The organism is Candidatus Endowatersipora endosymbiont of Watersipora subatra, from assembly GCF_964026585.1.
In the GTDB taxonomy this organism is placed as follows: domain Bacteria; phylum Pseudomonadota; class Alphaproteobacteria; order Rhizobiales; family Rhizobiaceae; genus Pseudahrensia.
The window spans coordinates 1-115,343 of sequence record NZ_OZ032160.1 but is presented as its reverse complement, the minus strand read 5'-3'; the positions used below and the strand labels follow the sequence as shown (position 1 = coordinate 115,343).

The window sequence follows — 115,343 nt, the reverse complement described above, 5'->3', positions numbered from 1 at the left end:
ATTGCCAAGTGCTTGAAGAGGCGTTGCATACTTCATAATGAGCGATCTTCTTTGGACCTTACCGGAACTCTTGAAAATTACTGGTGGACGATTGATTGGATCTTGGTTTTTAGGTGTTAACGGCGTTTCTATAGATACAAGGACATTAAAATATGGTGACTTGTATTTTGCTGTTCGCGGTGATTCACTCGATGGTCATGATTTTATTGCAAAGGCAGTTGCTAGAGGGGCTGCCGCGTCTTGCGTATCCGAAGAAAAAATCGATAGTTTAATCGGTGAAAGAGGTAATTTTATCGTTGTCCAGGATGTTTCGCAGGCGTTAGAAGAACTAGGAAAAATATCACGTGCCAGGATGGTTGGAAAGATTATAGCTGTTACCGGTAGCGTAGGTAAAACAACAACAAAAGAAGCGCTAAAAGCAGCTTTTTCACCGAATGGGCCAACACATTCTTCTGTAGAGTCTTATAATAATCATTGGGGAGTGCTATTAACATTAGCAAGAATGCCAAGGGATACTAAATACGGTATCTTTGAAATAGGAATGAATGGTCCTGGTGAAATTGGGGAATTAGTAAAACGGGTTCAGCCTCATCTTGCGATCATAACCAATGTTGAGGCGGCTCATCTCGGTGCTTTTGAAAGTATCGATGATATTTCTTTTGCAAAGGCCGAAATTTTTGACGGTCTGATAAGTGGTGGAACTGTTCTTCTGAATCGTGATGACGAGAGATTCTCGATGTTATCCGAGATTGCGCGGAGTCGAGGTATTGAAAATATTGTTACATTCGGGGAATCAGAGAAATCAGATTCAAGGGCGATCCAAATTGTTCTCCAAGAGGAGTATTCTTACCTCACAGCCTCTATTTTAGGAGAAAAAATAGCATTGAAAGTGGGCAGTCCAGGGCGCCATTTTATTCAAAATATACTCGCTGTCCTGGCTACTGTAAAATTTTTAGGTGCTGATTTATCTCAGGCAACTCTTGCGCTGTCTCATTTTACTGCACTTAAGGGGAGAGGGAAACGGTACCCAATTGATTATAAAGACAAGAGTTTTATTCTCATCGATGAAAGTTATAATGCGAACCCTGCTAGCATGCAGTCCGCACTTAAATTGCTAGGATTGTTGAAACCGAAAAACAGTGGGAGACGAATTGCTATATTAGGTGATATGCTGGAACTGGGCCCTCATTCCTCTCAATTTCATGCTGATTTAGCTGTTTCTGTTCAAGAAAATCTGATTGACAAGGTATTTCTTGTTGGATCGAAGATGAGAGTACTTCGTGATTCTCTGCAAGGAAAAATTTCCTGTAAGCATGTAGAGAAAATTGAATGTGTCATAACTCTTGTACGTGTTGAGATTCATTCTGATGATGTCCTGATGGTCAAAGCATCTTTAGGAATGAGATTTTCCCTTTTAGTTGATGCGCTCTTATACAATCATCAAGAAGCTAACAACGACGAATAGGCTAGAAATATAAATTTCTGCTTGGGGTTTGGAATTGATCGTTGTCTCGGAGGAATCAATAGTGCTTTATTATTTGTCTAATTTTGGTGATGCTTTTTCTTTACCTGTTTTGAATCGTTTTCAAGATATCACTTTTCGAACAGGAGGAGCCTTTTTTACATCAGTTTTAATCCTTTTTCTTTTGGGTCCCCGAATCATCCAACTCTTACGGGATCGGCAAAAGAAAGGTCAACCAATTAGACCAGATGGTCCTGCGACACATTTAAAAAAGATAGGAACTCCTACGATGGGGGGGATGATGATTTTATCAGGTATTGTTATGACCACTTTACTATGGGCAAACCTTCTGAGTGTATTGGTTTGGACCGTCTTAGCGGTTACTGTTCTTTTTGGGATGATCGGATTTTACGATGATTATCTAAAAGTTATCAAGTCAACAGAAAAAGGGTTTTCGAGGCGAATAAGGCTGATTTTAGAATTTATTATTGGGGGTATTGCTGTTTATGTTCTGATGCGAACTCATCCGTCACATTATCTAACAGAAAGTGTGGATCTATCAAGAACTGTTACTTTTCCTTTCTTTAAATACCTTATCTTTATTCCTTGGGGATGCTTTGTCATTGTAGCATCTGGGAATGCGGTCAATTTGACTGATGGTCTCGATGGATTAGCTATTGTTCCAGTTATGATTGCTGCTTTTTCTTTGGGAGCACTTGCCTATCTATCAGATTATCAGGTGTTTTCTGACTATTTGAACATTCATTTTTCGGTTGGTACTGGGGAGTTGTCGATCATTTGTGCTGCTGCTATTGGTACTGGTTTAGGTTTTTTATGGTTTAACGCCCCTCCTGCTACCATTTTTATGGGAGATACAGGTTCACTTGCGTTAGGCGGTATGTTAGGAACACTTGCTGTCTCCATGAGACATGAGATCATTTTTTTCATTGTTGGTGGCCTTTTTGTGATCGAAACCATATCAGTGATTATTCAAGTGGCATCGTTCAAACTCACAGGAAAACGGCTCTTTAGGATGGCACCAATCCATCATCATTTTGAACAGCTTGGCTGGAAAGAAAGTCAGGTGGTGATACGGTTCTGGATCGTTTCAGTGTTATTTTTTTTTCTTGGTCTTTCCATACTCAGACTACGGTAAGCTCTTTTGATTCCAATATCTTTGTTTTCTGGAAAACAAATTGCCTTGTTTGGTCTAGGTCATTCGGGATTGATAACTGCTCATGCCTTAATTTCTGGCGGTGCCGATGTTATTGCTTTTGATGATAATTATACTGTTGTTGAGAAAGCCTCTAAGTTAGGGATTCCGATTGGTAATCTCAGAGATATCCATTGGCAAGATGTATCAGCCTTGGTTTTGACTCCTGGTGTTCCGTTAACCCATCCTCACCCTCACTGGAGCGTTGAATATGCAGGAAGGGCAGGAGTTGAGGTTATTGGTGATATTGAGCTTTTTTATCGACAAATGTTAGCAGAAAAAAGCACAGTTCCTGTTGTTGCGATCACGGGGACGAATGGAAAATCGACAACAACTGCGCTGATTGCTCATATCCTCAGTGTTAGGGGCTGGGATGTTCAGATGGGGGGAAATATTGGGCGAGCTGTCTTAGATTTAGCACCGCCTTCTTTAGGTTCAATCGATCAGGTTTATATTATTGAATGCTCTTCTTATCAAATTGATTTAGCACCTTCATTGCGACCTAATGTGGGTGTTTTGCTCAATCTGTCGACTGATCATATTGACCGGCATGGAACGATCGAAAATTATGTGGCGGTTAAGGAGCAACTTGTTAAGAAAAGTGACATTGCTATCATCTCAATTGATAGTGACTCTTGCCGCAAGATTGCTAATGCAATTGCCTTGTCCTCCAAATCTCTTCTTACGATTGGCGAGCATAAAGATGCTCATTACAACTATGAATCGCCTTATATTTGGGATCAGAAAGGAAGGCGAATCGCTGATCTTAGCAACATTGGATCGTTGAGAGGAAAACATAACATGCAAAATGCAGCAGCAGCTATTGCCGTTTGTCAGAGTTTGGGAGTCTCAAAAGTTGAAATACAAATAGCGATGATCAGTTTTTCAGGTCTTTCTCACCGCCTGGAACAGGTGAGGCTTTTAGATGGAGTTTTATTTGTCAATGATTCTAAAGCAACAAATGCGGATGCTGCTGCTGCTGCTCTTTCAAGTTTTGAGAACGTGTTCTGGATTGCAGGTGGAATGATAAAAGATATTGGCATTTCTGCTACTTTATTGAGATCGTTATCTCATGTGGAAAAGGCTTATCTTATAGGAAAAGATGCAAAACTCTTTTCGGTACAATTAGGTGATAAGGTTCCTTATGAGATATCTAATACATTGAAAGAAGCCGTTAACCATGCCGCTTGGGATGCTCGTCAACTCGGTAAAAGTCCAGTCGTCTTGCTATCGCCTGCTGCGGCTAGCTTTGATCAATTTTCGAATTTTGAGGAACGAGGTGAATCATTTAAGAATGCAGTTAAAGCCCTCGATCCTTTAGATGATTTAAGGTAGATTTTTCAATATGATCTCACGTGCTAAAAGAGGTCTCTTTTCGGATTGGTGGTGGAGTGTCGATAAATTACTTTTAGCCGCATCTCTCTTTCTAATGGCCATAGGTCTTCTACTTTCATTTTCGTCTACTCCTCCGATTGCTAATCGACTCGCGATTGATACTTTTCATTTTGTTAAGCGACATATGCTATTTTTGTTTCCTGCAATGATTCTTATGATAGGAATCTCCTTCTTGGACATCAAGGACATGCGTCGCTTTTCATTTTGGTTATTTGGGATCTTGATCCTTTCAATGTTGTGTTTACCCTTGATAGGGTTTTCTGCTAAAGGCTCAACACGTTGGTTATCAATCGGTTCTTTTCTTTTACAGCCTTCAGAATTTTTAAAACCAGTTTTTGTCATTGTGAATTCTTGGCTGTTTTCTGAAAGTGTAAAGCGGCCAGACATACCTTGCTATACAATTTCTATCGGATTATTGGGTCTTTGCATTGTTTTGCTGATTATCCAGCCTGACTTCGGTCAGGCTGTACTTTTGGGTGGTATATGGATCAGTCTATTTTTTATGGCCGGTATACCTTGGATGGTGATCCTAACTTTGTTAGGATTTGGTGCTTGTAGTTTGGTGATCGCGTATTTTTCTTTCAATCATGTTTCTCGTCGAATTGATCTCTTTTTAATTGGGACAGGGGATAATTATCAGGTTCAAAGAGCTCTTGAAGCCGTTGTTAATGGTGGATGGTTTGGTCTTGGACCTGGTGAGGGAATCACAAAAAACAATTTGCCCGATTGTCATACGGATTTTGTTTTTTCCGTAGCGGTCGAAGAATTTGGTATTCTTCTGACTATTCTCCTAGTATCTCTATTTGCTTTTATTGTCCTTCGTTCATTATTTCATAGCCTGCAAGAGAGGGACCATTTTGTTCAGCTTGCTCTCTCAGGTCTTTCTCTGCAGTTTGGATTTCAGGCCCTCATCAATATGAGTGTGAGTTTGCGTTTAATGCCTGCCAAAGGGATGACCCTTCCTTTTGTTTCTTATGGGGGATCGTCTCTTCTAGCGATTGCGTTGGGTATGGGTTTCATTTTGTGTCTCTCGAAGAAACGTGCAGATTCCTACAGACGCATTCCTTTATGCTGCGGTCTTTTTTCTAATCCTTCAGTTTAATGTTGCTATGAGTCAAGTAAAAGCTTTGCTATGTGCTGGTGGAACCGGTGGTCACCTATTTCCTGCACAAGCCTTGGCACAGGAACTAAAAAATCGTGGATTGTTTGTTGATCTAGCAACTGACTTAAGGGCTGCAGCTTATCTCGACGATTTTCCTGCTGATCATCTTCATATCATTCCATCAGAACCCTTTTCAGGAAAAAATCTTGTGACTGGGTTAGGTTCTTTAATACGCTTAGGAAGCGGCTATTGGAAATCACGTCTCATTATTAGTCAAACACAGCCGCATATTGTTGTTGGGTTTGGAGGATATCCAACAGTGGCACCCATGATGGCAGCAGCACATATGAATATTTCTTGTATCCTTCATGAGCAAAATGCGGTAATGGGTCGCGCCAACACATTTCTTGCTTCTAGGGTAACCGCTGTGGCAACAGGCTTTCATCTAAAAGCAGGATGCATTCATGATGGTCTTTCTGTTATAGTAACAGGTATTCCCTTAAGGGAAAGTGCCCACATTGCATCAGAAACGCCTTTCGTTCCTCCATCTAGCGATGAGCCTTTTAAGTTGTTGGTATTTGGTGGGAGTCAAGGAGCACGATTTTTTTCAGATTTTTTGCCGGAGGCTCTTTCTGGATTAGACGAAACTAAGCGGAAACAGCTTTTAGTTGTTTTGCAATCAAGACCTGAAAATAGAGAGAATGTTCAGTATGCACTTGATCATCTTGGCATCCAATCGGAAGTCGCTCCGTTCTTTAAAAATTTGCCTGAACGGATCGCTTGTGCACATCTAATCTTATGCCGAGCTGGGGCATCATCTGTTGCAGAGCTAGCGCTTATTGGTCGACCTAGTGTCCTGGTTCCGCTTCCTAGAGCCCAATCTCTTAACGATGATCAAGGAGCTAATGCGGCTTATCTTGAACAAACTGGAGGTGCAACAATCATCCAACAAAAGGACTTTTTGCCAGAAGTATTTACGAGGATACTGAGTCAAGCAATTGACCACCCTGAGAATCTTTCTACACAGGCAGAAAAGGTGAGGTTATGCGGCGTGGCTGATGCAACGGAACGGTTAGCAAATATGGTTGAACAATACGCAGGACGTTAGAGCCGAGCTATTAAGAGAGCTTTTATGATCGTATCAAACCTTTCAAACCTTGACGTGCTATCAATCTAAGGGATTCCTCTCCATGAGAATACCAAATGAGATTGGTCTTATCCATTTCATTGGCATTGGTGGGATTGGCATGAGTGCTATTGCTGAGCTGCTGAATAACTTAGGCTATTCGGTTCAGGGTTCAGATACCTCTGAGGGGAAAAATGTAACCCGGTTGAAGGGAAAAGGTATCAAAGTTTCTATTGGGCATCGTGCTGAAAATATTGGAGAGAGCGAAGTTGTTGTCATCTCCACTGCTATTAAGGCTGAGAATCCTGAGTATGCCGAAGCTAAAGAGAGGCATCTTCTTATTGTTTCTCGTGCAGAAATGCTTGCTGCGCTTATGCGGTTTAGACAGACCATTGTGGTTGCTGGAACACATGGAAAAACCACTACAACATCCATGGTTGGCCAGTTGTTAGAAATTGGTGGTCTTGATCCTATCATTATCAATGGTGGTATTCTCAATGCTATAGGAACTAATGCTCGTATGGGAGAAGGAATCTGGATGGTTGTGGAAGCTGATGAAAGCGATGGCTCATTTCTTAAACTTCCTGCTGATGTTGTTATTATTACCAATATTGATTCTGAACATCTTGATTATTATGGTACGTTTAAAAAAGCTAAAGAGGCATTTCAGTTTTTTGTAGAGAAAATTCCTTTTTATGGATTTGGCGTGATGTGTATTGATAATCCTGAAGTACGATCCCTCATCCGCCATATTGAAGATCGTAGAATTATTACGTATGGACATAATCCTAGGGCGGAGGTTCACTTTCATAATGTGCGCTTTGAAGAAACACACTGTTATTTTGATATCATTATACGTGATCGTAAACGTAATAACGAGATCTCTTTTAAAGACTTTTTGTTACCCATGTTAGGGATCCATAATGTGACTAATGCAACAGCTTCTATTGCCGTAGCTCATCAGCTAGGTATCTCAGAAGAGGCGATGCGTCACGGTCTCAAAATATTTAAGGGTGTAGAACGGAGATTTACGCTGACCGGTGTATGGAAAGGAATTCGCATCTTTGATGATTATGCGCACCACCCTGTTGAAATTGCGGCAGTACTCAAAGCGGCACGCATGGCTGCGGGCTTTAATAAAGGTAGTCGGGTTATCGTTATTCAACAACCTCATCGATACACACGACTCAATTCATTATTTGATGATTTTTGTTTATGCTTCAACGATGCTGATACCGTATTGGTCGCGCCTGTTTACGAGGCCGGGGAAAACCCGATTGAGGGTATTCATTCTGAGGCTTTGGTTTCTGGTCTTAAATTAGCTGGCCATCGCGATGCTCGCCTTATCACTGGCACTCAAGATATTGCCCCTATTATTTCAAGCATTGCCAAAGAGGGTGATTATGTGATATTCTTGGGAGCAGGAGATATCACATTTTGGGCCCATTCCTTGCCTAACGAGCTAGCGTCTTTCTCATGATGGGTCAAGAAATTCTTGATGTGCTGGGTTCGAGAAGGAAGGGGATTCGTGGGACTTTGACTTTGAATGTGCCGATATCAAAGGTCACGTGGCTCCGTGTAGGTGGATTCGCTGATTTGTTATTTCAACCGATAGATGAAGAAGATTTATCTGTCTTTTTGACAATTTTACCTTCTCAAATTCCTGTAACCGTTCTTGGCTTAGGTTCAAATGTGTTAGTCCGAGACGGAGGGATTGAAGGGGTAGTAATCCGTTTATCCGCTTCTGGATTTGGTGGGATTCACTTACTTGGAGATGAGAGTCTTAAGGTGGGGACAGCGGTTCCTAACAAGCGTGTTGCGTATGCCGCATTGGAAGCCTCTATTGACGGTTTTTCGTTTTATTATGGAATTCCTGGCTCTATTGGAGGGGCTCTGAGAACAAATGCTGGGGCGAACGGTTCGGAAACTCAAGATCGAGTCATTAGAGTGAGGGGAGTGAATAGGATGGGAAATATTGTGACGCTGTCATTGTCCGATATGCACTATGTCTACCGCCATTCAGGAGTAGACTCTGATCTTATCTTTACTTCTGTGATCCTTCAAGGAATCAGGGGAGAGAAGGAGATGATAAAAAAGAAAATGAATGATGCTCAGGGGCATCGTGATACAGTTCAACCCATTAGAGAGAGAACTGCTGGATCAACTTTCAAAAATCCGTTGAGTTATTCTTCCTGGAAGTTAATTGATGAGGCTGGATTAAGAGGTTTTCAAATTGGCGGTGCCTTGATGAGTTGTATGCATTGCAATTTCATGATCAATACAGGTCCTGCAACAGGGTATGACCTTGAGACTTTGGGTGAAACTGTTCGTGAGCGTGTTTTTTCTCACTCCGGTGTCTTGCTTCAGTGGGAGATTAAACGGTTGGGCCGATTCTCTGAGAATCAAGAAGTTAGGGGATTCGCGCCAGGAAAATAATTCTTTAAATTTATCCCCTGAGCCGGTTTTCCTTGAAAGTCTTTAGAAAGGGTTGGTTATGAGCCATGTTGCGGTCTTGATGGGAGGCTTTTCCTCTGAACGAAATGTTAGTTTATTAACTGGTGAAGTCTGCTCAAGAATGTTAGAGTCTATTGGATACAAGGTCACTCGTATCGATGTAGATAGATCGGTCAGTACAACTCTGGAAAAATTGAAGCCAGATGTTGTGTTTAATGCCTTGCATGGCCCTTATGGTGAAGATGGAACCATACAGGGTATTTTGGAATATCTTGCTATTCCTTATACTCATTCTGGTGTTACCGCTTCAGCCTTGGCTATGAATAAGAGTCTTTCAAAAACGATTGTTCACAGTACTGGTTTGCCTGTCGCTGAATCCAAGATTCAGAATCGGTTAGAAATAAGTCAACAACATCCGATGAAACCTCCTTATGTTATTAAGCCAATAAATGAAGGATCCAGTTTTGGAGTGTTGATCGTTCGTGAGGGTCAATCTATCCCAACGCAGGAGTTATGTTCTTCAAAGTGGCTTTATGGTGATCTGTTGATGGTTGAGCGATTCATTTATGGTCGAGAACTCAGTTGCGCTGTCATGGGAAATGTAACGCTTGGTGTTACTGAAATAATCATACAGGAATCTGAATTTTACAACCATGATTCAAAGTATGGGATGAGTCGATCACAAAACATTATTCCTGCCCATATTCCCCCAAAAGTTTACCAAAAAATCCAGACATTGTCCCTGAAAGCTCATCTTTCTCTTGGATGTCGTGGAATTACTCGTTCTGATTTTAGGTGGGATGATCGTGGAAAAGGGTTAGGGGAATTAATTTGGCTAGAGTTGAATACTCAACCTGGCATGACTTCTGGTTCATTGTTTCCTAAGCTTGCTCAGTACGCAGGGTATGGATTAGATAAACTATTAACATGGATTGTGAAGGATGCTAGTTGCTGTCGATAAACGATAAACTCCGATTGTCGTCGAGGTAATCTGTAACAGTGTTGAAATCCATTGATTCTTCCTATTTAGGGAATTTTATTTCAAGATGTTATCGCACTTTTGTCCGCCGTTCTTCTCGATGGTTTAGTCATCGATCTTTATTTCACAAGGGTAATGGTACTAGATTAGCACTTATTTTTTTAATATCTTGTTGGTCCTATGGTTTTATTTTAGGTGATTATCTCTCTCTTCTTCTTCCTCGATTGATCTCCTTTTTAGAACTTGAAGTGAAGGACATTGTTATTTCAGGACAGATTGAAACACAAGAAGTAGACATTATCAATGCGCTTAGATTAGAAGAGTCAAAAAAAAATCTGGGGTTTGATCTTATTTCTGCAAGGCGTCGAGTGAGATCTTTGCCCTGGATAAAAGATGTCATCCTTCGAAAAATTTATCCTAGCACGCTTCTAGTCATGATATCAGAGTACAAAGCTGTTGCTGTCTGGCAAACTGATAAAAAAATGACAATAGTTCGAAAAAGCGGGGATGTGATTACAAGTTTTGGTATTTCAGAGCTTCATCATCATCGTTTTTCTTATCTTCCTTATTTAATGGGAGAGGGTGCTGCTAAGACTGCTTCAGAAATTTTGCCCATTCTTAACCGATACCCTTGTATTGCGAATCGTGCGGTTACCTATCAGCGTATTGCCGACCGTCGGTGGGATGTTCTCTTGAAAAATGGTCTTCAAATTTTGTTGCCAGAGCAGAATTGTTCTAGAGCACTTGCAAAAATAGCTCATCTTCAGCTTTTGTGGAGTATTCTGGATCGAGATTTAGATGTGATTGATGCTCGTCTAGCGGGGAGGATCATATTAAGGCTGAGTCCGGAGGTCCTTGCTGAGCGCAGAGAATTTGTGACCGATCGGTCACAGAAAATAAGAGCAGCTGAGAGGAATAAGGATCACCATTTATGAGCCTATTCAACCCATCTGATCTCATTCCTCGTATTAAACGGTTATCAGGGAAACGAACAACAACCTTATCTGTTGTTGATATTGGTAGCACGAAGATTTGTTGTGTTATTGCCAAGCTTAAACCCTATGATCAGCGCTCAATGCTACTGAAGCGTTCTCATTCCATTCAAGTGATTGGTTTTGGTTACCAAAAATCTCAAGGTGTTAAGGCTGGTGTTATTGTTGATATGATTGAAGTGGAAAAATCAATTCGCCTTGCTGTTCATCAAGCAGAACAGTCTGCTGGTTTAACCGTTGATTCCATGATGACCACTGTTTCAGCCAGAGGGTTTACTAGTCATCTTCTTACCTCTGGTATAATGCTAAAGGGTAATGAAGTTCAGAAGCAAGATATTCGTGAAGTTTTGACTGCCTGTCATTTCGATATTAATCAGGAAAGACGCGCAATATTGCACGCTATACCTATTACTTATTCTCTGGATCATGAAACAGGAATACATAATCCTGAAGGTCTTGTTGGTCGTAAGCTGAGTGTCAATATGCATGTAGTCGAGGTTGATATTGCGCCGCTGAATAATATTGAATCCTGTCTTAATCGTTCTCATTTATCTCTTGATGCTATAGTTGCAGAACCCTATGCCAGTGGTCTTGCATCATTGATGGACGATGAGATGCGTATGGGCTGTGCCTGTATTGATATGGGGGGAGGAACTACAACTACTTCTATTTTCCTGAATGGAGATCTTGTATTTATTGATTCCATTGCTGTTGGTGGTAATCATGCGACTATGGATCTTGCAAAAATTCTTTCGATCCCCGTGGCTGATGCAGAAAGGATCAAGATCTTGCGTGGATCGGTTCTGTTAACTCAGGCAGGAGATAGAGATTTTGTTAGCGTACCAGTGATCGGAGAAGATACGAGGATTATCAGACATCAGGTTACCCAATCTCATATCTCAAAGATCATTCGCTCGCGTGTTGAAGAAACCTTTGAGATGGTACGTGATCGTATTAATCAATCGTGTTTTGCGAATGCTGTTGGTAAACGATTAATTCTGACAGGTGGAGCGAGCCAGTTGCTGGGTGTTGGTGAATTAGCCTCTCGTATCTTGGGTTCCAGTGCCCGTATTGGCCGGCCATTAGGGATTTCTGCCATGCCAAAGATCGCTAAAAGCCCTGCGTTTTCGGCATGTTTTGGTATGTTGATTTATCCTCAGATTTCCCATCTTGAATACATTCCAAAGAAAAAGCATATCAAATCTATTATGCAACCGTTGTCTGAAAGTAGTTTTCGCCGATTCAGCGAATGGTTTCGAGAAAGTTTTTAAAGTGAATTCTGCTTTTATGCAGGCAATAAAGAGTAACCAGGGGTGAAATATGATATGACGATTAATCTGCAGAAGACAGACATCACCGAGCTCAAGCCACGCATTACAGTATTTGGAGTTGGTGGTGGTGGTGGTAACGCTGTCAATAATATGATTCATTCAGGTCTTGAGGGCGTAGAATTTGTTGTTGCGAACACTGATGCTCAAGCTTTAGCTATGTCAAAAGCCGAAAGGTTGGTCCAGATGGGTGTTGCTGTAACGGAAGGATTGGGTGCAGGATCGCAGCCTGAAATAGGATGTGCAGCTGCAGAAGAGTGCATTGATGAAATCAATGATCATTTGTCGGGCACACATATGGCATTTGTAACTGCTGGGATGGGTGGGGGTACCGGAACAGGAGCAGCTCCTGTTGTCGCACGTGCAGCCCGTGAGATGGGTATTTTAACAGTGGGGGTTATTACCAAGCCATTTAGTTTCGAGGGTAAGCGCCGTATGATGACAGCAGAGGCTGGTATTGATGAGTTGCAAAAGCATGTCGATACACTGATTGTTATTCCCAATCAGAACCTGTTCCGCATTGCCAACGAGAAAACGACATTTGCTGATGCTTTTTCAATGGCTGATGAGGTCCTTTACTCCGGTGTTGCCTGCATTACTGATCTCATGGTTAAAGAAGGTCTTATCAATCTTGACTTTGCTGATGTTCGTTCTGTTATGCGCGAGATGGGTCGAGCTATGATGGGAACTGGTGAAGCATCATCTGAAGGCAGAGCTATGGCGGCGGCTGAAGCGGCTATTTCTAATCCACTCCTTGATGAAACATCGATGGTTGGTGCTCATGGTGTGTTAATTTCCATTACTGGTGGCAGGGACATGACCCTGTTTGAAGTTGATGAAGCCGCTACAAGAATTCGGGAAGAGGTTGATCCAGATGCCAATATTATTCTAGGAGCAACCTTTGATGAGAGTCTTGAGGGTGTTATTAGGGTCTCTGTTGTAGCAACAGGAATTGACGGCCATTCCTCTCAAACAACCTCTCAGAATCAGGAGAGAATAGATGAGGGAGTGGAACGGTTACAACAATCTGCAATGGCGTATCCAACTGGTTCTCCTGTTATTCTGGAGTCAAAAGCTGATGAAAAAGATGAGAAGATAGAATCAGAACCTACTTTTTTAGAAACGACACTACCTGTTTCTTCTGCTCTTCTTCGCGGTAATGAAAGAGAGCATGAACCGATGATCACTGATAGGGGTCGTCTTTCTGAAATCGACTTCCAGAAGGCTCTGAAGTCTGACATGACTTTTTCTAAAGTATCTGGTACTGAGATGCCGAAGATTTCAGATGTTCCTCCTAGTGTTGGAGATGTTAGAGAAAAAGAACTGGTTTCGAAACAGGGACACGCTAACGATGAAAATGGTCCAATAGGTTTATTGAAACGTTTCGCTAAAGGTTTTGGCGCTACAAGGTCTACAAAAACATCAGATCGTGTTGATAATCATCAATCAATCAACCGTTCTTTTGAAAGGGATCCACATATTCCTTGCGAAAATAACAACCCTTCTGCGACTCAAAGGAATAATAGTTTAGATATGCATGATCGAATGAGCAGTTCGGGTCAGATCTTATCTGAGGATGATGAGCTAGATATTCCAGCATTTTTACGCCGAGAAGCAAATTAATATTAACATTCGCTTGGTTTTCTTTTAAATATTGTTGTTTTAATTTTTTGATAACGCAGTGTCAATTCACTGCCTAGAGAGGCAGATTCGAAACAGGTCTAGTTTCTTCTATATACTTTCTTTATTCTGTCGTTTTTGTGGAGTTGAGAGCAGTAAGTCAGTAAGTGCTGAGCAAGAATCTTTTAAAGACAGGAATCATAACGTCTAGAAACGAAGAGTTAGGAACATATTAAATGAATGAGATCGGATATCAGAACACACTTGCCGACCGGATTGATGTTAAAGGAATCGGTGTTCATAGTGGTAAGGCGGTTTCCATTTCTCTTCTTCCTGCTGACGTGGGAGTCGGTATCGTCTTCCAGCGGACTGATGTAGAATCTAACAATCAACGAGAGATTCCTGCTGTTGTGTCGTCTGTTGGCGCGACAGCGCTTTGTACTGTTTTGGGTGATCCATCAGGTGTCAATGTGATGACAGTTGAACATTTGATGGCTGCACTTGTTGGTCTGCATGTTGATAATGTTATTGTTGAAGTTGATAGTTCTGAAATTCCGGTGATGGATGGTAGTTCAGAATTTTTTGTTGAAGCCATTGATGGTGTTGGTCTTCGTTCTCTTAGCAGACTTCGCCGATATCTTCGGGTACTTAAGGAAATTCGGTTTGATATGGGATCCAGTTGGGGGATGTTCACGCCTTATAATACAACTCGTTTTGAGGTTGAAATCGATTTTGATGAAGAGATTATCGGGAATCAGTCTTTTGCCTCAGACCTGACACCTGAGATCTTTCGGAGAGACATTTCTCGTGCCCGGACATTTGGGTTCATGAAGGACGTTGAGCGTTACTGGGCTTCTGGATTGGCACTGGGTTCCAGTCTCGATAACTCTGTTGTTATTGGAGATGATAACAGAGTTATCAATTCAGAGGGATTGCGCTATGAAGATGAATTTGTTCGCCATAAGACTCTTGATGCTGTTGGAGATTTAGCACTTGCCGGCGCTCAGATATTGGGATGTTACCGTTCTTATCGTGGAGGACATAAAGTCAATATCATGGCATTACAGACACTATTGCAAGATCAAAAATCCTATGAATGGGTCGATGTTCCTGAGACCCGTCATCATGCAATTCATGTTGAATTGAGGGCTCTTAGTACGATTGGTAGTCCTGCATATGCTGCTGATAAAAGCTAATTTCATAATCGTCTTAGGCTATTTTCTTTACCGGTTTTCAGTAAGGTTTACAAACATTCAAATGGGATAAATGAATTTGGAAAGAAAAAGGACTCGTAGGAAGATATGAATCAATTGTACATTCATTTTAAAAGGAGATTAGATCCGTTGAGTTCTCTATCTGCTCTTTTGAAAGTTCTGGCTCTTTCAACATCTTTGTTTTTAGTCTCATGTGCGACGGACATCGATGGTATTACCTTTTCAGATCTTATTATGCCGGCTGAACAGGTTTATAATAACGCTTTGGCTTATATGAAGAAAGGGGATTATAAGGAAGCTCAGAAACAGTTAAAAACACTTGACCTTCAGCATCCTTATTCTCTTTATGCTCAGAAGGGCAGTCTTATGGCGACCTATATTGCCTATCAAAAAAGGAATTACGAAGAAGCGATTTCTCAAGGTAGACGTTTTTTGTCGCGGTATCCTGCTCACAAGGCATCGCCATATGCCTTGTATCTTATTGGCATGTCTCACTACGCACGGCAGACATCAGATATAAGGCTTGACCAAAGTGATTCACAAAAGACGTATCAGGTCATGAATGAGCTTGTTGATACATATCCTGACAGCCAATATGTTGAAGAGGCCAAGCGTAAAATGCGGATTTCTAAAGAGCAAATTGCTGGTCAGGAGATGGGTGTGGGGAGATATTATCAAGAACGTCATGAATTTTTGGCCGCAATCAATAGATTCCGTACTATTCTAGAAATGTATCAGGAAACTCAATATGTAGAAGAAGCTCTAGCACGTCTAGTTGAGACCTATTATGCGTTAGGACTAACAAATGAATCTCAAACGGCTGCAGGAATTCTGGGAAAACAATTTCCTAATAGCAAATGGTATAACTACTCCTATGCTCTTTTGAAAAAAAAGGATTGAAGATCATGAGAAGTGGCTCTCATATTTTTATCTTGAGGCACCAAGAAATGAATATTTCTTGTTTCCCCTCAAGATAAAAATATGATATAATTAACTTATTATTCTTTTTTTATCTAGCCATCGATAATGGGTCACATGCCCTTATAGCTCAGATGGTAGAGCAACTGATTTGTAATCAGTAGGTCCGCGGTTCGATTCCGTGTAGGGGCACCATAAGTCTTTATAAGACTCAGAAAGTGATCTCTTGGATCCGTAATTTTCTGATCTGAAGCGAGATCCTTCCTCTTTACCATTGTGTTGGCATTGACAATCAGTAATAAAACGACTTTGACTTTATACTTTCCAGTCTTTCTTGTGGCGTATTATGGATGAAGAAAATACGGTTCCTGACAGAAAGAAGATCCGCTTTTAGATTGATTCTCTTCATTATATACACCTCATGAGAAGAGAGAGCAACCTTGCGGATTTCCTCTCATCATAGCAGTGTAGTGAGATGATGACATATTCAAGACGCTTAAGGTCTGCTTAATATTCATTCTGCATCAAGAAAAGAAGGATAGTAAAATCGTTATTTTCATCCAATATGAACCCGTTAAGGCTCTCTTGTGAGAGCGATAAGGATTCTCTTTATGATATATTTTCGTATTCGATGGTGACTAAGATGTTATAGATTGTTTGAGCATCTAGAGATAAGCGTAAGCTTGAGAGTACTGTCTCCTTTTTAAGGAATCGGGCGCTGCGTGACAAAATTTTAAGGTGATCCGCGCCGGCATCTTCTGGTGCGAGCAACATAAAAGCGAGATCAACTGGAGAGTGATCGAGTGACTCAAACTCAACCGGTTTTGCAAGTTGGATAAAAACCCCCATAATTCTGCTAAGCCCGTTTAATTTTCCATGAGGGATCGCGACTCCATGTCCAATCCCTGTTGAGCCAAGACGTTCCCGCTCAATTAATGTGTTTAAAATTTCATGCTCATCTCGATGAATTTGGGTAGCAGCTAACTCAGATAGAGCTTGCAACAACTGTTTTTTAGAATTTATTTTCAACTTAGCCAAAACTGAATCTGGAGTTATTATTTCACGCATGTCGATCATATTTTATCCTAATTATCAGCTTGTTGTTGAGCGATTTGATATGGTATCAAATTATCTATAAATAACACCTTTGAAAAAGATGCAGGACATTGAACTATCATTTTCTATTCTACGACTGCCAGTGTGATTAATTTTATTCGGAGAGGGGTGATGATTATAAGTATCAGCTCCTCCTACACTAGGCTTGAATTCAGAATTAAGATAAATAACGCAATCAATCATAATCAGTTTATGATTTACCTTTGACAGCTTATGTATATCTTATCCTATTATATAGGATCAACGATCGTGATAATTTGTGTTAACATTACTATAGAAACAGGGATTTTTTTATAGGTTTTTCTTTCGAAAACTTCAGTTATTGCTACTGATCAGAAAGTTTTCATTATTTCCTCTGACTTAGGAAGTTAGGCAGGAGCATATACGATAGGCTCTATTCTAAAAGCGTAAAGAACTTGCTTTTTTCCTTAATCCCTAATATACAGATCGTCTATATTGAGAGAGACGATCTCAGTTTATGATGTTGGTTCGATTATCAATGACCGGAGTAAAAAAAGATGGCTGTACCTAAGAGTAAAAGCACTCGGATGAAAAGAGGGCATCGTCGGTCATCAAATGCACTCAAGGATCCGGTTTATATTGAGGATAAAAATTCAGGTGAATTTAGACGTCCTCACCATATTGATATGAAAACTGGTATATATAGGGGAAATCAGATTCTTAAACCAAAAGAATCTATTTAATTCAAGATTGAATGACTCTTCTTCTTGACATCACCACATGTTTGCTTTTTTGCCTATTAGTTCAGAAAGGTTGTTCAGATTGTTCTTCTTTAGATGTTGACTGATCTCATCTAGCATTTTTGATACTAGATAAGGACCTTTATAGATCAGGCCTGTGTAAATTTGTACGAGCGAAGCCCCAGCTTCAATTTTTGAAATCGCATTTACAGTATTAACAACACCCCCGACACCTATTAGTGGTATTCTGCCTTCTAATCGTTGATAGACGTGAGCAAGAATACGAGTCGAACGATCAAACAAAGGGGCCCCAGATAAACCTCCAGCAGGAGCCCGTTTGGAATCAAACAGTCCATCGCGTGACAAGGTTGTGTTGGATACAATCAATGCATCAATATCTGATTTCAGAACGGCTGATGTTATATTATCAAGGTCTTGTTCGGACAAATCAGGGGCTATTTTTAGAAAAATAGGCGTTCTTTTATTACCATTAATGCAGGTTTTTTTGCGCACTTTATCCACGTGGTTTAGCAAATTGATCAGCCTATTCTTATCTTGCAGGTTTCGTAACCCAGGTGTATTAGGTGATGAGATGTTGATCGTTAAATAATTGGCTAAGTCTTCAAATCTTTGGATACCGCTTACATAATCTGCGATAAAATCCTCAGAATTCTTATTTGCGCCAATGTTAACACCAACAATACCTGTTTTATGGATTCGTCTCGCCAGTACCTGAATGACGTGATGATGTCCCTTGTTATTAAAACCAAGTCTATTAATAATCCCTTTTTCGTGAGGAAAGCGAAACACTCGGGGTTTGGTATTTCCTCTCTGAGGAAAAGGTGTGATTGTTCCAATCTCTACATGACCAAAACCTAGCGCCAGCAATGAGTCAAAAACATCCGCATTTTTATCGTAACCGGCGGCCATGCCAAGTGGATTGGGGAATTTTAGTCCAGCGATATCTATTGATAATTTTTTGTCAGCTTTCCTAGAAAGCTTTGGAAATAAACCTAATTTCAGTAGAACAAGTGATAACGAGTGTGCTTTTTCAGGATCAAGTGATAACAAGAGTGGTTGGACAATTTTTCCAAAGGCAGCAGCTATTGTTTCAATCATAATCAAATGAAGCTTTCTTTATTCTATCGTCATTCATAGAGTAGCTCCAGTCTTAAGAAATTCTTATGTTTGTATAGTCAATATTCTAGGTCTAGGGTTTACAGAATCAATTGATATGTTTGGAAATGTTTTCTATGAATAAATTCATCATACTAAAGTCATTAATGTCAGTTTTATATGCTGAACATTTAAAAACTTAAGATTCTATTATTTTCTGTCATGGTTATATCAAAATACCCTCAAACAAAAAGGAAAGCTATCCTTAAAAAACTAGAGCGCAATTCATTTCTCTAACGATCTAACATAAAATAACGAGCTGTCTATACTAATGGATTCTATTTGATTGACTGATTATCAAGATGATGATTATCACACGTAAAGATTTTATGTTTATGGACTAGAAAATAGGATGGGATTGGAAGTAGCTGTACAAATGGATCATATTTCCTGTATCGATATTAACGGAGATTCGACTTTCGCCTTAATGCTCGAGGCTCAGCGTCGTGGACATACTCTCTTCCACTATGAAGTGGACAGCTTGTCGATGCGTGAGGGACATGTTTATGCGTTTTGTGAAATTATAGAGGTTAAGGACAAAAAAGGAGCCCATTACTCATTACGTGATGCCCAATTAAGAGATCTGGCCAAAATGGATGTAATTTTGATGCGTCAAGATCCACCTTTTGATATGGGTTATATCACAGCAACTCATCTTCTTGAGCGTATTCATCCGGGTACATTAGTTGTCAACAACCCAGGAGAGGTTCGCAACGCACCAGAAAAAATCTTTGTCACTGAATTCAATGAATTAATGCCCGAAACCCTCATCACTCGCTCTGCTGATGAGGTGAAAAGGTTTCGAGATGAGTTTAAAGATATTATCATCAAACCTCTATACAGCAGTGGGGGAGAGGGTGTTTTTAGGATCTCAGAAGAGAACGAAAATCTTTTTTCTTTGATTAGAATGTTTTACGATAGGTGGCGGGAACCATTTATTGTCCAGCGTTACCTGAAGGAAATCAAGGAAGGTGACAAGAGAATAATCTTAATAGATGGTACCCCTGTTGGAGCGATCAATCGGCTACCAATGCAGGGTGAAGCACGGTCTAATATGCATGTAGGTGGAAAAGCTGAAATTGTTAGCATGACAGAAAAGGAACAAGAAATTTGTGCTAGGATTGGTCCAGAATTGAAAAGGAGAGGCTTTATTTTTGTCGGAATTGATGTTATAGGTGGTTACTTGACTGAAATCAATGTAACATCACCAACTGGTATACGCGAAGTAAAAAGATTTGGTGGAGCTGATATATCTGAATTATTTTGGAGTGTTTTAGAAGGTAAAAGGTCGTGAAGTGTTTAATTTTTTCTCCTTTTTAGGTAAAGTGAGTTATAAGAGTCATCTCTTTCCTTATAGAGTTCTTGTTTTGAAATGACTTATCTTGTCACCGAAAACTGTATCAAATGTAAATATATGGACTGTGTTGAAGTCTGTCCTGTCGATTGCTTTTATGAGGGTGAAAACATGCTTGTCATTCACCCTGATGAGTGCATTGACTGTGGGGTCTGCGAACCAGAATGTCCAGCTGAAGCGATAAAGCCTGATACGAATTCTGGATTGGATAAATGGCTCAAGATTAACACTGCATATGCTAAAAAGTGGCCTAATATTATCACGAAAGGGAATCCACCTGCTGATGCCGAGAATTTTGATGGTGAGCAAGGTAAATTTGAAAAATACTTTAGCAAATCTCCAGGCGATGGAAATTAGTAATAACATAACGACTCCATTTTCGATCCCTTTCACTTTAAAATGAAGACGAGCCATAAAGACTAGTATTCAAGCTTCTTTAACCCAAAGCGAATTTGATTCAAGAAACATGACCTTTCGGAGCCAATACCATCATCATTTGTCGGCCTTCGAGTTTAGGTTCAGATTCAACCTTTGCAATTTCTTCTGTATCTCCTTTCACTTTTTGTAAAAGATCCATACCAAGATTTATATGCATCATTTCACGACCCCGAAACCGTAAAGTCACTTTGACTTTATCTCCGTCTTCAAAAAATCGGCGTACAGAGCGCATTTTTACATCATAGTCATGTGTATCAATGTTAGGACGCATTTTTATTTCCTTGACTTCGATAGTTTTTTGTTTTTTCCGCGCTTCAGCCGCTTTTTTCTGCGCTGCGTATTTATACTTACCTAAATCAAGAATTTTACAAATCGGAGGTCTATGGGCTGGTGAAATTTCTACTAAATCAAGACCTGCATCAAGAGCCATCTCAAGGGCTGCTTCAAGAGGAACTGAGCCATGGTTATCCCCATGCTCATCAATAAGACGTACTTCAGGAGCAGAAATTTCTTGGTTTGCGCGTGGTCCAGATTTTTGTGGTATTGCGGCAGTTCTATGAGGACGTCGAATGGTCGTGTTCTCCTGAATAATGATCATTATAAAGCTTAAAGAGGATTGATTTCAACCTCCGACCCAATATAACATGGATATTAATGAAAAACAGATGAATTAACATAGTTTTATTAATTTCTATTTTCTTTTCGTTAATAAGCTACGGTAAACAGCAATAGTTTTTTCCCTCATCCGCTCGACAGAATAAAACTTATGAACATGATTACGTGCTCTTGTTCCTATTTCCTGAAGCGTATTCATACTTAACGATAAAATATGGTTCATTGCAATTGCCATTTCTTCAGAATTGCCTGCTTTAACTTTCCATCCAGTGTTTTGATCATGGATACATTCAGGCTCTGAACAAACCGTTTCTTCCACAGCTCCAATACGTGTGGCCAATACTGGCTTGCCCATAGCGGCTGCTTCAACGGCTGTTCGACCAAATGTTTCAGCTTTAATGGAGGCAACCACAATAATATCTGCGAGTGCTATAGCAGCAGAAGGATCATTACAGTGTCCCGGTAAAACAAAATGATTCTTAAGATCATATTCGGTAATTTTTTTTTGTAAACGATCAACATAATCGGTTCGCCCCTGTGGATCACCAGCTAAGATAAAACGAGCACAAGGGTAAGACGAGATCACTTGACGAGCGGCTTCAATGATAACCGATTGACCTTTCCAATGAGTCAGACGTGCTAGATTCAGGAATATAATATCGCTCTCCCTAATATTCCAATTTTGGCGCAATGCCATGAGACGTTCTTCAGATATTACAGAAAGATCAAACTTTGAAAAATCGATTCCGCGTGCAATAGCGACGATTTTCTGAGAAGCAGAAGGATGTCGTTTGTATATCAGGTTAGCTGTCCACTGAGAATTTGCAATGACCATGTCACCACGGACCATAACTGAATTGTAGAATTTCTTCGGCCAGCTTTTTTGAGTGTATGCACCGTGATAAGTCGTGACAAAGGGTGTATTGGTCTGGCGAGCCGCAAATAGCGAAGACCAAGCCGGAGCCCTTGAACGAGCATGAAGAAGATCAACATGGTATGATCGAATGACAGATTTCAGAAGATCTGTATTTCTTAAAAGAGCGATAGGGTTTTTAGTATCCAGTGGGAGTATGATATGCTCGCTGCCTAATTGCTCAGCCTCTTTACACATCCGACCACCACTGCTCGCAATGAGCGATCTCCAGCCTTCTTTGGAGACCGCATGGCCTACATCAAGAGCCGTTTGCTCGACCCCGCCGGTTTTCAGTGCTGGTACAATTTGAAGAATTGTTGGTTCGTTCATCGCAGCTCTTCACAGACTTAAAAGGACAGGTTACTTTAATATAGAAATCCTCTTTGAAATACAGGAAAATAATGAATGAAGGAAATGAATCATAGGTTTAGGTTTTCAGATACTAACCCTGCTGTAGTCTTGGCCGTAAAAACTCAACAAAATGCTGATAGTAATGGTCCAGGCTTTATCTGGTTTGGTGGTTTTAGATCAGATATGATGGGAAAAAAAGCGGAATCAATGGTTGCACATGCTGCTCAACTGAGCTGCACTACGGTAAGATTTGACTATTCAGGACATGGACAATCTAGTGGCAATATTGTTGATGGAACCATTTCATCATGGATAGCTCAAGCGCTTTCTGTTTTTAGGAAGTTTACAAGGGGACCACAGGTTGTTCTTGGATCATCGATGGGAGCGTGGATTGCCCTTCGCGTAGCACAAGAATTAGAAAGAATCCGTGAATCAGAGAGATTATCTGGGATGTTGCTTATTGCCCCTGCCTCAGATTTTACTCAATATTTGATGAAACCACGATTGATTAATGATTCTAACGATTCGCATGTCATGCGGCAGCTTTTTTTTGATGATGGGGACAAAAATTTAGTGATGGACGATGAGTTAGTCGTTAATGCTCCGATACATATCCTTCAGGGGATGAAAGATTCAGAAGTCCCTTATTCTCACACAATGAGGCTCTTCTCTTGCCTGTCGCAAGACAATGTAACCCTTACTCTCATCAAAGATGGAGATCATCGTCTGTCGACTGATGAAAACATTAAATTATTGAAAAGAACTATGACAGAATTTCTAAGATGAGAGCATGAGAGAAGAGTAACGTTAAGACCAATGTCAATGTCTTCACGGTGCTCGTCATATTTTATGCTCCTTTGTTTTTAAGATATCTGAAAGTCGAAATTGAGCTGATCCTGGTTTTAGGGGTTTTTGCTGGCTCTCATGAGGGCCCCATCCTGACAGGGATATGATAGAGAAAGAGGCCCGTATTCGACCGTCTAAGTCAGAAAAACGATCTCTGTATACTAACATCAGTTTTTCCATAATCTCTTGTGTTAAACAGGGATTGGATATGTTTTTTAAATGAAAGGTGGCAGCAAATCGTCGAAGATCGCGAATGAGATCCATCACTTGATTATACCTCACAGTCACCCAATACTGATCGGCGACTGGTAAAGCAAAGCCGGCTCTTTGCAACAAAGCACCAGCATCGCGAATATCGGTAAATCGATCCATACGATTGACAGCCCTCCCGTAGATCTCACTCTCAGCGATTAGAAGTGATTCTCTTAACTCTGATAGAGTGCCAGGGCCGGGTAATGTAGCGAGTAGTAATCCATCAGGACGTAATATTCTTTGTAACTGAATAAGAGCTCCTGGTAGATCGGAGGCCCAGTGCAGTGTAAGAGGGGAGATGATGAGATCGGCTGAATTCTCGGGGAGAATGATTCGATCAGGGGATGAGGTTTTAATGCTTTTTTCTGTCCTTACTGCTAAGTTTTCAATTGAAAATATGTCTTCAATACGGATAACAGTTGATATTTGATGACATTCTTTCATGGCCTCAAAGAGAAAAGAGCTTCTACCAAACAATGCAATTGCACCCTCAAAAGGGCGTTGCACAAGAGATAAACGCTCGATCATGTCTTTAACTGTTTCTCGAATGAGAAAATCGTGTCCGTTATCAAAAATATTTTTAGCCCGCGCTAAACGCGCTAGATGTCGAGAACGATCAAACATAGTTAAGTAACGATTAATTCCAGTTCAGTTCATGCTCTTTTGAAGAAGAAATTTCAATCCTTCTTCCGTATCCTCATCATAGAAAAAGAAGGATGGATTATAGCCTAATTTTTAGAAAATTGCATGAAGGAAATCCTTTTCTATCCTTGTTATTAGCAAGAAATTAGCAGTTCACCCTTGACTTATAGATGATGACTTACTATCTCATCCATTAGTTGTTAGCACTCAATGAATGTGAGTGCTATAATTAATTATAGAATAATATAAAAAGTTAAGGAATGTCCATTTTAAGGGCGAGCCTAATACAGGATCTAAAAGATTATGGAAAAACTTAAATTCCGTCCGTTGCATGACCGAGTTGTCGTGCGTCGAGTAGAAGCTGACAGCAAAACTGCTGGAGGCATTATCATTCCAGATAATGCTCAGGAAAAACCTGCCGAAGGGGAAGTTGTTTCGGTTGGTTCTGGTGTCCGTGATGAAAGTGGTAAACTTGTTGCTCTCGATGTTGAACAAGGTGATCGTGTTTTGTTTGGCAAATGGTCTGGCACCGAAGTTAAGATTGGTGGCGAAGATCTGCTAATCATGAAAGAATCCGACATTATGGGTGTTATTGGCTAAGCTTAATAGTTCTCAAAATATTAAACTTGCGTGAAGACGCAAATACAAAGGAGTTTAAAATAATGGCTGCTAAAGAAGTCAAATTTGGTTCAGATGCTCGCGCTCGCATGCTACGTGGTGTTGATATTCTGGCTGACGCTGTAAAAGTTACGCTAGGTCCTAAAGGTCGTAACGTTGTTCTCGACAAATCATTTGGTGCCCCTCGTATCACAAAAGATGGTGTATCTGTTGCTAAGGAAATAGAACTTGAAGACAAGTTTGAGAATATGGGTGCACAGATGGTTCGCGAAGTTGCATCGAAAACGAATGATGAGGCAGGCGATGGTACGACAACAGCAACAGTTTTAGCACAATCTATTGTTCGTGAAGGGGTCAAAGCAGTTGCTGCTGGAATGAATCCAATGGATCTAAAACGTGGAATCAATGCTGCTGTCGATGAGGTCGTCGAATCTCTTAAAAAAATGTCCAAAAAAATTAAAGATTCTGATGAGGTTGCTCAAGTTGGTACCATATCAGCTAACGGCGAGGAAGAAATCGGCACTCGTATTGCTGAAGCGATGCAGCGTGTTGGAAATGAGGGTGTTATAACGGTTGAAGAGGCAAAATCCCTTGAGTCAAGTCTTGATGTTGTTGAGGGTATGCAATTTGATCGTGGTTATCTCTCACCTTACTTTGTTACCAATTCTGAAAAAATGATGTGTGAATTGGACGATCCTTATATTCTTCTACATGAGAAAAAACTGTCATCATTGCAGGCTATGCTGCCTATTCTAGAAGCTGTTGTTCAATCTGGCAAACCACTGTTGATCGTCGCAGAAGATATCGAAGGCGAAGCGTTGGCGACTCTTGTTGTTAACAAACTACGCGGTGGTCTTAAAGTATCTGCTGTCAAGGCCCCTGGATTTGGAGATCGTCGGAAAGCAATGCTCGAGGATATCGCTGTTCTAACTGGTGGTCAGGTTATTTCCGAAGATTTAGGAATCAAGCTAGAAAGTGTGACTCTCGATATGCTGGGTACTGCTAAGCGTATTTCTATTTCTAAAGAAGAAACAACAATTGTTGATGGTGCTGGTGAGAAGGGAGACGTAGAAGGTCGTGTTGCTCAAATTAAACAACAGATTGAAGAAACTTCTTCAGATTACGATCGTGAAAAACTTCAAGAACGTCTTGCAAAACTTGCTGGTGGTGTTGCTGTAATTTCCATCGGTGGTGCTACTGAAGTTGAAGTAAAAGAGAAAAAAGACCGTGTTGACGATGCGTTAAATGCAACACGTGCTGCAGTTGAAGAAGGTATAGTTCCTGGTGGTGGTGTTGCTCTTTTGCGTGCCTCTTCTGAGATAAAATGTGAAGGTGAAAATCCTGATCAAGCTGCTGGCGTCAAGATTATTCGTCGTGCTCTGCAGTCTCCATTGCGTCAGATAGCAGAAAACGCTGGTGATGAGGGGTCAGTTGTTGTTGGTCAGATTATGAGTAATAACAGTTCTGCTTATGGCTATAATGCTCAAACCGGAAAATATGGCGACATGGTTTCAATGGGAATCATTGATCCTATGAAGGTTGTTCGTCATGCTTTGCAAGATGCAGCTTCAATAGCTAGCCTCTTGATTACAACAGAGGCAATGGTTGCTGAAAAACCGTCAAAAGAGACATCATCTCATAATCCATCTATGCCTGATATGGGTGGTATGGGTGGCGGTATGGGTGGGGGAATGATGTAGACTTCTCTCACTCTATAATGTCTACGTTAAGTTAAGGGACCAGGCTTCCTGATAAGGGAAGCCTGGTCCCTTTTTCTTTTCTGGTCAAGGATAAAATTATTCTAAGCTTTTTCTCGTATCACTATCCTAACCATCAAAATTTTAGTCCATTAACTTGTCTGATTCTGGTTCTTTTCAACCTCAACCTGTTCTGCCAAAATCTCTTGTACCACAGATACAAGCTGATCACGAGCAACAAGTCGATAAGCACGATGATTTTTACGCCACTCTGCATGATCTTTCATTTCTTTTGCCAAACACTTGCCTTCAATTAGATTCTTGACCTGAACTTGTCCTGCTTCACGTTCATGTGAACCTTGAATAATGGCAATAGGCGAGCCCCGTCGATCAGCATATTGCAGTTGTTTGCCAAATCGTTTTGGATTTCCCTGATACATTTCTACTCTTATACCTGCATTTCGTAAATCCTGAACCATGCTTTGGTATTCTGCCACAGCTTCTATATGTCGATCCATAACACAAACAATGACAGGGGCTTTGATACATTCATTCGAAAATTTACCTATCTTTTTAAGAGCTACTTTCAATCGTGATACACCAATTGAAAATCCTGTAGCGGGGATATCTAGACCCGTGAAACGCTTAATCAGCCTATCATAACGGCCTCCACCAGCAACCGCACCGAATCTAATCATTTCACTATTTTCATTCGTAATAGGAAAGGTTAACTCACATTCATAGATAGAGCCTGTATAATATTCTAATCCACGAACAACTGAGGGATCTATTTTGATTTGACTTAAACTATAACCGGCACGATCAACCAGAGATGCAATGATATCCAGTTCAGAATATCCTTGCATGTAAGAAGCATTTTCCTTAAGAGAAGGACTGATCTCACCATGCATATAGCCGATGATCATATCGATCTGTTCGATAGATAGTCCAGCACCTTTGATGAAATCTCCACTCTCATCTGTGAGCCCTGTTCCTAGCAGATGTTTGACTCCCAATTCACCAACCTTATCTAGTTTATCGATAGACCTTAGGACGGTAAGCCTCTTGTAGGCATTGTCATTGCCATTAAGACCAATGATGTCCATAATTCCATCTAGTACTTTACGATTATTGACTCGTATAATATAGTCTCCACGGGCAATACCTAAAGCTTCCATTGTATCAGCCATCATCATACACATTTCTGCATCTGCAGAAGAGCTTGGGGCACCCACTGTGTCCACATCAAATTGCATAAATTGACGGAAACGATCTGGGCCTGGCTTTTCATCCCGAAAAACCCATCCTGACCGATAAGTACGATACGGTACCTGTAGCGTATTGATATTTTGCGCAAAGTGACGGGCAAGAGGGGTGGTTAAATCATAGCGTAAACTGATCCATTTTTCATCGCTGTCCTGAAGAGAAAAAAAACCATCGTTAGATGGATCTATATCCGGTAAGAATTTGCCAAGTACATCAGTATATTCAAAAATGGGAGTTTCAATTGGGTCAAACCCATATTGCTCATAAACGTCACGAATTTTGATCATCATCGCCTCAGTTATACGAATGTCATGCGATGAACGATCAACAACCCCACGCGGTTGGCATGCTTTCAAACGCGAGAGTTGTTTTGATTTTAATGTTTCAGTCATTGTTTTTTAAAGTCTAGTCAATTTCTATATTGATTCAGGATTTAATCGCCCTATTCTTGATTAGGGTTTTTATAGACCTCAAGGTGTTTATAGGTGATCTTCTATACTATAGATTCTACAGCTTCTGTAACTGTAATTGTACAACTTCCACGAGGGTATAGATATGGGTAATTAAAGTCTTCAGAGACGTTAGCATTGTTATCACTTAGATTGGTACTAATCTTCAATATTTGTAAATTCAGATTTTGATCTTGTTCGTGAATTGACCGGATCGAGCTGGTCATCAGAATGAGGGGCCTATCCATTGTCTACATTGAAAAATTCATGATCTTATCCAATCTGGAAAAAGGTCTAGCTCCTCTTAGAATTTTACGAGCTGTTATCGAATCCTGATCCATTCGTTTTATAAGATCTCTGATATTTTTAAATTTTTTTTCTCTGCGGATATGATCAAATAAAGAAATTGATAGTTCTTCGCCATAGAGATCACCCGAAAAATCAAAAATAAAAATTTCTAGCAAGACTTCTCCATGACCTATAGTCGGTCTTCGACCATAACTTGCAACACCATCATAAAGCTGACCATTTTCGCGTCTTAGACGAACAGCATAAATACCATAAGCGAGGTGACAAGTCGATGGTAATGACAAATTTGCGGTAGGATATCCTAGTGTTCTTCCGATCCTCTGACCTGCCTGCACGAAACCATTAATTATCCATCGATATCCCAAAAGCTGGTTAGCTGACTTAATATCAGAAGCTTCCAGCAGCTTCCTTATTCGTCTAGAGGAAACCAATTCACCTTGTTCATCATCCTTTTCTTCAACGGTTGTCGTACTGAACCCTAAGCCTCTACCTTTTGATGATAAATATTCAGGGGAGCCCTGCCTATTTTTTCCGAAATGAAAATTGAATCCCGTTACAACATGCTTCGCACCTGCTTGTTTCAAAATATAGTGCTTAATGAATGTATCCGCTGACGTGTCAGCCAGTTCCCATGTAAAAGGCAGAATAAGAAGTCCATCTAATCCAAATGCCTTGATAACTTTGGCTTTGATAATTTCAGGTGTTAATCTAAACACAGGTGAATGAGGCTTAAATAACGTTTGAGGATGAGGCTCAAACGAAAGTACATAGCAATCTAGACCTTTTGAACGCGCAATACCAGAAGCCATTTGCAAAACACTTTGGTGTCCACAGTGAACGCCATCAAAATTACCGATTGCTACCACACTCTCTCTAGGTCTAGGAACGATCGAACAATGATCTCCAAGTCTGCAATGAAGAAAATGAGAAATAGTCATAGCAAAGCCATTATACTTACCAACGAAGATAAGGCATCCAGGTGACGGAATCTAAATTATAACTAGAAAGAAAAGCTCTCAACATTTTAGAATCTGGACATTTTCCTCCATACTCAGAAGCATGAATGCCTGAAGAAATGAACAGTGAATTCAATTCTGCAGACTGCGCACCAAATATATCTGTCAGGATTCCATCACCAACTGCTAGAATACGAGTTTTATCAGATAGTTGAGAGTGTATAATACCCAGCTTACTCATAGCTAGCTTATAAATGCATTGGTTCGGTTTGCCTGCAAACATCACAAGGCCACCCATTTTTTTATACATCTGAGCAAGAGAACCAGCACACCAAACAAGACGATCACCACGTTCAACCGCTATGTCAGGATTTGCACAAATCATAGGTAGTCCTCGATCCAATAAATCCAACAGCATTTCTTCATATTGATCAGGCGTTTCATGATCTTCATTAAAAAGGCCTGTACAGACAATTTTTTGTGCTTTATCGACTGTCTCTCGATCTACATCGAGTGTATCAAACAGACTGATATCCCGTTCAGGACCTAAATGAAAGACAGAACCCTTGCATATCAAATTACGTGTAACCTCTCCAGAGGTCACGATATCATCGTAAACTTGGTCCTCAATATCAAGAATTCTCAGTTGCTCAATCACATGGGGAACTGTCTTTGGAGAATTGGTCATCAAGACAACCTTGCCCCCTTCATTTCTAAACCTTAACAGAGCAGATACAGCATCTTTGTACTTGATGCATCCATTATGTAAGACACCAAAGATGTCACAGAATATTGCATCATACGATGTGCTAATAACTGAAAGCCCGTTAATCTTTGTATCCATAAAAATGCGTGATCTCTACATGCATGATGAAAGGTTGTTAAAACTAAGATTAGCTTAATATCTAATAGATTGATCGATTCTTTTGATTCTTTTAGTTCATTTTATTGCTCCTCTATGGTCTTCTTTCATCCGTTTTCAGGATCAAGATAAGATAGCATAAAATTAAGAACTCTGAACGGCTATTAAGGAAGATAAATCATAACCCTTTTCTTTACAAAAGATAGAGCCAAGAATTGATTTAATTGATAATCCTCATTCCCTTCTAGATGAAAGATTGACTCTCTTTGACTTTTTGATATCATGAGTTTTCTCTTTCATGTCCTTCTTTGCCTCTCTTAAATGTTACAGCTGCTTAATGAAGAAGGCCCTTCATTCAAATTCCCTTCTAGAGTAATAGGATCAAGAAAACGATGTTCGCAGTTATTGAAACAGGTGGAAAGCAGTACTCTGTTTCCGAAAAAGATGAAATCAAGGTCGAAAAGCTCCCCGGAAAATGCGGTGATGTAGTAAAGATTAAAGAAGTTTTAATGGTAACTGGCTTTATCGGTATGCCTTTTGTTGAAGGTGCCATAGTCGTAACTAAAATAGTCAAACAAGGCCGTGATCGTAAGGTCATTGCTTTTAAAAAACGCCGCCGAAAAAATTCGAGGCGTACAATCGGTCATCGTCAACATTATACGCTACTAAAAATTAGCGAAATTCTAATTGATGACAAAAATTTTTCCGAAAGGGAATAGATTCTACGTTATCTTGTTGTGATTATTTTTCAAATAAGCTAATTTTACTTTTATTATTTTTTATTATCTTCTCATTGTAGGAGAAGGAGAGAGAGTCAGTGGCACACAAGAAAGCGGGTGGTTCATCGAGGAATGGTCGTGATTCCCAAGGGCGTCGCTTGGGAGTCAAAAAGTTCGGTGGTCAGTCTGTCCTTCCTGGTAATATTCTTGTTCGTCAACGTGGTACGAAATTCCATCCGGGAAGTAATGTTGGCATAGGAAGAGATCACACTTTATTTGCAATGATAGAAGGCAACATCTTCTTTACAAAGAAATCGAAGAATCGTAGATATGTTTCAGTCATACCAAGAACAGAAAGCTACGGAATAGACTGAGATCAATTAGAATTTCCGGTTCTATACTTTTAGTGATTTTATAACCTCAAGAACTCTCCCCTTACGTACTTCATAACTGTATAACCGTACAGAGAGAGATTCTCTTTGGCTTGTTAAAGAGAGACCTCTTAATAATCATGAAATTTCTCGATCAGGCAAAGATCTATATTCGTTCAGGAAAAGGCGGGGCAGGATGTATCTCATTCCATCGTGAGAAGTATCTCGAATATGGAGGCCCTGATGGTGGTGATGGTGGCAGAGGTGGTGATGTTTGGGCTGAAGCTGTAAGCAACATAAATACTCTTATTGATTATCGATCTCAACAACATTATCGAGCTCAGGCTGGTGGTCACGGTAAGGGTCGCAAACGGCATGGTGCTAAAGGTCATGACATAATACTCAAAATACCTATCGGAACTCAGATTCTTGAATCAGATAACAAAACTCTAATCTACGATCTGAGTGAGGAAGGAAAAAGAGTTCTCATCGCCAGAGGTGGTAATGGGGGCTTTGGGAATGCTCATTTTAAGACGTCTAACAATCAGGCACCGTGCCACGCTAATCTCGGTCTAGAAGGTCATGAACGCATGATATGGTTACGCTTAAAACTCATCGCTGATGTAGGTCTTGTTGGGTTGGCTAACGTAGGCAAATCGACGTTTTTGGCAACCGTTAGTTCTGCTAAACCCAAGATTACAGATTATCCTTTTACAACCCTGTATCCTCATCTTGGTGTTACAAAGATTGAAGGACGCCGTCTCGTTATCGTAGATGTTCCAGGCCTTGTTGAAGGGTCACATCAGGGCATGGGGATCGGGAATCGATTTCTAGGCCATTTGGAACGGACAAAGGTCCTTTTGCATCTTGTTTCAGCGTCAGAAGAAGATGTGATTACGGCGTATCAAACAGTCCGGAGTGAAATCGATGCTTATATGCATGGATTATCGAAAAAATCAGAAATTCTGGCCTTATCACAAATAGACTTAATTGATGAAAAACAGCAGAAACAAAAACAGGCCGAGCTTGAGAAGATTTCAAGGACCCCTGTGCTCTTATTCTCATCCATCACTCATCAGAATGTGAAACATATTCTTCAGATGATAGCAGATCAAGTTGAAGAATTAGAAATCACTGATTCCCGCTGGCAACATACTAATCTGGACAAAACGTGATCTCAAAAAGAATTTCTGTCCATGACTGTCAGCGGATCGTAATTAAGGTTGGCTCCTCTCTTCTGGTTGAAAATTCAGGGATCAATCAGGCTTGGCTTGCAACACTAGCGAGTGATATTCGGACTCTGATATCAGGAGGGACTCAAATCTTATTAGTTTCTTCAGGTGCGATTGCACTCGGACATAGGTTGTTGAATTTACCGAATAGACCTTTACAGCTAGATGAAAATCAAGCTGCCGCTGCCGTTGGTCAAATAGAACTGGGAAAAGCCTGGTCAGAAGCTTTATGTAGCTATAGCCTTGTTCCTGCACAGATTCTGCTGACCGTGAATGATACTGAAGGATGGTCAGGAAGACGATCATATCTGAATACACGAAACACTATTGAGCGACTATTATCACTTCGCTCCGTTCCCGTGATCAATGAAAACGACACAGTTGCTACATCTAAAATACGTTATGGTGATAATGATCGACTAGCAGCTCGAATCGCGACCATGATCAGTGCTGATCTTTTAATTCTTTTGTCTGATATTGACGGTCTCTACACAGAACCACCGACTAATAATCCCGATGCCAGACTCATTGAAATCATCAATGATATTACACCTGAAATTGTAAGAATGGCTGGAAGCGCTAAATCAGATTTGTCACGGGGTGGTATGGTTACAAAAATTGAAGCAGCAAAAATTGCAACACGGGCAGGAATAAGCATGATCATATCCTCAGGAAAAAGAAGATTTCCTATCCGTTCCATTGATGAGGGTCAACCTGCTACCTGGTTCTTGACTAACCAATCTACAAGTAGAACTAGTGCACGAAAAATATGGATCTCTGGTCAACTGGAAACTAAGGGAGGCTTAACAGTTGACCAAGGTGCAGTGAGAGCTCTTGAAAATGGTAAAAGCCTTCTTCCCACTGGAGTTATAGATATTGAAGGCTCATTTTCTCGCGGTGATATTATTGCAATATATGCCTCGAATGGAGTACGAATTGCCCAAGGTCTAGCTGGCTATGATTCTCGATCTGCTAAACTGATCATGGGCTATAAGAGCGAAGAACTCTCCCAGATACTGGGATTGGGATACGAGGGCCGAAACGAGATAGTTCACAGGGATAATCTGGTGCTAACATTATCAACATGATCAACATGAGGATCATCATATTCTATGCTAAATAAAACAGAAGCGACAAGAACTGAAATTTCGGCTTTGTTGAAAAGAATTGGAATAAAAGCACGTCAAGCATCCCGCACTTTGGCATCAACAACAGCTGATCAAAAACACGCTGCTTTGGTTGGTGCAGCAAAAGTAATTCAGAATTCAGTGTTCAAAATCCTTAATGCAAACGATCTTGATATAAAGAAAGGACGTTCAAAGGGGCTTTCGAATCCTATGCTTGACCGTCTCAATCTAACAGAAAGTCGAATTTTGGATATGGCTGATGCAGTCGCGACTATTGCGGATCTACCTGATCCTGTTGGTCGCATCATGTCTCAATGGGAGCGACCTAACGGACTTAATATTTCCAAAATTAGTACTCCTCTCGGCGTGATAGGTGTCATTTATGAAAGTCGTCCAAACGTAACAGCAGAGGCGGGTGCCCTCTGTTTAAAAGCGGGAAATTCGGCTATCTTGCGCAGTGGTTCCGATAGTTTGAATTCATCACAAATGATTCATGATTGCATGATCACAGGTCTAGCAGAGGCTGGCTTGCCTCAAGATATCCTTCAGTTTGTCCCGACAGCTAGCCGTTTAGCTGTAGGAGAACTACTAACAGGTTTGGAAGGAACCGTTGACTTAATTATCCCACGTGGTGGTTTGAGTCTTGTTCAAAGGGTAGAATTAGATGCTCGTGTTCCTGTTTTTTCTCATCTTGAAGGTCGATGTCACGTTTATGTCGATGCCAGCGCTGATCTCCAAATGGCTATAAGGATCGTTGTTAATTCAAAACTGCGTCGTCCTGGAATTTGTAATGCGGCTGAAACGCTTCTAATCGATGGCAATGATGTTGATCGTCTCGCTCGACCTCTTATCAATGCTCTTATTGAAAAGGGATGCGAAATACGCGGCGATAAAAGTATTGCCTCCCTCTCGGAGGTGATCATGGTTGCAGATGAGAAAGACTGGGCAACTGAATATTTAGATAGAATTATTTCAGCTCGTTTGGTTGATGGTGTTGATGGTGCTATCGCTCATATTGAGCGATGGTCTTCTAATCACACCGATGCGATTATTGCTGAAAATACAGATATTGTGAGTCAGTTTCTCAGACAAGTGGATTCCGCGATAGTTTTGCATAATGCCTCAACCCAGTTTGCCGATGGGGGAGAATTTGGGATGGGAGCTGAAATAGGTATAGCTACTGGAAAGATGCATGCTCGTGGCCCTGTAGGGGCAGAACAACTCACTAGCTTCAAATACGTCGTCCGTGGCAGTGGACAAATACGGAGCTGAAACAGTGTATTCGCTACCAACCCGATTCCATCAGTATATGCGAATGCCAATGGTATCACCTAGTCAGCGTGTCGGCTTGTTTGGTGGGTCATTTAACCCTCCTCATGAAGGTCATCTTCATGTAGCGAGACAAGGATTAAGAAGGTTAAAGTTAGATCAAGTTTGGTGGATTGTTACTCCTGGAAACCCTCTCAAGGACAGGATTAAGTTAGCACCTTTATGGGAGAGATTAGATGCTTGTCTTGCTCTTGTCCACGATCCTGCCATGAAAATTACAGCTTTTGAAACCATGCTCTCAATTCATTATACAGCAGAGACCCTAAGAACAACAAAAAAGCGATATCCCAACGTTCATTTTGTCTGGATTATGGGAGCAGATAATCTGACTCTGTTTCATCGTTGGGAGCGTTGGCGTGATATTATCTATATGATACCTATTGCTATAGTTGATCGTCCTGGCTCAAGTTTATCATTACATAGTACCCAAGCTATATCTGTACTATCAAAAGACAGACTTAAGGAATCTGAATCAACGATTCTAGCACAAAAAAAGCCTCCAGCATGGACATTGCTCTATGGACCCCGAAAAATACTATCATCAACATCTCTTCGTAAAGACGAGAGTTGATCTTATCACATGAAGTATCGTGTCATCACTTAAATAGAAAAGGTTAAAAAACTGAATACGACCTCCCAGATTTCTCAATTAAGTTCGTTCCAGAGTATTTCTGACAAGAAAAACTTAAGATCTGATACTCTGATCACAACGATTCAAGCGAGTCTTGATAATTCAAAGGCAGAAGCCATCAACTGTATTAATACAAAGGGGACTTCCTCTTTAGCAGACTATATTGTTATCACCAGCGGCCGGTCTCATCAACATGTCAAGGCAATAACAAATCGACTGATCCGAGATCTCAAAGAGAATGAGTTTCGAAATCTAAAAGTGGAGGGATTACCAGCATGTGACTGGGTTCTTGTTGATTCTGGTAATGCTATAGTGCATATTTTCCGCCCTGAAGTTCGTCGTTTTTATAATCTTGAAAAGGGCATTCTCGTTCCTACTTCAGAATCAATCAACACTTGTCTAGAAAATTTGATTTGAGAGGCTTATCTTCACTCATTGAACAATCTGTATAATTTAAAGACTAGAAACAAAAAACTGACATTCTATGCCTCCTCAACTTCCTATACAGATAGGATTAATAAAGTTTAGATCATCAATACCAAGTGAATTTCTTAAGAAAGAAAATATAAAAATATTTTTCAGGAAAGGAATCAGATCTCTATTACGCGTAAGCATGGTGTTCGTTGTGGTTCCATTAGTCTATCAGAATCTATTAAAAACTCGTATCAAAAAAACAGTTGAAGAGAAGATCTCTAAACAACATGAGTTAGAAATACTGAACCAACCTATGACAAATGTTATTCAAAATCAAAGTCAATTGAAGGCCGAAAGATTTGATCTCTTGCAAGATCTATTAGATATCAAACGGTCTCTTGTAGAGAATACTCAACGATCAAAAAACCTCGAACAGGCCATTACTAAAATAGAAAGTCGTCTTAAAGACTATCAGAAAAAGGGTATTACGGTATTAGAATCACTCACTCATCAGCGATTAGTGCTAACGGAGATCCTGATATCACTTCAACATATGGGAGGAAATCCTCTTTCTGCTATTTGGGGTCATCCGAAAGATGCTTTACAAGTGGTACGAAGTACTATTCTTTTAGGAACCATTCTGAATCACATTCAGAATGAAATTGATAAACTATTGTTAGATTTTAGAATCATAGCGGTGGTTCGCAAACATATTAAGAACGAAAAGAACAAGCTAATAGCTACTTTTCAACATCTTTCAGAGAATGAGGTTAAATTGACTCTTCTCATCGAGAAGAACCAAAAAAAAATTCTTCAGTTCAAAAAGAAAAAAGACGAGCAAAATATCAGAGCATCCGAATTGTTAGCTACAGTCATTTTTCTTGAAAAAGAACTCCAGAATCCGGACCCTGAAAATCGAGAATCAAAAAGGACTGCCATTGAACGTACCCAGGCCTTTAGTCAATTAAAAGGGATGCTACCATTCCCAGTCATTGGCATTCAACTTCATGGGTTTGGATCACAAGATCAATTAGAAGAAAGGGCTAAAAACATCGCATTATCGACTAACATTCATGCCAAAGTTCGATCCCCTGCAGATAGCTTAGTCGCTTATGTAGGCCCATTTCGTTCCTATGGAACCCTCCTTATTTTAAAAGTAGGTCAAGGATATTATATCCTTTTGTCAGGAATGAAAGAAATTCATGTCTCTAAGGGACAATTTATCTTAAAAGGTCAAACAGTCGGGTATATGGGGGAACGGCCATTCCTCCCCCTCTCCTCGCGGAAAATTGGTTCGAGGAGACCAGTATTGTATATTGAATTCAGAAAAGATGGCAAGCCTATTGATCCTGCTCCATGGTGGATGTCCCCCAAAATTAGAGGCTAACAAATGATTCATAGATTACCAAGGTTATGTATGGGGGCCATGATAGGAGCTTTAATAGTTGCTAGTGCTCAAAAAGATGACAAGCCTTCTATACAAGCTGGTACTATAGGAGTTAATAACTTAGATGTTTTAAGTGATATTTTTGAGCGGATTCGCTCTCAATATGTCCGAGAACCAGAAGAGAAAAAGCTTATTAAAGGTGCTATCGATGGTATGCTACAAGCTTTAGATCCTCATTCTTCTTATCTGGATGCACAGGAACGTAACACAATGCGTGCACAAAATAGCGGGAAGTTTGGTGGTTTAGGTATAAAAGTGATGATGGAGAATGACTTGATCAAAGTCATTGCACCTATTTCTAATACACCAGCATCGGAAGCTGGTCTTCTTGCAGGAGATATCATCAGCCGGATTAATGGTGAACACGTTCGTGATTTATCACTACAGCAAGCCGTTGAAAAGATGCGTGGACCAGTTAATACTCCCATTGAGCTCACCATTTTTCGTGTAGGGATAGATAAACCCATCATCGTCAAAATTATCCGAGATATAATTACAATACGTTCAGTAAAATATCGCATTGAAGGAAATGATGTCGGGTATCTGGATATCAATAGGTTTACCGAACAAACTTATCCCGGTCTAAAAGAAGCTATTGAAACCATTCGTGTCAAAATACCAGATAAAATCTTAAAAGGTTATGTCATTGACTTAAGACTGAATCCCGGTGGTCTTTTGCAACAGGCTATAAGCGTATCAGATGCATTTCTTAATCACGGAGAAATTGTCTCAACCCGTGGTCGCGACAAGACTCATTTTGCTCAAGAGAGTGCCCAGTTAGGAGATCTGACCCACGGTAAGCCTATCATTGTCTTGATTAATGGTGGTTCTGCTAGCGCTTCTGAAATCGTCGCGGGAGCATTGCAAGATCACCACCGCGCCACGGTATTAGGTACGCGCTCATTTGGAAAAGGGTCTGTACAGACGATCATTCCTCTCAAATCCAATGGTGCCTTACGGTTGACAACAGCATTATATTACACGCCTAGTGGATGCTCTATTCAGGGGAAAGGTATTGATCCTGATATCATTGTTCAACAACCCTTACCTAAGGAATTGCAGGGTGTTATGGTAGAAAAAGGTGAGTCGAGTCTTCCTAATTCGATCGAAGGAGAATTTCAGGATGAAAGCGGATCAGGATCAATCGCTTATGTTCCGAAGGATCCAAACGACGACCTTCAGTTAAGATATGCACTCGATTTATTACGGAACATAAAAAAAGATTCTACTTTCCCTCCCAGTCCTAGTGGAACGAATCTTGAAAATAAAAAATCCTGTCAACAGATATAATGTGAAGATTTATAGCTTGCAAGCCTTTATGCAATTTCTATTTAGCCAATTCTCAAAGAAGAGAATCCCAATACTGTGAACAGAAAAATGACATGTTTAAGAGAACAGCTCCCCTATCGGCTATGTGTAGGAATTATGGTACTAAATGATGACAATAAAGTCTGGATTGGAAAGCGTATTGCTAGAAATCAGACTCAGTATGAACAATCACAGAAACGCTGGCAAATGCCACAAGGGGGAATCAAAAAAAATGAAAATCCGGTTCTTGCTAGCTTAAGAGAGCTATATGAAGAGACGGGTATTCACAATGTTGGCCTCATCACACAGACAAACGACTGGCTAACCTACGATTTGCCAAACCATTTGATAGGCTACAGCCTAAGAGGAAAATACCGTGGCCAAAAACAAAAATGGTTCGTTTATCGTTTTAAAGGAAACGAAAATGAAATCAGAATCAAACCAATTACACAAGATTACTATGCTGAATTTGAAACCTGGTGCTGGGAAGAGATGAACAAGTTGCCTACACTCATTGTTGATTTTAAAAGGCCACTATACGAAGATCTTATAACTCGTTTTTCCTACTTATCTAAACAATAAGACGAGAAGCATTAAAGTGGTCACTCATCTTCTGATTGCTATGAGCAATTTCTGAATATCAAAACAAAAATATTATATACTGTCCTCAAGAGAGAGAAGCTGCCGAATATAGAAATCGGCCATAGCCTTACTTACATCGTCATTCTTCTTATCAAATCTCTGATTTACTTTCTTGATCTGTTCCTTAAGAAGTCCATGGGTCATATCAGATTTCGGTATAAAGTAGGTTGCTAGAAGGATAAGATGAGACTGCATTATATCAGCAAATCCTCCTGAAATAAAATAGGAGTTCTCGTCACTATCCGATAATTTTACACGTACAAAACCCGGACGCAAACTCACAATAAGAGGGGCATGATTGGATAAAATGCCCATATCCCCCTCCATGCCAGGAATGATTACAATCTCCGCATGATCAGAGAAGAACAAGTTATCAGGTGAGACGAGTTCAAAAGCAAAATTATCAGCCATCAATCATCTCTCAAAAAGATAATCATATAAAAATCAGAACAATCAGATACGCACATCTAACATATTTTTATCTCTCATCGTGTCCTTCCCTTCAATTACGTAGCAGTCGCTTCTATTTTCTTAGCTTTCTCAACCGCTTCTTTAATATCACCAACCATGTAGAAGGCCGCTTCTGGCAAATGGTCATATTCACCTGAAACCAAGCCTTTAAAGCCTTTAATCGTGTCTTCTAGATCAACTAACTTACCTGGAGAACCAGTAAAAACCTCAGCAACAGAGAAAGGTTGTGAAAGGAATCTTTCTATCTTACGGGCCCGTGAGATAGACAATTTATCTTCTTCAGAAAGTTCATCCATACCCAAGATAGCAATAATATCCTGAAGAGCTTTATAACGCTGAAGCGCCTGTTGAACTTGACGAGCCGTTGTATAATGTTCCTCACCAAGGATCGTTGGATCGAGCATCCGGGATGTTGAATCAAGTGGATCAACAGCAGGATAAATACCTTTTTCAGCTATCGAACGGTTAAGAACCGTAGTAGAATCAAGGTGAGAAAATGAAGTTGCAGGTGCCGGATCCGTGAGGTCATCAGCTGGCACATAAATTGCCTGAACGGATGTAATTGAACCTTTAGTTGTTGTTGTAATCCGCTCCTGCATGGTCCCCATATCAGTTGCTAAGGTCGGCTGATAGCCAACTGCAGAGGGAATACGGCCCAACAAGGCAGAGACTTCCGAACCAGCCTGTGTAAATCGAAAGATGTTATCCACAAAGAATAAAACATCCTGTCCTTTATCTCGGAAATCTTCAGCAATTGTCAACCCAGAAAGGGCAACTCGTGCACGAGCCCCTGGGGACTCATTCATCTGGCCAAAAACCATGGCGCACTTCGATCCTTCGCCACCTCCTTCTTTATTGACTCCAGATTCAATCATCTCCCAGTAAAGATCGTTTCCCTCACGTGTACGCTCACCAACACCTGCAAAAACAGAATAACCACCATGAGCTTTTGCAATGTTATTAATCAATTCCAAAATCAGAACTGTTTTTCCAACACCAGCACCACCAAAAAGTCCTATTTTTCCACCCTTTGCATAAGGAGCAAGCAAGTCAACTACCTTAATACCTGTGACCAAAATTTCAGATTCTGTAGACTGTTCTACCAAAGGGGGAGCATCTTGATGGATAGAACGAAAATATTTAGAATTGATGGGCCCTGCCTCATCAACCGGCTCACCAACCACGTTCATTATACGGCCAAGAGTTTCATCACCCACGGGCATCTCAATGGGTTTCCCAGTATCGGTGATTGATTGACCGCGAACAAGACCTTCAGTCGCATCCATTGCGATGGTACGAACAGTATTCTCACCCACATGCTGCGCAACTTCCAAAACCAGACGATGACCGTTATTATTGGCCTCAAGTGCATTAAGGATTGGAGGAAGATGATCTCTGAATTTGAATTGAACATCCACCACTGCACCAATGACTTGAGAAACTTTACCCATAGAAAAAGCCTGTTTTGTTATAGCCTTCTTTCTAGTTGCCAGTTTTGGGGAAGCTTCTGTTTGCGCCATAGTCTCTAACCTTATACCTTAATACTATATTTATATACTATATGATCCCTTAACGATCATAAATCTAAAGTGCTTCCGCACCCGAAATGATTTCAATGAGTTCTTTTGTAATCTGTGCTTGACGCTGACGATTGAAGGTCAAGGTCAATTGATCAATCATTTCACCGGCATTGGAAGCTGCATGATCCATAGCAGACATACGTGCTCCCTGCTCAGATGCTGCATTTTCAAGAAGAACCCTAAAAATCTGAACAACTAGATAGCACGGTAAGAGTTGATTGAGGACATCTAATTGATCGGGCTCATAATCATAGTTCCTTGAAAAGACAAGAGAATCATCCTCCTGACCTATGGACCGAGAAGGGATAATGTTCCGTGCTGTTGGAATCTGAGAGATCACTGAGTGAAATTTAGAATAAAACAATGTCGCTACATCAAACTGAGAAGCGTGAAACATCGATAGTACCTTATTGGAAATATCGGATGCTTTTTCATAGGTTATACCCTTGACTTCACTGAAGTTAATCGGGGGCATCATAATGAGATGAAACTCTGACTTCAAAAGTTCCACACCCTTACTACCAATGCATAGAATCTTGACCTCTTTACCTAAGTCAAGCAATTCTCTTGCTCTATGACGAGCCAGTTTTGCAATAGATGAATTAAAGCTCCCGCAAAGCCCTTTTTCAGAAGTTGCAATAACAAGAAGATGAATTTGATCTCTACCAGTACCAACAAAAAGCTCAGGGAATCTTCTATCATCATCTGCAAAGGAAGAAATATTTTTTATTACAGTATCCATACGCTGTGCATAAGAGCGGGCCACGTCTAAGTCACTCTGAGCGCGACGCAATTTAGATGCTGCTACCATTTTCATCGCTTGAGTGATCTTTTGCGTTGCCTTAACAGAGGCAATTCTATCTCTAAGATCCTTGAGATTTGACATCAGATAACCAGAATCAACCCTGTTGATGTTGAAAACTACTTAGAAACGATGCAAGTGCCGCCCTCAATCGATCAGAAATCGGATCATCAAGAACCTGCTTTTCTGCAATCTCTCTAAGAATATCAGCATAATCAGACCATAAAAATCTTAGGAAGCCAACCTCGAAGGAAGCAATCTGAGAAAGCTCTAGTTTATCCAGATATCCATTAACACCTGCAAATAAAATCACAACCTGCTCTTCGGTTCTAAGAGGAGAAAACTGAGATTGTTTCAATAACTCAGTCAACCGCTCACCTCGATTCAGTAAGCGTTGGGTAGAAACATCAAGATCAGATCCAAATTGAGAAAAAGCAGCCATTTCTCGATACTGAGCGAGCTCACCTTTTATGGAACCTGCAACCTGTTTCATGGCCTTAATCTGTGCTGCAGACCCCACACGAGAAACAGAAAGACCTACGTTGACAGCTGGACGAACTCCCTGAAAAAATAAGTCTGTTTCCAAGAAAATCTGACCATCGGTGATTGAAATTACGTTGGTAGGAATAAAAGCTGAAACATCATTGCCCTGCGTCTCAATGACAGGCAAGGCAGTGAGAGAACCTGAACCACTATCTTCATTCAGCTTAGCCGAACGCTCCAACAAACGAGAATGAAGATAAAAAATATCACCTGGATAAGCTTCACGTCCGGGGGGACGGCGGAGCAAAAGTGACATCTGACGATAAGAAACGGCCTGTTTAGACAAATCGTCATAGGCAATAAGAGCGTGCATCCCATTATCTCGGAAATATTCACCCATTGTACAACCCGTAAACGGAGCGAGATATTGCATGGGAGCAGGATCCGATGCAGTCGAAGCCACAACAATGGAATATTCCATAGCACCCCGCTCTTCTAAAATTTTTACAAACTGGGCGACCGTAGAACGCTTTTGACCAACAGCAACGTAAACACAATAAAGTTTATCATCTTCGTTTCCCTCATCATGGTTTAATTTTTGATTCAAGAATGCGTCTAAAATAATAGCCGTTTTCCCAGTTTGACGGTCACCAATGATCAGTTCACGCTGACCTCTCCCAATAGGCACAAGAGCATCAATGGCCTTAAGACCAGTCGACATGGGCTCATGCACTGATTTACGTGGAATGATACCAGGCGCCTTAACATCGACACGGGCTCTGACTTTCGATTTAATGGCCCCTTTACCATCAATAGGATTGCCTAGACCATCAACAACACGACCGAGTAGTTCTTTCCCAATAGGAACATCAACAATATCACCAGTTCGCTTGACGCTATCACCCTCCTTAAGATCACGATCATAACCGAAAACAACAACACCCACATTGTCTACTTCAAGATTGAGAACCATGCCTTTAACACCGCTGGAAAACTCCACCATCTCTCCAGCTTTAACGCTATCTAGTCCATAAACACGAGTAATACCGTCTTTAACAGACAAAACCTGTCCTATTTCAGAAACTTCAGCCTCTTTACCGAAATTTTTGATTTGATCTCTCAGGATTTTAGAAATTTCTGAAGCACGAATATCCATCAGACTACCTCTTTAAGCGCTAGCTTTAGGGAAGATAATTGTGTTTTAAGAGAAGTATCAACTTGAAGGGATCCAATTCTCAAAACCATACCACCCAGCAATGAAGGATCAACAATCACATCAAGGGAAACATTCTTACCAGTAACTCTATCAAGCGTTGACTTCAATTTCTTTTTTTGATTCGTTGACAATTTCTTTGAGATTCTCACGGTAACACTTATCTCTCCACGCATCTCTAAAAGCATGTGATGAAAAGCAGACAATATACAAGGAAGGGCAAAGAGACGACGGTTCAGGATGATAACGTTAATAAAATTAACTATGAGACCTTGAATACCCGCTTTCGCTAAGATCTTCTCGAAAGCGGATCTTTGATCGTCAATCGAAAAAATAGGAGAACGAATTAGAAACATCAGATCTTCATTGCTATCAATTAATAACCGAATATTGTTAAGATCCTTTTCAATAAGAGTTATTTTTTCTTGAGATCCCCCTAACTCGAATAGAGCTGAAGCATAACGTTGAGAAAAATCAGAAGAAGGAAATTTTGATGATTGTAACGAAGAATCAGGCACTAAAAACTTCCTCTTCTGTATGAGAAGGGTTCATGATAAAATTCCCCCACATTTTAGCATATCATTTCAACACTCGCAACACATCGAAGACAAGCTTTCTTCAAATCTATCGATTATGGATAAGAACTCTTCCCTTATTCTTTTTCTTTATGAAATCCTATAGTCAAAGCAAGCGTTTATAGCCAAGGGTCCTTCATGAAAAAGTCTGTGGATCGACATCAATTTGCACCCGCACAGATCCTTGTTGTGTACTTGTATAAGCGAGCCAAACCTTTAAGTAATTCTGGAAATCAAACGATCGAGGCGCTTGTAAAAGAAGACGATATCGATAGCGACCTCGCACCAAAGCCATCAAGGCTTCAGCTGGACCCAGTATTTTCACATTCTCATGATGAGGAGCAGCCAATTTGAGTTTACATGCATGAATTTCGGCTTCCTTTTTATCTCTTGCCGATATAATTAAACTAATTAGTCTAGAAAAAGGTGGAAGAAACGCCTGTCGCCTTAACGCAATCTCTCTTTCATAGAAAATGTCCTCATCGCCATTAGCAATCGCTCGCAAAACGGGGTTATCAGGAGCATAACTTTGTAACAATCCGATTGACTTCGTTCCTTTTCTCCCTGCCTTCTTTGTAACCTGACTGATTAATTGAAATGTTTTCTCCGCTGCACGAGGATCTCCGTTGCTCAAGCCTATGTCCGAATCGACGACCCCTACACAGGTTATCAAAGGAAAATTATGCCCCTTGGCAAGTAATTGTGTTCCTATGACTATATCGACCTGACCTTTTACTATGGTCTCAAGATCGAGTCGCAAACATGAAAGATTTGCCGTAGTGTCAGAAGATAAAATAATTATGCGTGCATTTGGGAAGCTTGTTTTAATCTCTTCTGCCAACCGTTCAACACCTGGCCCGCAGGCTACCAGAGAATCGAGACGTCCACAGTTAGGGCAGTCCTTTGTTACCGCTTCTTTGTAGCCACAATGATGGCACTGAAGCTGATTACAAAATCGATGTTCTACCAGCCAAGCAGAACAATTTTTACATTCAAACCGAAATCCACAGACTCGACATAAGGTTAAAGGTGCATAGCCTCGTCTGTTAAGGAACAGTAGCGATTGTTCCCCTCGAACCAACGCCTTACCCACCGCCTGCGTGAGGATCGGTGACAAAAAGTCCCCTCTTTTGGGAGGATCTTTGCGCATGTCAATGATATCAATCACTGGAAGAACAGCGTCGCCGTGCCTTTTTTTCAATTTCACACATTGATAGCGACCCATTTCAACATTTACTTGGCTTTCAATTGAAGGGGTTGCAGAGGATAAAATACACGTACCATTGCCCAGAAAAGCGCGCACAACAGCCATATCACGAGCAGAATAAAATAGACGCTCTTCCTGCTTGTAGGCACCATCATGCTCTTCATCAACAATAATAAGACCAAGATTTTGAAAGGGCAAAAACAAGGCTGATCTTGCACCGACAAGAACACGAATCTGTTCGGTAGACACCTGTCTCCAAGTTTGTTCACGCATTTTAAGGGTTAGTCCTGAGTGCCATTGAGCTGGTGGCGCACCAAAACGCTTTTGAAAGCGTTCTAGAAAAATGGATGTTAATGCAATTTCTGGCAACAAAATCAAAATCTGTTTACCTTGACGTAGTGCTTCGGCAATTGCTTCAAAATAAACTTCTGTCTTTCCTGATCCAGTAACGCCCTTCAGCAAAGTTGTCACAAATCTACCTGACTGAATTGTTTGACAGAATTGCTTGGTAACCTTTATCTGTTCCTGGCTCATTGCAACAGTGACGGTCTCTGGATTTGGTAAAGGTACCACTGCAGGAGGAGGCATGAAAACCGGTTCGAAAATCCCTAATTTTTCCATTCCTTTAACAACTGAAGGACTTACACCACTGGCATGAGCGAGATCAGATCGCGTCCATGACATATTTTTTTGCTCATTCATCAATTTCAAAACTCGCTGACGGGCATGAGTCATTCGCTTTGGCTGCTTTCCTGAATAACGAAGACCCTTTATCAATGATTCTGGATCCAACGCTGCTGGTACACGCAGTACCATCCGTAAAACAATTCCCGGTGAAGAAATAGTATAAGAAGCTATCCAATCCACGAATCGCCTTAATTCATCAGAAACAGGGGGACAATCAAAAACTGATTCAATAGGACGGAATTTCTTAGGATTAACAATCTTATTTTTCTTCTTCATTTCCCAGACCACAGCAGCAAGTTTACGCGATCCCAAAGAAACCTGTACAAAAGTCCCTACAGGTGGCCTCGCCATACCGTCAGGTAATGAGTAAGAATAAGGTCCTTCAGAGGGTATAGGCAGTAGCACTGAAACAATCTCTCCTAATAATCGCTTATCATTATCAGGACAAATCGACATATTCACTTGTGGCATTTCTTTTTAATAAACCAAAAATTATTTTTTGATAGCAATGATCATCATGTTTTTTGCCAACTCAATATATTTCAATATGATATGGTATGGCAGCGCATAATGCCAAAATTATAGTTTTTTTCTATGTCTCGAGAAGACAAACCCCATTCCTTTCTTGTTGGTTATAGAGAGACTTTCTCTGTGTTGTTTAAGATCTGAAGGGATCATGGTCCTTTCCAGCTTTATAAGAAATTTTTCAGAACTCAAAAACACAAACAGCTGTTCAAAAAATCAGCCGAATTACACCACACGTTTAGCGACACAAACACAGTCTGCTTCTTCTTTCTTTTCATCTTTACCCCTTGGCTCATCAAGAAGCTTTTCGGCAATTAAGCCCGCGCTTTCACGAATAGAATTTTCAATAGTCCTGGCAAGAACACTGTTTTCTTTCAAGAATTGTTTTGCCTTCTCTCTTCCTTGACCTAGCCTTTGGCTGTTATAAGAAAACCATGCTCCGGATTTCTCGATAATTCCTGCGGTCACCCCTAAATCAACCAGTTCTCCTATATGAGAAACCCCTTCACCATACAGAATATCGAATTCCACTTGCTTAAAAGGAGGAGCTAACTTGTTTTTTACAACCTTGATTCGTGTTTGGTTTCCAACAATTTCATCACGATCTTTTATCGCACCAGTCCGACGAATATCAAGACGCACAGAAGCATAGAACTTTAAAGCATTACCACCAGTTGTGGTTTCAGGAGAACCAAACATCACACCAATCTTCATACGAATCTGATTGATAAAAATTACCATCGTTTTAGAGCGAGAGATTGAAGCTGTTAGCTTTCGTAAAGCTTGACTCATCAAACGAGCTTGTACACCTGGCAAAGAGGCTCCCATTTCACCTTCAATCTCAGCCCGCGGTGTCAACGCTGCAACAGAATCAACCACTAAAATATCGCATGCGCCAGAACGAACCAAAGTGTCGGTAATTTCCAAAGCTTGTTCACCGGTATCAGGTTGAGAGATGAGCAAATTTTCTAGATCAACCCCTAGTTTTTTAGTATAAACTGGATCCAGTGCATGTTCAGCATCCACAAAGCCACAAATACCGCCTCTTTTTTGGGCCTCCGCAACAGTATGAAGTGCTAAGGTTGTTTTTCCTGATGATTCAGGACCATAAATCTCAACAATTCGCCCTTTTGGCAACCCACCAATACCCAGAGCGATATCCAGACCTAAACATCCGGTTGGAATTGTTTCAATTTCAACCGCCATTTCATTGGTACCCAAGCGCATCACAGATCCTTTTCCAAACGTTCGTTCGATCTGATCTAAAGCCGCTTTCAGTGCTTTTGACTTATCCACTTTTTTGGCCTCAATTAACTTGAGATTTGGCGCAGTCATATTCCTATTCCTTCTCTTCTGAAACGATTCTACTGAAAACTTATTAGCAAATAAATATTCAAGATATAAGGAGTCTTGAATTGAGACTGCTAATGCTAATAAGATATTAAATAAAATTACCTCAAAAGATCCCAATTGAGTCAATTTTCATTGATTAGGAAAGAGATACACAGACTGAAATAAAGAAGATCAGGATATGCTTTTTTCGAAAGATCAAAAGAGAGTTAGGAAGGAAGATTATCTATAGCTCTCTTATTTTTTCTTTTCAATGGAAGAAGCAATAGATTTGATTTTAGAAACCATGGAGCGCAACCCATTGGTCCTTTGCTGTGTTAGATGCTCTTCAAGATGAATTTTTTTCATTATCTCTTGTTCATCCGTTTCTAAAATTGTTTTTGGAGGCTGATTGGAAAAGAGTGATAGCATGATAGCGAGTAACCCTTTCAAAATATGAGAATCTGATGTTCCGTTAAAAATCAATTTTAGGGGCCCTGAATTATTGACGAGATGCGATGTCAACCAAACATTACTTATGCAACCTTGTACCTTATTGCTCTCGATCATATCGTTGTGAGGGAAAGGTTGAAGCAGTCTGCCGAGTTCAATGAGATAAGCATAACGATCCTCCCAGTTATCAAGAAAGGCAAAATTTTCAACGATTTCATCAATTTCTATTGTCTTCATCAGCGTACAATTCAGGTCTTTAAGATAAGATTATATGGAATTTTTATACTCTACAACATTCTATACTTCTGACAATAAGACTGTTCCTTCACTTCAAATCTTTTCTGAAAAAACAGAGCATCTTAATTGTCTAATTAACATTATCAAAGTAATTGGTCCAATTTCTCAATTTAGTGAAAGGCTCATATGATCAAAGCCGCGAAAAAGAAACTTTCTGAACTCCAGCGACAATATCATGCTATAAAAGAACGACGTATCGTCAGCCTCTTTGAGCAGGACAAGAGGCGTTTTGACACTTTTTCTACGCAACTTGATAATCTCCTGTTTGATTATTCCAAAACTAATATTGATCTCGATCAATTAAAAGATCTGATCAGTCTTGCAAGGTTAGCCAAGGTTGATCTTATGATAGAGAATATGTTCACTGGTCGCTTGATTAATGAGACTGAAAAGCGTGCTGTCCTCCATACTGCATTACGTAATTTCTCAGATGATTCTATATATGTTGAAGGATATGATATCCTTCCTGATATCAAAGCCGTGCGACATCGGATGATAGAATTTTGTAATGGTGTTCGCAACGGTACTATCAAGGGAGGTAGAGGAAAATTTCTTGATGTTGTGAATATTGGAATTGGTGGCTCAAATCTAGGTCCTCATATGGCGACCTTAGCTCTTAGCCCTTTTCATGATGGCCCACGGATCCATTTCGTCTCCAATGTTGATGGAATGATGAGCATCTTGAACAGAGTTCATGCAGGAACAACCCTTTTTATTATTGCCTCGAAAAGCTTCACTACTGAGGAGACGATGAGGAATGCCAATGCAGCACGTTGTTGGTTGATCAACAAACTCGGTCCTGATGCTGTTAAAGATCACTTCGTTGCTCTCTCCACGGATTTAGATAAAATCATTGAGTTTGGGATTGAGCAGGATCGTATATTCAGATTTTGGGACTGGGTAGGTGGACGTTACTCTCTCTGGTCTGCTATAGGGTTGCCTGTCATGCTCTCGATTGGTGTTGAGAATTTTCAAGGCTTTCTTGCAGGGGCACGGTCCGTCGACACTCACTTCCGTAATACCGACTTTGAACACAATATACCGGTACTCATGGCTCTAATTGGCATATGGCATCGTAATATTTGTGCTTATGATACTTATGCCATTTTACCTTATGATCGACATCTTTCACAGTTTCCTCCCTATCTTCAGCAACTTGATATGGAATCCAATGGCAAGAGCGTATCAATGTCAGGGCGTTGGGTTGAAACACAGACTGGACCTGTGATTTGGGGGGGGACAGGAATAGATGGACAGCACACTTTCTATCAACTTATTCACCAAGGAACCTCAGTTGTTCCCTGTGATATATTGATTGCTGCAAATTCTAACGAATACTTTGGTGATGATCACGAAAGACTCGTAGCAAATGCACTAGCACAATCTGAAGCCTTGATGGTCGGAAAATCAATGAACAAAGTCAAGTCACAGCTTTTAGCTAAAGGCATAAATACTCGTCGCTCCCACTATCTCGCCAAGCATCGATCGTTCCCTGGAAATCGGCCGACCTGCACCTTTATCTATCCTATACTCACTCCTAATCGGTTAGGTCAGTTAATAGCTCTTTATGAACATAAAATATTTGTACAGGGCGTGATCTGGGATATTAATTCTTTCGACCAGTGGGGTGTCGAATTAGGCAAAGAAATAACAAAAAAATTGCTTCCAATGGTTAAAAAAAAATATATATCTCAAAGGGTGAACAGCTCAACAGGTGGTTTATTACGTGCTTTTCATACAATGCATAAGAAATTTCGTAGTTAATATTATCAAGAGAAGATCAAGGCAGCGTGATTAAGAGAAAATGTAACAAGGCTAGATAAAGCATTTTCATGTTTAAAACATGAAACAATAGCCTCCATTCGTTTGTCTCATCAAGGACGGTTCAAATGAATCTAAGGATTGCTCATGATTCCTGATTTCTTGAAAGAAGATGCTATTCTACACTTTGTATCATTGTATCATTCCATACCCTAGAAACAAAAATCTCATAGAGTTTCTTACATGATGCAACAAAGCGAACTTGTGGAGAGGGTTGCTCGTTACAACCCTAATTTTAATGAAACGTTGCTAAAAAAAGCCTATGCTTATGCGATGCACCAACATCGCCATCAGAAAAGGGCCAATGGCGCTCCTTATTTTAGTCATCCACTAGAAGTAGCTGCGATCGTCATAGATCTCCAATTAGATCAAGATAGCGTGGTTGCTGCTCTCTTGCATGACACAATTGAGGACACCGAAACGACTAAAAAAGAGATTGACTGCATATTTGGCACCAATATTGGCTTACTTGTCCATGGTCTGACTAAACTTCGTCGACTTGATCTCGTTTCTAAAAAAACGAGGCAAGGCGAGAATCTGAGGCGTTTACTGATAGCTATCGCCAGTGATGTTAGAGTACTGCTCATTAAACTGGCTGATCGACTCCACAATATGCGCACACTTCATTACATGCTTCCGGAAAAAAGGAAACGCATAGCAGAAGAGACTATGGAAATTTATGCTCCACTTGCTGGCCGCATGGGAATGCAAGAAATACGCGAAGACCTTGAAGACCTTGCTTTTCAAACTCTACATGCTGAAGCCTATTCGACCATTCATCACAAACTATCCCTTCTAATCCAAAAGAGCAAAAAATTTATCATAGAGATCGAAGAAAAAATGGTCAAGTCTCTTTTGATCGCTAACATTCAATCCGTTGTCAAAAGTCGTAGCAAACGCCCCTATTCTGTCTTCCGTAAGATGGAGCGTAATGGCGTTAGTTTTGAACAATTGTCTGATATTATCGGATTCAGAGTCATTGTTGATGAAGTGCAGCATTGTTATCAAACGCTTTGTGTTGCACATACAAAATGGCCCGCAGTTCCTGGTCGATTTAAAGATTATATTTCTACCCCCAAACAAAACGATTATCGCTCTCTTCATACAACAATTATTGGCCCATACCACCAAAGAGTCGAGTTACAAATCCGTACCCATGAAATGGACAAGATCGCCGAATATGGTATTGCGGCCCATGCCCTTTACAAGGATGGCATATATTCAGCTACAGATACAGATAATGATAGTAGTGACACCCATTTGATTGGACAGAGCCGTTCGTATCATTGGCTACATAGAACCGTTAAAACCTTGTTTGATGGTGAACATCCTGACGATATCTTTGAACATACCCGACTAGAATTATTTTTAGATCAAGTTTTCTGTTTTACTCCTAAAGGAAAACTCATCGCCTTACCACGGGGTGCCACAGTCATTGATTTTGCTTATGCTGTACACACGGATATTGGAAATTCTTGTGTAGGTTGTAAGGTCAATGGACAGCATGCACCGATTGTTTCACGCCTCCAAAATGGAGATGAAGTCATCATCATTCGCTCAAGAAATCAGTTACCATCATCGGCATGGGAAAATGTCGTTGCAACAGGAAAAGCCCGTGCTGGCATTCGGCGAGCAACAAAAGAAGCTCGAATCCAACAATATCTAGGATTGGGCACAAAAATCCTGATAGCAACCTTTAAAAGAATAAATCATGAATTTGAGCCTGACCAACTAGAAGCTGTATTAGAGAAAGTCGCGTACAAAACAGTTAATGATGCCATTGCGGCAGTAGGATGCGGCGAACTACAACCGAAGGATGTGATAAAAGCGATTTTTCCTGATTATCAAAAAGAACGAGTCCCTATTAATAAAATACGGACCAACGAAAGTTGGTTTAATCTGAATCTTATGTTTAAAATTCCAGGACGTAGGCGCAGCTTCAAATTTCTTGAAACCGCTCATAATCATCAGTTGACGGGTAAGATTCCTATAAGGGGCGCAAACGAAAACATGACCGTTAAATTTAACCCTGAAGGAGGAGCAGTACCAGGAGACAGGATTGTTGGTATCCTTACACCAGGTGAAGGAGTCACTGTTTATCCCATTCAAGCAAATGCGCTGAAAGCCTTTGAGCAAACGGCTCATGAATGGCTTGATTTGAGGTGGGATATTGATCCAGATAATCATGAAAAATTTCCTTCCAAAATACGGGTTGTTGCGATTGATGGACCAGGAATCTTAGCTGACATTTCAGAAGTGATTGCAAAAGAAGAATCGAATATCTCAACACTCTGTCTCAAATCCCCTAATTGGGGCCTGACCAGCATGGATATTGGTCTTGAAGTCTGGGATATGAAACATTTAAATCGTATTATACGCGAAGTGCGTGGATTGTCAGCCGTCAGCCATGTTACCCGATTGAACGGATAAAAATACCCTCTTTCAAGTTGTATATTGGAATATAATATAGCGACATCTATTATTTCTTAGTCATAAACCTGATGTTTATTAAGTTCATCACAGAATTGATAGTTTTCTGTAAAACTTAGACGTCATTTCATGATCATCATAAGGTAAGAAAATCATGCTACTGAAAAGACGGAATCCAGCAAATTGGATCGAAACTTTGAGAATATCTATTTGGCCTCGCCGTTCTTGGGTTCGATCTAGCCAGTATATTTTGAAACGAATGTTTCGTCTGGGTGCAACACCTCATGCTATTGCTGCAGGCATAGCAGTAGGTGCCTTTACCTCCTTTACCCCGCTTATGGGGTTTCATTTTTGCGTTGCCTTAGCACTCTCTTGGCTGATCAGAGCTAATCTTTTGGCAGCTGCACTTGGTACGTTTGTAGGAAACCCTCTTAGTTTTCCTTTCATTTGGGCTGCATCTTATTCAACTGGGCGCTTGATTCTCCAGATTGAAGCACCATCTTCAGAAAAGGTTGCCGACATTGGTGCAGTCATGAGTTCTGTCGCGACAGCAACTTGGAATCTTGATGGCACGGCGGCAATGACGAGCGTAGGGAAGATATGGATGCCTCTTCTCTATCCAATGCTCGCTGGTGGAAGCGTCCTTGGTCTGACTTTTGCTATCCCCTGCTACTTTTTAGTGAGAAAAGGAGTTACCTTTTTTCGCGAGTCACGCCGGAATCAACTAATGAAAGGTGCAAAGGAGAGTCATGCTCCTTCTCAACCCCGACCCCTTAGCAAAACTCCTGTTATTAGCTCATGATTATTGGACTAGGCATTGACCTCATCGACATTCGCCGAATTGAAAACTCACTAACACGGTTCGGTGAGCGGTTCTCAAAAAAGCTCTTCACGGAAACCGAACGGAAAGAATCTGAAAGGCGTAAGGATCCTGCAGCCTCCTATGCCAAAAGATTCGTAGCTAAAGAATCTTGTTCAAAAGCTCTTGGGACTGGTATCAGTCATGGCATATTGTGGCGTAACATAGGTGTCGTTAATCTCACAAGCGGAAAACCAACCATAGAGTTAACGGGCAACGCTAAAAAAAGACTAGATACCATGATTCAAGAAGATTTTGAAGGATTTATACACCTAACTCTCACTGATAATTATCCTCTTGCCCAAGCATTGGTGATCATCGAATCGCTTGAAAAAAAATGATTAACGGTCATGCAATAAACGTAATTTTTCTTTGTTCCAGTCTCTTTTTTTTTCTACTTCTCGCTTATCGTAATTTTTCTTGCCTTTAGCTAAGGCGATACGGATCTTGGCTAATCCAGATTTGTTAAAATATAGTTTAAGGGGAACAATTGTCATCCCATCTCGAGAAACCGAACGTGAAAACAATCTAATTTCACGTCGTGACATCAGCAGTTTACGGCGTCTACGGGGCTTATGATTAAAACGATTGGCCTGAAGATATTCAGGAATATGAGCATTGATCAACCAGAGCTCCGCTCCTTCGCAGCTAATATAACTTTCAGTAATGTTGGCCTTCCCATTCCGTAAAGATTTTACCTCAGTTCCGGTCAGCATAAGACCAGCTTCCGCATCATTTATGATAAAAAAATTGTATTGTACCTTACGGTTCTCAATAATCATTTGACCGATTGATCCCCTTGTTCCTAGATTCCTTTGATTCTAAATAACGAAAACAGATTATTACTTTCTAAGGGAATAATTGAGATCTTTTTCTTTAATTCCTGCCCCATTGAATATTAAATGAAAACTAGTTGATCAACCCTGCGTGAACCATGGACAAACGGATTTTCTCTTCTGTTGAGGCTTCTATCGGGACCAAAGGGGCACGTTGAATATTCTCGGCGCGGCCCAACAAAGACAAAGCATATTTCACCCCCCCTGGATTGGGTTCAATAAATAGTGCCTTGTGTAATGGAAAAAGACGATCTTGAAGGGCTAAAGCAGCTTTATAATCTCCCCTTGCTGTCAAGTTTTGTATGTCAGCACACATTGCGGGCGCAACATTGGCCGTGACAGAAATGCACCCTTTTCCACCGTTAGCATTAAAGGCGATAGATGTTGAATCCTCTCCCGACAACTGAATAAAATTAGGACCACAATGCAGCCTTTGCTCGCTGACACGATCTATTCTGAGTGTCGCATCCTTAACGCCAATAATATTGTCATGAGCAGATACGAGTTCACCCATGGTTTCGCTAGTCATATCAATAACCGAGCGCGAAGGAATATTATAAATGAAAATAGGCAATGTTGTTGACCGAGCAACTGATTCAAAATGGGTTTTTAACCCTCTTTGGTTAGGTTTGTTATAATAAGGTGTGACAACCAAAACGCCATCAGCACCAACCTTTTCAGAAAACTTGACAAAGTCAATTGCTTCGGCCGTATTATTAGAGCCAGCACCAGCTATAACGGGTACACGGCGAGCGGCGACATCAACACAAATTTCAACTACCTGTTTATGCTCATCGTTGAATAGAGTCGGTGACTCACCAGTAGTTCCCACTGGAACTAATCCATGAGTACCCTGTGAAATCTGCCAATTCACAAGGTTCGCAAAGGCATCTTCATCCAATAAGCCGTCTTTGGTAAACGGAGTTACCAGGGCTACAAGCGAACCCTTAAATTCAGGATACGACATCATTAAGTCTCCCCAACCGTAATAATCGTCGCCGTTTCAAAAAAAACAGGTATCAACATCTATGATGAGATCATAAAGCTATCTTCTCGAAACGGCAAGTAGGAATGAATAAGATTCAATCACTCCCGTGATTTATCTGAGTTCATTTCATATAGAAATATGCTGTGAAGAGGTCCTTACTTTCCATATAACTCGGAACACTCACGCAACTGATGGAAAACGAACTACCGGTGGCATAGATGAAAGGATAGCATTGACATTTCCACCTGTTTCCAGTCCAAATCTTGTTCCTCGATCGTACAATAAATTGAATTCTACGTAACGTCCACGGCGGATCAATTGTTCCTCTCGTTCTTCTTGAGTCCACGGTGTATTATAACTTTGAGTCACCAAGTGAGTATAGATATTAGCAAAAGCTAAGCCAATTTCTTGAATGAAGGCGAAATCGGCTTCCCAGCCCCCTTTATCATCACCGGAATGGAGATAATCAACAAAAATACCACCAATACCTCTTGGTTCATCACGGTGTTTCAGATAGAAATAACTATCACACCACTCTTTGAGTTCCTGATATCTCACCACATCATGAGCATTACATGCTGATCTCATAGCTTCATGAAAAGCTTGGCTATCAGGGTGACTTTGATGGCGTTTTCGATCGATCAAAGGTGTGAGGTCCACGCCACCACCAAACCAATACCGAGTCGTAACTATTTTTCTTGCATTCATGTGAATAGTTGGAACATGAGGATTTTGGGGGTGGGCAATAACAGAAATTCCTGATGCCCAAAACCGTGGATCATCAGAGCCCCCAGGTATTTGGGAACGGAATTCTTCAGAAAATTCTCCGTAAACTGTGGAAACATGAACGCCTACTTTTTCAAAAACACGCCCACTCATCATTGACATAACCCCCCCTCCTCCTTTACCTTTATCTCGTTCCCAGGGAGTAGAGGTAAAACGGCCAGGATTCAGCTCTAGTAATGGCAAGGATACACTCTCTTCAAGTTCCTCTAGACGATTACAGAGATCATCGCGCAACCATTCAAACCAGCTCTTTGCAAGCCGCTTTTTTTCCTCGATATCCGGAGGCAGGCCCATTGGAATATCATCTCGGTTTAACATGGTTACGATATCCTTCAACTACATTTGACGTTAATCTTTGTTTCCTTGTCATCTTCCTCTCTGAGTGGATATCTTATCTTGACCTTCATTAAAAAAGGGAGTTGAATGATCAACGACTTAGAATTCATGTATTTTCACCATTAAATAAATGGCTTTCTGTTGCTGTATATTCAAAGGTAAACTTGTCAATAGCAAATAGCTTTTGTGACCTTATCTTTGTATCTGTGCCAGGCCTTGACACTGACGTTGACCCTATTTAAACTGACCAAGTATGGTATTTCGTTCCGATGGTTAATCTATTGAGACTATGGAGCTGAGAGGGATGCTTTAAAATTCTTAGTTAGAATTGAAAAGTATGTCATTAAATTAAAGCATCCGTAAAATTTTAACCGGAAGGAGATGTGATTTATGGCACTGCCTGAATTTTCAATGCGCCAGCTTTTGGAAGCGGGTGCTCACTTTGGTCACCAAACACACCGCTGGAATCCAAAAATGGATAAGTTCATTTATGGAAAGCGTAATAATATTCATATTCTTGATCTGTCACAAACAGTTCCTCTTTTACATCAGGCCTTAAAACAAGTTTCAGATGTTGTCTCTTGTGGCGGCAGAGTGCTTTTTGTTGGGACCAAACGTCAAGCATCAGATATCATCGCAGCTTCTGCCCGTCGTTCCGCTCAATATTATGTTAATGCTCGCTGGCTTGGTGGTATGTTGACGAATTGGAAAACAATCTCCAATTCGATTCAAAGGTTGCGTGAGCTTGAAGAACTCATCGCCGGTGAGGGACGGGGTCTGACCAAGAAAGAATTGCTCCATCTAACACGTAAACGCGACAAGTTAGAGCGGACCCTCGGTGGAATTAAGGATATGGGAGGTACACCAGACATGCTATTTGTCATTGATACAAACAGAGAATCAATCGCAATTCAGGAGGCGAAAAAGCTTGATATTCCTGTTTGTGCGATTCTGGATTCGAACTCAGATACTTCTAATATCGACTTACCCATTCCAGGAAATGATGATTCCAAACGGTCAATATCACTCTATTGTGATTTAATTGCAAGAGCGTCCCTCGATGGAATTGAACGGCAGCAGGGTGCTTCAGGTCTTGATCTTGGTGCACGTCTTGAGATGCCGGTTGAAAAAAGCCTAGCAGGAAACGCTATTGATCAGGCAACAGAAAATAACGATTCAGACGACCTCTCTTCAGGCGAAGACTCTTTGAGCCGGAACCATGAGACAGGATTCTTTGACTCCTTCGAATTAAAATTCGATCATCTCAAGAAAATCTTAGAAGTTCCTCCTGTCTTTACAGAAATCAGATCTTTGCTCTTATCTTAAGACCTGATTTCAATTAACTCTTAACTGTTGATCGGTGAAAAATCGATCTGACTTTCTTGATCATCATAAATCATAAGAAGAAAAGGTAAATTTCAATGGCTCTTTTTGCCTCAATGATAAGAGAACTACGCGAAAAGACAGGTGCAGGAATGATGGATTGCAAAATAGCTCTCAAGGAAAACAAGAATGATATTCTTGCATCAATCGATTGGCTACGCAAAAAAGGTATAGCAAAGGCTGAAAAAAAGTCAGGTCGTCTCGCTGCTGAAGGGCTTGTAGCTGTTATGAGAAGTGGTTCCAAGGGAGCGATTATTGAGGTAAATTCTGAAACAGATTTTGTTGCTCGCAACAAAGAGTTCCAGGAATTGGTTTTAGCTATTGCCAAAACTGCTATCAAAACAGATGGAACTCTTGAATCGATCAAGGGTGCTCGTCTTGAGCCTCATGGAAAATCAATCACTAATATAGTGAAGGAATCTATTTCAACCATTGGTGAAAATATCTCTTTACGCCGCGCTGCTGTTATGAACGTATCACAGGGTTTGATTGCTTTATACGTTCATAATTCGATTGGGGATGGATTAGGTAAGATTGGTGTTCTGGTGGCACTTGAATCATCAGGAGACGTTACTGTGTTGAATACAATTGGCCATCAGATTGCGATGCACGTGGCTGCTGCCACACCTATTGCAGCAACCAAAGATGATATTAATCATCACCTCGTGGAGAGAGAGAAGGAAATCTTCTCTGCTTCAGCACGAGAATCAGGAAAGCCAGAAAATATCATTGAAAAAATGGTTCAAGGTCGTATCCAAAAATTTTATGAAGAAAATGTTCTTCTTTCTCAAACGTTTGTTATTGATAGAACTCAGACCGTTGAACAAGCTCTAAGAAATGCAGAAAAAAACGCAGGGTCAACTATTAGACTGAAAGGATTTGTGCGATTCGAACTTGGTGAAGGAATAAAAAGGGAAGATTGAATAGCAGAAAATTAGGAAAGCTTAATTTCTTGATAACACAAGCTTCTTGTAGTAGGACACTCTTATCTTGGTGCGGATACCGGGATTTGAACCCGGATGAGCTTTGCTCGACAGATTTTAAGTCTGTTGTGTATACCTGTTCCACCATATCCGCATTCCTTATAAAAAGAACCGTTATTTGATAATTGATGCCTTCTCCGCTTTCAAATTTCAAAATTTATTGGAAAGTGAATAATCCATTATCCATTGGTGGGTCTGGAGGGATTCGAACCCCCAACCAAGCGGTTATGAGCCGCTGGCTCTAACCGTTGAGCTACAGACCCGATACCATGATCCATTACATCACTTTTTTTCCCCCAACAAGAGGGTGTTCGAAATGATTTCTTTTCTCGTTTTCATCAGGGATTCGAACCATTCGATATTTTTATTGGTTAGATCTTTCCGCAAGCCACAGGTCTTCATACACCTTACTAAAAAGAAAAATAAAAAAGCAAAGGGCGTTTTATGAGAATGGTTACAAATACAGATGAACTTGCCTCCATCTGTGATGAATTTAGCAATCATCCTTATGTAACCATCGATATAGAATTTTTAAGAGAGACAACATTTTGGCCTATCCTTTGCCTCATCCAAATGGCAAGTTCAAACGAAGCCGTAATTATAGATCCAATGGAAAAGAGACTGTCACTCGAACCATTTTTTAAACTCATGGTCAACAAGAGAGTCGTTAAAGTTTTTCACGGTGCTCGGCAAGATATCGAAATCATCTATCATCAAGGAGACCTCATACCAACTCCTCTTTTTGATACACAGATAGCCGCTATGGTTTGCGGTTATGGGGATTCGATTGCTTACAATCAGCTCGTTTCAAAAATTACGAACATAGAGATCGATAAATCTTCTCGGATTACTGATTGGTTTCAGCGTCCCCTCTCACAGAAGCAATTAGACTATGCATTGGCAGATGTCACATACTTACGACAGATTTACGAAAGTTTGAAAGATGATCTTGAGAAAAACCAGAGAGAAGACTGGATTGAGGAAGAAATAGCGATTCTGAAATCACCGAAGACGTACGACTTACCAATCGAACAAGCTTGGACCCGTTTGAAAATGCGTGTTCATAACCCTCTAGACTTTGCTATCATGAAGCAGGTTGCGGCCTGGCGAGAAAGAGAAGCCCGTCAGCGTAATATTCCTCGGCGACAAGTGATCCCAGATAAAGCAATTTACGAAATTGCACAGAAACATCCCCAAAATAAGAACGATTTAACTCGATTAAGAGCGGTTTCCAAATGGGTTGAGCAATCTCAACGTTCATGTCCAGATAGCCTGGATAGGCTGCTTAAAGCTATTATAGATGCAGAAGAAATATGTCATGGAAAAGGGCTTGAATTTCGTCTTCCATCCAGACCAACAGGAAGAAAAGGGGCTGAGACCGAATTACTTAGACTGCTCTTGAAGATTGTTTCAGAGGCCAGTGGAGTGGCCAGTAAACTTATAGCTACGATGGATGACTTAGAAAAGATAGCAGAAAAAGAAGATGCTAACGTAGCCGCTTTGTCGGGATGGCGCTATGAAATTTTTGGAAAATCAGCCCTTGAACTCAAACGTGGGGAAATATCAATTGGGTTTGAAGACCAGAAGATCAAAATCATGAAGCTTGGTTAGAGTTTGCTATTTAGATTTTGAGGTGTATTCATGTCGTGAATTGATCCAACGAACTGTTCTCGTCGATGAGCTCATGACGAGAGTTTGGGTCAAAATACCATCTTCAGTAAACTCGACTCCCTTGAGCATTCTGCCATCTGTCACGCCAGTTGCAGCAAATAGTACATCACCTTTTGCCATCTCTTCAATCGAATAAACCTTTTCTATATCGATAATGCCCATACACTCAGCACGTGACCTTTTTTCTGTAGTGTCAAGAAGGAGACGACCTTGCATCTGTCCACCGATGCAGCGCAAGGCCGCAGCAGCCAAGACCCCTTCAGGGGCTCCGCCAATACCCATATAGAGATCAATCCCTTTTTTTTGAAGATCAGTCGTATGAATAATACCTGCAACATCACCATCACCAATCAAAAAAACAGATGCATTAGCTGAACGAATTTCTTCAATTAATTGTCTGTGTCTTGGGCGATCCATTACACAGATAGACAATTCGGATACTGGACAATTCTTTACCTTTGCTACGGCATTGAGGTTATCTGTTGCTGAGGCATCAAGATTGATAATACCTTTCGGATATCCTGGACCAACGGCTATTTTGGCCATATAGACATCGGGTGCATAGAGCAAATTACCACGCTCAGCGAGAGCAATAACGGCAAGTGCATTCGGTTGATTTTTAGCACAAACCCTTGTTCCCTCTAGCGGATCAAGTGCAATATCAACCTCTTTTCCACCCAATCCAACTGTTTCACCTATATAAAGCATAGGAGCTTTATCACGTTCCCCTTCTCCAATAACCACACGGCCACTAATAGGAACACTGTTTAACTCTCGTCGCATGGCGTCAACAGCTACTTGATCAGCATCCTCTTCATTTCCTTTGCCTCGTTTATAGGCTGCAGCAACAGCAGTAGATTCAACTACTCTGGCCATTTCCAGAGTTAGCATACGATCCAGTTTACTGGAAATTGTTTGATCTGAAGACATAGTATTATCGATTTTCTTTATCTGTATAAGATATGGAGCATTAGCCTTAAGTCTTTTCAATACGGATCATCTGAGAATCCAAAACCCGAGCATCAACTCTTATGGCCTTTAAGGCCTCCTTAACAGCTATTTCTGTTGTCTCATGGGTAATAAAAATAATGAGTGCAGCCTGATGATCTAGGTAACCTTGATTCGATTGTTTCTGAAAAATGGATTGAAGAGAAATCCCCTGTTTAGCCATCTGAGTTGCAACGGATGCCATGGTCCCGGGTCTGTCAATAACTTTCAATCGTATAAAATATCCGCCTTTGTGATTCTCCATTTGAGCTCGCTTATATGGCATAAGGGAGCTTGCCGGTGGTCGGTGTTGATATCCTAGTCCTGATTTAGCAATATCGAGAATATCAGCAGCAACCGCAAAGGCCGTGGCATCACCTCCAGCCTCTGGCCCAGACATCATCAGATGACCCACTGCATCGGATTCTAAAGAAACTGCATTAGTGACACCGTTGATTTTTGCAAGAGGAGAATACAAGGGTAAAAGAGCCGGATGAACACGACTTTCTAAGCCTAATGGCGTCCGTTTTGCTACACTAAGAAGTTTAATCCGGTAACCCAATTTAGCAGCGGCTTCTATATCTTCAGTTTCAATTTTACGAATACCTTCAAGATAAATTGAATCAGGAGATATAGCTGTACCAAATGCTAAACTAGTTAAAATCGCTAACTTCTGAGCAGAATCGTTACCATCAATATCGCAAGTGGGATCAGATTCCGCAAAGCCAAGTTTCTGAGCCTCGATGAGACAGGTTTGAAGTGAAGTTCCTTCATTTTCCATACGAGTGAGGATATAATTGCAAGTACCATTTAGGATACCGTATATACGATTGACCTGATTAGCAGCTAGAGATTCCCGCATTGTCTTAATAATAGGAATCCATCCTGCAACAGAAGCCTCATAATTGAGAAATAACCCATTCGCCTCTGCGATTTCAGCTAGTTCAACACCATGTTTCGCTAAAAGTGCTGTATTGGCTGTAACAATATGTTTTCCTCTATTCAAAGCCTTCCTTACGGATGAGAAAGCAGGATCATCTGCACCACCCATAAGTTCTACAAATACATCAATATTATCTCTGCTGGCAAGCTTATCTGGCGTATCAATCCACTGGTAACCATTGAGCTGACGGCCACGGTCTTTGGAACGTGATCGCGCATTTATTGCCGTAATGATAATTACTCTTCCACAACGTTCCTGCAGAAATTTTGATTTCTCTTCAATGAGGGTGACCAAAGACATGCCGACAGTACCAAGACCTGAAATACCAATCCGGATAGGGACATTCATTGGAATTGTACTTAACATATTAGTGTGATTACCCGTTTGAATTGAAAGACAGACTACGAAATAGCCGCATCAATCAGGCGCATTTTCATCTGGTGACGCCCATGATAAAAACTGTATTCCAAAGTACCAGCAAGATGCATATTCGGATTTCTTCCTTCTAAGAGAGCTTGACCGAGTGGACTGTCAGTAATTCCAAATCCGATTCCATCAAGAGTTGCCCCATCTGCAGATTCTATTCTAAAACGAATATGATTATGATTCTTTCCAACAGAAGAAACATGTCGAATGATATGCCTAGGAAATACGAAGATCGGTTGACTATGTCCAGACCCATAAGGTCCAGCTTTTTGAAGATCATCAAAAAGGTCTTTAGTTGCACTACGTGCAGTGAGAAGACTATCAATTTTTAGCGTATTGATAATCATTTTACGTGACCTAGATAATGCCTCCTCCATGAATGACCTGAAATGACTCATTCGATCTTTTTTAATCGAAATCCCGGCCGCCATAGCATGACCACCACCCTTTTCTAGAATTCTTTCTTCAACCGCCATACGAACAAGATGACCAATATCAATTCCTACTACTGAACGTGCGGATCCCTGTCCCCTTTCGGTATCATCAAAAGCAATTGCAAAAACCGGTCGCCTGTACCGATCTTTCAGCCTAGAAGCAATCAATCCAACCACACCAGCATGCCAATGATCACTCTCTGTCACCAGTACAGATCGGCCTGAATCTAATCCAATCTGACTTTCGGCTTGGTTTATAGCTTCTTCAAGCATAACAGATTCTATTGCTTGCCGCTCAGTATTGAGTTGATCAAGCTGAACCGCAATTTCTTCGGCCTCTGTCCAATCTTGTGTTGTTAACAAACGAGCGCCAAGACTTGCATTACCAATTCGACCTCCTGCATTAATACGCGGACCGAGTAAGAAAGCAAGATGCGAAGGCATTGCAGGACCATCCTGATGTGAAACTCTGGATAGAGTCGTCAAGCCAACAGACCGTTGTCGCCGGATGACATCCAGACCACGAAGAACGTAAGGACGGTTTAATCCCTTGAGGGGAACAAGATCACAAACTGTTCCTAGCGCCACAATATCCAGCCAATTCCTTAAGTCTGGAATTGTATTTCCCTTTTTTCTAAAAACACGGTTTAATGAAACAAGAACCAAAAATACGATACCCACTGCACTTAAATGCCCCTGCCCCGACAAATCATCATTACGGTTTGGATTAACCACGGCGCAAACTTCAGGGAGGACATCACCAACTTGATGGTGATCAATAACCACGACATCAACACCCGAACCGATCGCGCTTTCTAAGATTTCAACGCTCACTGAACCACAATCAACTGTAATAATCAACTGAATCCCACTCTCCACCATTTCTTCAATTGCTGTCTTATTAGGTCCATAGCCTTCAAATATACGGTCAGGGATATAAATCTCATGGGGTAGATCAAAATAGGTGAAATATCGTGACATCAGCGCTGCCGAAGTTGCACCATCAACATCATAGTCACCAAATATAACAACCCGTTGTTGGTTGATGATGGCACTCACTAATCGATCCGTGGCTCGATCCATATCCGTTAGATTCGAAGGATCAGGCATCTCATCACGCAGCGTGGGATGGAGAAAACTTTCTGACTGCTCCATCGTGATACCGCGCCCTACAAGCACTCTAGCTACAAGTTCTTTGATATCAAGATTATCAGCAATCGAATCTGCATATTCACGTTCAACAGGTGTCAGTCTCTCTTCCCATTTTTGCCCCAGAATCGAACTCTCAACACCTAAAAATAATCGACTAGAATGATCCATTTGACTGCTTTAGGAGACTGGGGTTATCAGAAGATAATGCATGAAGATGGACGGTTAAAAATGCTATGATGATGATGGCCCCCAATTGATGTAGTAAAGCGGCTTCTATTGGTACTTGGGATACAAGAGTTACAATACCCAATAGAACCTGAATTAAAATAAGAAAGACAATCCCCCAGCAACGGCGAACATGGATTAATTTCATATTGCGACACTTTAATTGCAAAACATGAATCAAAGAAAGAATAAAGATAAAGTAAGAGGTTAAACGATGTAAAAATTGCACAATAGCTATATTATCTATCCAAGTGAGATCGTCTCTTAAATTGGTTGACCACAGATCTTGAGGAAAAAAATTACCATTCATCAATGGCCAAGTATTATAGGACATGCCTGCATCCAATCCTGCAACCAAACCACCTAAAAAGATTTGAACAAATATCATGAATAATAAAACAAAGCCCAAAACTAAATTACTCAAAACAGGATTCCAAGAATACACATCAACTGATTGTGCTAACCAGATTGTTAAAGAAAGAACAAGGCATGCTAAGGTCAAATGAACCGCCAAGCGTAAATGACTGACGTCAACCTGACCGAAAAGCCCAGATTCAACCATCCACCATCCGATGACTCCCTGAAGTGATCCTAAAAAAAGCAAAAAGATCAATCTAAGTTTCAACCAATGATTCAAATGACCCGAAACCCAAAAAATCATCATAGGAATAACGACCAAACAACCAATAAAACGGCCGAGGAATCGGTGCGTCCACTCCCACCAGTAGATTGATTTGAATTCATCTAGTGTTATCAGATTATTGATTGTCTTAAATTCCGTAGTAGTTTGATATTTTTCAAACTCTTCTAACCAGTCAGAAAGAGAAAGAGGAGGAATGATGCCACTCAGAGGAGCCCATTCTGTGATAGACAAACCAGAATCAGTCAATCGAGTCGCTCCACCTACCACAATCATAATCGACACAAGAATCGCAATAGAGTAAAGCCAGATCCGTACTGGCAAAATTCTGTTAATTAAGCTCTTTTTTCGAAATTTGTAAACAAAAAATTGATAGAATATCATCCCATTTTTCTCTTAAAAGATCCCCCATTTTTGCAACACATGACAAAACAAAAAATTGTCAAGAATGGCTATATTCTATATGATTTTTTCGCTAGACTGAATTCTATTCCAGAATCCAATAACAAATCGTTACTTGATGCGTTACACATTACCGATACACATAAAAAAAATGTTGGGTACATTTTTAATCATTTTTTTGATCATTATTTATTCATTGATAGCGGTTACCGTGGCCTCAGCAACCTTAGCTGAAGCCCCTTGGTATGCACATCTAGCATATTTCTTCTTTAGCGGCAGCTTATGGTTGATTCCTGCAATGGCCATTATTAAATGGATGTCAACAGAAAATGTAGATTTTCATAGGCACAGAGACCTAGGCTAGGCACTTTCGGCAGTTTGTTCGTCCATTGTCTTGTCGATGTATATATAGAGAGGCGGGTGATTTCCATTTACCACCTCTTCTGAAATGACAACTTCCTCGACTCCTTCAAGAGTTGGTAAATCGAACATCGTTTCAAGGAGAATAGCCTCGATAATTGAACGTAAACCACGCGCACCTGTTTTTCGTATGATTGCTTTTTTAGCGATTGCCCGAAGCGCATCTTCCTGAAAAGAAAGTTTGACTCCTTCCATATCAAATAAACTCTGATATTGTTTAACGAGAGCATTTTTGGGTTCAGAGAGAATGCGTATAAGCGCATTTTCATCTAAATCTTCAAGGGTTGCTAATACAGGAATTCGGCCAATAAATTCCGGAATCAAACCAAAACGGACTAAGTCTTCTGGCTCAAGCTCCTTAAATAGTTCACCGATCTTTCGATCTTCAGGATTTTCGACATTTGCATTAAAGCCAATACCAGTCTTGGAACCACGATCGGAAATGATTTTATCTAGATCCGTAAAAGCACCACCACAAATAAAAAGGATATCGGTGGTATCAACCTGAAGAAATTCCTGTTGTGGGTGTTTTCGTCCCCCTTGTGGAGGAACCGAGGCAACGGTACCTTCCATAATCTTTAACAACGCTTGCTGAACACCCTCACCAGAAACATCACGAGTAATCGACGGATTATCAGATTTCCGAGAAATTTTATCAACCTCGTCGATATAGACAATACCACGCTGAGCACGTTCAACATTATAGTCAGTAGACTGAAGAAGTTTTAAAATAATATTTTCGACATCCTCGCCAACATAGCCAGCTTCAGTCAATGTAGTCGCATCAGCCATAGTAAAGGGGACATCCAAAATACGAGCCAATGTCTGAGCAAGTAGTGTTTTACCACAACCAGTAGGGCCAATGAGCATAATATTGGATTTGGAAAGCTCAACATCGTCACTCTCGAAAGAGTGATTTAACCGTTTGTAATGGTTATGAACAGCCACAGATAAAACCCGCTTTGCATGTAGCTGGCCAATTACATAATCATCCAATACATCTAAAATCTCTTGCGGAGTGGGCGTTCCTTCACTCAATTTTACCATTGAAGCCTTGTTCTCTTCACGTATAATATCCATGCACAATTCAATACATTCATCACAGATAAAGACCGTTGGCCCTGCAATAAGTTTACGAACCTCTTGCTGATTTTTCCCACAAAATGAACAATAAAGAGTATTCTTAGAATCAACACCTGCACCGGAAACTTTGCTCATTAATTTACCCTGATCGGACACCAATCGTCCATTCTTACTTCAACCCTAAATCTTAGACATCTACATAAAGCCATTTAAAAAATGAAAACAGCCAAAACCGATGCAATCTCTTAGTAAGATTAGGACTATTTCTTAATGTAAAGTTTTAAAGAGATTTTTAGGATGCGTCACCGGACCTTTCAATTTCTCCCCGTGTATTTATCACACTATCGATAATACCAAATTCTTTAGATTCATCAGAAGTCATGAAGTAATCTCTGTCCAGAGTGGCTTCAATTGTTTCATAGTCTTTACCTGTATGCTTAACATAGATTTCATTGAGATGTCGTTTCAATCTCATGATATCTTGAGCATGCCTTTCAATATCTGAAGCCTGACCATGAAACCCACCAGAAGGCTGGTGCAAGAGAATTCGCGCATTTGGTAATGCAAATCGCATGCCAGGGGCCCCAGATGTCAAGAGTAATGATGCCATCGAAGCGGCTTGGCCAATGCATAGTGTTAGAACAGAAGGCTTGATAAACTGCATCGTATCGTAAATCGCCATACCAGACGTAACAACACCACCTGGAGAATTGATATAAAGAGAAATTTCTTTTTTAGGATTATCGGCTTCAAGGTAAAGAAGCTGCGCGCAAACTAGAACAGCCATACCGTCCTCTATAGGACCAGTAATAAAAATAATACGTTCTTTTAACAAACGGGAAAAAATATCATAGGCTCTTTCGCCTTTGTGAGTTTGTTCAATGACCATCGGTACAAGGTTCATCGCTGTTTTCATTGGATTCTGCATAGGATACCTTCCGTAAAAAGAATCGATTCACTAACAGACGATATAAAATAGATGAATCAACAAAAAAGTAAAAAGCTTGATTTCTATGAAAAATTTCTCAAGCGTACGAGGGCCTCTTTCGATTTGTCGAGTTTTTTCTTAAACTCAGTCAGTCGATCACGGTTTTCCTGAATAACAACAGCTGGTGCATATTTGATAAATTGATTATCTTCAAGTTTACTTGACAAACATCTGATTGCCTGATCAAAAAAACAAATTTCCTTGTGTATTCGGACCATTTCTTTACTTAAATCAACCGCACCTTCAACTATTAAGCAGATCGTCGCTTCACCGATAATGATTTGTACTCCTCCTTGAGGAGAGAAATCCTCAAACTTCATATTTTCAATCTTGGCTAGACATTTAATCGCTGACTCATGCGCCTTCAACCGTCTTTTAGTCTTTTCATAGGCCCTCGTGATCACTAACTGCAATGGAAGATTTGCCTTAATCTTCATCTCTGATCGAATGGCTCGAATCTGAGAGATGAGATCAATAACCCAATTCATCTCTTCAACAGCAGAATCATCTTTAATCGACTCACTTGGCCATTTAGAATGGCAAAGTAAAGTCGGATTCTGTTTTTGACTCCACAATGCCTCGGTTATAAAGGGCATGAAAGGATGAAGAATCTTATAAATTTTATCAAGAACATAAGATAGAGTTTCTTGAGATTCTTCTTTGGCTCCTTGATCTCTACCATTTAGAATCGGTTTCAACATTTCAAGATACCAGTCACAAAATGTATTCCAGACAAACCGGTAGGCATTGCTAGAAGCATCATTGAAACGATAATTTTCAATAGTGTTCGTCACTTTTTCCGAGAGTGTTGAGAGTTCCGTCAATATCCATCGATTAATTGTTTGTTTACAATCATTGGGTTGAAAATTTATATTTTGTTTCACTCCATTTATTTCAGCAAACCGCGCAGCATTCCAAAGTTTTGTACAAAAATTGCGATATCCGGAAACCCTTGCTGTATCGAGTTTTATGTCTCTTCCCTTCGCAGCCATAATTGCGAGAGTGAAGCGTAAGGCATCAGCACCATATTCATCCATCAAAACAAGAGGATCTATAACATTACCCTTTGATTTTGACATTTTTTTTCCGTTTTTATCACGCACGAGAGCATGAATATAAACAGTATGAAAAGGCTCGATAGAATGTCCTTTATCATCCTTCATAAAATAAAGAGCCATCATCATCATCCTTGCTACCCAGAAGAAGATGATATCAAAGGCAGTAATCAGAACATCGGTTTGATAATATGTTGTCAATTCTTTTGTTTTATCAGGCCAACCCAAAGCAGTAAAAGGCCACAGAGCAGACGAAAACCAGGTATCCAGGACATTTTCATCACGCTTGAGGTCAACATCTTTACCATAGCTCCGTCGGGCCTTCTCCAATGCTTCACCTTCAGTTTTCGTAACAAATATTGTACCGTCTGGGCCATACCAAGCTGGAATTCTATGACCCCACCATAGCTGACGCGATATACACCAAGGCTGAATATTTTCCATCCAATCAAAGTAAGTTTGTTCCCAATTTTTTGGTAAAAATCGAGTGCGTCCTTCTTTAACAGAATCAATTGCTGGCTGAGCCAAAGTTGGTGCATCAACAAACCATTGATCAGTCAACATGGGCTCAATAACAACCTTGGATCGGTCACCTAAAGGTTGCATCATTTTTTTGTCCTCACGCATGATGAGTAGGCCTTCTGCATCGATATCTGAAACTATCTGTTCTCGTGCAGCAAAACGATTTAGACCTCGATAAATATCGGGAACAAGGTTGATCGAATCAACATAAGAAGTATCAATAATTCCACCCTTCTTAACTAAATTTTCTGCTTTTTCTATCTCTTCTTCATAGGTGAATCCATCACTACGCATTTTTCCGCTTACATCCATTAACCGATACATAGGTATATTGTTACGATGAGCTACGATGTAGTCATTAAAGTCATGTGCGCCGGTAATTTTCATAGCACCGGATCCAAAATGGCGGTCTGGATAGTTATCGGTGATGATCGGGATCAGACGACGATGATCCTTAGGCCCCACCGGAATTTGGCAAAGTTTACCGATAATAGGAGCATAACGATCATCTAAGGGGTGAACAGCAATTGCTCCATCTCCCAAAATGGTTTCCGGACGAGTGGTTGCAACCGAGATATAATTGCGCATTTCACGCGAAATTAACATGCCATCTTTATCTCTCTCAATATATTCATAAGTTTCACCATCAGATAATAGGTATTTGAAATGCCACATATGAGCATCAACTTCTACATTCTCTACTTCAAGATCAGAAATTGCAGTCTCCAATTGGGGATCCCAATTCACCAATCGCTTCCCACGATAGATGAGACCTTCATCATAAAGACGGACAAAAACTTCAAGAACAGCCTTTGATAACCCTTCATCCATCGTAAAGCGCTCACGAGACCAGTCGCAGGAAGCACCAAGTCTTTTCAGTTGCTTGAAGATCGTTCCCCCGGATTCTTCCTTCCATTCCCAGATCCGCTGAACAAACTTCTCACGACCCATATCTTGTCGATTCGGTTCTTTTTGCTCAATGAGTTGTCGCTCAACAACCATTTGAGTCGCAATGCCAGCATGATCCATACCCGGTTGCCAAAGAACATTTCTACCGCGCATTCGCTCAAATCTGATTAAAATATCCTGTAAAGTATTATTAAGAGCATGTCCTATATGCAAAGATCCAGTGACATTTGGTGGAGGTATGACAATACTATAAGGGACAGAGCCTTCCTCCGCACCAACACCAGCAGAAAAGGCATTTTTATCTTCCCATAACTTGTCAATCCACGCCTCTAAAACGGCATGATCATAGGTTTTCTCAAGCATAAAATTACGATAGTAATGACAACACTTACTCTACAAGTGTGTAAAGACAAAGATAAAGATCGAGTTAATAAACTTACAAGAACTCTAGCATGAAGTAAAGTCAACCGTGGATCATCTCATCAAACTAGCTTCCCTGGCTGCAGAAATAAAACTTTTAAACAGAGGGTGTGGTGCAAAAGGTCGGGACTTCAGCTCTGGATGATACTGTACACCAATAAACCAAGGGTGCATCTTTTGAGAATACTCAATCGTTTCCGGAAGCAATCCATCAGGTGAGATCCCAGAAAAAACTAACCCAACTGACTCCAATTTTTTTTTGTAATCAATATTAACCTCATAACGGTGACGATGGCGTTCACTAATATTACAATTCCCATAAATTTTAGCTATGTGAGATCTGGGATTCAGGGAATGCGGATAGCATCCCAAACGCATACTACCACCTATCTCTCCGTCTTCATTACGTTTTTCTATCTTGTTATCTTTTAACCATTCTGTCAGAAGGCCAACAACATGATGACGACTCTTAGAGTGGGGATCAAATTCACTCGACATTGCATCTGTTATGCCAGCTAAGTTTCTTGCAGCATCTAAAACGGCCATCTGCATGCCAAGGCAGATTCCGAAATAGGGAATATTATGTTCTCGAGCAAAAGTAGCTGCTCGGATCTTCCCTTCACTACCCCGTTCCCCAAAACCACCAGGAACCAGGATACCATCCATCTTCGATAGATATATCGATGGATCTTCCAACTCAAAGACATCACTTTCAACCCATTCTATATTAACCTTGACATGATTAGCTAAGCCTCCATGAACTAATGCTTCTATCAAGCTTTTATAAGCGTCTTTTAATAGAGTATATTTGCCAACAACTGCAATGGTTACAGCCCCTTCAGGATGATGTAGACGGTATGATATATCTTCCCAGATTTCCATATCAGGATTCGATTGAGGATCAATCATGAAGGCATCAAAAACTTGATTATCAAGACCTTCTTTATGATAAGCCATGGGTACATCATAAACAGAATGCGTATCAAGGGCTTGAATCACTGCCTCAAAACGTACATTACAAAAAAGAGAAAGCTTCCGTCTTTCTTCTAATGGAATTTCACGATCTGATCGGACCAGCAAAATATCTGGTTGGATACCAATTGATAGCAACTCTTTCACAGAATGCTGAGTTGGCTTTGTTTTCAATTCACCAGAAACAGCGATATATGGCATATAAGACAAGTGCAGATAAATACAACTATTCTTTGGCAAGTCATTGCCAAGTTGCCTAATCGATTCAAAAAATGGCAAACCCTCAATATCACCAACAGTCCCTCCAATTTCCACTAAAACGAAATCGTACTCCTGATTGCCTTCTAGAATAAATTGCTTGATATGATTCGTAACGTGGGGGATCACCTGAACTGTTGCGCCAAGGTAATCACCACGGCGTTCTTTGGCAAGGATATCACGATAAACGCGGCCTGCGGTGATATTGTCCCATTGATTAGCTGGTCTTCCAGTAAACCTTTCGTAGTGTCCTAAGTCAAGATCGGATTCGGCACCATCATCGGTTACAAAACATTCACCATGCTGATAAGGAGAGATTGTACCCGGATCCACGTTTAAATAAGGATCAAGCTTCCTTAAACGAACCTTGTATTGACGAGCTTGCAGGAGGGCACCAAGTGCTGCGGCTGCAAGTCCTTTCCCAAGGGAAGAAACAACACCACCTGTTATAAAAATATACCGCACCATAGGGAAAGCATAATATGCAGGATTTAGACAATTGTAAAACTATTATTTTACCAAGATTGAGTGAAGGGATGGAACTGAAAACCAGTAGATACCCTAATTTTCTTTAGTCTTCTTTTCTTGTTCAGGTTCAGAAGGAAGATCTGTCGAGTCCATGCTAACAGCTTGCTTAACAATATTGGAGATTCTGTTATTGGACTGAGAAAGAATACCTAAACTAACTGATGTAAGGAAGAATCCAATAGCCAATATCACCGTCGTTTTTGTTAGCGCATTACTAACGCTTCGGGCGGAACAGAATCCACCACCACTGCTAATTGTGAAAGCGCCTCCTTCTGAAGGCTGGAGCAAAACTAGCAGTATCAGAGCTAAAACAAACGTGACATGAACAACAATAAGTACTGTTTGCATAATAAAAATCCGAACAACGAACCTATTACTCTAACTATTTCTTATAAAATTCCAAGAGATAAGTGAGGTTAAACTCAATAATGATTCCGAACTAATGATTGGCAAGATTGACATATAGCTAGAAAGTCAGCGGTTTGGAGACTCGCCCCTCCGACCAGGGCACCATTTACATTTTGAATTGATAATAATTCAGTTGCATTCTCTGGTCTTACAGAACCACCATATAAGATTCTGATCCGTAATCCATGGTCGCCAAAGCGCCTCACCAGTATATCACGAATTAAGGCATGAATCTCTTTGAGAGACTTAAGACTTGGTATCTTAGTAGAACCAATTGCCCAAAAGGGTTCATAAGCAATGATGGTATCTTTTTCTGTTGCACCTTCAGGAATTGAATCAGTAATTTGCTTTGTAATGATCATATCTACCTCACAAGCGTCATACTGTGCTTTTGTTTCTCCTATACAAACTATTGATGCTAACCCAGCCCTCCAACAAGCTTTGACTTTTCCTGCAACATGAGAATTCGTCTCTCGGTGATTATTACGCCGCTCCGAATGACCCACGATACAAAACTCTGCTAGGCAATCTGCAATCATTTCAGCAGAAATATCTCCTGTGTGTGCGCCTGTTGCTTCATTATGACAATCCTGCGCCCCTACCATCAAAGGAGATCCTTCGCTTATCGTTTTCGCGACGTAAAGCAGAGTAGCAGGGGGACAAACCACAACGTCAACAGACTGTTGGAATTCATGACTGATTCTATGAGCTAAGATAGCTAATTGATCTAGTTGATCACGGTCACCGTTCATTTTCCAGTTACCCACGATGAGTGGTTTTAAATCCGGTGTCATATGGTCCTCGATTCTAATAGATAGGAATAATATATTAGGAATCATGACGACAATTTCAATACACCGTGATGACCTACTACTACGGTGAGAAAATCAATATGCTATAACCAGATAGAATTGAATTTATCCTTTAAATTCCTAATACAAATCTCAACAATCGGGAATCGATCTATGCTTGAAGCGTTGCGTTCATTTATTGGTGGTTGGATTACCAAAATCATCCTTCTTTTTTTCTTGTTAAGTTTTTGCGCATGGAGTCTATCAGGCCTTGTACTCAATGATCCTAATCAATATACAATTGGCCATGTCGGAGATACTAACATCTCAAGGGAAGATTTCCTTTTTTCATACCAAAGAACCCTTAGTATGATTGAGCAAAAAATGGGCAAAACCTTGACGAGAGAACAGGAGCGCTCATTAGGTCTAGAATACCATGCTTTGAGTGAAGTGATTGCATCTTCTGTACTTGATGAATTTTGCCGTGTTAATGGTCTTTCCATTTCAGAAAGAACAACAGCCCGTCTTTTAGCTGAGAATCAAGCCTTTCAGGATTCAAAAGGTAAATTCAATGCGCAAAGATTCAAGTCTGCCATGCTTCATGCTCGAGTGAACGAAAATGATTTTCTAGTTCATCAAAATTCTATTGCTCTTCGGACCCAACTGACTGCAGCACTGACTTCAGGAAAAATATTACCTACTGCTTTTGAGAAAGCATTGAGTTCTTATCTCAATGAGGAACGAAAATTTTCTTACGTGACGATAACAGAACAAGTGGTAAAACACCCCAATAAACCAAATGATCAAATACTGGAAACCTACTTTGAAAAAGAGAAAAAGAAATATGCAGCTCCCGAACTCCGGAAATTGAGCATACTTTCTATACAACCAGAAGACTTCATCCATCAACAAAACGTTACTGATGATAGTATCAAATCTTATTATCACAGTCACAAAGCTGATTATGAAACAGCTGAGAAAAGACACGTACAGCAAGTCACCTTTCCTTCTCTTAAAACAGCCGAAACGGCACTGAAATCACTCAATTCTGGTTTATCTTTTGAAACAATGCTCAGAGAAAATAATTTAAAACTAAGTGATGTAGATGTTGGAGTCGTCGAAGCTAGTCAGTTGCCAAATATGATTAGCAAATCTGCCTTCAATTTAGAACCTGGGACAGTCAGTTCTATTATTGACGGTCCTTTTGGTCCAACAATTGTTCGTGTTGCTAAAGTTATACCTGCTCGGGTTAGCATTATAGAGTTGGTTAAAGACAGTATCCGTAAAAAAATAGCTTTAAGAAGAGCATCTGATTTAATGATTTTGATTCAAGAAAACATCGAAGATATGCGTGCCATGGGGTCTTCTTTGGAAGAAGCCGCTGAGAAAAATGGTCTAGACGTTCGCGTAATAGAAGCTGTTGATCGGAATGGGCAAGATCTGAATTCAGAATTTATTGAAGGTATACCAGTATTTAAAGATCTCCTTCGAAAAGCTTTTCAAGCTAATATTAGAGAACAATTCAGTCCACTGAATTATGGTGAATCTGGCTTTGTTTGGTACGAAGTAGAAGAAATCATTCCTGCCCATGACCGAAAGTTAAATGAAGTCAAAGAAAAGGTAGCAGATGATTGGAGGAAAAAACAGATTCTCATCGCAGTTTCGAAAAAAACAAATGAATTAAAAGAGCGTTTATCAAAGGAAGACAAATTTGAAATTATTTCTATTGCTGATGAACTAGACATAGAAGTTAAACAAACGGGATTTCTACGCCGTTCTGATCAGGAAGAAGGATTTCCGAAAACTGCAGTAAGAGTAGGTTTTAGCAAAGACATTGAGTCTGTTACTATAGCCGATGGCTTAGATCCAGGCTCAAAAATGATCATTATAGTTGCTGAAAGAAAGAAATGGAACTCTGAAAGGAATGAGTCTCTTAACCATGAGATTACACGGGCACATCAGAGCGCTGCAAACGACTTGATCACACAGATGATTGGTCATCTTCATTCACAATACGATGTTAACTATAATCTAAAATCAATTGAGAAGGTCCTTAAATTAGGACATAGATTATGATTATCTATCGACCAATTTCATTCTGAGAAAGATCGTCGAAAAAAATGAAGAGAGAGATAAAACTTCTGACCAAGATTTGAGTAGGAAGCGGTTTACGATCTTTTAAAGAAACCTCAGAGAAAAATGGGTGCAATATGTTAAAGATAACCGATCGATTATGCTCATTTCAAGATCACTACAGTGAATCATCGATGGCTTTCATTACAGTCTCTAGCTTAAAATCCCTAAGTTTATGATTATTTACAAAGATTGTCGGTGTCGACCTTACATTAAAATCAGCAACAGCCTTTTGACGACTCTGAATAATTTTTTTTAGAAGGTTCTGATCTGATAAACAATCATTGAAATTTTCTTCAGACATCCCTGCTAATTTCGCTAGCCGAAGAAATTCAGGAACAGGATTCTCTTTTCTCGCCCATACACTTTGAGTTGAGAACAAAGCATCAATCATGGCATAATAGTTGCCGTTAGGAGTACATTTAGCCAGCATAAAAGCAGCTTCTCCTCTGTGATCACCATCAAATGGAAAAGGTCTTAAAATTAATTTAACTTTTCCGGTATTGATATATTTTTCTTTTAGCATCGGCATGACTGTATCGTGGAATGATTTGCAGTGGGAACAAGTCATTGAAGCATATGTAATAACAGTTACCGGAGCGGTTTCTTTTCCTATGAAATCATCTTTCAGAGGAAGAGTCTCGAAGAGCCAATTCACACCTTTGGCCTTTCCTTTTTTTGATAGAAAAAGACCATAAATCAGTCCGGATGAACCTAAAAGAATAAGAAAAGAACGACGAGAAAATTTTGTTTCAATCGGCATTGGCTCACCTCCTGCTGTTGATAAATGGGCTGTTCTTACAAGGAAGGTGGAATCAACATTTCACTCTCGACATTCCAGTTATTCTCGTTTCTCAACACACCCTCTCCCATTTTTTTGAGAGCTCTTCTTAGGGTTTCATCCTCGACGCTGACGATCATTTTTTTCAAAATCCTTGCTTTTTTAGCTGTTAATATAGATGTTCTTGGTGTTTGTGTCTGAGGCTCAAAGCCTTCATAAGGCCAACTCATTTGATCCAGTTTAATTCGGGCTATAGCAGAGAATCCAAAATAAGTGTTGATACGCCTCAGGATTACCTTAGTGCAATGTTGTAAAAATAGAGAATATTGTGGCTTGCAAGCCAGTTCTAATGTTCCCGGTGTAAAGTCTTTATCCTTGCTATCATACTCCTTAAACCAGACGATTCTTTTGGGGTTAGAATTTTGGCTGTGCTCCTCACCAACAATCTCTGGCCAGTTTGCAATCAAATCAATAGATAGACCAGCACGTTTCTCGGTTATAGGATTCAGGATTTTGACTACAAAACTAGAGAGGGGTTGGGGCGTTCTCATTATCCTACTTGAATTTCTGGCCAGTATGAAAGTATTACGTGAATGAAAAGCTTTAGCAATAGAATCTTAGCCTGGTATAATAAAAATTTCCGGAAGCTTCCCTGGAGAATAGGCCCTTATGAACAGAAAGTAGGTAAGAAACCAAACGTTTACAATGTTTGGCTATCTGAAATTATGCTCCAGCAGACAACAATCAGGACAGTAAAACCCTATTATCATAAATTTCTAGAACTCTGGCCATCGATATCGGACCTTGCAGAGGCATCTGAAAATGACGTTTTAGTAGCTTGGGCAGGTCTTGGTTATTATTCAAGGGCACGAAACTTGAATAAATGCGCTAAGATAGTCGTCAATAATTTAGACGGTCTCTTTCCAAAAACAGCGGAAGAGTTAAAACAATTACCTGGAATAGGAGACTACACTTCAGCGGCCATTGCCGCTATCGCTTTTAATGAGGCCGCTCCTGCAGTCGATGGTAATATTGAGCGCGTGATTTCACGAGTCACCGCCGAAAAAACACCTCTTCCTCAACTGAAGAATATTTGTCGTGAATTCATGATTGAAAATATTTGTTCAAAAAGACCTGGTGATTTTATTCAGGCCATGATGGACATTGGTTCTACGATTTGCAAGCCCAAATCGCCTGTGTGCAGAATCTGCCCTCTTTATCAAATCTGCAAGGCAAGAAATACGAATACTCAAGAATTATATCCTGTTAAAAAAAAATCAAAACCAAAACCAACTCGATATGGAGCGGCCTTTCTTGCCTATAATTCGAAAGGTAATATATGGCTAATTCGTAGACCGAGAAACGGCTTATTAGCAGGCATGGTTAGCATACCGATGTCGGATTGGAATTTGATTCAGAATGGGAAGTGCGGAGCACCTCCAGCATGGTTAGACGAAGATTGGAAACTCAGTAGCACTGTCCAACATCCCTTTACACACTTTCATCTAGAAATTGAAGTGTGGACGGCCTTCACTGAAATTAAATTAGATGATGGATGGTGGTCAGAACCTTGTAAACTCGTTAAAGAAGCATTGCCTACTCTTATAAAAAAGATCATCATTGCCTCTCAAATGACTGATGACTATTCTGGTTAGAATGTAATTGGGAACATGATTGGATCGGTTTGTAGAGAAGAAAGATATTTGAACAAAGAAAGAACTAAGTGAGAAAAATATTAATCTATTAAGACGTTCCCAGTCTTTTTCTGTACTGTAAACGTAAATCATCAATGGGCTTGAACCCATTGCCTTTATCAATATACCAAAAGGTCCATCCGTTACAGACATCCACTTCTTGGACATAAGCTCCCATACCATGAATAGAGGCAGTATGCCCTCCACACTGCAAAGACCCATCCATACGGATGATAGCTTTCCAACGCTTTTTTGAATCCTGAAGGCAGTCACCAATCGATAACAATCCCGATTCAATCATGGCTCCAAAAGGTACTCTTGGTTCTGTCCTCTTTCCAGTTGTTATGGTGAGTTCGGCCTTACAATATGGTTGGATATCATCAATACGCTTGGATGCGACGTCAATGTATCTCTGCTCCTTTTCAATTCCTATGAAATGTCGGCCGAGACGTTTTGCAACTGCGCCGGTTGTGCCCGTTCCAAAAAACGGATCCAGAATCACATCATTAAGATTCGTAGATGCCATTAATACACGATGTAAAAGAGCTTCCGGTTTTTGTGTTGGATGAACTTTTTTTCCATCTTTATCCTTAAGACGCTCAGAACTCTTGCAGATCGGAAAGAGCCAATCGGAACGCATCTGTAAATCATCATTCGCCATTTTCATGGCATCATAATTGAATGTGTAGTGCTGAGAAGTTTGATTTTTCAAGGCCCAGATCATTGTTTCATGAGAATTCGCAAATCGACGGCCACGAAAATTCGGCATAGGATTAGCCTTACGCCAAATAATGTCGTTTAATATCCAAAAATTCAAGTCTTGTAAAATCGTACCAACACGAAATATATTATGATAGGATCCGATAACCCAGACTGTCCCATTTTCCTTTAATACACGCCTAACTGAAAGAAGCCAGGCCCGTGTAAAGTCATCATAGGTTTTGAAAGTCTCAAATTGATCCCAGGTTTCATGGCACCCATTAACTAGACTTTGGTTAGGTCTATAAAGTGCTTGATAAAGCTGGAGATTATAAGGCGGATCAGCGAAAACTACATCTACTGAATTTTCAGGCAACGCCTCAATCACAGAAATGCAATTACCCTTGATAATCGAATCCAACCAGATTGACTCATGATTCTGAGTCTTCATCGAAGAAGACAATAAATCAGAAAAAGAGAGAACACGCATACAATAAAACCAGCACGGAAAGAAAAATAGTCAACTCTTTATCTCTTACAGAGGATAATGAAGATTTCATTAAAATTCGATTGATCTAGTCCACTCTTTTTCTGGTCTTCGAATTTTGGATTATGAACCCTTTAAGTCCTTACCCTTTCCCCTTCATCTCACTGATTAGATCACTATTCAGACTTGATAAGATCGATTGATATCAACTATGTTGAATCCTACGAATCTAACAGGCAGAAATTTATTAACAAAGAGACTATAAAGTTCTATGATTTATGTCAGCACGCGTGGCAATGCTCCGGAACTTGGTTTTCGTGATGTCATTTTAAGTCGTCTTGCCAGCGATGGTGGCCTTTATTTACCTAAGAGATGGCCAAAATTTGATAAAGAATTCATGTCCGAATTAGCTGGTTTATCTTATGCTGAAGTCGCCAAACGCATTATTTATCCATTTGTTGGTAATGAAATATCCCAAAAGGCACTGAGCCGTATCGTTGATAAAGCGTATAGAAATTTTTCTTATCCTGCTATCACACCATTGGTTCAAACTAACAGAAATGAATGGATATTAGAGTTATTTCACGGACCAACACTGGCCTTCAAAGATATCGTCATGCAATTGTTCTCATCTCTAACTGATTCTATTTTAGAGAACAGGAAACATAAAATTGCTATTATCGGGGCGACTTCGGGTGATACGGGAGGTGCAGCGATCAATGCATTTAAGAATCTTTCTAACTTCGACATATTGATCTTATTTCCGCATAGGAAAATTTCTGATATACAAATACAAAGACTACAAATGACGAGTGTCAAAGACAAAAATGTTCACGCCTTAGCTATTGACGGTACTTTCGATAATTGCCAAGCCTTAGTCAAAGAACTGTTCAACCACCATAGTTTCCGCGATAAGGTCGCTTTAGTATGGGTTAATTCGATTAATTGGGGTAGGATAGTCGCTCAAATTGTCTATTACTTCGTTTCCACTATAGCACTTAGAAATCCTAAAGAAAAACCTTCATACTGTGTGCCAAGCGGTAATTGTGGTGATATCTTTTCGGGCTATGCTGCAAAGAAAATGGGTCTTCCAATTGATAGATTGATTATCGCAACTAATTCGAATGATATTTTTTCACGGGCTCTCAAAACTGGGAACTATGAATCACACTCTGTATTAACAACGACTTCTCCCAGCATGGATCTTCAAGTCTCTTCAAATTTTGAACGCCTGCTATTTGAATCCAATCATCGCAACACAGAGTATGTTAGAAAAATGATGTCTTCGTTTGCTAAATCTGGTTCATTTATTATACCAAAAGCAACTCTTGACACCATCCGCAAAGACTTTGACGCCGGACATGACATGCGAATGAGAGTGATGTTGCCTATACCATTGACAGTATGAACCGACAATCTGGCTATCTGTTAGATCCTCATATAGCTGTTTCTGTAGCCGTTTCTCGACAGTATCAACGAAAAAAAAACCATGATTATACTCGCAACAGCTCATCCGTCTAAATTCCCCCATTCAGTGAAAGCCTCTAGTGGAATCTATCCGCAATTACCTGAAAGAAGCAAAGATCTGATGCTGAAAGAAGAAGATTATACACTGCTCTCAGACAGACTTGAAGTAATTGAGGATTATATTCTTAGATATTTCTAGTGGGATCTTAAAAGAAATTCAAACAGTCGCAATAAACATTGGTTTCAGTATGACTAAAAAATTACCGCGCCCCGTCGAAGTAACAAAGCTAAAAAATGGTATGACAATCGTAACTGATCGGATGGATCATTTGGAAAGCATTGCTCTAGGACTTTGGATCAAGGCAGGATCAAGAGATGAATTGCCCGATCAACACGGCATTGCCCATTTTCTTGAACATATGGCTTTTAAGGGTACGCATTCGCGTACTGCACGGGATATTGCTGTTCAAATTGAAAATGTTGGGGGTGACCTCAATGCAGCAACTAGTATTGAAACGACATCATTTTGTGCCCGTATCCTGAAAAAGGATGTTCAACTAGCCATTGAGATTCTTTCTGACATTCTAAATAATTCGCTCTTCGATCCGCTTGAGCTCACACGCGAACAACATGTCATCTTGCAGGAAATAGGGGCTGCCCAGGATAGTCCAGAAGACACTGTTTTTGATTATTTCCAAGAGACAGCCTTTAATGGACAAGCACTAGGTCGAACCATTATGGGTACACCAAAAACTGTTTCTTCTTTTTCTTCAAAAGATTTACGTGCCTATTTGTTTGATCATTATCATGGGCCCAATATGGTTCTCGCTGCATCTGGCGCTGTAGATCATGATAAGATCATGAAACTCGTAGAAACACGATTTACTAATTTCGGAAATACACTACCCAAGGAACCCGAGAATGGATATTATACTGGCGGTGAGAAACGTCTGAAAAAAGATTTGATGGAAGCCCAAATTATATTAGGGTTTAAAGGACGCGCCTATCATGCCGATGAATATTACGCATCTCAGGTCCTCGCACTTCTGTTGGGCGGAGGCATGTCCTCGAGATTGTTCCAGGAAGTTCGTGAAAAGCGAGGTCTGTGCTATTCAATTCATGCGTTTCATTGGAGTTTTTCGGATATAGGAACCTTCGGTATACACACAGCTACTCAAGATTCTGATGTTTCTGAACTTTTACCTGTTATTTTGAATGAGCTAAAAAAGTCAAGCAATACTATTGAACAAACAGAGCTAGACCGAGCGCGAGCTCAAATCAATGCAGGGCTAATGATGAACATGGAAAGTCCGATCGCTCGCTCAGGGCAGATTGCGCGTCAAATCCTTTTGTTTGGAAGACTGATTTCAAATGAAGAGCTTATGGAGCGCATCAACGGGCTTACAGTTCAGAGTCTTCGTGACCATACCGGACGGTTGTTTCAGGAAAGTAACCCGACCCTTTCGGCGATAGGTCCAATCGATCATCTCCCGGATTTAGAGGAAATCAAAAACCATCTTTCTTAACTGGAGATCGAATCAGATAACTTGAGCTAATCATGTCTCTTCTCTATAAAACAAAGGTCACTGATCAGCACTTGACAACACCAACCTAACAGTAATTTATAGACTGGAGACCGTCGCTTCTGTTTTCTATTGTTATCGAATTTTAATATCGCGCAGGTTTCTGAATCAGCCGATGATAATGTATGTCACTCTGGAGTAAACATGAACGATATGACGAACACTATTCAGTCTCAATGTCCTCTTATGAGCACCCGCAAGGAACACAAGTGGACAGGGAATCTTCCGAATCAGCACTGGTGGCCCAATCAATTGAATTTAAAAATTCTCCATCAGAATTCCCCTCTTTCGAATCCCCTCAGGGAGGGCTTTGACTATCGTGGAGCCTTCGAAACTCTTGATTTGGGAGAACTGAAAAGAGATCTTATGGATTTGATTGTTGACTCCCAAGAATGGTGGCCTGCTGACTATGGAAATTACGGTCCATTGTTTATTCGTATGGCATGGCACAGTGCCGGGACCTACCGTATATTTGATGGTCGCGGCGGGGCGTTTAACGGATCTCAGAGGTTTGCACCGCTGAACAGCTGGCCAGACAATACCAATCTTGATAAAGCTCGAGCTCTCTTGTGGCCAGTGAAGAAGAAATATGGCTCAAAGATTTCATGGGCTGATCTTATTATCCTAGCTGGAAATTGTGCCCTTGAGTCCATGGGGTTTCAAACTTTTGGGTTCGGAGGTGGACGTTTAGATATATGGGAGCCAGAAGAAGATATTTATTGGGGATCTGAAACGATCTGGTTGAGTGATGAACAGCGCTATAGAGGTAATCGAGAACTAGTTCATCCTCTTGGCGCGGTTCAGATGGGGTTGATTTATGTTAACCCAGAAGGTCCAAATGGGATTCCTGATCCTCTAGCTTCAGCAAAAGATATTCGAGAAACGTTTAGCCGCATGGCCATGGATGATGAAGAAACTGTGGCGCTTATTGCTGGTGGCCACACGTTCGGGAAAGCTCATGGTGCAGGAAATCTTGATTATTTAGAGGCTGAACCGGAAGGGGCCGATCTTGATAAACAGGGGTTAGGCTGGAACAATTCTATGGGTAGTGGTAAGGGGGCTGATACAATTAGCAGTGGTCTTGAGGGGGCATGGACTCCTCATCCTACTCAGTGGGATGATAGTTATTTTAATGTTCTGTTTGACTATGACTGGGAACTTACGAAAAGCCCTGCAGGAGCTCATCAGTGGACTCCAAAGGCTGACTCCCTTGCTAGCCACGCCCCCTCTGCCCATGATCCATCAAAGACCGAATCACTGATGATGACAACGGCTGACATGGCTTTGAAGATGGATCCAATTTACAAACCAATTTCACTCTCTTTTCGTAACAATCCGGATAAATTTTCTGATTCATTTGCACGTGCTTGGTTTAAGCTGACTCATCGTGATATGGGACCAATGAGCTGTTATTGGGGATCAGAAGTCCCATCGGAAGAATTCATTTGGCAAGATCCTATTCCTGTTGTTAACCATGAGCTCATCAATCAAGAGGATATTGCTATACTCAAAGAAAAGATTCTGGCCTCGGGTCTTTCTATTTCCCGTTTGGTTTTAACAGCCTGGGCATCCGCATCAACTTTCAGAGGAAGTGATAGGCGAGGGGGCGGTAATGGTGGACGCCTTCGTCTGGCTCCACAGAAAGATTGGGATGTTAACAATCCTTCGGCTCTAGCTCATGTTTTGAAAATTCTTAAAGGGATTCAAACTGTTTTTAATTCAGGAAAAAAATATGTATCACTCGCTGATTTGATTATTCTTTGTGGATGTGCAGCAATAGAAAAAGCAGCAAAAAACTCAGGTTATGTTCTGGAAATTCCCTTTCTCCCTGGTCGTTCTGATTCTTCTCAAGAGCAAACAGATATCAAATCATTTTCTTTTCTTGAACCCAAAGCGGATGGGTTTCGAAATTATAATAAGAGCAATAGTTCTCGTCTACCAGAAGAGCTTCTGTTAGATCGGGCGCAGTTATTAACTTTAACAGCTCCAGAGATGACAGTTCTTATTGGGGGGATGCGTGTTCTTGGTGCCAATGCTGACGATTCAAAACATGGAATTTTAACCTTGCGACCAGAAACTCTTTCTAATGATTTTTTTGTTCATCTGATGAACAGAGACATTATTTGGGAGCCTGTATTAGACTCTGATATATTTGAAGGGAGAGATCGTTTAACCAGAGAGATTCAGTGGACGAGTACACGTGTTGACCTTGTCTTTGGTTCTAATTCTCAGCTTCGAGCTATTTCTGAGGTCTATGCATCTGATGATGCGAATGAAGTTTTCATTCAGGATTTTGGTTTGGTGTGGAACAAGGTCATGAATGCAGATCGATTTGACCTAAATTAAAAAATGGAACATACAGATGAAAAGGATGAACAGAGACTCACAGTCAAATGACTCTCAAAAAAGAGGATTAGATCCTAGAAAGAAAAGATCAAGGATCTCTAAAATAAGTATCAGGATCGAATTCTGCAACTTCCTTGAGAAGGAGTAGAAGTCCATCAACAGTAGATTTCAAAAGTAATTCACCCTTTTGAGGAGTTGCTGCCGCTGCATTACCTGTAACACCTTCGCAGTTTAAATCGGTGGCTTTCCATCCAAAAGAATGAGGTCCATAAGCTCTTAAGAACAGAGTCTTTTTAACAAGAGTTTCCTGAAGATTGGGGAAATTACGTGCCTGAGATAAATCGACCTGTTCTGGATCGAGAGCCAGCATGACGGATGTTTCAATATCCCCTCCATGAATGCCAAAATGATGTTCCTGAGAACTGACTACATCCAGATTTCGTATAAAACGAGTCCAGCTAGTTGAAACTGCTAGCATAGAATAGTTAATACGCAATTCTTGCGCAATAACTGTCATCAACGATGAGTTTCCGCCATGTGCATTCAGCATAACAAATCGCCTGATTCCTTTTTTAGCAGCCGCTTTTCCAATGTTTATCCATCGTTCTACGGCATCATGATAGGAAAGACTTTTTGTACCCTCATGATCTAAATGCTCCGGCGAATAACCAACAGGTTCGGTTGGCAAAATCAAAACATTCAGGTCAATAGGAGCCTTTTTACAAAGTCGACTCGCTATTCCATCAGCAATCAGGATATCTGTTTCCAAGGGCAGATGCTTGCCATGTTGCTCAGTCGCTCCGAGAGGTAACATCGCAATAACCGAAGAAGGGTCATTCTGAACAGAATCATGCGTATCCAAGGACGATATACGCATAATAGCCATCAATTTTTCTCAAACTCTTTCTGGGACGCGTTCACGATGTTCATATCAACAGCTGACTGACCTCATGTTCAATGAGGTGATAATAATATCTAATGTTACAATGAATATTGTTTTTTCTAAGAAAAGAGAATCTCTAAAATAAAATTATTAATCTATATTTTAGATTATGAGATCCAGTATTAGATGATATCTAATTGAAAGCAGTATATGAAATGAAGGGTTTATTCATCAGAAAGCCATTCTGGTATATGATCTAAGCTAATGAAGTCATCAAAACTGGTCCTCGATCGAATCACATCAAAGTGATTCTCTTTGACAAGAACTTCCGGTATAAGTAGACGGCTATTATAGGTTCCGGATTGTACAGCACCGTAAGCGCCGGCGGACCTGATAGCCAGCAGATCACCTGACTTTGGTCTAGTAATTTGACGCTCTTTAGCGAAATAATCACCAGATTCACACACTGGACCAACAATGTCTGTAGTAATGTAAGGAGCATGAGCGGCTGCTAGTACGACCGGTTCGATTTCATGCCATGATTCATAAAGTGTAGGGCGAATGAGATCATTCATAGCGGCATCAATGATTGTAAAAATTCTATTTCTGCTTTTCTTAAGGTAAAGAACTTCGGTGACTAGAATCCCAGCATTTCCTACTATAATCCTTCCAGGCTCGAAAATGATTCGAGCGTCAAGGTTTTTGACATACTTTCGAACAAGTGTTGCATAAGCTTTCAGATTCAATTGGTTATAATTGTCCCTTTCGTAAGGAATCCCTACGCCGCCGCCAAGGTCAATTTGTTTAATTGTATGCCCGTCTGCGCGCAAAATCGTAATTAATTTAGATAAACGACTGAAAGCATCATCAAATGGCTGGCTTTTAATAATCTGGCTACCAATATGCATCGCAATGCCAGTGACTTCTATTCCTGGGAGTTGTGCCGCTTTTTTATAAACGCGAGGGGCATCACGCCAAAAAATACCAAATTTATCATCTGCTCTTCCCGTAGCTGTTTTACTGTGAGTACCGGCATCAATGTCAGGATTAATACGAAAAGAGATCCGAGCTTTTCGACCGTATGTAACCGCTCTAGAGGAGAGTAATTCCAGTTCAGGTTCTGATTCTACGTTGAAACACAAAATATCCTCGACAAGAGCTAAATCAAGTTCTCTGATAGTTTTCCCAACTCCCGAAAAAATAATTTTCTCAGCTGGAATGAAGGCGGCCCGGGCCCGCCGCAATTCACCTTCAGAGACAATATCAGCGCCTGCACCAAGGCGAGCCAAAATACGTAACACAGCTTGATTAGAATTTGCCTTTATTGCATAGCAAACTAAAGAAGGAATATCGTCAAAGATTTTACAAAATTCCGTATATTGGCTTGCGATCTTAACTGATGAATAGCAATAGAACGGAGTTCTAATAGCATCAGCTATCTTCTTTAAACTTGTGTTTTCAACATGAAACACACCGTCTTTATAATCAAAGGGATTCATCAGTAGATAGATACGGAAAGGGAATAGGAATATTGAGCCGTCATTTTCTTGATATTCTTTGAGTCTGTTGTTTTCTACAACCTTGTTATTGATTCTTTTCTTTGTGGAGATCTAGATCGTCCGAAGGCAACCCAAAAGATATGCAGAAGAGGAAGAGGCAAAAAGATCAACACCAAGACAATTGAGTGCTGACATCCTAAAAGAAATCCAGAGCAACCGGTATCAATTCGTCCCATCATTCTATCATATTTTCTATTCATTAGAACGATATATTGAGTCATTTGAGTTGAGATTTCCAATAAGCTATCTGCTGACGCACATTCTCAGGAGCCGTTCCACCAAAACTCTTACGACTGGAAACGGATGATTCAACACTTAGCACTGAAAAAACATCAGAATTGATAAACGAACAGATAGATTTCAGTTCTCTAAGAGATAATTCTGCTAGTTCACATGATTTGGTTTCAGCCAAAGCAACCACCTGTCCGGTCACATGATGAGCATCACGAAATGACATACCTGAGTCACGGACTAGCCAATCAGCAAGATCCGTTGCCGTTGAATAGCTTATTCCAGCAGAAGTATACATAGCTTGTACATTAACTTCCATATCATCAATCATAGCACTCATAGCTGTAAGACAGAGATCAAGAGTCTGAGCCGCATCGAACAGGCCTTCCTTATCTTCCTGCATATCTTTTGAATAGGTTAGTGGCAACCCTTTCATAACTGTGATGAGACCGATCAAGCTCCCGGTCACACGTCCTACTTTGCCTCGCACTAACTCTGCGGCATCGGGATTTCTTTTCTGCGGCATAATCGATGAACCCGTAGAAAATTTGTCAGAAAGCCGGATAAACGAAAACTGAGGTGTTGACCATATGACTATTTCTTCTCCCAAACGGGAAAGATGAGTGCAACAAATGGTTGCCGCAGAAAGAAATTCCAGAGCAAAATCTCTATCAGCAACACTGTCGAGCGAATTGCGCGTAGCTTCTCGAAATCCTAGGTTTTTAGCCGTCATGGAACGATCAATAGGGAAACTGGTACCTGCAAGTGCTGCTGATCCTAGAGGACATTCATTCATCCTTTCACGGGCATCCTTCATTCTGGATAGGTCGCGTGAAAACATTTCTACATAAGCCATGCAGTGGTGGCCAAAAGTGATCGGTTGTCCTGGTTGCAAATGTGTGAAGCCTGGCATAATCGTATCGACGTGGTTCTCAGCTTTTTCTAGTAAGATCCGAATCAGCTGTTTCAGCTGTTTGGATGTATAATCAATGTGATCTCGGACCCATAAGCGGAAGTCCAGTGCAACTTGATCGTTGCGTGATCGGGCTGTGTGCAAACGGCCTGCGGTTGGTCCAATGAGCTCAGCTAACCTAGTTTCTATGTTCATGTGGATGTCTTCAAGAGTACCAGAAAAAGAAAAGGCCCCCGATTCTATTTCCAACAGAATTGTGTTAAGACCATCATTGATTGTAATTGAATCTTCCAATGATAAAATACCAACAGCATGTAACATTTTTACATGGGCTCGGGAACCTGCAATGTCTTGAGAGTACATCTTTTGATCGAAATCAATAGATCCGTTGATTTTTATCATCACTTCATCAGGTGTAGAAGAGAACCGATTCCCCCATATAGGATTTTGGGTTTGATTATAGTCCATTGATTTCGTCATAATTTGAGATCCGCATAACGCATAAGATAATAAGATAAACTGAGAAGGTTGATGAGTTGATGAATACAAATATCACAATTAAGTCGAGGATAATTTGGTATCCTTTATTAGCCTCACTTATTGGATTCGCAATGTACTCTTTGTTGCCTGAAAAGAGCAATGATAGAGAAGCTCCAAGGGGCACATGTACCATTGATGAGAACAAGAATCAGTCATTAAAGGCCTCAGCTATAGGAAAAATGGCAGCATTCCAGGGTTTGGATAGTCCTTATTCTGTTCAAGATCTTAGTTTCAGAAACGCTCAAGGTAATCATTTGACGATAGCCGATTGGCATAAACGTACAGTTCTCTTTAATATTTGGGCCATGTGGTGTGTGCCCTGTCGTAAAGAAATCCCCGCTCTCAACAGATTGCAAGAAAAATTAGGAAGTAAAGAATTTGAAGTCCTTGCCGTCAATATAGATCGGGGAGACCCTGATCAATTCCAAAAATTTTATCAATCTATTGGACTTAAAGATCTTGAACTCTATCATGATCCCACTCTAAAAACACTAGATTTTCTTAAAAAAAGCGGACTATTTTATGGGTTGCCAGTGACACTTCTCATTGACGGCAGAGGATGCGTCTCAGGGTTTCTTAACGGTCCCGCTGATTGGGATAGTGATGATGCGATCCAATTGATCATGAAACAGATGAAAAATTAAATAAGATTTTACGTGTATACGCGTAAATAATAAATACTCCCATCCCTCTTCTGGGATCATGATTGAAAGAATAACTACGATTTGGTGGGCGATACTGGGATTGAACCAGTGACCCCTACAATGTCAATGTAGTGCTCTCCCACTGAGCTAATCGCCCTTTACTCTTCTTTCACTCACACAGCATAGATTGAATCATAGCGTCAACTAAAAAATAATTTTGTTGAACTCAACGCTTAAGAAGCCAACAGTTTCTTAACTTCATGGACGAGATCGCGAACATGAAATGGTTTGGAAAGAACTTTGGCATTTTTAGGCGTATTGGAATCATGTTTTAATGCTATGACTGCAAATCCTGTTATAAACATCACTTTCAAATCTGGATCCAGATCAGTAGCGCGTCTTGCTAGTTCCATGCCATCCATTTCGGGCATCACTATATCCGTCAATAAAAGAGTAAATGGCTCTTCACGCAGGCGTTCATAGGCGCTCATCCCATTGTTACAGGATACAACATCATGACCTGCATTAACTAAGGCTTTTCTTGAAAAGAAGCGTATATCATTGTCATCTTCAGCAAGCAAGATCTTGTTCATATTCATATGTCCACCATTCACCATATTGGTTTAGGCAGGGCTCTCTAATTTTGAATGTCCGAGGAAACCTCGATTATTTGCTCTGTATGGAATAATAAAGTGTTAGTGTTGATGAAAGTTTAAAAATTCTAAGCTAGAAAGCTTCTGTCTCTACTCTCTCTACTCTTAAAATTAACATAGCCTTTTCAGTAGAAAGGTGCATGATATCATAATATGTTCAATTCCACGAGTCGATCCCCTAGATTGGCCTCATAATAACAATTATTAATCAATAAAATCAAGTTCTGAGATTGTTCTGGATCGCACAGACTTCAGTGAGGATATTTTTGAATTTGAATAGTCTCTTTAAGATGATCTATCAAAGACCTCGAAAAGAATTTTTCTCTTGTCATCGTCATCTTGTAGAGATTAAGGCTTATACGCGTTCTGAAATAGAAGAAATCAGTTCAGTCCCATCATCTATCATCTTTACGATTGAACACGACAATTCTGTAGAATATATAGGCTGAAACATTCATTATACTTCCTCATTCCTCACTCATGAGGAATCTCAGATATACAAGGAAAATTCATGCATAGTCGCCTTACGCAGCGCTTAAGCAAACATTTCGACAATGAGATTCGATTTTTTCGGTCATGGGTCAATAAGCCAAAAACAGTTGGTTCTGTTTTGCCAACAAGCACTGCGGCTGCTCGAAAAATGGCCAGAGTTATCAGTCCCTCTTCAACTGCTCCTGTCCTTGAGCTAGGTCCTGGTACTGGTATCATAACAAGGGCTATCCTCGAAAGAGGGGTAAAACCAGAAAATCTCTATTCGGTTGAATCAGCAAGAGAATTTATTCCAAAACTCCAAGATGATTTTCCAGGAGTTAACATAATCCATGGAGATGCATTTCATCTAAATGAGGTGAAACCTGGTTTAGGAGATATGAAGTTTAGCAGTATTATTTCAGGGCTTCCACTTTTGAACTTTAAACTCGACCAGCGTCTCAATTTATTGAACGATCTTCTAGATAGGTTATATGCTGGTCATCCTTTTGTTCAGATGTCCTATGGGACTAAATCTCCGATCCCTCCGAACTGGACAACATATTCGGTAGAACCTTTAAACTGGGTTGCGTTTAATATTCCTCCTGTTCGATTGTGGGTCTATCGACGAACTCAATTCGGTCAAGCTCATCATGTCGAAAATGTTGGTTAGATCACTTGTTATCTAATGGCTGAGGGTTATCTAGTCTGTTGTTTTTATGTTGATCCTCATTCATAACCTATAAGATCGTTATGATGATTCAGTCTTCACATCTTAACAATCAAACGAATGCAATCAAAATAAAAAAGGGGTTCGCATAAAGTGATTATTTATCTTAAGGATGGATATGGATCTTGACTGGAATTTTTGGATTTTTTATGGGGTTCGTGATCGACAAGTCCCTCTTCCCCTTGGCAGAAATGGATAACGAGGAGCATAGCCATGTCTTATGCCATCTCACTGACATTTCCTGATGGATCTTGCCGCGTTTTTATTGCTGGAATTACAGCAAAAGAGATCGCCGAAAGCATTTCTCAATCACTGTCAAAACAAGCAATTGCCGTTTCTTTCAATGGTCAATTAAATGATCTCGCTTCTCCAATTTTGGGATCGGGTCAGATTGAGATTATAACCCGCACCGACGAACGGGCTCTCCAACTGATCCGACATGGTTGTGCTCATGTCTTGGCCGAAGCTGTTCAAGAAATATGGCCTGAGACCAAGAATACAATTGGACCCGTTATTGACAATGGATTTTATTACGATTTTGAAAGAAAAGTACCTTTTACACCGCAAGACTTTCAAAAAATTGAGAAAAAGATGCGGGAAATTATTCAGCGTAATCATGCTTTCATCAAAAATATCGTTCATAGAAAGGACGCACGTTCATTTTTTAAAAAGAGCAGAAATAGCTATAAAGTTGAAATTTTAGATTCTATCCCTGAAGATGAAGAGGTTACGCTTTACACTCAGGGTGATTGGACAGACTTGTGCCGTGGACCGCACATGCCATCGACTGGACATATAGGGAATTCTTTCAAGTTAATGAGAGTGGCCGGTGCTTATTGGCGTGGAGATAGTCGTAATCAGATGTTATCACGTATTTATGGAACGGCCTGGGCCAGTGATAAAGAGATGAAAGCTTATCTAGCCAGGCTCGAAGAAGCGAAGAAACGTGATCACCGTAAGTTAGGCCATGATATGGACCTTTTTCATTGTCAGGAAGAAGGTCCCGGTGTTGTGTTCTGGCATGCTAACGGATGGAAGGTGTTTCAAAATCTTGTTAACTACATGCGCCGTCGTCTTGAGGCGCATGGTTATGATGAAGTGAACGCCCCCCAAATTCTTGACAAAGCGTTATGGGAAAAGTCTGGTCACTGGAGCTGGTATCGTGAAAATATGTTTACTACCCAGACTGAAGATGATCGTGATTTTGTTATCAAACCGATGAACTGTCCAGGTCATATTCAAATATTTAAAAACAAATTACGTTCTTATAGGGAGCTGCCGATCAAAATTGCTGAATTTGGACATGTACACCGCTATGAACCCTCAGGAGCTTTACATGGCTTGATGCGAGTGCGGGGATTTACTCAAGATGATGCCCACGTTTTTTGTACTCCCGAGCAACTTGAATCAGAATGTCTTCGAATTAATAATTTAATTATAACAACTTATTCCGATTTTGGTTTTGGAAACTTTTTAGTAAAATTTTCTACTCGCCCTAAAAAACGTCTTGGAAGTGACCAAGTTTGGGATAAGGCCGAAACAATATTACAACAGGTGTTGAATAAATTAGAATCGGAATATAATGGTAAAATTAGAACCGAGATGAATCCAGGTCAAGGGGCCTTCTACGGTCCTAAATTTGAATATGTTTTGCGTGATGCCATTGGTCGTGACTGGCAATGCGGCACGATCCAAATCGATTTTGCATTACCAGAACGGTTTTCTGCCCTTTACATTGACCAGGATTCTTGTAAGCAGCAACCAGTTATGATCCACCGTGCAATATGCGGTTCCATGGAGCGCTTTATCGGGATCCTTATCGAACACTACGCTGGTCACTTTCCACTTTGGATGGCGCCTCTGCAAGCCGTCGTAGTAACGGTTACATCGGAATCTGATCTTTATGGTAAGAAAGTCTTTGATAGTCTACGTAATGCTAGTTTGAATGTTAAAACCGATTTCCGTAATGAAAAAATCAATTATAAGATTCGTGAGCACTCCCTCGCCAAAGTGCCAGTAATCATCGTAGTTGGTGTTCGTGAAGCTGAAAAGGAAACTGTCAGCCTTCGTCGCTTGGGTGGTAACGATCAAACAATAATGACACTAGATGAAGCTGTTCTCTCTCTCTCCAAAGAGACAATACCTCCTGATATTCTACGTGAACGTGAAAACCTCGAAGAGCGATGATCAGTGATCAAAAAACAAGATATTAGTCTGTAGATTTATTTGATTATTATCTCTATCTCATGGGTGAGTCCTGGGATCACTTGAAAGGTCGTTTTAAACCTTCTCTGACCATTGCCGGCGTATGCTTCATATTTTCCTTTCTCCAGAATGAAAAACGGTGATACATGTTGACTGGAGAATATTTTCTTCCCCTTTGAGTTGAAAACAGACCATGATGTGTTTGCCACAGGATAACCACCTGATTTTGAGATGAGCTTCATACGAACAGGGGCCGCATTATGATGCAACATGGCGTGAGTTGTTGATCCTGCCTCCACTTCAAGATCAGCATGAGTGATTGCATTAATCTTCCCATACTGAGAAATAACATGGTAGGTACCTTCATTCAGGGGAATAACCTTGTTAGGAGTCACATTGCATGCGATCAGTTGACGTTCTCCTGTTTCATCCTTCTCATTTTCATAGATAGAAAAAGTTAAGTAGCGAGGAGAAATTTTCTCTCCGCCAGAATCTGCATTGAGCAACAGTCCTCCGGCTTGAAGAACAACATTTAGTTCCACATCCTCATTATATATTTTCACACGCTGTGTTATCCCTGCACGCCCAAAAGACGCATGAACTAGATAGTCACCTGGAACAAGCTTCAATATTGCCGATCCTCCCTTACTTGTCGCAATCAAGGGATTTCGACCATTTTTATCGATAATATCCGAGAAAATACGCCAAATCATACCACTTTCGATGATATCACCATGATTGACAAGCCGAGCATTCACCAAGAGTTGATGACTCGGAATCCTTGCAAAGGAACGGGAGGCTAACTCTGTGTATTCAGTATTATTTTCTTGAGCCAAGCTTTTAAGAATCCCTGACCCTGATATAAGAAAAGCCAAAAAAACTGCACTCAGTGCATGGTAAAGGAAGAGAGCTTTTCTCATTTGATGACCTCAAATGAAGGGAAATGGTTGAAATAAACTTACAAACTTAAAGAGATGGTGATCCCGACAGGATTCGAACCTGTGGCCTATTGATTAGGAATCAATTGCTCTATCCTTCTGAGCTACGGGACCAGGTCATTAGGCATTAGGCATTAGGATGTCAAATCTCTGAATAAAGAAGATACTCCTTGAATCAAGAGGATGAGTCGACATAGTTATTAAATTAAAGACTAGGAGGTTCTTGACTTAGTGAAAAAGATACGAGTCTCATAGAATTTTATTTTCTTTTTTCTTTCGTTATAAAATAACTGTCAAAAGTCATTGCTAAAATAACACCTAACAACCTGATAACTGATTACTTAAACCATCTGAAGATGGTCCCTTATCAGCCTTTGGCATTTAAATGTCTCATCGACTCTTCCGTATTTGATTGAAGGATCCCCTTAACTGACTGTCTCAGGTATATTGATAGTTATAGTTTCTGATACGAAGTCAATAGCAGGAACATTAGCTCTTCTGAATTCAAGATAACAGGTTTTTCTGTCGAACCCTTCAATTTCTAAAATATTGCCTGCACCAAATTTGTAAATCTCCACAATCTTGCCATAACCGGCGCCATTTGAATCAATAACTTTCAATCTCATAAGGTCAATAACATGAAAATTATCTTCATCACTTTACTTTTGGTAAAACGGAGAGATCTAAAAAAAGTTTAGTACCGATCAGAGATTCCGCTGCCTGTCGATCATTGATGCCTTCAAATCTTATAACAAGAGTAGATTGGTGTTAACGAATTCTCATAGTATGTTGAGCATCTGTTAGCACAATTCTGAAATTTTTAAGGTATAATGGATCTTCAGTTAAAGTTAAAGAGTTCAAACGGACTTCTCCTTTAAGTCCGTGAGCTTTACCGATGGTCGCAAGTAAAATAGGATTGATGAGTTTTATCATAAATCTTTTAAAAAAGAACACCGAAAAGGCATTCTCTTCATAACGAAAATTCTGCCTTATTATTTTATTTAGCAGGAATTTTGAGATTCTCTATCTTACCTGGCTTAATCTGGACATTACGTTTCACAATACCGTAAGCATGAAGAAAACGAGATACGCGTTCGGTAGGCTGAGCTCCTTGGTCGAGCCAATACTGAATACGGCTCTTATTCAAGATGATGCGCTTCTCTGATTCTTTTGAGAGTAATGGGTTATAATAACCCAACTTTTCGATGAAGCGACCATCACGTGGAGCTTTGACATCAGCAGCAACTATGCGGTAGGTCGGTCGCTTTTTGGAACCGCCACGGGCAAGACGAATTTTAGTAGCCATGAGTTTGTTTTCCTTAAAAGTAAATAACTAAAATTTATTTTCTTGAAACTGGTGACATATTATTTTCTCGAATATTAGTCAAAACTCAAATTTTGAATCTAATTTCCTCATCAGATCACCCATAAGGCACACCAGACTCAGCCTTGAGGACCCCATCTCTATTCGACAACAGGATATTCTCACCTTCAAGCATAAACATTAAAAATTAAGACTCTACTTCTCATTTTTTCTTCTTCCTAAATGGAGAAAATGGCTGAGTTTTAGGTAAAGGATTTATGTCACTCGGTTGAATATCAATGAACGACGAAGTGGATAAAGGTGGGATCCGTTCAGAAAAATTTTTCTTTTTTGGGGGCATGATCTCTCTTCCTAAACCATCATTGATCATTTTAGACAGCATATCCTTGTTTCTTTTACCACCCATTGCTTTCATCATACGAGCCATCTGGCGATGTATTTTCAAGAGTCGATTGATTTCTTGAAGTGTAGAACCAGAACCCGAAGCAATCCGTTTTTTGCGGCTTGCATTAAGCAATTTAGGTTCTTTTCGTTCCTTTCTCGTCATTGAAGAAATGATCGCCTTCTGTCGTGAAAAGACATTATCAGTAATACCGGAATCTTCAATTTGTTTTTTCATTTTGTTAATTCCAGGCATCATAGAGATGATGTCCCCAATACCACCAAGTTTTGACATCCGATTCAATTGCTCAGAAAGATCATCCATATCAAAGAGACCTTTCTGTATTTTATCAGCTATGGATTGAGCTTTTTCAGAATTGATGTTTTCCGAAGCTTTTTCGACTAGAGTGATAATATCACCCCTCCCTAGAATTCGGTCAGCAATCCGTTTGGGATAGAAATATTCAAGCGCCTCTATGTTTTCTCCAGTACCGATCAATTTGATTGGTTTTCCTGTTACTGCACGCATAGAAAGTGCTGCTCCCCCTCGTCCATCTCCGTCTATTCGCGTGAGCACTAAGCCTGTAATGCCGATAAGAGTATCAAAATTTTGGGCTATATTCACCGAATCCTGACCAGTCAGTGCATCCGAAACCAGCAAAATTTCATGGGGATTCGTAATTGATCGGATCTCCGCCATTTCGAACATCAGAGATTCATCAATATGGTTACAGCCTGCAGTATCAAGAATGACAATATCATAGCCACTTAACTTTCCTGCTTGAATAGCGCGCTTGGCAATCTGGATAGGAGACTGTCCCTCAATAATTGGTAGAGTTTTGATTCCAGTTCGTTCTCCAAGCTGGTATAATTGTTCTTGGGCAGCCGGACGTCGAACATCGAGAGATACCATCAGGACTTTTTTGTTGTGCTGTTCTGTTAGCCTTTTAGCTAATTTGCCAGTTGTAGTCGTTTTACCAGATCCCTGCAGGCCAACCATCATAATAAAAATCGGGGTAGGGGCTTTAAGATCAATATTGACTTCTTCTTGACCCAAGATAGCCACGAGTTCATCGTAAACAATTTTGATAATCATCTGTCCAGGAGTAACGGATTTAAGAACCTCAGCGCCAACTGCTTTATCCTGAATAGACTCAATTAATGAGTAGACAACCTCTAGGGCGACATCAGCTTCAATCAGGGCATATCTAACTTCACGCAATGCAGTCGTTACATCTTTTTCAGATAAGGCTCCCCGACGAGTCAGGCTATCAAATATACCACTGAAACGATCTGAGAGTAACTTAAACATGATGCTCTCCTTCTTCCTTAACCCCTGAAGAGATCAAGGTAGTAATAATTTTCGTCAAGATCAAACACAAAACGACCTCCTTTAGGCTTAGAGAATGGTTTAAGCATATTATGGAGAAGAAGATTTTTTTTCTTCAAACAGTCCCTTGAATAAAAACCTCGAGAATGAGTCATTCAAAGAGTAGAATAAAATGTTCTGTTCATTAAGCAAGCCCATGATTAGGTACAGACATTCAAAAATAGGTTTAAACACTACCAAAACTCTCGAAAATCAGATTCAGGCCTCCCCTCAATACGGAGAGAATTGGGAAGTGCAACACGACGAAGGAAATAACCATGCCGGCTCAAATAATAATAATGTTCTTCTTCTTTAGCTCCTTTCCTAGAATATCATGAAAGTGAACAAGAATAAAATTACCAACACTAGGGAGTCACTGCAAAACCAAGATTTCGAATGGCATCTTTATCTTTAGTCCCTTTAGTCCACAAAAGGGGCCCGAATTAAAGTGCGGGTCATGAATAACCTTCTTCTTACTCTCAACCCGTTCAAAACTAGCTGCATAATCATTGAAACCAACATAGATGGATCAATAATCAGGACGACCGTGTAACCGCTTGACTTCACTTTCACTAATGGGAATATTAAGTCCCTCTAGGATTATTAGGATTCACTAAAAGGACATCTCGAGTTTTTTCTGTAACCGAGGCTCAAATCATATCAAAATTAGCGACATAATCATAAACCGATAGTTTAAACATTTAATCTCTTAATCTCCTCACAGACGGCGAAAGCTCCAGGTAGATGCTTATTCATACTTATTCATAAACCTTTTCTCTATACGTACAAGAGTATGCCCCTCAGGGAGGTCGCCTCCATAATTATTACACCTGAAAATAAAGGATAAAATTATCTTCTCCAATCTTCAATTGTGATAGCTGATAGCTTGATCTTGTGGTTTCATAAAACAGAACCGTTGAGTTGAGAAGCAATAGATTCTTGACATCCAATCAGAAATCAAGATTCTCAACACCGTAGACGAAGATCAAACCTCCCCTCCCCAAGAATGGAATGAAGGTTAGGAATAATTAACGTTGATCTTGAGATCAAATTTCACAAAATTAGAATTAGAAGTCTACCTTTTTGAAAAAAATCCTCATTACTCGGCCATATGAACAAGCCCAAATAACAGAAAAAATTTTACGAAAAAAAGGATTCGATCCAATCATAGAACCAATGATTAGGGTGAAACTCCTAAATAACGATCTATCACAGGATATGCTTTTAAACTCTTTTGACGGGGCTATTATAACGAGCTACTATGCCATCAACGCTTTAGAAACGATCATTCCAGAACACGCAAGAAGAAATTTTCCAGTATTGGCAGTCGGAAACGCAACTCAAAAAAAACTGATATTGGCAGGGTTTGATGATGCACAATCCTCTGATGGAAGAGCAATCGACATAGCACTCCAAGCTCACTGGTTTTTTCGGGGATATCATCAAGAATCCAAGAATAAGACTTCATATCGCATACTGTATCCATCAGCCGAAACGACTGCCAACAATCTTTCAAAAATGCTATCTGGTAGCGAAATCAACATTATAAACTGGCCTGTCTATCGTACAGATCCAGTCAACCAATTTTCGCCTTCCCTGAAGGTAGCCTTAAGAGAAGGTTGGATTGATGGAATTTTGATCTACTCATCTCAAACTGCTGGAATATTTTTGAAATTATTATCAAATTTAGAAAAGACCTTAGAAATTCCTTTATCAATACCAGTTGTTTTTTGTCTTAGTAGAGAAATCGCAGCCGTTTTCTCTCAATCTCAGAATATTAGCTGCAAGATTTCAAGTCACCCCAATCAGGACAGTCTTTTAAACCTCTTAAAACCATGAAGAAAGAGGCTCTTGACTACGATACAAGACACCTCAACCATCATTATATAAAAATTTATAAGCCAAGATCCTGTATTGAAGCATCTCAACGTCTTTATCTTTAGTTTAGCATTTCTGAAATAATATCATTATGTTTCAAATCATCTTTTTGGGTTCTATGATCTCTGCGATAGTCATTGTTTTTCAATGGTTAGCTTATCATCCTGGCTCAGTCACTCTTATTTGGCCTACTTTCAATATCTCGGTTGAACTGACCCTCATGCAAGCGATAGCGGCCCTCATATTCATGATTATCTTTGTGATGATAATACTGAGAATTCTTATCATCCTGTCGTATACTCCTAAAAAATGTAAACGGTGGCAGATCGAGCGGCGTCGTGAAAAGGGTTATCAAGCAATATCAAAAGGCCTAATAGCAGCAGGAGCAGAAGATACCGCTACTGCTCGTAGACTCATCACAAAAGCTTACAAGTGTCTCACTAGTGATCCTTTACTAGATCTCCTTGAGATGCGAATCATTCTATTGGAAGGCGAATATGAAAAAGCTCATAGAAAATTAATCATTATGAAAGATCAGGTAGATACTAAGCTTTTAGGGTTACGGGGACTTTACATGGAAGCAGAAAATCAGAATGAATCTGGAGCTGCTGCCAATTTTGCTCGTGATGCATTAAAAGAAAGGCCCGGACTCCCATGGGCAGTGAAAGCAATGCTCAAATATTTTTCTCTCTCTAGTCAGTGGGAGGAAGCACTGCAGATACTGGAAACTAACTCTAAAAACGGGCCATTTAAAAGAATTGAATACAATCGTAAGCGAGCGGTTCTCTTGACTGCACTTGCTCTTAGAGAATTGATGAACCATCCGGAGAAAGCAAAGATGCACGCTCTAGCTGCTCATAACCTGGATTCATCCTTAGTTCCTGCTGCAACAACAGCTGCAAAAGCCTGTGCAATCTTAGGTGATTTTCGTAAAGCATCAAAGATTTTGGAAACAACCTGGAAAAGGGAACCTCATCCAGACATCGCTAACACTTACGTTAATCTTCATCCTAAAGATTCCGCCCTAGATCGACTGAAGCGGTCAGAAATTCTAAACCAGAAAAATCCTGATCATAAAGAAGGCAAGTACGCAATAGTCAATGCAGCAATTCATGCAAGACAATGGGGAAAAGCTCGTTCAGTCTTGACAACGATTTTACAAGATAACCCAACTGATCGCGCTTGTTTACTGATGGCAAAAATCGAAGAAGGGGAACATTCTCATCGTGGAAGAGTGCGTGAATGGCTCATACATGCTCTGAAAACCCCTAAAAGCCCAACCTGGATTGCAGATGGACAGATAGCTGACTTTTGGGAACCTGTTTCTCCTGTAACCGGAGAGTTGGATGCCTTTAAATGGAAGGTACCCTTTCAAAAGATTCATAACTCTGAATCAGAAATCAATTACTGTGACCTGATCAATGAATCTTTGACCTGTAAAAATCATTGATCCCTTTCAGAATCATATCTTATTAAGTCTAAGTTATTTAGGGTCCCTATTTCTTTTTCAGTAACTTCCCATTGACTAAAAGCTCAGCAATCTGAACTGTATTCAAAGCCGCTCCTTTACGCAAATTATCAGAGACAATCCACAGATTGAGCCCGCTATCAAGCGTCGGATCCTCGCGAATACGCGAGATGTATGTTGTGTCTTCACCCGCTGCCTCATAAGGTGTGATATAACCGCTGTCTTCACGCTTATCGATCACTGAACATCCCGGCGCTTGACGTAAAATATCACGAGCCTCATGAGCAGAAATCTCTCTCTCAAATTCGAGATTAACAGATTCACTATGAGAAACAAAAATGGGAACGCGAACAGCCGTGGCTGTTATCTTAATTTTCGGGTCTAAAATTTTCTTGGTTTCTGCATTAATCTTCCATTCTTCCTTAGTATCACCTGAATCCATAAATGTATCAATGTGAGGAATACAATTGAAAGCGATCCGCTTCGTAAATTTTTCTACTTTAACATGATCAGAAACAAAAAAAGACCGAGTCTGCTTAAAAAGCTCTTCCATGGCTTCCTTTCCAGCGCCAGAAACAGACTGATATGTAGATATAACAATACGCTTAATAGTGGCACGATCATGCAGAGGTTTGAGTACCACCACCAGTTGGACTGTCGAACAATTGGGATTAGCAATAATTTTTTTCTTCCTAACGTTTTCAACGGCCTGTGGATTGACTTCAGGGACAATCAAGGGGACATTAGGATCATATCGATAGACAGATGAATTATCGATAACAACACAGCCAGAGGCTGTAATCTTTGGAATCCATTCAAAAGAGACCGAACTACCAGCAGATATAATTGCAACGTCACTAGTGGAAAAATCATGAGAATCCAACGACATCACTTTCAATCTCTTATCGCCGAATGAAATTTCGGTCCCATGGGATCGATTTGATGCCAGAGGAATGACGACATCAGCAGGAAAGCGACGCTCTGCTAATATAGATAAAATTTCTCTACCAACATTGCCAGTTGCACCTACAACTGCAACGTTATAACCTGTCATATTTAAACTCCTATTCTCCTTCTCCTAAGTGAAAGTTACAAAGAGGAGTCGGTTATAAAGGTCTTTCTTTTTCTTCATTGTTTTTACCTTGGTAACGCATAAAGGCAAATACAAAAATACTAAATAACAGTCTAAGAATCCAAAGGATCACTAAAATTTGGTAATCTGTGTCTTGTTCTGAACATTGTTGAGAACAAATGGTTCCTAACGTGATCCAAAGATGGCATGGCCTAGACGTACATGGGTCGCTCCCAATTCAATGGCTATTTGAAAATCTGATGACATTCCCATAGAAAGATTAGGAAGGTTGCCTTCTCTGCTGAGTTGACGTAACGTAGAAAAATGAGGTTCAGGATTTTCATTGATTGGGGGAATACACATCAATCCGTGAATTGAAAGTCCAAGTTCGGCCTTGCAATACTGGATAAACGCTAACACCTCGCAAGGGCTGATACCAGATTTTTGAGATTCCTTGCCAGTATTGACCTGCACGAAAAGGTCGACCTTTTTTTTTTGTTTTCTAATCTCTTTCGCCAAAATTTTGGCAATTTTTTCCCGATCAACCGTATGAATCACATCAAATAAAGCAACCGCTTGTTTGACCTTATTTGATTGTAAGGGGCCTATTAGATGAAGTTCGATCCCTTGCATTTCATCCCGTAACGGGAGCCATTTTTCTTCTGCCTCCTGTAACCGGTTTTCACCAAAAATAGACTGCCCTGCATAAATCACTGGACGCACAACATGAGCAGGAAATGTTTTGGAGACAGCAATCATTGTGATATGATCCCTTCTGCCCACTTTTCTAGCACTCTTCTCAATAGTTTTTTTAACACTGAATAACCGTTTTTCTGCTAACATCAGGATCAACTTCTCAATTGGATCCAGCTAAAATTCTTGTAGACTTGCTTCATGATGTTGACCTATCGCTATAATTCTGATCACTAAATGAATAGAAAAATCACTTCAAAATTTATGAATATCTATCCCATGTTAAAGCATTATAATCCGAAAGTCGTCGAGATAAAGTGGCAAAACCGATGGAAAGAGGCCAAGATTTTTGAAACCCAGATTATTCCGGAGTCTAGGAAAACACCCTACTATGTTCTAGAAATGTTTCCCTATCCTTCTGGCCGCATCCATATAGGCCATGTGCGCAATTATACAATGGGCGACGTCATGGCTCGATATAAAAGGGCGAAAGGATTTGAGGTCCTTCATCCTATGGGCTGGGATGCTTTTGGTATGCCAGCTGAGAATGCAGCGATAAAAGAAAAGATACACCCCAAAAACTGGACATATGATAATATCGCTCGCATGCGTAAGCAGTTAAAAAGGATAGGACTTTCGTTGGACTGGAGTCGAGAATTTGCAACGTGTGATCCTGATTATTACTGTCATCAGCAGAAACTCTTTCTCGATTTCTTAGCAGCGGAGCTGGTTTATCGTAAAAAAGCTCGTATAAACTGGGATCCGGTTGATATGACTGTTCTAGCTAATGAACAAGTTATTGAGGGGAAAGGTTGGCGTTCAGGTGCTCAGGTTGAGCAACGTGAACTTGATCAGTGGTTTTTTAAGATTACTGACTTTAAAGAAGAATTGTTGAAAGGCCTTGATGACCTTGATGAATGGCCAGAAAAGGTACGAACGATGCAGCGGAATTGGATTGGCAAGTCGTTCGGGATGTATTTTACGTTTAGCGTTAAAGATGCTCCTTTAGGCTTTGAAACACTCCCTGTTTATACGACTAGGCCTGATACAATCTTCGGTCTTAGCTTTGCGGCCATTGCTTGTGATCATCCGCTAGCAAGACAACTTGAAAAATCAGTTAATGGAATTTCTGAATTTCGGAAGAAATGTTCTAATATAGTCACCTCAACAGAGGCCGTTGAGATTGCATCCCCAATAGGCTTTGATACAGGCTTAAAGGTTAGACACCCGGCTAATTCATCATGGGAGATCCCCTTATATATCACTAATTTCGTATTGATGGATTATGGCACAGGTGCGATCATGGGCTGTCCAGCCCATGATCAACGCGATCTTGAGTTTGCCTATAAATACGGACTCAAAGTGATCGATGTTTTTGTCCCTGTCAGCGGTGATAAGAGAGTCAGCCATGTCGCCTATGTTCCAGAGAAATCTGAGAGAGTCAAATATATATGCTGGATAGGTCAATCAGGTATGATTCAAACCTGTCAAGATGCGATCAATGTTACGATCGCCGAATTTGAGAAACAAGGATGGGGGAAATCACAAACCCAATATCGACTCCGTGACTGGGGGATTTCACGCCAACGCTACTGGGGATGCCCCATTCCTATAGTCTATTGTGATATTTGTGGTCTGGTTCCTGAAAAAGATGAGAATTTGCCGATTCTGTTGCCCAATAATGTGACTTTTGATCAACCAGGCAATCCTCTTGAAAGACATCCAACCTGGCGCAATGTGAATTGCCCTTCATGTGGAAGAAGTGCACAACGAGAAACCGATACAATGGACACATTCGTGGATTCGTCATGGTATTTTTCTCGTTTTACCAATTCGAACTGTTCCACACCAACAAACCTAAATTCTGTCAACGCTTGGTTGCCTGTTGACCAGTATATTGGGGGAATCGAACACGCTATTTTGCACCTTTTATATTCACGTTTCTTTACTTATGCGATGAAAAAAACAGGTCATCTATCGATCGAAGAACCCTTTAAAGGTCTGTTTACTCAGGGAATGGTTGTTCATGAAACTTATGGTAATACAGAGATGGGCTGGTTCAAATCAAAAGAAATTACTATTGAAGAAACAGGTCATTCACGTCGAGCCTTTCGTCTCGATAATGGTGAAGAAATTCCTATTGGCAACCTAGAGAAAATGTCAAAATCAAAGTGCAACACCGTAGATCCAGATGATATCATTTCAATCTATGGTGCTGATACTGTGCGATGGTTTGTTCTCTCTGATTCTCCTCCTGACCGCGATATCATTTGGACTGAGGCTGGAATTAAAGGAGCACACCGTTTTATCCAGCGATTTTGGCGACTTGTCATGCAGACCACAACATATGAAGATACTTATCATAACAATGCTGGTGATCAAGAATTGTTAAAAGCAACGAACCGCGTTTTAGCTAATCTCGATATTATGTTACCGAAGCTGCGCTATAACAGCGCTATTGCTCAGATTTACAAATTGGTTAATCAGATTGAGAAAGCTATCGAATCAGGTGTCAGCAGTGAGACATTAAGAGAATCGGTTTCAATAACAATACAGATGATTGCTCCAATGATGCCTCATATAGCTGAAGAATGTTGGGCTACTTTAGGCTTTAAGAAAATGGTGAGTGAAACTTTTTGGCCGACCATCAATCAGAGTTTTCTATTCGATACAAAAATCACTATGCCAGTCCAGATCAATGGAAAAAAACTCGGTTATGTTATTATTGACAAGGAATTAGATAAAATAGGCATTAAGGATCTTGTCTTGAAGTTAGACTTTGTTCAGTCTGCACTCTTGAAGAAAGAACTGAAAAAGATGATCATTATTCCAGGTAAAATTGTTAATGTTGTCATATAGGAAATTTCTATCTCAAGGAGCTATCCGATACAATAGTAGCCTTGCTGTTGCTATGACTATGACTTTCATCCTTCTTCAGGGTTGTACAATACAGTCCTTGCTGAATACAACCCAAGATTCTATTCATTCTTCATTTATGTATAACCGTTCGACAGCCGATATCCTCGCACGCATGGAAGTAGGGAAAGCAAATTCTCGCGTTGGACAACAAGTACGCAATGCACTTTTATTCGCTCTCAATGGCGGAAAACAGAAGGATGATGGACGCTACCAAGTCAATCTGATAATTACAAAGACCACCCAGAATCTCCCCTTAAGCAGGGATATTCAAGCCCCCATTTCCACAAGTCTAGAACTATCTAGCCAATATACTCTTCTTGATAAGAAGGATGGGTCAATAGTTGATACAGGTAAATGCCAAACTCTTATCTCCTACAATCAAAATTATCAAAACTTTGCAAGCGATCGCGCTTTGCGTGATGCAGAAAATCGTGGAGCAAAGGCCCTAGCAGAAAAATTGCGTTTAGTAATCGCACGAACTATTTCAAGTCTTTAGGAGCAGGGGATCAATGGTTACAAAAAAAGCTGACGAAGTTGACATGTTTCTTAAGAAACCTGAGACTCGTTTTACGATCGTTCTTATTTACGGACCAGATAGAGGTCTTGTTTTTGAACGAGGACAGGTTTTTGCTCAAAAAACAGGGATTGATCTCAATGATCCGTTTTCGACCGTTCGGATTGATGCCGATAATCCAGAAGTTGATTTCGCCCGTATAAACGATGAGATCCATACCAGATCAATGTTTGGCCATAAACGATTGATCTGGATACGAGGGCAGATACCAAAAAATATCACAAGAATCCTTAAGCCTGTTTTTGATTTACCGCCTTTTGATTCAATTATCTTGGTTGAAGGAGGGGTCCTTAGAAAATCAAATCCATTACGAAGTCGAATCGAGAAATCGACATTTGCAATCGCCTTACCTTGTTATCAGGATCAGGCGTGTGCCATCGATCAGATCATTAATGATGAGTTAACCCATTGGAATCTAAAAATGAGCCGCGAGGCTCGTTTACTTCTAAAAAAAAGGTTGGGTGGTGATCGGATGGCCAGTCGCAGCGAAATAAATAAACTCTGTCTTTATGCTCTGGGAAAAGGAAAAATAGAACTTGATGATATTCGAGCCATTGTCAGTGATGTCTCTGAATTGGCCATAGATGAGTTGCTTGATTCCGTTTTCACGGGTCATTTCTATGAGATAGAAACTATCTTTTCCCGTCTCATGATAAGGGGTATACCCCCTTATCAAATCACTTTAGCTCTACAAAAAAACTTTCAAATGATTCTTGAATCAGCCGTAATGATAGAATCAAGAAACGAGAATCCACAATCAGTGATATCACGCTTACATCCATCATTAAATCTTCAAAGAAGAAATAATATAATTAAGGCAGTATCCATTTGGAATCGCTCTGCACTGGAACGGATATTGATTCAACTGCAAACAGCTTCTTTGGAAGTTAGAAAAAACACTAGATTAGCTCAATCACTGACATCAATCACACTCCTAGCTATTGCACGAGAGGCTTATTGAGATTCTGAAGGTAAATAAGGTCAAAATTATTTTTTTTTCAGGTTATGAATTTCAAGGATAACGGAATTATTCATGACACAGCTATAATGAGTGATAACATCAAAATACCACCGTTGTTTAGCTTCAGTTAACTCTTTCAAATATCCCTGTCCTTTTGAAAAAATTCCTATAGCCCCAGCACTCAGATGACAATAAGTGATATCAAAAAGGCGATTTAGTGATGTGAGCGCACGGGCGCAAACAACATTGGGTACCTGTAATCGAGGCAATATGATTTCAATTCGTTTGTTATGTATAGTGAGACTAACATCAAAGTCATTTTTTTTGATTTCCCGACTCACAGCCTCTAGAAAAGAACATTTTTTCCTAATAACTTCAACAAGATGAACCTTTAACAATTCATCATTCTTCCTCTTTAGATCAGCTAATAAAATTGCTACGATAAGGCCAGGAAATCCAGCACCACTACCAATATCAACCCATTGAGTTGCTGTCGGGGCAACTTGGAAAATTTGTATTGAATCCATAACATGACGCATCCACACATCTTTCAATGTTGATGATGAAACAAGATTCATTTTAAGTTGCCATTGCCTCAGGAGAAAAATATAATTGAGTAAGCGTATCTCCGTTTCCCGTGAAATCTCAATCAATGTCCTGATTCGTGTCAACCCTATTTGATCCATTTTTTTCTCATTGAGAATCAACAGTTCAACTCTTTTCATCTTCGATTTCAGGTTTAAAGCGATCTTTTTTTAGTTTCTGTATATTGAGTTTCTTCACATAAGCTAGAATGAGAGTCAGTGCAGCAGGCGTCATCCCCTCAATCCTTGAGGCGTGTCCAATAGATTGGGGCTTAGCAGCCGATAATTTATCACGTAACTCATTTGAAAGACCATAGATATCAACATAGTTGAAATTTGATGGAATCATCTGATTTTCATCTCTTCTAATGGAATCAATATCTCTTTTCTGACGATCTAAATACACAAAATATCTAGCATCTATTTTTATTTGATCAGTGATAACTGAGTCAAAACGGTTCAGTTCTGGCCATATTTTTTGAATATCTTTAACTGAAATTTCAGGATAACTCAGCAAATCAAAAGCGGAACGACGAATTCCATCAGATGAAATTTTTAATCCTCTCTCGATAGCTTGATTTGGCGTTAAAAAAACTGAATTAAATGCATCCTTCGCTTTTTGCAAAAGCCGAGACTTTCTCTCAAACGCTGTTTGTCGATAGGTACCAATAAGACCAAGATCGCATCCGATGAGGGTTAACCTTTGATCCGCATTATCTGCTCGTAAACTCAACCTATATTCAGCTCGGGAGGTAAACATCCGATAAGGTTCGGTAATTCCCCGAGTTACTAAATCATCAATCATAACACCAATATAAGAATTAGTGCGACTGAAAAAATAAGGCTTCCTTCCGCTGCACTTAAGGGCTGCATTCAGCCCTGCAATGAGACCTTGTGCAGCAGCCTCCTCATAGCCTGTTGTTCCATTAATTTGACCAGCCAAAAAAAAACCAGAGAGACAATGAGTTTCTAATGATGGCGTTAGTGAACGCGGATCCACATAGTCATATTCAATAGCATAACCTGGTTGTATAATTTTTGCTTTTTCAAGACCAGGAATAGTCGCGATAAAATCAGCCTGAATATCTTTTGGTAAGGAAGTGGAGAGTCCATTAGGATAGATAGTGAAATCGTTCAATCCTTCCGGTTCTAAGAAAACCTGGTGCCCTTCTCGATCACCAAATTTTACAATTTTATCTTCAATAGAAGGACAATAACGAGGTCCTATCCCATGAATATTTCCAGAATACATTGCTGATCGGCTAAGATTATCCCTTATAATAGAATGAGTAGCTGGAATCGTACGTGTAATACCGCATTCAATCTGTGGAATAATGATTCCCTGAGACAAAGTAGAAAAGGGAATAGGGGGATCATCTGCAGGCTGCATATTGACAACCGACCAGTCAATAGTATTTCCATCTAGACGAGGAGGCGTTCCGGTTTTCAACCGACCCATCGGTAATCTAATCCGATCAAGTGTTTTCGCAAGAGCAACGCTCGAGCCTTCTCCGATTCGTCCTGCCGGTATTATTTTATCACCTATATGAATGACTCCACGTAAAAAAGTGCCGGTTGTCAAAACCAAAGCTCCACACAAAAACTTCTGTCCATTCTGCATCATGAGACCTAATATTGAAATATTGTCGTGCAGAAGATCTGCGACCTCTCCCTCAATAAGGGTTAAATTATCTTGAGTGAAAATTTCTTTCTGCATAGCCTGAAGATACAGTTTTCGATCTGACTGAGTGCGAGGACCTTGAACTGCAGGCCCTTTTCGTTGATTCAGCATTCGAAATTGAATACCCGATGCATCAGCTACACGAGCCATCAGACCATCCAGCGCATCAATCTCACGAACCAGATGCCCTTTCCCTAACCCACCGATAGCTGGGTTACATGACAATATTCCGATTGTATTAGTTCTATGCGTAATCAGCGCAGTTTTAGCTCCCATCCGTGCTGACGCTGCTGCCGCTTCTGTACCTGCATGTCCACCACCAACAATGATGACATCAAAATTTTTCTTTCCAACCATGGTGTTACTTATCAGTTTTTAAAGGATTTCTAGAGAGAATATATTACTTCCCAATACAGAATTCAGAAAAAATAAAGTCTAGCAACTCCTCTACTTCGATCGAACCCGTCAGTTTTCCTAAGGAATCTGATGCTAAACGTAATTCTTCAGAGTGAATTTCTGGGGGATGATTTCGATCGAGTGATTTCACTAGATGTTGAGAAACACTTTCTATCACTCTTCTGTGTCTTTCACGTGTCAGATAGATATGTTCCGATCCTGATTGATACTTTTTGATCTGTTCAGAAATAAAAAAAATAAGAGAATTAAGACCATCTCTCGAAATAGTATCAACACATAAGTTTTCCTTTGCTTTCTCTCGATTAAAAAGATCAGCCTTGCTGATAAGCTCGAGCGCTGTGACTGATTCTGGAACAGGCTCTGGTGCATCAGCAGGATTAAGCCACAGAACGAGATCCGCACTCCGGGCAACACGATAAGCACGCTTGACTCCTTCCGCCTCGACGAGATCATTCGTCTCGCGAATACCAGCTGTGTCAGAGATAGTGACAAGATATCCATCAATATCAAGCGATGTTTCAAGTATATCACGAGTCGTACCAGGAATTGGCGTCACGATCGCAAGCTCTTTTTTTGCTAACGCATTGAGCAAGCTTGATTTACCCGCATTAGGAGGACCAAGAAGGGCAATACGAAAGCCATTTCTTACAATTTCCCCATAATTTCTATTCTCCAAATGGTGATTCACTGAATTTAGGAGAGTCTGTGTCTGAGTCCAGACCGATTCCCTTAAGGAATCAGGAACACTATCTTCGTCAGAAAAATCTAGAGAGGCCTCCAAAGAGGCTCTTTGAGAAACAAGAGAATGACGCCATCCGTCATACAGTGTTCTTAAGACCCCTGATGTGAGATCTAAAGCCTGCTTACGCTGCGCTTCCGTTCGCGCGTTAATCAAATCTGACAATCCCTCAACGGCAGTCAGATCCATTTTATTATTTAAAAAAGCTCTGCGAGTAAATTCACCGCATTCAGCTTCCCGAACCCCTTTGATTTTACCTAGTGCAGTCAAAACAGCTGATAGAGTTGCTAGGCTGCCATGACAATGAAGTTCAATGCAATCCTCTCCTGTGAAACTATGAGGACTTGCAAAATAAAGTGCAATGCATCTATCTAACATTGTCCCGCCGCTCGTTTCTTTTAATGAAACGAGCGTAGCCCGACGAGGCACGAGCGATGTTCCTATCATGGTTTCAAGAACAGTCAGGCAATGGTTACCTGTAATCCGAATGACGCCAATCGCACAAGGGGGAGGGCCACTCGATAATGCAAAAATGATATCATTAGGGACCATTTATATTCGACACTCATTTATGTATTCATTGAATCGAAAAATTCTGCGTTGTTCTTGGTTTGCTTAAGTTTATCAATCAAAAACTCAATGGCATCAGTATTTCCCATCGATGAAAGAATGCGGCGTAATACGAAGACTTTCTGAAGATCGACTTTCTCTATCAATAGATCTTCTTTACGTGTACCAGATTTTAGAATATCCATAGACGGATATGTACGCTTATCGGCAACTTTTCGGTCTAGAACGATCTCGGAGTTACCTGTTCCTTTGAATTCCTCGAAGATGACTTCATCCATACGGCTACCAGTATCAATCAAAGCTGTCGCAATAATTGTTAGAGATCCGCCTTCCTCAATATTTCGAGCAGCCCCAAAAAAACGCTTGGGCCTCTGTAGGGCATTAGCATCTACTCCACCAGTTAAGACTTTACCGGAAGAAGGAACAGTTGTATTGTACGCGCGACCTAAACGAGTGATTGAATCAAGTAAAATAACCACATCACGACCGTGCTCTACTAAGCGTTTAGCTTTTTCAATCACCATTTCAGCAACCTGAACATGACGACTTGCTGGCTCATCAAACGTTGAAGCAATGACCTCACCTTTTACCGACCTTTGCATATCAGTGACTTCTTCGGGACGTTCATCGATCAGCAAAACAAGTAAATATGCTTCTGGATGATTAACAGTAATAGAATGAGCGATGTTTTGTAGAAGAACTGTTTTACCAGTCCTGGGGGGTGCTACGATTAATCCACGTTGACCTTTTCCAAGAGGTGAGATCAGATCAATGACCCTCGAAGATAAATCTTTGTGCGTTGAATTTTCAATCTCCATATGAAATCGCTGCTCTGGATAAAGTGGTGTAAGATTATCAAAATGAGCTTTGTGTTTAATCCTTTCAGGATCATCAAAATTGATTGTATTGATCTTAAGTAATGCAAAATAGCGTTCACCATCTTTAGGACTGCGAATCAATCCCTCTACAGTATCGCCAGTCCGAAGAGAGAATTTTCTTAATTGTGAAGGTGAGATGTAAATATCATCAGGGCCTGGAAGATAATTTGCGCTCGCTGATCGCAAAAAGGCGAAACCATCCTGCAGAACTTCTACTACACCTTCACCGATTATTTCTACTTCCTCTTCAGCTAACTGCTTCAGGATTGCGAACATGAGACCCTGCTTTCGTAGAGTACTTGCATGTTCAACCTCTAAGTCTTCAGCAAAAGAAATAAGCTCAGTGGGTTTTTTTACCTTAAGTTCCTGAAGTTTCATTTGTTCCATTTATCTGTCCATCATCGAGAATACGGCGCGAACAACTATGAAAAGTTAAAATGCATAGTCACTTTTATTGAGGAGAGAAGAAGAAAAACGACTGACAGTTATAACGTATGTAGATCGTTAAATAACAACCTATGATGTTTTTTCAGTAGATGCAAGAGCAGCTATTTAGAATGGTTTAACAACAACGAGTATAATAATGCCAACTACAGCAACAGTTGGGTACTCATTAACAATACGGTAGAATCGGGAGCTTTTCTGATTGTTATCAGCTGCAAACATTTTAACCCATCCTGACAGCAGACCATGATAACCTGTCAAAATAAGAACAAGAACTAACTTTGCCATCAGCCACTTCTTTCCCCATAGAGAAAAAGCTTCTGCAGTCCATATGCCAAAAATCCAAGTAGATATCATCGCAGGTGTCATAATTATTTTTAACAAGCGTTTTTCCATTGTTTTGAATGTTTCAGAAAGTTTTGATCCTATTTCGGCCTCAGAGTGATAAACAAACAAGCGTGGCAAGTATAGTAAACCAACCATCCAGCTGATCACTGATATAATATGAGCTGCTTTTATCCACAAAATCATACATTCAACCTATTCAGTCTTAATTGCCTTTAAAATCACGCACTCTTTTTATCATGCTTTCTACATGATCAATGGGGGTGTTAGGCATAATGCCATGGCCTAGATTAAAAACTAATGGACCCGAGGATAAGGACTCTAAAATCATATCGACACCGTCATTTAGTACTTTACCACCTGCGATTAATCGTAGAGGATCAAGATTCCCTTGAACGGGACCCTTCTTTTGGATCTCTTGGGCAAATGATAAAGGAAGTCCCCAGTCTAGACTAACCATATTAACACCTGTGAGACGCCTATAATCTTTATAATAAGCGCCAATGCCTTTGGGAAAACCAATAATCTTAGCATGAGGTACATGATATCTTACTCCTTCGACAATTCGACGAACTGGCTCAATACACCAACGGTTCATTTGATCTTGATCTAACAGTGATGCCCAGGAATCAAATATTTGTACTGCTTCGGCGCCATTTTTAATTTGCTCAACTAGATAAAGAATCGAAGCCTCTGTGATCACATCAATAAGCCTTTGAAAGACAGTTGTCTTTTCTAGGGCAAAGAGTCGTGTAGGCACTTGGTTTGGTGTTGCATGACCTACAATCATGTAAGTAGCTATAGTCCATGGAGCACCACAAAATCCTAGTAAAGTAGTTTCACTTGGTAGTTGAATAGATAACTCTTTGAGCGTTTCAAAAATAGGGATAAGGTGGCTGAGTACGTTGTCTACCTTGAGAAGAGAAATTTCATCAATACTTATAGGTTTAATAATCGGTCCTTGACCTTCTTTGAAGATAACAGGTATTCCTAATGCATCAGGAATGACTAAAATATCTGAAAATAAGATTGCTGCATCAAATCCAAATCGTCGTATGGGCTGAAGGGTAAGTTCAACAGCTTTTTCAGGAGAATAGCATAAGTCTAAGAAAGCACCTGAACGGTTTCTGATGGTTCGATATTCAGGCAAGTAACGACCAGCTTGGCGCATCATCCAAATAGGAGGTGAGCTAAATGTTTCGCCTTCAATAACTTTTAAAACACGTTTCA

The 115,343-nt window shown here is 40.4% G+C and carries 97 protein-coding genes, 5 tRNA genes and 3 pseudogenes (1 of these 105 running past the window's edge); 52 read left to right on the top strand and 53 right to left on the bottom strand.

The window, feature by feature from the left end:
• The 15 genes from AAGD37_RS00520 to AAGD37_RS00450 all read left to right on the top strand — a co-directional run.
• Nucleotides 1-38, top strand: the end of a protein-coding gene (locus tag AAGD37_RS00520; protein ID WP_424945447.1) for a UDP-N-acetylmuramoyl-L-alanyl-D-glutamate--2,6-diaminopimelate ligase. 1,426 nt of this gene lie to the left of the window's left edge; only the last 38 of its 1,464 coding nucleotides appear in the window; its start codon lies beyond the left edge, outside the window; its stop codon occupies nucleotides 36-38.
• A complete protein-coding gene (locus AAGD37_RS00515) occupies nucleotides 38-1,465 on the top strand; it encodes a UDP-N-acetylmuramoylalanyl-D-glutamyl-2,6-diaminopimelate--D-alanyl-D-alanine ligase (protein WP_341760346.1) in 1,428 nt (475 codons plus the stop codon). The genes AAGD37_RS00520 and AAGD37_RS00515 overlap by 1 nt, the downstream gene beginning before the upstream one ends.
• Before the next feature lie 61 nt (nucleotides 1,466-1,526).
• Nucleotides 1,527-2,618: a phospho-N-acetylmuramoyl-pentapeptide-transferase gene (mraY, locus tag AAGD37_RS00510; protein ID WP_341760705.1), complete on the top strand. Its 1,092-nt coding sequence runs from the start codon at nucleotides 1,527-1,529 to the stop codon at nucleotides 2,616-2,618.
• A 6-nt stretch (nucleotides 2,619-2,624) separates the two neighbouring features.
• Entirely contained in the window at nucleotides 2,625-4,010 is a 1,386-nt protein-coding gene (murD, locus tag AAGD37_RS00505) for a UDP-N-acetylmuramoyl-L-alanine--D-glutamate ligase (RefSeq protein ID WP_341760345.1), read from the top strand.
• 10 nt (nucleotides 4,011-4,020) lie between these two features.
• Nucleotides 4,021-5,172: a putative peptidoglycan glycosyltransferase FtsW gene (locus AAGD37_RS00500; protein WP_341760344.1), complete on the top strand. Its 1,152-nt coding sequence runs from the start codon at nucleotides 4,021-4,023 to the stop codon at nucleotides 5,170-5,172.
• A complete protein-coding gene (locus tag AAGD37_RS00495; protein WP_341760343.1) occupies nucleotides 5,111-6,280 on the top strand; it encodes a UDP-N-acetylglucosamine--N-acetylmuramyl-(pentapeptide) pyrophosphoryl-undecaprenol N-acetylglucosamine transferase in 1,170 nt (389 codons plus the stop codon). The genes AAGD37_RS00500 and AAGD37_RS00495 overlap by 62 nt, the downstream gene beginning before the upstream one ends.
• Nucleotides 6,281-6,362: 82 nt before the next feature.
• Nucleotides 6,363-7,778, top strand: coding sequence for a UDP-N-acetylmuramate--L-alanine ligase (murC, locus tag AAGD37_RS00490; RefSeq protein WP_341760342.1), 1,416 nt, complete (start codon nucleotides 6,363-6,365; stop codon nucleotides 7,776-7,778).
• Nucleotides 7,775-8,734: a UDP-N-acetylmuramate dehydrogenase gene (murB, locus tag AAGD37_RS00485; protein WP_341760341.1), complete on the top strand. Its 960-nt coding sequence runs from the start codon at nucleotides 7,775-7,777 to the stop codon at nucleotides 8,732-8,734. Before murC ends, murB begins: the two co-directional genes overlap by 4 nt.
• Before the next feature lie 52 nt (nucleotides 8,735-8,786).
• Nucleotides 8,787-9,713, top strand: coding sequence for a D-alanine--D-alanine ligase (locus AAGD37_RS00480; RefSeq protein ID WP_341760340.1), 927 nt, complete (start codon nucleotides 8,787-8,789; stop codon nucleotides 9,711-9,713).
• 38 nt (nucleotides 9,714-9,751) lie between these two features.
• Nucleotides 9,752-10,666 carry a cell division protein FtsQ/DivIB gene (locus AAGD37_RS00475; protein WP_341760339.1) on the top strand — a complete coding sequence of 305 codons (915 nt, stop codon included), beginning with the start codon at nucleotides 9,752-9,754 and terminating at the stop codon, nucleotides 10,664-10,666.
• Nucleotides 10,663-11,994 carry a cell division protein FtsA gene (gene ftsA, locus AAGD37_RS00470; protein WP_341760338.1) on the top strand — a complete coding sequence of 444 codons (1,332 nt, stop codon included), beginning with the start codon at nucleotides 10,663-10,665 and terminating at the stop codon, nucleotides 11,992-11,994. The genes AAGD37_RS00475 and ftsA overlap by 4 nt, the downstream gene beginning before the upstream one ends.
• Nucleotides 11,995-12,048: 54 nt before the next feature.
• Nucleotides 12,049-13,674: a cell division protein FtsZ gene (gene ftsZ / locus AAGD37_RS00465; protein WP_341760337.1), complete on the top strand. Its 1,626-nt coding sequence runs from the start codon at nucleotides 12,049-12,051 to the stop codon at nucleotides 13,672-13,674.
• A 233-nt stretch (nucleotides 13,675-13,907) separates the two neighbouring features.
• Complete coding sequence (gene lpxC, locus AAGD37_RS00460; protein WP_341760336.1) at nucleotides 13,908-14,867, top strand: UDP-3-O-acyl-N-acetylglucosamine deacetylase; 960 nt, start codon at nucleotides 13,908-13,910, stop codon at nucleotides 14,865-14,867.
• Between the two features lie 147 nt (nucleotides 14,868-15,014).
• Complete coding sequence (locus AAGD37_RS00455) at nucleotides 15,015-15,785, top strand: outer membrane protein assembly factor BamD (protein WP_341760335.1); 771 nt, start codon at nucleotides 15,015-15,017, stop codon at nucleotides 15,783-15,785.
• Nucleotides 15,786-15,922: 137 nt separating this feature from the next.
• A tRNA-Thr gene (locus tag AAGD37_RS00450) sits at nucleotides 15,923-15,998 on the top strand.
• A 414-nt stretch (nucleotides 15,999-16,412) separates the two neighbouring features.
• Here the strand turns inward: AAGD37_RS00450 and ptsN are convergent.
• Entirely contained in the window at nucleotides 16,413-16,877 is a 465-nt protein-coding gene (ptsN, locus tag AAGD37_RS00445; RefSeq protein WP_341760704.1) for a PTS IIA-like nitrogen regulatory protein PtsN, read from the bottom strand.
• Nucleotides 16,878-17,437: 560 nt separating this feature from the next.
• Between ptsN and rpmF the strand changes: the two genes are divergently transcribed.
• On the top strand, nucleotides 17,438-17,623 hold the full coding sequence (rpmF, locus tag AAGD37_RS00440; RefSeq protein WP_341760334.1) for a 50S ribosomal protein L32: 186 nt from the start codon (nucleotides 17,438-17,440) through the stop codon (nucleotides 17,621-17,623).
• A gap of 30 nt (nucleotides 17,624-17,653) precedes the next feature.
• On the opposite strand, the gene AAGD37_RS00435 is transcribed toward rpmF, so the two are convergent.
• On the bottom strand, nucleotides 17,654-18,727 hold the full coding sequence (locus AAGD37_RS00435; protein ID WP_424945466.1) for a quinone-dependent dihydroorotate dehydrogenase: 1,074 nt from the start codon (nucleotides 18,725-18,727) through the stop codon (nucleotides 17,654-17,656).
• 421 nt (nucleotides 18,728-19,148) lie between these two features.
• Here AAGD37_RS00435 and gshB point away from each other — a divergent pair, with 421 nt between their 5' ends.
• Both gshB and fdxA read left to right on the top strand, forming a co-directional pair.
• Nucleotides 19,149-20,090 (top strand): glutathione synthase, encoded by a 942-nt coding sequence (gene gshB, locus AAGD37_RS00430; RefSeq protein ID WP_341760332.1) that lies wholly within the window; start codon nucleotides 19,149-19,151, stop codon nucleotides 20,088-20,090.
• A 78-nt stretch (nucleotides 20,091-20,168) separates the two neighbouring features.
• Nucleotides 20,169-20,507, top strand: a complete 339-nt coding sequence (gene fdxA, locus AAGD37_RS00425) for a ferredoxin FdxA (RefSeq protein ID WP_341760331.1) — start codon at nucleotides 20,169-20,171, stop codon at nucleotides 20,505-20,507.
• A gap of 100 nt (nucleotides 20,508-20,607) precedes the next feature.
• Here the strand turns inward: fdxA and infC are convergent, their stop codons facing one another.
• Together infC and AAGD37_RS00415 are read right to left on the bottom strand one after the other, a co-directional pair.
• The gene (infC, locus tag AAGD37_RS00420) at nucleotides 20,608-21,159 is read right to left on the bottom strand and encodes a translation initiation factor IF-3 (protein WP_341760703.1); all 552 of its coding nucleotides are present in this window, start codon (nucleotides 21,157-21,159) and stop codon (nucleotides 20,608-20,610) included.
• A 120-nt stretch (nucleotides 21,160-21,279) separates the two neighbouring features.
• Nucleotides 21,280-22,446 carry a glycosyltransferase family 4 protein gene (locus tag AAGD37_RS00415; RefSeq protein WP_341760330.1) on the bottom strand — a complete coding sequence of 389 codons (1,167 nt, stop codon included), beginning with the start codon at nucleotides 22,444-22,446 and terminating at the stop codon, nucleotides 21,280-21,282.
• Between the two features lie 75 nt (nucleotides 22,447-22,521).
• On the opposite strand from AAGD37_RS00415, the gene AAGD37_RS00410 reads away from it, so the two are divergent.
• Nucleotides 22,522-23,253: an alpha/beta hydrolase gene (locus AAGD37_RS00410; protein WP_341760329.1), complete on the top strand. Its 732-nt coding sequence runs from the start codon at nucleotides 22,522-22,524 to the stop codon at nucleotides 23,251-23,253.
• A 54-nt stretch (nucleotides 23,254-23,307) separates the two neighbouring features.
• Here AAGD37_RS00410 and AAGD37_RS00405 read toward each other — a convergent pair whose 3' ends face one another.
• Nucleotides 23,308-24,189, bottom strand: coding sequence for a methyltransferase domain-containing protein (locus AAGD37_RS00405; RefSeq protein ID WP_341760328.1), 882 nt, complete (start codon nucleotides 24,187-24,189; stop codon nucleotides 23,308-23,310).
• 321 nt (nucleotides 24,190-24,510) lie between these two features.
• Between AAGD37_RS00405 and AAGD37_RS00400 the strand changes: the two genes are divergently transcribed.
• The gene (locus tag AAGD37_RS00400; RefSeq protein WP_341760327.1) at nucleotides 24,511-24,807 is read left to right on the top strand and encodes a co-chaperone GroES; all 297 of its coding nucleotides are present in this window, start codon (nucleotides 24,511-24,513) and stop codon (nucleotides 24,805-24,807) included.
• 62 nt (nucleotides 24,808-24,869) lie between these two features.
• Nucleotides 24,870-26,525: a chaperonin GroEL gene (groL, locus tag AAGD37_RS00395; RefSeq protein ID WP_341760326.1), complete on the top strand. Its 1,656-nt coding sequence runs from the start codon at nucleotides 24,870-24,872 to the stop codon at nucleotides 26,523-26,525.
• A 149-nt stretch (nucleotides 26,526-26,674) separates the two neighbouring features.
• Here the strand turns inward: groL and hisS are convergent, their stop codons facing one another.
• The 3 genes from hisS to AAGD37_RS00380 form a co-directional block, all read right to left on the bottom strand.
• The gene (gene hisS / locus AAGD37_RS00390; RefSeq protein ID WP_341760325.1) at nucleotides 26,675-28,180 is read right to left on the bottom strand and encodes a histidine--tRNA ligase; all 1,506 of its coding nucleotides are present in this window, start codon (nucleotides 28,178-28,180) and stop codon (nucleotides 26,675-26,677) included.
• A gap of 308 nt (nucleotides 28,181-28,488) precedes the next feature.
• The gene (locus tag AAGD37_RS00385) at nucleotides 28,489-29,484 is read right to left on the bottom strand and encodes a bifunctional riboflavin kinase/FAD synthetase (protein WP_341760324.1); all 996 of its coding nucleotides are present in this window, start codon (nucleotides 29,482-29,484) and stop codon (nucleotides 28,489-28,491) included.
• A 16-nt stretch (nucleotides 29,485-29,500) separates the two neighbouring features.
• A complete protein-coding gene (locus AAGD37_RS00380; RefSeq protein WP_341760323.1) occupies nucleotides 29,501-30,346 on the bottom strand; it encodes a TIGR01459 family HAD-type hydrolase in 846 nt (281 codons plus the stop codon).
• Between the two features lie 410 nt (nucleotides 30,347-30,756).
• On the opposite strand from AAGD37_RS00380, the gene rplU reads away from it, so the two are divergent.
• The 10 genes from rplU (at nucleotide 30,757) to AAGD37_RS00330 (ending at nucleotide 39,524) form a co-directional block, all read left to right on the top strand.
• Entirely contained in the window at nucleotides 30,757-31,083 is a 327-nt protein-coding gene (rplU, locus tag AAGD37_RS00375) for a 50S ribosomal protein L21 (protein ID WP_341760322.1), read from the top strand.
• A 98-nt stretch (nucleotides 31,084-31,181) separates the two neighbouring features.
• Nucleotides 31,182-31,457, top strand: coding sequence for a 50S ribosomal protein L27 (rpmA, locus tag AAGD37_RS00370; RefSeq protein WP_341760321.1), 276 nt, complete (start codon nucleotides 31,182-31,184; stop codon nucleotides 31,455-31,457).
• Nucleotides 31,458-31,594: 137 nt separating this feature from the next.
• Complete coding sequence (gene obgE / locus AAGD37_RS00365) at nucleotides 31,595-32,629, top strand: GTPase ObgE (RefSeq protein WP_341760320.1); 1,035 nt, start codon at nucleotides 31,595-31,597, stop codon at nucleotides 32,627-32,629.
• Nucleotides 32,629-33,774, top strand: a complete 1,146-nt coding sequence (gene proB / locus AAGD37_RS00360; protein ID WP_341760702.1) for a glutamate 5-kinase — start codon at nucleotides 32,629-32,631, stop codon at nucleotides 33,772-33,774. The genes obgE and proB overlap by 1 nt, the downstream gene beginning before the upstream one ends.
• Nucleotides 33,775-33,798: 24 nt before the next feature.
• Nucleotides 33,799-35,085, top strand: coding sequence for a glutamate-5-semialdehyde dehydrogenase (locus AAGD37_RS00355; protein ID WP_341760319.1), 1,287 nt, complete (start codon nucleotides 33,799-33,801; stop codon nucleotides 35,083-35,085).
• A gap of 37 nt (nucleotides 35,086-35,122) precedes the next feature.
• The gene (locus tag AAGD37_RS00350) at nucleotides 35,123-35,713 is read left to right on the top strand and encodes a nicotinate-nucleotide adenylyltransferase (protein ID WP_341760701.1); all 591 of its coding nucleotides are present in this window, start codon (nucleotides 35,123-35,125) and stop codon (nucleotides 35,711-35,713) included.
• Between the two features lie 33 nt (nucleotides 35,714-35,746).
• Nucleotides 35,747-36,190: a ribosome silencing factor gene (gene rsfS / locus AAGD37_RS00345; RefSeq protein WP_341760700.1), complete on the top strand. Its 444-nt coding sequence runs from the start codon at nucleotides 35,747-35,749 to the stop codon at nucleotides 36,188-36,190.
• 208 nt (nucleotides 36,191-36,398) lie between these two features.
• Complete coding sequence (locus tag AAGD37_RS00340) at nucleotides 36,399-37,574, top strand: murein hydrolase activator EnvC family protein (protein WP_341760318.1); 1,176 nt, start codon at nucleotides 36,399-36,401, stop codon at nucleotides 37,572-37,574.
• A 3-nt stretch (nucleotides 37,575-37,577) separates the two neighbouring features.
• Nucleotides 37,578-38,924, top strand: coding sequence for a S41 family peptidase (locus tag AAGD37_RS00335; RefSeq protein WP_341760317.1), 1,347 nt, complete (start codon nucleotides 37,578-37,580; stop codon nucleotides 38,922-38,924).
• A gap of 87 nt (nucleotides 38,925-39,011) precedes the next feature.
• Nucleotides 39,012-39,524, top strand: a complete 513-nt coding sequence (locus AAGD37_RS00330; protein ID WP_341760699.1) for an RNA pyrophosphohydrolase — start codon at nucleotides 39,012-39,014, stop codon at nucleotides 39,522-39,524.
• 72 nt (nucleotides 39,525-39,596) lie between these two features.
• Here AAGD37_RS00330 and atpC read toward each other — a convergent pair whose 3' ends face one another.
• The 8 genes from atpC to AAGD37_RS00290 form a co-directional block, all read right to left on the bottom strand.
• Nucleotides 39,597-39,995, bottom strand: a complete 399-nt coding sequence (gene atpC, locus AAGD37_RS00325; RefSeq protein WP_341760316.1) for an ATP synthase F1 subunit epsilon — start codon at nucleotides 39,993-39,995, stop codon at nucleotides 39,597-39,599.
• 95 nt (nucleotides 39,996-40,090) lie between these two features.
• On the bottom strand, nucleotides 40,091-41,575 hold the full coding sequence (atpD, locus tag AAGD37_RS00320) for a F0F1 ATP synthase subunit beta (protein ID WP_341760315.1): 1,485 nt from the start codon (nucleotides 41,573-41,575) through the stop codon (nucleotides 40,091-40,093).
• Nucleotides 41,576-41,639: 64 nt separating this feature from the next.
• A complete protein-coding gene (locus tag AAGD37_RS00315) occupies nucleotides 41,640-42,521 on the bottom strand; it encodes a F0F1 ATP synthase subunit gamma (protein WP_341760314.1) in 882 nt (293 codons plus the stop codon).
• 13 nt (nucleotides 42,522-42,534) lie between these two features.
• Complete coding sequence (gene atpA / locus AAGD37_RS00310; protein WP_341760313.1) at nucleotides 42,535-44,076, bottom strand: F0F1 ATP synthase subunit alpha; 1,542 nt, start codon at nucleotides 44,074-44,076, stop codon at nucleotides 42,535-42,537.
• Nucleotides 44,076-44,651 (bottom strand): F0F1 ATP synthase subunit delta, encoded by a 576-nt coding sequence (locus AAGD37_RS00305; protein WP_341760312.1) that lies wholly within the window; start codon nucleotides 44,649-44,651, stop codon nucleotides 44,076-44,078. Before AAGD37_RS00305 ends, atpA begins: the two co-directional genes overlap by 1 nt.
• Nucleotides 44,652-44,844: 193 nt before the next feature.
• Nucleotides 44,845-47,058: a primosomal protein N' gene (locus AAGD37_RS00300; protein ID WP_341760311.1), complete on the bottom strand. Its 2,214-nt coding sequence runs from the start codon at nucleotides 47,056-47,058 to the stop codon at nucleotides 44,845-44,847.
• 294 nt (nucleotides 47,059-47,352) lie between these two features.
• A complete protein-coding gene (gene recA / locus AAGD37_RS00295; RefSeq protein ID WP_341760310.1) occupies nucleotides 47,353-48,462 on the bottom strand; it encodes a recombinase RecA in 1,110 nt (369 codons plus the stop codon).
• A 252-nt stretch (nucleotides 48,463-48,714) separates the two neighbouring features.
• A complete protein-coding gene (locus AAGD37_RS00290) occupies nucleotides 48,715-49,146 on the bottom strand; it encodes a SufE family protein (protein ID WP_341760309.1) in 432 nt (143 codons plus the stop codon).
• 186 nt (nucleotides 49,147-49,332) lie between these two features.
• Here AAGD37_RS00290 and pgi point away from each other — a divergent pair, with 186 nt between their 5' ends.
• From pgi to acpS, 4 genes are all read left to right on the top strand, one after another.
• Nucleotides 49,333-50,970, top strand: a complete 1,638-nt coding sequence (pgi, locus tag AAGD37_RS00285; protein ID WP_341760308.1) for a glucose-6-phosphate isomerase — start codon at nucleotides 49,333-49,335, stop codon at nucleotides 50,968-50,970.
• A 240-nt stretch (nucleotides 50,971-51,210) separates the two neighbouring features.
• On the top strand, nucleotides 51,211-53,457 hold the full coding sequence (locus AAGD37_RS00280) for a bifunctional (p)ppGpp synthetase/guanosine-3',5'-bis(diphosphate) 3'-pyrophosphohydrolase (RefSeq protein ID WP_341760307.1): 2,247 nt from the start codon (nucleotides 51,211-51,213) through the stop codon (nucleotides 53,455-53,457).
• Between the two features lie 154 nt (nucleotides 53,458-53,611).
• Complete coding sequence (locus AAGD37_RS00275) at nucleotides 53,612-54,259, top strand: DUF2062 domain-containing protein (protein WP_341760306.1); 648 nt, start codon at nucleotides 53,612-53,614, stop codon at nucleotides 54,257-54,259.
• Nucleotides 54,256-54,657: a holo-ACP synthase gene (gene acpS / locus AAGD37_RS00270; RefSeq protein WP_341760305.1), complete on the top strand. Its 402-nt coding sequence runs from the start codon at nucleotides 54,256-54,258 to the stop codon at nucleotides 54,655-54,657. Before AAGD37_RS00275 ends, acpS begins: the two co-directional genes overlap by 4 nt.
• Here the strand turns inward: acpS and smpB are convergent, their stop codons facing one another.
• From smpB to hemF, 3 genes are all read right to left on the bottom strand, one after another.
• Complete coding sequence (smpB, locus tag AAGD37_RS00265; protein WP_341760304.1) at nucleotides 54,658-55,098, bottom strand: SsrA-binding protein SmpB; 441 nt, start codon at nucleotides 55,096-55,098, stop codon at nucleotides 54,658-54,660.
• A gap of 127 nt (nucleotides 55,099-55,225) precedes the next feature.
• The gene (gene dapA, locus AAGD37_RS00260; protein WP_341760698.1) at nucleotides 55,226-56,119 is read right to left on the bottom strand and encodes a 4-hydroxy-tetrahydrodipicolinate synthase; all 894 of its coding nucleotides are present in this window, start codon (nucleotides 56,117-56,119) and stop codon (nucleotides 55,226-55,228) included.
• Nucleotides 56,120-56,320: 201 nt separating this feature from the next.
• Nucleotides 56,321-57,244: an oxygen-dependent coproporphyrinogen oxidase gene (gene hemF / locus AAGD37_RS00255; protein ID WP_341760303.1), complete on the bottom strand. Its 924-nt coding sequence runs from the start codon at nucleotides 57,242-57,244 to the stop codon at nucleotides 56,321-56,323.
• A gap of 408 nt (nucleotides 57,245-57,652) precedes the next feature.
• Between hemF and rpsB the strand changes: the two are divergent.
• A pseudogene (rpsB, locus tag AAGD37_RS00250) lies at nucleotides 57,653-58,399 on the top strand (30S ribosomal protein S2); the annotation flags it as partial.
• A 284-nt stretch (nucleotides 58,400-58,683) separates the two neighbouring features.
• The gene (tsf, locus tag AAGD37_RS00245; RefSeq protein ID WP_341760302.1) at nucleotides 58,684-59,568 is read left to right on the top strand and encodes a translation elongation factor Ts; all 885 of its coding nucleotides are present in this window, start codon (nucleotides 58,684-58,686) and stop codon (nucleotides 59,566-59,568) included.
• Nucleotides 59,569-59,636: 68 nt separating this feature from the next.
• On the opposite strand, the gene AAGD37_RS00240 is transcribed toward tsf, so the two are convergent.
• Both AAGD37_RS00240 and AAGD37_RS00235 read right to left on the bottom strand, forming a co-directional pair.
• A tRNA-Leu gene (locus AAGD37_RS00240) sits at nucleotides 59,637-59,722 on the bottom strand.
• A 93-nt stretch (nucleotides 59,723-59,815) separates the two neighbouring features.
• Nucleotides 59,816-59,891: transfer RNA gene (locus AAGD37_RS00235), tRNA-Ile, on the bottom strand.
• 187 nt (nucleotides 59,892-60,078) lie between these two features.
• On the opposite strand from AAGD37_RS00235, the gene rnd reads away from it, so the two are divergent.
• Nucleotides 60,079-61,239 carry a ribonuclease D gene (rnd, locus tag AAGD37_RS00230; RefSeq protein ID WP_341760301.1) on the top strand — a complete coding sequence of 387 codons (1,161 nt, stop codon included), beginning with the start codon at nucleotides 60,079-60,081 and terminating at the stop codon, nucleotides 61,237-61,239.
• A gap of 6 nt (nucleotides 61,240-61,245) precedes the next feature.
• Here the strand turns inward: rnd and glpX are convergent, their stop codons facing one another.
• Genes glpX through AAGD37_RS00210 form a run of 4 tightly spaced genes read right to left on the bottom strand, consistent with a single transcriptional unit; the run spans nucleotide 61,246 to nucleotide 66,490 of the window.
• Entirely contained in the window at nucleotides 61,246-62,229 is a 984-nt protein-coding gene (gene glpX / locus AAGD37_RS00225; RefSeq protein WP_341760300.1) for a class II fructose-bisphosphatase, read from the bottom strand.
• 46 nt (nucleotides 62,230-62,275) lie between these two features.
• On the bottom strand, nucleotides 62,276-63,577 hold the full coding sequence (locus AAGD37_RS00220) for a homoserine dehydrogenase (RefSeq protein ID WP_341760697.1): 1,302 nt from the start codon (nucleotides 63,575-63,577) through the stop codon (nucleotides 62,276-62,278).
• Between the two features lie 53 nt (nucleotides 63,578-63,630).
• Nucleotides 63,631-65,409, bottom strand: coding sequence for a single-stranded-DNA-specific exonuclease RecJ (gene recJ / locus AAGD37_RS00215; protein ID WP_341760299.1), 1,779 nt, complete (start codon nucleotides 65,407-65,409; stop codon nucleotides 63,631-63,633).
• Nucleotides 65,396-66,490, bottom strand: coding sequence for a COX15/CtaA family protein (locus AAGD37_RS00210; RefSeq protein WP_341760298.1), 1,095 nt, complete (start codon nucleotides 66,488-66,490; stop codon nucleotides 65,396-65,398). Before AAGD37_RS00210 ends, recJ begins: the two co-directional genes overlap by 14 nt.
• 136 nt (nucleotides 66,491-66,626) lie before the next feature.
• Between AAGD37_RS00210 and AAGD37_RS00205 the strand changes: the two genes are divergently transcribed.
• Nucleotides 66,627-66,872: a DUF2842 domain-containing protein gene (locus AAGD37_RS00205; RefSeq protein WP_341760297.1), complete on the top strand. Its 246-nt coding sequence runs from the start codon at nucleotides 66,627-66,629 to the stop codon at nucleotides 66,870-66,872.
• On the opposite strand, the gene clpX is transcribed toward AAGD37_RS00205, so the two are convergent.
• From clpX to tpiA, 6 genes are all read right to left on the bottom strand, one after another.
• Nucleotides 66,869-68,146, bottom strand: coding sequence for an ATP-dependent Clp protease ATP-binding subunit ClpX (clpX, locus tag AAGD37_RS00200; RefSeq protein WP_341760296.1), 1,278 nt, complete (start codon nucleotides 68,144-68,146; stop codon nucleotides 66,869-66,871). The genes AAGD37_RS00205 and clpX overlap by 4 nt on opposite strands.
• A 157-nt stretch (nucleotides 68,147-68,303) precedes the next feature.
• Nucleotides 68,304-68,939, bottom strand: coding sequence for an ATP-dependent Clp protease proteolytic subunit (locus AAGD37_RS00195; protein ID WP_341760295.1), 636 nt, complete (start codon nucleotides 68,937-68,939; stop codon nucleotides 68,304-68,306).
• Nucleotides 68,940-69,022: 83 nt separating this feature from the next.
• A complete protein-coding gene (locus AAGD37_RS00190; RefSeq protein ID WP_341760294.1) occupies nucleotides 69,023-71,848 on the bottom strand; it encodes a valine--tRNA ligase in 2,826 nt (941 codons plus the stop codon).
• 111 nt (nucleotides 71,849-71,959) lie between these two features.
• On the bottom strand, nucleotides 71,960-73,603 hold the full coding sequence (locus tag AAGD37_RS00185) for a CTP synthase (protein WP_341760293.1): 1,644 nt from the start codon (nucleotides 73,601-73,603) through the stop codon (nucleotides 71,960-71,962).
• Nucleotides 73,604-73,696: 93 nt separating this feature from the next.
• Entirely contained in the window at nucleotides 73,697-74,011 is a 315-nt protein-coding gene (gene secG / locus AAGD37_RS00180) for a preprotein translocase subunit SecG (RefSeq protein ID WP_341760292.1), read from the bottom strand.
• A gap of 74 nt (nucleotides 74,012-74,085) precedes the next feature.
• Nucleotides 74,086-74,865 carry a triose-phosphate isomerase gene (tpiA, locus tag AAGD37_RS00175; protein WP_341760291.1) on the bottom strand — a complete coding sequence of 260 codons (780 nt, stop codon included), beginning with the start codon at nucleotides 74,863-74,865 and terminating at the stop codon, nucleotides 74,086-74,088.
• A 171-nt stretch (nucleotides 74,866-75,036) separates the two neighbouring features.
• Here tpiA and AAGD37_RS00170 point away from each other — a divergent pair, with 171 nt between their 5' ends.
• Nucleotides 75,037-76,938 (top strand): peptidyl-prolyl cis-trans isomerase, encoded by a 1,902-nt coding sequence (locus AAGD37_RS00170; protein WP_341760290.1) that lies wholly within the window; start codon nucleotides 75,037-75,039, stop codon nucleotides 76,936-76,938.
• Between the two features lie 175 nt (nucleotides 76,939-77,113).
• On the opposite strand, the gene AAGD37_RS00165 is transcribed toward AAGD37_RS00170, so the two are convergent.
• Together AAGD37_RS00165 and AAGD37_RS00160 are read right to left on the bottom strand one after the other, a co-directional pair.
• Nucleotides 77,114-77,758, bottom strand: a complete 645-nt coding sequence (locus AAGD37_RS00165) for a DsbA family protein (RefSeq protein WP_341760289.1) — start codon at nucleotides 77,756-77,758, stop codon at nucleotides 77,114-77,116.
• A gap of 35 nt (nucleotides 77,759-77,793) precedes the next feature.
• Nucleotides 77,794-78,327 (bottom strand): DUF721 domain-containing protein, encoded by a 534-nt coding sequence (locus AAGD37_RS00160; protein ID WP_341760288.1) that lies wholly within the window; start codon nucleotides 78,325-78,327, stop codon nucleotides 77,794-77,796.
• A gap of 42 nt (nucleotides 78,328-78,369) precedes the next feature.
• On the opposite strand from AAGD37_RS00160, the gene mutY reads away from it, so the two are divergent.
• Complete coding sequence (mutY, locus tag AAGD37_RS00155; RefSeq protein ID WP_341760287.1) at nucleotides 78,370-79,431, top strand: A/G-specific adenine glycosylase; 1,062 nt, start codon at nucleotides 78,370-78,372, stop codon at nucleotides 79,429-79,431.
• Between the two features lie 88 nt (nucleotides 79,432-79,519).
• Here the strand turns inward: mutY and AAGD37_RS00150 are convergent, their stop codons facing one another.
• Nucleotides 79,520-80,659 (bottom strand): site-specific DNA-methyltransferase, encoded by a 1,140-nt coding sequence (locus AAGD37_RS00150; protein WP_424945446.1) that lies wholly within the window; start codon nucleotides 80,657-80,659, stop codon nucleotides 79,520-79,522.
• Between the two features lie 268 nt (nucleotides 80,660-80,927).
• Here AAGD37_RS00150 and thrC point away from each other — a divergent pair.
• From thrC to katG, 3 genes and pseudogenes are all read left to right on the top strand, one after another.
• Nucleotides 80,928-82,322 (top strand): annotated as a pseudogene (thrC, locus tag AAGD37_RS00145) (threonine synthase).
• Between the two features lie 49 nt (nucleotides 82,323-82,371).
• Complete coding sequence (locus AAGD37_RS00140; RefSeq protein ID WP_341760286.1) at nucleotides 82,372-83,649, top strand: pitrilysin family protein; 1,278 nt, start codon at nucleotides 82,372-82,374, stop codon at nucleotides 83,647-83,649.
• Nucleotides 83,650-83,859: 210 nt separating this feature from the next.
• Nucleotides 83,860-86,052 (top strand): catalase/peroxidase HPI, encoded by a 2,193-nt coding sequence (katG, locus tag AAGD37_RS00135; RefSeq protein ID WP_424945445.1) that lies wholly within the window; start codon nucleotides 83,860-83,862, stop codon nucleotides 86,050-86,052.
• Nucleotides 86,053-86,140: 88 nt separating this feature from the next.
• On the opposite strand, the gene AAGD37_RS00130 is transcribed toward katG, so the two are convergent.
• The 3 genes from AAGD37_RS00130 to argH all read right to left on the bottom strand — a co-directional run bounded on the left by AAGD37_RS00130 (nucleotide 86,141) and on the right by argH (nucleotide 90,106).
• Complete coding sequence (locus AAGD37_RS00130; protein WP_424945465.1) at nucleotides 86,141-86,929, bottom strand: creatininase family protein; 789 nt, start codon at nucleotides 86,927-86,929, stop codon at nucleotides 86,141-86,143.
• Nucleotides 86,930-87,159: 230 nt separating this feature from the next.
• Nucleotides 87,160-88,434, bottom strand: coding sequence for a diaminopimelate decarboxylase (lysA, locus tag AAGD37_RS00125; RefSeq protein ID WP_341760284.1), 1,275 nt, complete (start codon nucleotides 88,432-88,434; stop codon nucleotides 87,160-87,162).
• A 277-nt stretch (nucleotides 88,435-88,711) separates the two neighbouring features.
• Entirely contained in the window at nucleotides 88,712-90,106 is a 1,395-nt protein-coding gene (gene argH / locus AAGD37_RS00120) for an argininosuccinate lyase (RefSeq protein ID WP_341760694.1), read from the bottom strand.
• A 71-nt stretch (nucleotides 90,107-90,177) separates the two neighbouring features.
• Between argH and AAGD37_RS00115 the strand changes: the two genes are divergently transcribed.
• Entirely contained in the window at nucleotides 90,178-90,822 is a 645-nt protein-coding gene (locus AAGD37_RS00115) for a TlpA disulfide reductase family protein (protein WP_341760283.1), read from the top strand.
• A gap of 82 nt (nucleotides 90,823-90,904) precedes the next feature.
• On the opposite strand, the gene AAGD37_RS00110 is transcribed toward AAGD37_RS00115, so the two are convergent.
• Together AAGD37_RS00110 and AAGD37_RS00105 are read right to left on the bottom strand one after the other, a co-directional pair.
• Nucleotides 90,905-90,979: transfer RNA gene (locus AAGD37_RS00110), tRNA-Val, on the bottom strand.
• Between the two features lie 76 nt (nucleotides 90,980-91,055).
• Complete coding sequence (locus AAGD37_RS00105; protein WP_341760693.1) at nucleotides 91,056-91,415, bottom strand: response regulator; 360 nt, start codon at nucleotides 91,413-91,415, stop codon at nucleotides 91,056-91,058.
• A 571-nt stretch (nucleotides 91,416-91,986) separates the two neighbouring features.
• Here AAGD37_RS00105 and pmtA point away from each other — a divergent pair.
• Nucleotides 91,987-92,616: a phospholipid N-methyltransferase PmtA gene (pmtA, locus tag AAGD37_RS00100; protein ID WP_341760282.1), complete on the top strand. Its 630-nt coding sequence runs from the start codon at nucleotides 91,987-91,989 to the stop codon at nucleotides 92,614-92,616.
• A gap of 270 nt (nucleotides 92,617-92,886) precedes the next feature.
• The gene (gene thrS, locus AAGD37_RS00095; RefSeq protein ID WP_341760281.1) at nucleotides 92,887-94,860 is read left to right on the top strand and encodes a threonine--tRNA ligase; all 1,974 of its coding nucleotides are present in this window, start codon (nucleotides 92,887-92,889) and stop codon (nucleotides 94,858-94,860) included.
• Nucleotides 94,861-94,895: 35 nt separating this feature from the next.
• Here the strand turns inward: thrS and AAGD37_RS00090 are convergent, their stop codons facing one another.
• The 6 genes and pseudogenes from AAGD37_RS00090 to ffh form a co-directional block, all read right to left on the bottom strand.
• Nucleotides 94,896-95,798: a hypothetical protein gene (locus tag AAGD37_RS00090; protein ID WP_341760280.1), complete on the bottom strand. Its 903-nt coding sequence runs from the start codon at nucleotides 95,796-95,798 to the stop codon at nucleotides 94,896-94,898.
• A 55-nt stretch (nucleotides 95,799-95,853) separates the two neighbouring features.
• A tRNA-Arg gene (locus AAGD37_RS00085) sits at nucleotides 95,854-95,930 on the bottom strand.
• Nucleotides 95,931-96,241: 311 nt separating this feature from the next.
• Nucleotides 96,242-96,442: a PRC-barrel domain-containing protein gene (locus AAGD37_RS00080; protein WP_341760279.1), complete on the bottom strand. Its 201-nt coding sequence runs from the start codon at nucleotides 96,440-96,442 to the stop codon at nucleotides 96,242-96,244.
• A gap of 28 nt (nucleotides 96,443-96,470) precedes the next feature.
• On the bottom strand, nucleotides 96,471-96,551 hold the full coding sequence (locus AAGD37_RS04120; protein ID WP_424945464.1) for a hypothetical protein: 81 nt from the start codon (nucleotides 96,549-96,551) through the stop codon (nucleotides 96,471-96,473).
• 292 nt (nucleotides 96,552-96,843) lie between these two features.
• Nucleotides 96,844-97,122, bottom strand: a pseudogene (rpsP, locus tag AAGD37_RS00075) (30S ribosomal protein S16); the annotation flags it as partial.
• A 220-nt stretch (nucleotides 97,123-97,342) separates the two neighbouring features.
• On the bottom strand, nucleotides 97,343-98,833 hold the full coding sequence (gene ffh, locus AAGD37_RS00070; RefSeq protein WP_341760277.1) for a signal recognition particle protein: 1,491 nt from the start codon (nucleotides 98,831-98,833) through the stop codon (nucleotides 97,343-97,345).
• Between the two features lie 1,140 nt (nucleotides 98,834-99,973).
• On the opposite strand from ffh, the gene AAGD37_RS00065 reads away from it, so the two are divergent.
• On the top strand, nucleotides 99,974-100,729 hold the full coding sequence (locus AAGD37_RS00065; RefSeq protein WP_341760276.1) for a uroporphyrinogen-III synthase: 756 nt from the start codon (nucleotides 99,974-99,976) through the stop codon (nucleotides 100,727-100,729).
• 130 nt (nucleotides 100,730-100,859) lie between these two features.
• Nucleotides 100,860-102,218, top strand: a complete 1,359-nt coding sequence (locus AAGD37_RS00060) for a heme biosynthesis protein HemY (protein WP_341760275.1) — start codon at nucleotides 100,860-100,862, stop codon at nucleotides 102,216-102,218.
• 46 nt (nucleotides 102,219-102,264) lie between these two features.
• Here the strand turns inward: AAGD37_RS00060 and AAGD37_RS00055 are convergent, their stop codons facing one another.
• Both AAGD37_RS00055 and AAGD37_RS00050 read right to left on the bottom strand, forming a co-directional pair.
• The gene (locus tag AAGD37_RS00055) at nucleotides 102,265-103,290 is read right to left on the bottom strand and encodes an aspartate-semialdehyde dehydrogenase (RefSeq protein WP_341760274.1); all 1,026 of its coding nucleotides are present in this window, start codon (nucleotides 103,288-103,290) and stop codon (nucleotides 102,265-102,267) included.
• 204 nt (nucleotides 103,291-103,494) lie between these two features.
• On the bottom strand, nucleotides 103,495-104,151 hold the full coding sequence (locus AAGD37_RS00050) for a YggS family pyridoxal phosphate-dependent enzyme (RefSeq protein WP_341760273.1): 657 nt from the start codon (nucleotides 104,149-104,151) through the stop codon (nucleotides 103,495-103,497).
• A gap of 129 nt (nucleotides 104,152-104,280) precedes the next feature.
• Here AAGD37_RS00050 and leuS point away from each other — a divergent pair, with 129 nt between their 5' ends.
• The 3 genes from leuS to holA are packed head-to-tail and all read left to right on the top strand — an operon-like array spanning nucleotide 104,281 to nucleotide 108,455.
• Nucleotides 104,281-106,860, top strand: coding sequence for a leucine--tRNA ligase (gene leuS, locus AAGD37_RS00045; protein WP_341760272.1), 2,580 nt, complete (start codon nucleotides 104,281-104,283; stop codon nucleotides 106,858-106,860).
• A complete protein-coding gene (gene lptE, locus AAGD37_RS00040; RefSeq protein ID WP_341760271.1) occupies nucleotides 106,847-107,416 on the top strand; it encodes an LPS assembly lipoprotein LptE in 570 nt (189 codons plus the stop codon). The genes leuS and lptE overlap by 14 nt, the downstream gene beginning before the upstream one ends.
• 13 nt (nucleotides 107,417-107,429) lie before the next feature.
• Nucleotides 107,430-108,455 carry a DNA polymerase III subunit delta gene (gene holA, locus AAGD37_RS00035; RefSeq protein ID WP_341760270.1) on the top strand — a complete coding sequence of 342 codons (1,026 nt, stop codon included), beginning with the start codon at nucleotides 107,430-107,432 and terminating at the stop codon, nucleotides 108,453-108,455.
• A gap of 26 nt (nucleotides 108,456-108,481) precedes the next feature.
• Here the strand turns inward: holA and rsmG are convergent, their stop codons facing one another.
• The 6 genes from rsmG to hemE form a co-directional block, all read right to left on the bottom strand.
• Nucleotides 108,482-109,141: a 16S rRNA (guanine(527)-N(7))-methyltransferase RsmG gene (gene rsmG / locus AAGD37_RS00030; protein ID WP_341760269.1), complete on the bottom strand. Its 660-nt coding sequence runs from the start codon at nucleotides 109,139-109,141 to the stop codon at nucleotides 108,482-108,484.
• Nucleotides 109,142-109,166: 25 nt separating this feature from the next.
• Entirely contained in the window at nucleotides 109,167-111,077 is a 1,911-nt protein-coding gene (gene mnmG, locus AAGD37_RS00025) for a tRNA uridine-5-carboxymethylaminomethyl(34) synthesis enzyme MnmG (protein WP_341760268.1), read from the bottom strand.
• A 43-nt stretch (nucleotides 111,078-111,120) separates the two neighbouring features.
• Nucleotides 111,121-112,428 carry a tRNA uridine-5-carboxymethylaminomethyl(34) synthesis GTPase MnmE gene (gene mnmE / locus AAGD37_RS00020; protein WP_341760267.1) on the bottom strand — a complete coding sequence of 436 codons (1,308 nt, stop codon included), beginning with the start codon at nucleotides 112,426-112,428 and terminating at the stop codon, nucleotides 111,121-111,123.
• A 17-nt stretch (nucleotides 112,429-112,445) separates the two neighbouring features.
• Entirely contained in the window at nucleotides 112,446-113,711 is a 1,266-nt protein-coding gene (gene rho, locus AAGD37_RS00015; RefSeq protein ID WP_341760266.1) for a transcription termination factor Rho, read from the bottom strand.
• A 165-nt stretch (nucleotides 113,712-113,876) separates the two neighbouring features.
• A complete protein-coding gene (hemJ, locus tag AAGD37_RS00010; protein ID WP_341760265.1) occupies nucleotides 113,877-114,299 on the bottom strand; it encodes a protoporphyrinogen oxidase HemJ in 423 nt (140 codons plus the stop codon).
• 19 nt (nucleotides 114,300-114,318) lie between these two features.
• Nucleotides 114,319-115,287, bottom strand: a complete 969-nt coding sequence (gene hemE / locus AAGD37_RS00005; protein WP_341760692.1) for a uroporphyrinogen decarboxylase — start codon at nucleotides 115,285-115,287, stop codon at nucleotides 114,319-114,321.
• Nucleotides 115,288-115,343 lie beyond the last annotated feature (56 nt).

Bases quoted from the DNA above. Each gene is read 5' to 3' on its own strand.
- AAGD37_RS00515 (WP_341760346.1), top strand. From the start codon at position 38: ATGAGCGATCTTCTTTGGACCTTACCGGAACTCTTGAAAATTACTGGT.
- AAGD37_RS00500 (WP_341760344.1), top strand. From the start codon at position 4,021: ATGATCTCACGTGCTAAAAGAGGTCTCTTTTCGGATTGGTGGTGGAGT.
- murC (WP_341760342.1), top strand. From the start codon at position 6,363: ATGAGAATACCAAATGAGATTGGTCTTATCCATTTCATTGGCATTGGT.
- murB (WP_341760341.1), top strand. From the start codon at position 7,775: ATGATGGGTCAAGAAATTCTTGATGTGCTGGGTTCGAGAAGGAAGGGG.
- ftsA (WP_341760338.1), top strand. From the start codon at position 10,663: ATGAGCCTATTCAACCCATCTGATCTCATTCCTCGTATTAAACGGTTA.
- ftsZ (WP_341760337.1), top strand. From the start codon at position 12,049: ATGACGATTAATCTGCAGAAGACAGACATCACCGAGCTCAAGCCACGC.
- lpxC (WP_341760336.1), top strand. From the start codon at position 13,908: ATGAATGAGATCGGATATCAGAACACACTTGCCGACCGGATTGATGTT.
- rpmF (WP_341760334.1), top strand. From the start codon at position 17,438: ATGGCTGTACCTAAGAGTAAAAGCACTCGGATGAAAAGAGGGCATCGT.
- gshB (WP_341760332.1), top strand. From the start codon at position 19,149: ATGGGATTGGAAGTAGCTGTACAAATGGATCATATTTCCTGTATCGAT.
- fdxA (WP_341760331.1), top strand. From the start codon at position 20,169: ATGACTTATCTTGTCACCGAAAACTGTATCAAATGTAAATATATGGAC.
- AAGD37_RS00415 (WP_341760330.1), bottom strand. From the start codon at position 22,446: ATGAACGAACCAACAATTCTTCAAATTGTACCAGCACTGAAAACCGGC.
- AAGD37_RS00410 (WP_341760329.1), top strand. From the start codon at position 22,522: ATGAAGGAAATGAATCATAGGTTTAGGTTTTCAGATACTAACCCTGCT.
- AAGD37_RS00405 (WP_341760328.1), bottom strand. From the start codon at position 24,189: ATGTTTGATCGTTCTCGACATCTAGCGCGTTTAGCGCGGGCTAAAAAT.
- AAGD37_RS00400 (WP_341760327.1), top strand. From the start codon at position 24,511: ATGGAAAAACTTAAATTCCGTCCGTTGCATGACCGAGTTGTCGTGCGT.
- groL (WP_341760326.1), top strand. From the start codon at position 24,870: ATGGCTGCTAAAGAAGTCAAATTTGGTTCAGATGCTCGCGCTCGCATG.
- hisS (WP_341760325.1), bottom strand. From the start codon at position 28,180: ATGACTGAAACATTAAAATCAAAACAACTCTCGCGTTTGAAAGCATGC.
- AAGD37_RS00385 (WP_341760324.1), bottom strand. From the start codon at position 29,484: ATGACTATTTCTCATTTTCTTCATTGCAGACTTGGAGATCATTGTTCG.
- AAGD37_RS00380 (WP_341760323.1), bottom strand. From the start codon at position 30,346: ATGGATACAAAGATTAACGGGCTTTCAGTTATTAGCACATCGTATGAT.
- rplU (WP_341760322.1), top strand. From the start codon at position 30,757: ATGTTCGCAGTTATTGAAACAGGTGGAAAGCAGTACTCTGTTTCCGAA.
- obgE (WP_341760320.1), top strand. From the start codon at position 31,595: ATGAAATTTCTCGATCAGGCAAAGATCTATATTCGTTCAGGAAAAGGC.
- AAGD37_RS00355 (WP_341760319.1), top strand. From the start codon at position 33,799: ATGCTAAATAAAACAGAAGCGACAAGAACTGAAATTTCGGCTTTGTTG.
- AAGD37_RS00350 (WP_341760701.1), top strand. From the start codon at position 35,123: ATGCGAATGCCAATGGTATCACCTAGTCAGCGTGTCGGCTTGTTTGGT.
- AAGD37_RS00335 (WP_341760317.1), top strand. From the start codon at position 37,578: ATGATTCATAGATTACCAAGGTTATGTATGGGGGCCATGATAGGAGCT.
- AAGD37_RS00330 (WP_341760699.1), top strand. From the start codon at position 39,012: ATGACATGTTTAAGAGAACAGCTCCCCTATCGGCTATGTGTAGGAATT.
- atpC (WP_341760316.1), bottom strand. From the start codon at position 39,995: ATGGCTGATAATTTTGCTTTTGAACTCGTCTCACCTGATAACTTGTTC.
- atpD (WP_341760315.1), bottom strand. From the start codon at position 41,575: ATGGCGCAAACAGAAGCTTCCCCAAAACTGGCAACTAGAAAGAAGGCT.
- AAGD37_RS00315 (WP_341760314.1), bottom strand. From the start codon at position 42,521: ATGTCAAATCTCAAGGATCTTAGAGATAGAATTGCCTCTGTTAAGGCA.
- atpA (WP_341760313.1), bottom strand. From the start codon at position 44,076: ATGGATATTCGTGCTTCAGAAATTTCTAAAATCCTGAGAGATCAAATC.
- AAGD37_RS00300 (WP_341760311.1), bottom strand. From the start codon at position 47,058: ATGTCGATTTGTCCTGATAATGATAAGCGATTATTAGGAGAGATTGTT.
- recA (WP_341760310.1), bottom strand. From the start codon at position 48,462: ATGACTGCGCCAAATCTCAAGTTAATTGAGGCCAAAAAAGTGGATAAG.
- AAGD37_RS00290 (WP_341760309.1), bottom strand. From the start codon at position 49,146: ATGAAGACAATAGAAATTGATGAAATCGTTGAAAATTTTGCCTTTCTT.
- pgi (WP_341760308.1), top strand. From the start codon at position 49,333: ATGATCAAAGCCGCGAAAAAGAAACTTTCTGAACTCCAGCGACAATAT.
- AAGD37_RS00280 (WP_341760307.1), top strand. From the start codon at position 51,211: ATGATGCAACAAAGCGAACTTGTGGAGAGGGTTGCTCGTTACAACCCT.
- AAGD37_RS00275 (WP_341760306.1), top strand. From the start codon at position 53,612: ATGCTACTGAAAAGACGGAATCCAGCAAATTGGATCGAAACTTTGAGA.
- acpS (WP_341760305.1), top strand. From the start codon at position 54,256: ATGATTATTGGACTAGGCATTGACCTCATCGACATTCGCCGAATTGAA.
- smpB (WP_341760304.1), bottom strand. From the start codon at position 55,098: ATGATTATTGAGAACCGTAAGGTACAATACAATTTTTTTATCATAAAT.
- dapA (WP_341760698.1), bottom strand. From the start codon at position 56,119: ATGTCGTATCCTGAATTTAAGGGTTCGCTTGTAGCCCTGGTAACTCCG.
- hemF (WP_341760303.1), bottom strand. From the start codon at position 57,244: ATGTTAAACCGAGATGATATTCCAATGGGCCTGCCTCCGGATATCGAG.
- tsf (WP_341760302.1), top strand. From the start codon at position 58,684: ATGGCTCTTTTTGCCTCAATGATAAGAGAACTACGCGAAAAGACAGGT.
- rnd (WP_341760301.1), top strand. From the start codon at position 60,079: ATGGTTACAAATACAGATGAACTTGCCTCCATCTGTGATGAATTTAGC.
- glpX (WP_341760300.1), bottom strand. From the start codon at position 62,229: ATGTCTTCAGATCAAACAATTTCCAGTAAACTGGATCGTATGCTAACT.
- AAGD37_RS00220 (WP_341760697.1), bottom strand. From the start codon at position 63,577: ATGAATGTCCCTATCCGGATTGGTATTTCAGGTCTTGGTACTGTCGGC.
- recJ (WP_341760299.1), bottom strand. From the start codon at position 65,409: ATGGATCATTCTAGTCGATTATTTTTAGGTGTTGAGAGTTCGATTCTG.
- AAGD37_RS00210 (WP_341760298.1), bottom strand. From the start codon at position 66,490: ATGATATTCTATCAATTTTTTGTTTACAAATTTCGAAAAAAGAGCTTA.
- AAGD37_RS00205 (WP_341760297.1), top strand. From the start codon at position 66,627: ATGCGTTACACATTACCGATACACATAAAAAAAATGTTGGGTACATTT.
- clpX (WP_341760296.1), bottom strand. From the start codon at position 68,146: ATGAGCAAAGTTTCCGGTGCAGGTGTTGATTCTAAGAATACTCTTTAT.
- AAGD37_RS00195 (WP_341760295.1), bottom strand. From the start codon at position 68,939: ATGCAGAATCCAATGAAAACAGCGATGAACCTTGTACCGATGGTCATT.
- AAGD37_RS00190 (WP_341760294.1), bottom strand. From the start codon at position 71,848: ATGCTTGAGAAAACCTATGATCATGCCGTTTTAGAGGCGTGGATTGAC.
- AAGD37_RS00185 (WP_341760293.1), bottom strand. From the start codon at position 73,603: ATGGTGCGGTATATTTTTATAACAGGTGGTGTTGTTTCTTCCCTTGGG.
- secG (WP_341760292.1), bottom strand. From the start codon at position 74,011: ATGCAAACAGTACTTATTGTTGTTCATGTCACGTTTGTTTTAGCTCTG.
- tpiA (WP_341760291.1), bottom strand. From the start codon at position 74,865: ATGACACCGGATTTAAAACCACTCATCGTGGGTAACTGGAAAATGAAC.
- AAGD37_RS00170 (WP_341760290.1), top strand. From the start codon at position 75,037: ATGCTTGAAGCGTTGCGTTCATTTATTGGTGGTTGGATTACCAAAATC.
- AAGD37_RS00165 (WP_341760289.1), bottom strand. From the start codon at position 77,758: ATGCCGATTGAAACAAAATTTTCTCGTCGTTCTTTTCTTATTCTTTTA.
- AAGD37_RS00160 (WP_341760288.1), bottom strand. From the start codon at position 78,327: ATGAGAACGCCCCAACCCCTCTCTAGTTTTGTAGTCAAAATCCTGAAT.
- mutY (WP_341760287.1), top strand. From the start codon at position 78,370: ATGAAAAGCTTTAGCAATAGAATCTTAGCCTGGTATAATAAAAATTTC.
- AAGD37_RS00150 (WP_424945446.1), bottom strand. From the start codon at position 80,659: ATGCGTGTTCTCTCTTTTTCTGATTTATTGTCTTCTTCGATGAAGACT.
- AAGD37_RS00140 (WP_341760286.1), top strand. From the start codon at position 82,372: ATGACTAAAAAATTACCGCGCCCCGTCGAAGTAACAAAGCTAAAAAAT.
- katG (WP_424945445.1), top strand. From the start codon at position 83,860: ATGACGAACACTATTCAGTCTCAATGTCCTCTTATGAGCACCCGCAAG.
- AAGD37_RS00130 (WP_424945465.1), bottom strand. From the start codon at position 86,929: ATGCGTATATCGTCCTTGGATACGCATGATTCTGTTCAGAATGACCCT.
- lysA (WP_341760284.1), bottom strand. From the start codon at position 88,434: ATGAATCCCTTTGATTATAAAGACGGTGTGTTTCATGTTGAAAACACA.
- argH (WP_341760694.1), bottom strand. From the start codon at position 90,106: ATGGACTATAATCAAACCCAAAATCCTATATGGGGGAATCGGTTCTCT.
- AAGD37_RS00115 (WP_341760283.1), top strand. From the start codon at position 90,178: ATGAATACAAATATCACAATTAAGTCGAGGATAATTTGGTATCCTTTA.
- AAGD37_RS00105 (WP_341760693.1), bottom strand. From the start codon at position 91,415: ATGAACAAGATCTTGCTTGCTGAAGATGACAATGATATACGCTTCTTT.
- pmtA (WP_341760282.1), top strand. From the start codon at position 91,987: ATGCATAGTCGCCTTACGCAGCGCTTAAGCAAACATTTCGACAATGAG.
- thrS (WP_341760281.1), top strand. From the start codon at position 92,887: ATGTCTTATGCCATCTCACTGACATTTCCTGATGGATCTTGCCGCGTT.
- AAGD37_RS00090 (WP_341760280.1), bottom strand. From the start codon at position 95,798: ATGAGAAAAGCTCTCTTCCTTTACCATGCACTGAGTGCAGTTTTTTTG.
- AAGD37_RS00080 (WP_341760279.1), bottom strand. From the start codon at position 96,442: ATGAGATTGAAAGTTATTGATTCAAATGGCGCCGGTTATGGCAAGATT.
- ffh (WP_341760277.1), bottom strand. From the start codon at position 98,833: ATGTTTAAGTTACTCTCAGATCGTTTCAGTGGTATATTTGATAGCCTG.
- AAGD37_RS00060 (WP_341760275.1), top strand. From the start codon at position 100,860: ATGTTTCAAATCATCTTTTTGGGTTCTATGATCTCTGCGATAGTCATT.
- AAGD37_RS00055 (WP_341760274.1), bottom strand. From the start codon at position 103,290: ATGACAGGTTATAACGTTGCAGTTGTAGGTGCAACTGGCAATGTTGGT.
- AAGD37_RS00050 (WP_341760273.1), bottom strand. From the start codon at position 104,151: ATGTTAGCAGAAAAACGGTTATTCAGTGTTAAAAAAACTATTGAGAAG.
- leuS (WP_341760272.1), top strand. From the start codon at position 104,281: ATGTTAAAGCATTATAATCCGAAAGTCGTCGAGATAAAGTGGCAAAAC.
- lptE (WP_341760271.1), top strand. From the start codon at position 106,847: ATGTTGTCATATAGGAAATTTCTATCTCAAGGAGCTATCCGATACAAT.
- holA (WP_341760270.1), top strand. From the start codon at position 107,430: ATGGTTACAAAAAAAGCTGACGAAGTTGACATGTTTCTTAAGAAACCT.
- rsmG (WP_341760269.1), bottom strand. From the start codon at position 109,141: ATGGATCAAATAGGGTTGACACGAATCAGGACATTGATTGAGATTTCA.
- mnmG (WP_341760268.1), bottom strand. From the start codon at position 111,077: ATGGTTGGAAAGAAAAATTTTGATGTCATCATTGTTGGTGGTGGACAT.
- mnmE (WP_341760267.1), bottom strand. From the start codon at position 112,428: ATGGTCCCTAATGATATCATTTTTGCATTATCGAGTGGCCCTCCCCCT.
- rho (WP_341760266.1), bottom strand. From the start codon at position 113,711: ATGGAACAAATGAAACTTCAGGAACTTAAGGTAAAAAAACCCACTGAG.
- hemJ (WP_341760265.1), bottom strand. From the start codon at position 114,299: ATGATTTTGTGGATAAAAGCAGCTCATATTATATCAGTGATCAGCTGG.
- hemE (WP_341760692.1), bottom strand. From the start codon at position 115,287: ATGATGCGCCAAGCTGGTCGTTACTTGCCTGAATATCGAACCATCAGA.